Here is a 111,251-nt window from a genome sequence, read left to right as displayed (position 1 = left end):
GTCCAGGGCCTCCTCGAAGGCATAGCGCCAGGTGTCGGCCATGGCGGTGCCCGAGCCCAGGATCAGGGCGGTGATGCTGGCGGTCGTCAGGGTCTTGATGGTCATGAGATACCTCCGTTGGACGGGCCGTCCCGACGCGGCGCGTCTGCGGCCCTTGATGCAGGATTCGGGCGGATTTGCCCGTGCCGGCTTGGCCCGAGAGTTCGAACGAAGCGGATTCCAAGTCAATTTCTATATTAAATCATGACAATTCCCGGGCCGAGAGTCAAACCGGGGGGTGCCCGGTCCCGCCTTCAGCGCCCGCGTCGGGGGTCAGGATTGCCGAAAGGATGCGCAGCGCCTGGTCCAGATCGCGCATCGGCACGCCCCCAATCGAGACGCGCAGCGCCGGGCCCTGGGGCTGCATGGCAAAGCCCGCGCCGGGGGCCAGCGCGACCTGCCGGTCCAGCGCCTCGGCCAGGGTCCCCGCCTCGTCGCCGCCGGGCGGCAGCGGCAGCCAGCGGTGCAGCCCGTGCAGGAATCCCTGCGATCCGGGCAGGATCCGCGCCGCCAGGCGGTTGCGGGCGGACAGCTCGGTCCGCTGCGCGGCCAGCAGCGCGTCGGCGGTGCCGCCGGTGATCCAGTCCTGCGCGATCTCGGCCATCAGCGGCGTCGCCATCCAGGCCATCGACAGATGCCGGTTCAGCGCGACCTCTGCCAAATTTTCGGGCATGGCGAGAAAACCGAGCCGCAGTCCCGGCGACAGGCATTTCGACAGGCCGGTGAAGTAGAAGCTGCGCTCGGGCGCGAAGCTGGACAGGGCGGGGGGTCGGCGCGGTGGCATCGGCCCGGTCGGATCGCTTTCCAGGATGATCAGCCCGGCCTGCGTGGCGGCGCGCGCCAGCGCCTCGCGCCGGTCGCGGTCCATGATCTGCGCCAGGGGCCCGCCACCCGAGGGCAGCAGGAACACCGCCTTCATCCGCCCGCCCGAGGCCCGCGCGGCGGCGATCAGCGCGTCGGGATCCATGCCGCGCTCGTCGCCCGCGATGCCCTTCAGCCGCAGGTGCAGGTGCTGGGCGGCGGGGCGCAGCGTGTGGCAGGTGGCGGATTCGGTGGCGATGATGTCGCCGGGCTGGGCGGTGCAGGACAGCGCCACGAACATCGCGGGCGTCGTGCCGTTGGTGATCAGGATGCGCTGCGCGGGCACCACCATGCCGCAGCGCGCCAGCCAGGCCGCCGCCATCCCACCATAGAGCGCCATGGTCTGGCGGGGCCGGAACGACATCATCGCGGGTCCCGGCAGCCGGTCCGACAGGCGCATCAGCGTGGCCGACCAGGCCTGGGCGATCTGCGGCAGGGCCACCGGGGTCATCATGGACAGGTCGATCGGCGGCCGGTCGGTGGGCGCGCGGAACCACGGCACCTCGATCGTCTCGCGCGGGCCTGCCCGCACGAAGCTGCCCCGCCCCACCTCGCCCGAGATCAGGTCGGCGCGGATAAGCTCCTCATAGGCGCGGCTGACGGTCTGCACGCTGACGCCCAGCTGCCACGCCAGATCGCGATGCGGCGGCAGGCGGGCGCCGGGCGCCAGGCTGCCCGCATCGATGGCCGCCGCGACCCCCTGGGCCAGGCTGCGATAGGCGGGGCGGGTGATATCGGTGCGACGAAGGGGCCAATGCGACATGGCCCGCAGGATCGCGTGGCCGGGCCCGATTGACAAGCCGCGCGGCGGCGGGAACAACCGCCCCCATGATCCCGCCCCGCAGCCCCCGCCTGGACGACCGCGACATCGCCATCCTGGCGATCCTGTCGCGCGAGGGGCGCATCGCCAAGACCGACCTGGCCGCCCGCGTGAACCTGTCGCCCACCCCCTGCTGGGACCGCATGCGACGGCTGGAGCAGGCGGGCCTGATCCGGGGCTACCGGGCGCAGGTCGATCTGGCGGCGCTCGGGCCGCATGTGCAGGTCTTCGTCACGGTCGAGCTGGACAGCCACCGCGCCGAAAGCTTCCAGATGTTCGAACGGGTGATCGCGCGCACCGATGCCGTCACCGGCTGCTGGGCCATCGGCGGCGGCTACGACTACCTGATGCAGGTGATCGCGCCCGACGTGGCGGCCTTCCAGGCGCTGATGGACGGGCTCTTGGACAGCCGGGCCGGGGTGCGGCGCTATTTCAGCTATATCGTCACCAAGCCGGTCAAGGACCAGCCCCCGGCCTCGGCCCTGCTGGGCTAGAGAAATCCCCGGCGGGCGCGCGCCACAACAGAGGAATCCTCTGCCCCCCTGGTCCCGAACAGGCAAATCCCCTGCAAGCCCTGCGTCATGATGCGGCAAGACCAAGAGAGGTGAGAGATGTTCGACGACCACCAGAGCCAACTGACCGAACGGCTGGCCGATCACGGGCTGCTGCCCGGACGCGGCGACTTTCCCGCCCAGGGGCGCCTGGCCGTTCGCGATCCCGCCACCGGCGCGCTGGTCGCGCAGGTCGCCGTCAGCGACGCGGCCGGCGCCCGGGCGGCGGTGGATGCGGCCCATGCCGCCTTCCCCGCCTGGTCGGCCATGCTGCCCCAGCACCGCGCCACCATCCTGCACCGCTGGCACGCGATGATCCTGGAGGCGCGCGAGGACCTGGCCCGCATCATGACCGCCGAACAGGGCAAGCCCGTCAGCGAGGCGCGCGGCGAGATCGACTATGCCGCCAGCTTCGTGGCCTTCTATGCCGAGGAGGCGCTGCGCCCCAATATCGAGGGCGTGACCAGCCACCTGCCCGATGCCGAGATGGAGCTGTGGCGCGAACCCGTGGGCGTCGCCGCCCTGATCACGCCCTGGAACTTCCCCTGCGCGATGATCACCCGCAAGGCCGCCGCCGCCCTGGGCGCGGGCTGCACGGTGGTGATCCACCCGTCCGCCGAGACGCCCCTGTCGGCGCTGGCGCTGGCCGTGCTGGCACGGCGCGCGGGCTTCCCCGAGGGCGTCGTGAACACCGTCATCGGCGACGCCGCGACCATCGTGGGCGAATGGACGGGCGACGCCCGGGTCCGCGCGCTGTCCTTCACCGGCTCCACGGAAGTCGGGCGACTGCTCTATCGCCAGTCGGCCGACACGGTGAAGCGGCTGGTGCTGGAGCTGGGCGGCCACGCGCCCTTCATTGTGTTCGAGGGCTGCGATCTGGACCGCGCCGTGACCGAGGCCGTCAAGGCCAAGTTCGCCACCTCGGGTCAGGATTGCCTGGGCGCCAACCGCTTCTACATTCACCGTCCCGTCTATGACGACTTCTGCGCCCGCTTCACCGCGGCGGTCGAGAAACTGACCCTGGCGCCCGGCATGCAGGACGGCGATCTGGGTCCGCTGATCCACGACCGCCAGATCGCCAAGCAGGAGGCCCATGTCGAGGACGCGCTGTCCCACGGCGCACGTCTGCTGACCGGGGCGGGGTCGCGCAGGATCTGGGGCCGCTGTTCTTCCAGCCGACCGTGCTGGCCGACGTGACCGACGACGCCCTGATCATGCGCGAGGAGACCTTCGGTCCCGTCGCCGCCCTGTCGGTCTTCGAAACCGAGGACGAGGTGATCGCGCGCGCCAATGCCAGCGAATACGGGCTGGTGGCCTATGTCCACAGCCTGGACCCGCGCCGGATCTATCGCGTGAGCCGGGCGTTGCAATACGGCATGGTCGCCGTGAACCGCACCAAGGTCACCGGCGCGCCGATCCCCTTCGGGGGGATGAAGCAGTCCGGGATCGGCCGCGAGGGCGCCCGGCAGGGGCTCGAGGCCTTCACCGAAATCAAGTATGTGTGCCGCGATTGGGCCTGAGGAGATGACGATGCTGACCAATGACGAACTGGCGAAATGGGACCGCGAGAACTTCTTCCACCCCTCGACCCATCTGGCGCAATTCGCGCGCGGCGAGGCGCCGCAGCGCATCGTCACCGGCGGCGAGGGCTGCCACATCACCGACCGTGACGGCAACAGGCTGCTGGACGGCTTCGCGGGCCTCTACTGCGTGAACGTGGGCTATGGCCGCCAGGAGATCGCCGAGGCGATTGCCGACCAGGCGCGCGAGCTGGCCTATTACCACTCCTATGCCGGCCACGGCACCGAGGCCTCGATCACGCTGGCCAAGATGGTCATGGACCGCGCGCCGGAGGGCATGGCGCGGGTCTATTTCGGCCTGTCGGGATCGGATGCGAACGAGACCAACATCAAGCTGGTCTGGTACTACAACAACATCCTGGGCCGCCCGAAGAAGAAGAAGATCATCAGCCGCTGGCGCGGCTATCACGGGTCGGGGCTGATGACCGGCTCGCTGACCGGCCTCGACCTGTTCCACAAGAAGTTCGACCTGCCGCTGGAGCAGGTGATCCATACCGAGGCGCCCTATTACTTCCGCCGCCCCGACGCCTCGATGTCCGAGGGCGACTTCGTGGGCTATTGCGTCGACAAGCTGGAGGCGCTGATCCAGGCCGAGGGCGCCGACACCATCGCCGCCTTCATCGGCGAGCCGGTGCTGGGCACGGGCGGCATCGTGCCCCCGCCCGCAGGCTACTGGCCCGCCATCCAGGCGGTGCTGGACGCCCATGACATCCTGCTGATCGCCGACGAGGTGGTGACGGGCTTTGGCCGCCTCGGCACCATGTTCGGGTCGGATCACTACGGCATGAAGCCCGACCTGATCACCAGCGCCAAGGGCCTGACCTCGGCCTATGCGCCGCTGTCGGCCTCGATCGTGGGGCAGCGCATGTGGGACGTGCTGGCGCGCGGCACCGACGAGAACGGGGTCATGGGCCATGGCTGGACCTATTCCGCCCATCCCATCGGCGCCGCCGCCGGGGTCGCCAACCTGACGCTGATCGACAGCCTGGGGCTGGTCGAGAACGCGGGCACGGTCGGCGCCTATCTGAACGAACGGATGACCGCCGCCTTGGGCGATCACCCCCATGTGGGCGAGGTGCGGGGCGAGGGGATGCTGTGTGCGGTCGAGCTGATGGCCGACCGCGATGCGCGGACGTTCTTCGACGCCGCCGAGGGCAAGGGCGCCAAGGTCGTGGCCGCGATGGTCAAGCGCGGCGTCATCGCCCGCGCCATGCCGCAGGGCGACATCCTAGGCTTTGCCCCGCCCCTGTGCCTGACGCGCGAGGAGGCCGACACGATCGTCGACGTGACGGCGGAGGCGGTGGCCGAGGTGCTGGGCTGAGGCTCATACGTCCCGCGATGGCCGGGGGGCTTCGCGCCCCCCGGCCCCCCCGCGGGATATTTTTCCCAAGATGAAAGGTCAGGTTGGGGCGATCTGGCCGGGCGTGTCGATGTCGCGCAGCAGACGTGGTGCGTCGATATGTTGGGCCGCTGGCAGGTCTCGGAGGAGACGGGCGGCGCCCTGATCTCCGGTCAGGGTTTGCAGGGCGGCCAGACGGGCCTGCGGAAAGCAGGCGGGGGGCAGCGAGGCGGTGCCGTCATGGCTGCAGGAGGGCAGATCGTCGGTGGCAGCGGTCAGGATGCGCGTCAGATGGGCGGCGGTCACGTCGGGCATGTCGCCCAAGGCGATGAGCAGGCGGTCGGGTTGGCCAGCCTCCCCAAGCCCCGCGCGCAGGCTGTCGGATTGCTGGCCGCCAACGGGGATCAGGACGATCCGGAACCCGTCGAGCAGCGGCACCAGCGCGGGATTGGCGATGACGGCGATGCGGTGGTCCAAGGGGGTGCCGCGCAGGGCACAGGCGGCATGGGTGACCAGCGGTCGGCCCCCGAGCGGCGCCAGCAGCTTGTCCTGCGGGCCGAAGCGGCGCGAGGCGCCGGCGGCCAGCAGGAGCCCTGTGCGGATCACGCGGTCAGCGCCTCGTAGGCCGCCAGGATCTCGGTCAGGGTCGAGGCGGCGATCAGGCGCGGATCGCGGGCGGGCGAGACGACACCGATCGGGCCGCGCAGGCGGGACAGCGTCTGCGCATCCACACCCTGCTGCGCCAAGGCCGCATGGCGGGCGGCGCGGGCGCGCTGCGAGCCGAGCGCGCCGATATAGAAGGCCGGCGATTGCAGGGCGCGGGTCAGGGCGGGCAGTTCCCGGTCATGGTCGTGAAAGAGGGTGACCACAGCGCTGTAGGCGTCGGGGCGTGCCTCCTGTCCCAGGATCGGCATGTCCAGCGCGGCGACTAAGGCGGTGAGGGCCTGCGCCTCGTCCCCCTCTCCGTGGATCTGGAAGGCGGGCGGGGGCGGCAGCGTCAGGGCGAAATCGGCGGCATCGGGCGCCTCGGCCCGGCAGGGATGGCCGGTCTGCAGGTTCACGCACCACTGGCCCGAGCGGCGGCGGATGCGGTCGTCCCAGATGGCGCCCAGCCAGTCGGGATCGGGGCGGTGGATCAGCGCGATGTCGACGCTGCCGCCGCAGGGCAGCGGCAGGTCGACCGGGCCGCCCACGCCATAGGTCAGCCGCGTCACCGGGCCCGGCCGATCCAGATGCGCGGCGATGTCGCCGTCGATGCAGCCCGCGCCCAGCCTGCCCACGCGCTGGCCGTCAGGCCAGAGCGCCATCATCGCGCCGGGACGCCGGGGAAAGCCTCCTTGCGTGCCGGTCAGCAGCGCCAGTGCCCCGCCGGGGCGGCGCAGCAGGGACTTGACCGGGCAGGTGCCCGTGGCGGCGATGGGGGTAGAGATCGACATGGGGGCATTCCGGGAACAAGGGCCGTTGCGCCTGTAACGCCCCTGCCCCGGATTTGGATGCAGGAAATCTGGGCTCTCGTTGAGGTTGTTTCCGGGCGTTCGCAGGAAGGCGGCACGGGGACCCAAGGCGCCGCCGCTGCCCGGCCATCCCGAGGGCGGCCGGACGGGGTCGGCGCCCCCTCCGCGATACCCCTCTTCCGGTGCGTCGCGGCGGGGGGCTGCCGGGATCAGGCGTCGGGCATCTCGATCTGGATCTTGACGTCGGTCTCGCGGCCCTCGGCGGCGCGGTCGAAGGCGGCGATGCTGTCGGCGAAGGGCATCGTCAGCGAGATCAGCTGCTTCAGATCCACCTTGCCCGCCCCGATCAGCGCGATGGCGCGGTCATAGACATTGGCATAGCGGAAGACCGTCTCGACCCGCAGCTCGCGCGCCTGCAGGCCCACGATGTCGACGGGCACCGGATCGACCGGCATGCCCACCAGCACGATCGTGCCGCCCGGCCGGGCCAGCTGCGGCAGGCCCAGCACCGCAGGCGCCGCGCCCGAGCATTCGAAGACCACGTCCGCGCCCCATCCGGCCGTGGCGTCGGCGATGGCCTCGGCCGGGGGGGTCTGGCGGATGTTGATCGTCTCGATGCCGGGATAGGCGGCGATGATGTCCAGCTTGGGCTGGGCCAGATCGGCCACATAGACCTTGGCGCAGCCCCCGGCCAGCGCGGCCAGCGCGGTCATCATGCCGATGGGACCGGCGCCGGTGACCATGCCGATGTCGCCCGGCTGGATGCGGGCGCGCAGCGCGGCCTGCATGCCGATGGCGAAGGGCTCGACCATCGCGCCCTCGGCGAAGGAGACGGTGTCGGGCAGAAGGTAGGTATAGGCCGCCGGATGGACCACATGCGGCGTCAGGCAGCCATGGACCGGCGGGGTCGCCCAGAAGCGCACGGCGGGATCGACGTTGTAGATCCCCATCTTGGCCGCGCGCGAGGTCGGGTCGGGAATGCCCGGCTCCATGCAGACGCGGTCGCCGGGCTTCAGATGGCGGACCTGCGCGCCGACCTCGGTCACCACGCCCGAGGCCTCATGGCCCAGCACCATCGGCTCGTTGACGACGAAGGGGCCGATCTTGCCGTGGGTATAGTAGTGCACGTCCGATCCGCAGACCCCGACCGTGCGGATGGCGATGCGCACATCGTCCGGCCCCAGATCCGTGTCCAGCGCGATCTCGCGCAGCGACAGCTGGCCCTTGCGTTCCAGCACCAGTGATTTCGCCATGATGATCCCCTCCCCTGTGGGTCGTGACAGTTCGGTGCCAGCAGGACCGCCGGGGCCGCCGCCTGTCAATGTCGCCGGGCGGAAATTCGCCACGGAGTTCGTGCAAGGGGAAAAAAGCGACCGGCCTTGCGGGCGGGTCATCCTGCACGGGCGGGCCTGCAGGGGTCAGCCCGCCAGATAGTCCTGATAGAGCGCGTTCATCCGGGCGGTGCGCGGCCCGGGACGGCCATCCCCGATGGGCCGCCCGTCGATGGTCGCCACCGGGGTGATCCCGCCAAGCGTCCCGGTGACGAAGGCCTCGTCGGCGGAATAGACCTGCGCCAGGGTGAAGGGCGCCTCGCGCACCGTCAGCCCCGCCTGCCGCCACAGCCGGATGGCGGCCTTGCGGGTGATGCCGTTGAAGCAGGTCAGCCCGTCCGAGGTCCACAGCTCGTCGCCCCGGAAGATGAAGAAGTTGGTCGAGTTGCACGAGGCGACGAAGCCCCGGTCGTCCAGCATCAGCGCCTCGTCCGCGCCCATGTTGATCGCCTGCAGCAGCGCCTGGATGAAGTTCAGCCGCGAATGCGAGTTCAGGCGCAGGTCGAACACGTCCGGCGTGGAACAGCGGATGGTCAAGGTCATCAGCGTCATCCCGGTCTCCTTCAGCGCCGGGTTCGGCTGCTTCCATTCGGCCACGATGACGATGGTGGCGCCGCCGGTGATGAAGCGCGGGTCCTGGTTCGGCGTCGATTTCACCCCGCGCGAGATCATGATGCGGATATGCACGCCGTCCTGCATGTCGTTGTGGCGCAAGCATTTCCAGATCTCGTCGACCAGCCCGGCCTTGGTGAAGCCGATGTCCAGCTGGATCGCCGTCGCGCCCTCATAGAGGCGGTCGATATGGTCATCGATGGCCAGAAGGCGCCCGTCGATCAGGCGGATGCCCTCCCAGATGCCGTCGCCCAGCACGAAGCCCGCATCGAAGATCGACACCTTCGCCTGATCGCGGGGGAAGAACTCGCCGTTCACATAGATCTGCACCCCCTCGTTGCGGAGATCCTTCACATAGCTTTGCGACGAGGAACTGCTGAGCGGGGTCATGATGCGGCCTTCCCTCGGGATGTGGTGCGGGTCAGATGTCGAAGCTGACGCCCTGCGCCAGGGGCAGCTCGCGCGAGTAGTTGATCGTGTTGGTGGCGCGGCGCATGTAGCCCTTCCACGCGTCCGAGCCGCTTTCGCGCCCGCCGCCGGTCTCCTTCTCGCCGCCGAAGGCCCCGCCGATCTCGGCGCCCGAGGTGCCGATGTTCACGTTGGCGATGCCGCAATCGGACCCCGCCGCGGACAGGAACGTCTCGGCCTCGCGCAGGTCGGTGGTGAAGATCGAGGACGAGAGGCCCGCGCCGACCGCATTGTGCTGGTCGATCGCGTCGTCCAGATCGCCGTAGCGCATCACGTAGAGGATCGGCGCGAAGGTCTCCTCCAGCACCGGGCCGGTCTGGGCGGGCATCTCGACCAGCGCGGGGCGGACGTAGAAGGCGGCCTCGGGGCCAGCCTCGGGGACGCGGGTGCCGCCATGGACGGTGCCGCCCGCGGCCGTTGCGGCCTGAAGCGCCGCCTGCATGGCGTCATGGGCCGCGCGGTCGACCAGCGGGCCGACCAGCGCGGGCGTCGTCAGCGGGTTGCCCACCGTGACCGAGGCGTAGGCCTTGACCAGCCCCGGCACCAGCTGGTCATAGACGCTGTCATGGACGAACAGCCGCCGCATCGTCGTGCAGCGCTGGCCCGCCGTGCCCATCGCGCCGAAGGCGATGGCGCGCAGCGCCATGTCCAGATCGGCCGAGGGGCAGACGATCCCCGCATTGTTGCCGCCCAGCTCCAGGATCGTGCGCCCGAAGCGCGCCGCCACCTTGGGCCCCACCTGCCGCCCCATCCGGGTCGAGCCGGTGGCCGAGACCAACGCGACGCGCGGATCCTCGACCAGCGCCTCGCCCGTCTCGCGGCCGCCGACGATCACCTGGCTCAGCGCCTCGGGCGCGTCGCCGAAGCGGGCCAGGGCGCGGTCCAGGATCGCCTGGCAGGCCAGCGCGGTCAGCGGGGTCTTTTCCGACGGTTTCCAGACGACCGGATTGCCGCAGACCAGCGCCAGCGCGGTGTTCCACGACCAGACCGCGACCGGGAAGTTGAAGGCCGAGATGACGCCCACGACGCCAAGCGGGTGCCAGGTCTCCATCATGCGGTGGCCGGGACGCTCGGTGGCGATGGTCAGGCCGTACAGCTGGCGCGACAGGCCCACGGCGAAATCGCAGATGTCGATCATCTCCTGCACCTCGCCCGCGCCCTCGGACGGGCTCTTGCCCGCCTCGATCGAGACGAGGCGGCCCAGATCGTCCTTGGAGGCGCGCAATTCCTCGCCCAGCAGGCGGACCAGTTCGCCCCGGCGCGGCGCGGGGACAGTGCGCCAGGCGCGGAAGGCGGTGGCCGCCCGGTCGATGGCGGCGGTGACATCCGCCGGACCCTGCTGGGTCAGCTGCGCGATGCGTTCCCCGGTGACCGGCGAGAAGCTGTCCAGCGTGCCGCCGGAATACAGCGCGGATCCGACGCCGAGGCGGTCCAGAACGTCGCGGGTCACGGTGGCGATGCTGTCGGTCATGGGTGGGGGTCCTTGTCGGTCGTGCGAGGGCGCGAGGCCCGTTCAGGTCTGTGGATGTCGGCGTGCCGCAGGGGCGCGGGTTCGGGTTCGGGGGTCTTCTTACAGTATCGCCCCCGCCTTGGAACGGGCTCTTTGGGACTGAGGTGATGCGTGGCCGGAATGGCGCGGGCGGGGCGCGCGCCTTGGGTCAGCGCCGTGCATCGACCAGATGCACCATCTGTGCGCCGATCTCGAACCCCGCGGCGCGCAGGCGCCCGAAGGCGGCGGGCTGGGGCTGGCAGGGGCGCAGCGGCAGGTGTGCCTCGGGGATCTCGCCCGACAGATAGCCCGCCAGCACCTGCCCGAAGGCCGTGCCCGGCGCGATCCCGCGCCCGTTATAGCCGCAGAAGCTGTAGATCCCCTCGTCCAGGCGGTGAAAGCGGGGCAGGTTGTCGCCGGTCATCCCGATCTGGCCGAACCAGCCCGTCTGGAACTTGACCGCCCCGATCTGGGGAAAGATCCGCCGCAGCGCGCGCCGCGCCCAGGCCCTGTGGACCAGATCGCCGCTGTTGCGCAGCGCGCCGACCGAGCCGAAGACCATCCGGTTCTGCCGGTCCAGCCGGAACGAGGTCAGCACCTCCTGCGTGTCCCATCCGCCCTGCCGCCCGGGCAGGATGGTCCGGGCGACATCGTCGGGCAGGGGTTCGGTCGCCAGGTTGAAATAGGGCAGGAAGACCTGCTGCGTGCGAATCTCGGGCGCCAGGTGCCGAGTATAGGCGTCGGTCGCCATGACCACCCGCCGCGCGGTGACCGATCCCGCCGGGGTGGTCACGCGCCAGAGCGCGCCCTGGCGCTGCAGCCCCGTGGCGGGCGAGCCGGTGAAGATCCGCGCCCCCTGCCCCAGGGCGGCCCGCGCCAGCCCCCGCGCATAGGCCAGGGGCTGGATCGTCCCCGCGCGCCGGTCCAGCAGCGCGCCGGCATAGACTTTGCTGCCGATCATCTCGGCGGCCGCGTCCGGGGGCAGCAGCTCGACCGGGGCACCAAGGCGCTGCCACTGGCGCGCACGTTCCGACACCTCGGCCCAGCCCGAGGGGCCGACCGCCGTGTGCAGCGTGCCCGTGGGCGTCGCCTCGCAGTCGATGCCGTGGCGGCGCACGATGTCCCAGACCCGCGCCGGACCCTCTGCCAGCAGCGCGATCAGGCGGCCCCCCTGATCGGCGCCCAAGGTCGCCACCAGCTGGTCGGGCATGACCCACATGCCCGCATTGACCAGCCCCACGTTGCGCCCGGCGCCGCCGAAGCCGATCTCGACCGCCTCGAGGACGACCGCGTCGATGCCGCGCTCGGCCAGATGCAGCGCGGTGGAGAGGCCGGTATAGCCCGCGCCGACGATCGCCACCTCGGCGGTGGTCTCGCCCTCCAGCACGCCGGTCCGGGGGGCGGCGGGGGCGGTGCGTTCCCACAAACCGTGGCTGCAGGGATCGTCGCGCATCTGTCGGGCCCTTCGTGGCAAGGCGGTGCCGTTACCGCCGCCTTCCCGGCTTTTGTCCACCGGCGGCAGGGGGTAAGGATAGCACCAGTTTTTCATGACATCTGCCCGTCCGGGAATGACCATGGCCACCCCTCGCAGGTTCCTGCCCTCGCTGCCGCTGCTGGCGGCCTTCGAAGCCGCCGCCCGGACCGGGTCGATCACGCAGGCCGCGCAGGAGCTGTCGCTGACCCAATCCGCCGTGTCCCGCCAGATCCGCGCGCTGGAGGGGCAGCTGGGCGTCACCCTGTTCGTGCGCCAGAAACAGACCATCGCCCTGACCCTGGGCGGCCAGGGCTATGCGCGCGAGGTGCGCGACGCGCTGCAGCGCATCTCGGCCGCGTCGATGAACCTGCGCGCCAGCCCGGCGGGCGCGCTGACCCTGGGCGTGCCGCCGGGTTTCGGCGCGCGCTGGCTGATCCCGCGCCTGCCGCGCTTTGCCGCGCAGTTCCCCGACATCACGCTGAACATCCTCAGTCGCGCGGCGCGCTTCGATTTCCGCGACGGCATCGTGGATGCGACCGTGCGCTTCGGCATCCCGACCCGCAGCGAGGAGCCCGCGGTGATGCTGCAGGCCGAGACGGTGCTGCCGCTCTGCGCGCCCGAGCTGCGGGACCGGCATGCGCCGCGCCGGCCCGCCGATCTGCGCCAGATGCCGCTGCTGCACCTGACCCCGCGCCCCGATGCCTGGGAACGCTGGCTGCGCGAATACGACGTGGACGACAGCGGCATCCACGGCATGCTGTTCGATCAGTTCTCGCTGCTGGGGGCGGCCGCCGTGGCGGGCCTGGGGGTGGCACTGCTGCCCGAGGGCCTGTTCCAGGCCGAGCTGGCCGAGGGGCGGCTGGTCGAGGCCCTGCCCCTGCCCTATCGCGGGACCGAGGCCTACTACCTGTCCTGGCCGCGCGACCGCGACGATTTCCCGCCGCTGCAGCACCTGCGCCGCTGGCTGGTCGAGGAGACCGCCGCCGCCCCGCCCGAGGCGCCCGCCTGACCCGCCCGGCCGAGCATCGCGCAAACGGACACGGGGCGCCGCAGATCTGCGACGCCCCGTGTCTTCAGACTGAAAACCGCCCGGACCCCATCCTGCGCGGCAGGGTGCGGGGCGGACGGTCCGGCAAGATCCTTACTTGATCTTGCCTTCCTTGTATTCGACATGCTGACGGACGACCGGGTCGTACTTGCGCACGGCCATCTTCTCGGTCATCGTGCGGGCATTCTTCTTGGTCACATAGAAGTGGCCGGTCCCGGCGGTCGAGTTCAGCCGGATCTTGATGGTGGTCGGCTTCGCCATGATAATCGCTCCTGCTTCGGGGCAATCGCGCGCCGCACACCCCGTGGAATTCCTGATGAAGACGCCTTTTAGCCTCAGGCGCGGGGGTGTCAACCGCCAAACCGACCCGATATCGGGAAAGTGCGGGGTTTTCGGGGCCTATGGAGGGCAAAGACCGGCCTTCAGTCCTCGGTGGCGTAGCCGGTCGGGATGCGGCGACCTTGGCCCGGCGGCAGGTCGGCCTCGGCGATCAGGTCCTCGGCCATCGAGTCGGCATTCGGTCCGGCCTTCAGGATGTGCTGCCAGACCTCCCGGATCGCGGGAAGGATGCGGGGCTCTGTCACCGCGCGGGCCGTGTGCAACCAGATCGCCAGCCCGTCGCTGCTGTCATAGTGCCGCTCCTTGCGCAGGGCGGCGATCCTGACCTGCGCCGCCGAGACGAAGCGCGCGACGTCCTTCCTGGGCCATTTCGCGATGTCGTGCAGATCCTGACCGTCCGCCAGATAGGACGCCGCCCAGAACTGCGCGGCGGCGGCGTGGCTTTCGACGAAATGCGGCTTGGTGGTGGCCAGCCGGTCGGCCAGCGCCTGCGCCTCGTCGACAAGGCCCGAGGTGGCCTTTTCCTGCTTCCATTGGGCAAACACCGCAGCGTCCTTTTCAAATGTCGGGGCCGGGATGGCGGTCACCCGCCCGGGGCAGTGTGCCATCCGGCGCCGAAGATGTCCTCAGCGACGGCGCATGAAGCGGCGGATCATCTTGAAGATGGCGAAATACTTGAAGATACGGAACATGGGCTTCTCCTGCTGTGTCGGTCTTGCTGTGTGTGGGGGGCCAACGCGACGCGAACGGCTTGGGTTCAATCCGGCGGACAGGGCCATCGGGCGGCCTGTGGCATCCGGGGCACGGCGCGAAGTTTCCCCTGCAAATCCCGGTTTGCAAGGGAACGTTCTGCGCTGCGGCATGTTGGGTGGCCGTAACCAGTTGCAGACGTCAGTTCAGCCTTCATGAGTAGGCCCCGCCGGAAGGCGGGGCTTTTAACTTGTCTGCGATCCGGCAACAGGTGTCGCCGGTGGCACGCATCCCATCCCGAGATCGCAGATCCGCGCTTGCCGTCGGCCCGACAAGATGGCCCTTTCCCGACATCCACGTCCCTTGCCGTCCAAGTGCCTGTGCCTTCACGCAAATCAGGCCCCCGCACTTTCGCGTTTTTGCACATCATCTGTGCGAGGATGGGCATACCAATCCCGCATATCCGGCGCTAGATGAGCATCCGCTTATGTATGGAGTTAACGGTTATGTTTGTTTCGACCCGCCAGGATGCCTTCCTTCCGACCCTGTCGTCCACCGACTGGATGATGATCATGAACGCGCTGAACGCGTATGGCCACAACGCCGAATATCGCGATCTTCTGCAACGGCTTGACCGGCAGATGACCAACAAGGCCCCGTGGAAGCCGGCGGGTCAGATCACCCTCAAGGCCCGGACGCGATAGGCCCGGACGCCCTGCGGCCCCGGCGTCGTCAGGGCCCCATATGTCTGCGCGCGGCGATGGCGCGCAGCCGCGACCGCAGGATCGGCCCGCAGGGGAAAGGCCCTGCGGCCTGAGCCCTGATCACGCCGCCGACGGCCCGACCCGGGCCCCCTCCCGCGCAGGAATCGACATTTCCTCGCCGAGCCGGGGAAGAGATCGCGCCTCGGTGGCGTCTATACCTTCAAGATGACCCGAACACGCGACCCGATCCTCGATCTGCTGACGCCCCTGCGGCGCTATGCCTACGCCCTGACCCGCAACCGGGCCGAGGCGGACGACTTGGTGCAGGACGCCCTGCTGCGGGGCCATGAGCAGCGCCGCCAGCTGGGCGCCGGCAAGGCGCCCGGGCCGTGGCTGCGGGCGATCCTGCGCAACCGCTTCCTGGACCGCCGCCGCCACGAGGTCGCGCAGGCGCGGCGCGAGGCGCAGTTCGCCGAGACGACCCCGCAGGTGATCGACGCCCCGCAGGACAGCGCATTGCGCCTGTCGCAGCTGCGCCGTGCCTTCCTGGACCTGCCGCAGGATCAGCGCGAAGCGCTGGAACTGGTCGCGGTCGAGGGGCTGTCCTATGGCGATGCCGGGGCGACGCTCGGCGTGCCTGCGGGCACGGTCATGTCGCGGGTCTCGCGCGCCCGGGCCCGGCTGCGCGCCTTCGAGGACGGAGTGCCCGCAGAGGTGCCCGAACCGCGTCCCGCGCTGAAACTGGTGGCCCGCTCTGACCCTGGGGGAAGACCATGATGCAGACCGAGAGCCCGGCGATCACCGAACCCGATCTGGACGCCTATGTCGACAACCAGCTGAGCGAGGCGCAGCGATCCGAGGTCGAGGCCCATCTGGCCCGCCACCCCGACCTGGCCTCGCGCGTCATGCGCGATCTGGCCCTGCGCCGCGATCTGCGCCGCGCGCTGGCGCCCCCGCCCCTGCCCCGGCCCCTGCTGGGCGCCGCGCGGCGTCTGGCCGTGGCGCGACGGCGCGACGCGCAGCTGCGCCGGATGCTGCGCGTGGTGCCCGCGCTGATGCTGGTGGGGCTGGGCTGGCTGGCCCATGCCGGACTGGGGCCGCTGTCCGTGACCGAGGGCACGGCCGCCACCCCGACCCCGGTCACGGCGGCGCTGTCGGCTCATCAGGTCAGCCTGCTGCGTCTGGACATGGTGTCCCAGCCCGAGGTGTCGGATCTGGACTCGGTCGAGATGCGCGCCGCTACCGGCATCCTGCTGCCGCATTACGATGCGGCCTGGACGGTGCGCGACACGCAGGTCTTCCCCTCGCCCCAAGGACCGGGGATCGAGATCCTGTTCGACACGCCCGACCTGGGCCGGGTCAGCCATTTCGCGGTGCGCGCGGGCGGCTTCGACGTCACCCTGCCGCGCCTGCACGCGACGCCCGACCACGACATCGCCTGGTTCCAGATCGGCGAGACCGCCCATGTGCTGGTGGCCTCGGGCGATCATGGCCAGCCGCTGCTGGACGCCGCGACCCGCCTTCTGGACACGCTCTACTGACATGCGGAGACCCTGATGCCATCCCCCATTCCCCAGACCGGCCGCAGCGCCGGATTTGCCCCGGCGGCCGTCCTGGACGACGGCCTGCGCGCGCATCTGCTGCGCATCTACACCTATATGGGACTGGGCCTGCTGGTCACCGGCCTGGTGGCGGTGACCGTCGCCTCGGTCCCGGCGATCTACGTGCCGATCTTTTCCACGCCGCTCAGGTGGGTGGTGATGCTGGCGCCGCTGGCCTTCGTGATGTTCCTGTCCTTCCGGATCGAGACCGTGTCGGGCCCCACCGCGCAGGTGCTGTTCTGGGCCTTCTGCGCGGTCATGGGCCTGTCGCTGGCCTCGATCTTCCTGGTCTTCACCGGGGTGTCGATCGCGCGGGCGTTCTTCGGCGCCGCGGCGATGTTCGCGGGGATGAGCCTCTACGGCTATACCACCAAGCGCGACCTGTCGAAGTTCGGCAGCTTCCTGATCATGGGCCTGATCGGGGTAATCCTCGCCAGCATCCTCAACATCTTCCTGGGCTCCAGCGCGCTGCAGTTCGCGGTGTCGATCATCGGCATCCTGGTCTTCGTCGGCCTGACGGCATGGGACACGCAGTCGATCAAGCTGGCCTATGCCGAGCATCACGATGCCGAGACGCGCCAGAAACTGGCGGTCATGGGCGCGTTGTCGCTGTATCTGAACTTCATCAACATCTTCCAGCTTCTGCTGAGCCTGACCGGCCAGCGCGAAGAATAAGAGACCCTAAGGAGACCACGACCATGGATCACAACGATCGCCAGACCATCGAGGGCCTGTTCGGCAAGCTGGGCCAGGCGGCCCAGGCCCAGCCCCATCGCGACCCCGAGGCCGAGGCGCTGATCGCCGATCTGATGGCCCGCAACCCGGGCGCGGCCTACTACCTGTCGCAGACCGTGATCATGCAGGAGCAGGCGCTGAACGCCGCCGAGGCGCAGATGCAGCAGGCGCAGCGCGCCCCCGAGCCGCAGGGCGGCCTGTTCGGGCGCCTCTTCGGCGGCAGCCAGCCGCAGCCGCAGCCCCGCCCGGTGGCCCCGCGCCCGGTGCAGCCGCAGGCCCATGGCCAGCAGCAGCCCGCGCAGGGCGGCGGCGGTCCCTGGAACAGCGGTCGCCCCTCGGGCGGCGGCGGCTTCATGGCGGGGGCCGCGCAGACCGCGATGGGCGTCGCGGGCGGCGTGCTGCTGGGCAATGCCATCGGCGGCATGTTCGCGGGCCCGGCCGAGGCGGGCGAGATGGAACAGGAGCCTGCGATGGAGGACGAGGCCGGCTATGACGACGGCGGCTTTGACGATGGCGGCTTCGAGGAATAAACTGATCAAGGCGCCCCGGACAGCCGGGGCGCCGCCCACCTTCCCCTCTCTCTGCACGGGTCCTCTGGACCGAAGGGCCTGAATGATTTCCGACCAACTCGATGCGCCCACCCGGCGCCCGACGCTCAGCGAGGTCCTGAGCGCGCTGGCCGCCAGCTGGGACCAGCCGCGCATCTCGGTGGCGCAGCTGATGACCGCCCTGGGCGACCGGGGGCTGATCGGGCTGCTGCTGATCCTGGCCTTCGCCAATGTCATCCCCAACCCGCCGGGCACCTCGGCGGTGCTGGGCCTGCCGATGCTGTACCTGTCGTGGCAGCTGATGCGCGGGGGCATGCCCTGGCTGCCCCGCTTCCTGGCCGCCCGGTCCTTCGACATCGGCCATTTCCGGACCGTGGTGTCGCGCGCGATGCCCTACCTGAACCGCGTCGAGCGCCTGCTGCGCCCGCGCCTGCCCGCGTTCAGCGGCCCCTTGGCCAAGAAGCTGCTGGGCGGGATCTGCCTGATCCTGTCCATCGTGCTGGTCCTGCCCATCCCCTTCGGCAACCTGCTGCCCGCCGCCGCCATCGCGATCATCGCCCTGGGCGCGCTGGAGCGGGACGGCATCTGGATCGCCGGGGGCGTCCTGTTCGGCATCGTCTCGACCGTGTTCATGGCCGGGGCGATCGTGGTCGTCACCCGGGCGCTGCTGCGGCTGATCGGGATGGGCCTGTGACATTCTCCGCAACGAAAGACCGTCCCCGCGCGGGACGGCACGAGGCCCGCTGATGGAACGACTGATCGAACGCGGGCTGTTTGCCAGCCGCTGGATGATGGCGCCGATGTATCTGGGACTGGCGCTGGCGCTGGTGATCCTGGTCTGGATCTTCCTGATGGAGCTTGTGCGCTTCGTCATGATCGTCCCGGCGATGACCGTCAACGACGCCATCCTGGGCGTGCTGGCGCTGATCGACCTCAGCCTGGCGGCGAACCTTCTGCTGATCGTGATCTTCTCGGGCTACGAGAACTTCGTCAGCCGGATGGACCTGGCCGACCATGTCGACCGCCCCGACTGGCAGGGCGAGGTCGATTTCTCGGCCCTCAAGCTCAAGCTGGTGGCGTCGATCGTGGCGATCTCGGGCATCCATCTGCTCAAGGTCTTCATGGATGTGGGCCAGTACGATCCCGAACAAATCCGCTGGATGGTGATCATCCATCTGGTCTTCGTCATCTCGGGCGTGCTGCTGGCGACGATGGACTGGATCGCCAACCACGCCAAGACGCTGAAATATCGCAGGACTCCGTCCTGACGACCGCACCCCCCGCTGGATCGCGGCACCGCCCGCCTCCGGCATTCCCCTTCCCAATAAGGCATCGCACCACCGTGGACCACAGGCCTGACCCCATCCGCCCCCGCATCACCCGGGAGGCGGTCCGATGATCGAGGCGCTTCTGCTGTTCCTGGTCGGAACGCTCGTCATCCTGGCGATCATCGCCGCCAACGGCTATTTCGTGGCCCAGGAATTCGCCTACATGTCGGTCGACCGCACCCGGCTGGCCGCCAAGGCCGCCCAGGGCGATCTGGCCGCCAAGCGCGCGCTGGCCGTCACCCGGCGCACCAGCTTCATGCTGTCGGGCGCGCAGCTGGGCATCACCGTCACCGGCCTGCTGGTGGGCTTCGTGGCCGAGCCGCTGGTCGGCCAGTCGCTTGGCACCCTGCTGGGCGGCGTGGGCGTGCCCACGCAGGTGGGCGTCGCCGTGGGCACCATGGGCGCCCTGATCGCCGCCACGATCATCCAGATGATCTTCGGCGAGCTTTATCCCAAGAACCTGGCCATCGCGAACCCCGAGCCGCTGGCGCGCGGGCTGGCGCGGTCCACGCTGATCTACCTGACGGTCTTCGGCTGGCTGATCGCGCTGTTCGACAAGTCCGCCAACCTGCTGCTCCGCGCCCTGCGGATCGAGCCGGTGCATGATCTGGACGTCACCGCCTCGGCCGACGACCTGCCCCGCATCATCGCCGAGTCGCGCGACAGCGGCGATCTGCCGGTCGAGCTGTCGCTGATGATGGACCGCATCCTGGACTTTCCCCAGCAGGACGTGGAACACGCGATGGTCCCCCGCTCACAGGTCGATTGGGTCAGCCCCGACACGACCCTGGACGAGCTGCGCGGCCTGATGGCCCGCGCCCATACCCGCTATCCGGTGATCGACGACGAGGACACGCCCGTGGGCGTCGTCCATCTGGCCGACCTGCTGGCGCATGGCACGCTGGACGGCACCGTCGCCGCCGTGATGCGCCCGCCCACCGTCATGCCCACGCTGATGCTGCTGCCCGATGCGCTGGCCCTGCTGGCCGCGTCGGAAAACCGCCTGGCCTGCGTGATCGACGAATATGGCGGCTTCGCCGGCGTCCTGACGCTGGAGGATCTGGCCATGGAGATCGTTGGCGAGATCACCGACGAGCACGACGAGGCCTCGGGCGACGGGCTGATGCCCGACGGCGAGGGCGTCTGGATCATCGACGGCGACGTGCATCTGGACGAGGTCCAGCGCGCGATCGGCCAGGACCTGCCGCGCGGCGATGTGGAGACCCTGGCGGGCCTTCTGATCGCCGAGGCGGGCGCCCTGCCCGCCCAGGGCGACCTGGTGACTGTCGACCTGCCCATCGACCCCGCCGAGCTGGTGGTGACCGACCCCGTCCGCTGGCGGCTGGAGGTCGAAGTGCTGCGCGTCGAGCGTCACGTGCCGACCCGCCTGCGCGCCCGCCTGATCCGAACCGCCCTGACCGAGGATGACCGATGAACGACCCCCTGATCGTCACCCTTGTGACCGTCGCGCTGATCGCGCTCAGCGCGCTGTTCGTGATCATCGAGTTCGCGCTTCTGGGCGCCCGCCGCCACCGGCTGGAGGAGCTGGCGCCGACGAAACGGTCCGCCCGCGCCGCCCTGCGGGGCATGAACGACCTGACCCTGATGCTGGCCGGCGCGCAGCTGGGCATCACCGTCTGCACCTTCGCGCTTGGCGCGGTGACCAAGCCCGCGGTCGATGCCTGGCTGGGGCCGGTGCTGATCGCCTCGGGGATGCCGGTCTGGCTGGCGGGCGGCGCGTCCTTCGGCCTGTCGATGTTCTTCGTCACCTTCCTGCATCTGGTGGTGGGCGAGATGGCCCCCAAGTCCTGGGCCATCGCGCATCCGGAACGTTCCGCCATGGCCATCGGCCTGCTGTCGCGCGCCTATATCTGGCCGCTGCGCCCGCTTCTGTCCTGGGTCAACCGGCTGGCCAACCGCCTCGTGCGGGCCAGCGGCGTCGAGCCGGTGGAGAAGGCCGCCGTGGGCGGGCGCGACGCGGCCACCATCCGCCAGCTGGTCGAGCACTCGGCCCATGCGGGCACGCTGGAGCCGGGGATGCAGCGCCAGCTCTCCAGCCTAATCGACCTGGGCACCCTGCCGGTGGCCTCGCTGATCGGGACCGCACAGATGGGGGCCGCCCCGATGCAGGTGGCCGCCACGGCGACCGTCGCCGACATCCGCGCCGCGGGCCGGCTCACGGGCCACATGCGCATCCTGATGGCGGGGCCTGACGGCGCGCCGCCCGCGATCGTCCATGTCCGCGACACGCTGCTGCTGCCCCCCGAGGCCCCGGTGGCGCAGATCGCCCGGCAGGCCCTGGAACTGGCCCCCGCCATGCCGGTCTACGAGGCGCTGCACCGCATGCGGGGCGCCAGCGTGCAGCTGGCGGTCATCATGGAGAACGGCAGGCTGCTGGGCGTGCTGTCGCTGTCCGACATCGTCAAGCAGGTCCTGCCCGTCCGGGCAGGCGCCAGCCGGTAACGCCCTGTCCTTTCAGGCAATCCCGGGCCGGGAGAGAGACCTATGCGCAGGTCTCCGCGTTGGCAGGCCAGTTCCCGCCAACACCCGGCCCCAAGGTTGTCATGATCAAGTTCGTCTGCCTGTCGCTTCTGTCCCTCGGCTTGGCCGCCTGCGCGCCGCAGGCCCCGTGCGAGACGCTCTGCATGAGCACCCTCGTCGAATACGAGCCGGGGTTCGCGCCGCCCGCGCGGCCATGAGCCCGCTGGCGGCCCGTGGCCCGTCGGCCCGCATGACACGCGGCTGCAGTTTTCGCGTGACTTGATGCCCGTTCAGGGTGAAACATTCAGTTCAGATCAACCTGGACGGGATGACCGATCATGCTGCAGACCCGCCTGACCGGCATCCTCGCCGCCTGCCCGCTGATGCTGCTGGTCGCCGCCTGCGCCCCCGCGATGGCGCCGACCGCCTCGGGCGGCGTCGACATCGCGGCCTCGGCCCCCGGGATGGCGCGATGCCGTCCCACCACGTCGGACGAGCAGAGGTCCGGTGCAGAGGCCACGAACACGATCCGCGCCCGGTCCGGCCTGCCCTCGGTCGCGCCGAACGACACGCTTTCGCAGGCCGCCGCCCGCCATGCCTGCGACATGGCCGAGCGGGGCCGCATGACCCATGTCGGCTCGCAGAGCCGGGGGCCCGCGCAGCGCGTCAAGGCGCTCGGCTACCGCCCGCAGGTCACCGCCGAGAACATCGCCGCCGGCCCCTTCGATCTGGACAACGTGCTGGCCGCCTGGAACGCCTCCTCGGGCCACACCGCCAACATGCTGATCCCGCAACTGCGCGAATTCGGCATCGGGCAGGCCGTCGGATCGGACGGACGGACGCGCTACTGGGCCGCCGTCTATGCCGCGCCCGCGGGGCGGTGAGCGGGCGGGGCGGATGCCGCCGCATGGCGCCGGCATGGCCCGACGGTAGCGTGTCCGCGCCTGCAATCGGTTGACGCCCCTGCTGTCGAGAGACAATTGTCGGGCCAGGGGACAACGGAGGACATCATGAGCCACCCACTTTTCGACCTGACCGGACGCCGGGCGCTGATCACCGGATCGTCGCAGGGCATCGGCCTGGCCCTGGCGCACGGTCTGGCCGAGGCGGGTGCGCAGGTGGTGCTGAACGGGCGCGATGCCGCGAAGCTGGCGCGGGCCGCGGACCGGATCCCGGGCGCGCAGGTGCTGGCCTTCGACGTGACCGACCATGCGGGCGTGCGCGCGGCCGTGGACGGCTTCGAGGCGGAGCACGGCGCCTTCGACATCCTGGTGAACAACGCCGGCATGCAGTTCCGCGCGCCGCTGGAGGAGTTTCCGGCGGACGCCTTCCAGCAGCTGCTGCAGACCAACGTGGCCTCGGTCTTCAATGTCGGTCAGGCGGTGGCGCGGCACATGATCGGGCGCGGCGCGGGGCGGATCATCAACATCGCCAGCGTGCAGACGGCCCTCGCGCGGCCCTCGATCGCGCCCTACACGGCGACGAAGGGCGCGGTGGGCAACCTGACCAAGGGCATGGCCACCGATTGGGCGCGCCACGGATTGACCTGCAACGCCATCGCGCCGGGCTATTTCGACACGCCGCTGAACGCCGCGCTGGTGGCCGATCCCGAATTCACCACCTGGCTGGAGAAGCGCACCCCCGCCGGACGGTGGGGCCGGGTCGAGGAGCTGGTCGGCGCCTGCGTGTTCCTGGCCTCGGACGCGTCCAGCTTCGTGAACGGGCACGTGCTCTATGTCGACGGCGGCATCACGGCGTCGCTGTGACCCTGCGCGTCGTGATCATGGGGGTCAGCGGAACCGGCAAGACCAGCGTCGGGCAGGCGCTGTCGGCGCGGTTGGGCATCCCCTATCTGGACGGCGACGACCTGCATCCGGCGGCGAACGTGGCCAGGATGGCGGCGGGCATTCCCCTGACAGACGCGGACCGCTGGCCCTGGCTGGACCGGGTGGCCGCGATGCTGGACAGCCGCGCGCCGGTCATCATCGGCTGTTCCGCCCTGCGCCGCGCCTATCGGGACCGCCTGCGCGCGGGCGCCGGGGGGCCGCTGCGCTTCCTGCACCTGACCGGCCCGCGCGCGGTCATCGCCGCCCGCATGGCCGGGCGCGCGGGGCATTACATGCCGCCCGCCCTCCTGGACAGCCAGCTGGCGACGCTGGAGGTCCCCTCCGCCGACGAGGCCATACCCCTCGACATCACGCAACCGCTGGAGACGCTGGTCGAGGCCGCCGCCGCAGCCCTTCGGAAAGGCCCCTGACGACCCGGACCGTCGCCCGAGCAGCGCCGCCGCTGCCGGGGCTGCGAAATCATTCCCGGGGCTTGGTCGCGGTGCGACCGTCCCAATCCGATCTTCCTATTTTCAACTTGAAGATGAATTGGGAATTGAAGTGCTGACGGAATGACTTTCGACAGCACATTTCATCAGGTTTTAAACGACGCGTCCAATTCATCTCCGGATTGCATCACGCACCGCCCGGTTAACCTCACGAAGCGGTGTTTACCCTGCCCCTGCAGGCTATTTCGCCCCTCGAACCTGTTCGAAAAGTCAGGTTCGAGGAGACTAAACCGTAGGGTATAGGGGTTTCAGGTATTTCCCCAGTAAGAGGTTTCCCGTGCAACCGTTGAATGACCAGAGAAATCTTCGCGCCTGTGTTTCGGCCGATGACCTGCGCTTGATCCTGTCCGCCGTTGGCGCCTATGCGCATAACCGTGAGTATCGCGAATTGATCGAACGCCTTGAAACGAAGGCCGTAAGCCTGGGCATCGTCCAGATGCGCAAGACCAAGTAATCTTTCCCGGCCAGGCCGCCCCGCGCCAGGGTGCGGGACAGCCTTCGGCAATTGTGCCCGTCGCCTGGCACGCGGGCCCTTCCGGAAGGCTCGGCAGACCACCGCGCACCGCCCTGAACTGCCGTCGCAGAATCGCGTCTCGGGGAATGTTCCCACGGGGCGCGATTTTCTTTTGGCAGAATTCCGCTTCGATCGGCCCGGATTGCGGGGTCGGTCGGCAGGTATCCGCCAGATGCACCGGTCTGGGCACCTCAAGGGGCGGACGAGGCTGGACCCTGATCCACCGACCCGCGATTCTCTAAAAATACTGAACAAATGAAGTGACTTATGAACGTTTCCGAATTCGGCCGGCCGTATTTCCTGATAAATCCGCACCCCGCGGGAACGCACCTTAAACTTGTGCGTTATGTGTCTTTTACAACCTAAACGCGTAAAATTTGAGCCGCCCCCCTCCCGAACCGATTGGTTTGTTGGTATCGCTCGCCCTGCAGACACATCATCGTGACAGGGATACATCGTATGGGCGACACGACAGACCTGAACATCATCAACCTGCAGGTCGAGGCGCGCGATCGGATCGCCGCCGACAAGGCGAACGGCAGCTATGAGGCGAACCTCCGGGCCGACAGCAAATACTACCTCTGGCAGAGTGAGTTCCAGACGGTCCCCGTCGGCATGCATGAAAGCCCCGAGCTTTACGCGACCGGATTGCGGGACTCGCTGCCCCTCGTCACGACCCTTCGGATCCCCTTCAACCTGCACAGCTTCGACGCCCGGGGCAATCTGGATCCCGATTTCGAACGCTTCCTGAGCGCGGCCGCCAAGGAGGGGTTCACCTTCATCTTCGGCCAGTTCGAGGGCGACGCCCAAAGCCTGGACGTCAGGGGTCCGAACCAGCTTGGCCAGGCGCGCGACGCCCTGACGGGGCCGGTCTATGACAAGATGGAAGCCGCTTGGACCGACATGCTGAACTGGCTGGACCGGCATCCCGACGTCGACCGCGCGGTCTATGGGCTGGAGGTCATCAACGAGCCCGCCGCCTACAACCAGGCCACCTTCCTGGCCGAGGCGCGCTGGCCCGCCCTGCAGGAATTCGTCACGCTCTATGCCGAGCACATGGTGCAGCTGGGCCAGATGATCTCGGACCGCTCGGACGCCAAGGTCCTGGTCGGCGGCTGGAACTATTCCGGCCAGTTCGGGGAGCTGGAGCGCGTCCAGATGGGCAATGTCACGGCTCTGGACTATATCCGCGACGGGCTGGGCGACGATCTGGTCTGGTCGGCGCATTGGTATCCGGGCTGGAACGAGACCCAAGGCATGTCCGATCCCGACGAGGTCCGCGCGGTGCTGGACCGGGTCTTCCGCCCGATCCTGGGCGACGCGATCATCCTGACCGAGACGAACGCCCCGGGGGAATCCGCCTACAACCTGCGCCACGAGAATGCCGAGGTGCGCGGCCTGACCGCCACCTACGAATGGTTCGCCGACAACGGCATCTCGACCGCCTGGTTCACCGGCAGCCAGTACGGCGCCTCGGTGCTGTCGCGCATGGATGCCGACGGGACGCTGCGCTTCGTGCAGCAGGCCAGCTATGCCGCCGCCCATGATGCGATGACGCTTGGCCACGAGGACCGTGCTCATGCCGCAGGCGAGGTGGTCCGCCCGACCCTGATCGAGGGGTGGCTGCGCAACCAGACCAGCGACCCGGATTACGACCCCCGCAATCCCTTCGACGCGGCGCGCTTCCTGGGCCTGGGCGTCGGGCATGGCGGCAACGACACGCTGATGGGCCATGCCCAGGCCAACAACTTCCTCTATGGCGGCACCGGCAACGACATGGTGATCGGCAACGGGCTGGACGACTTCCTCTATGGCCAGGACGGCAACGACGTGGTCGATGGCGGCGGCAGCGGCCATGACCACCTGTTCGGCGGGCGCGGCAACGACACGCTGATCGCGGGCGACGGGGTCACCCAGATGCACGGCGGCACCGGGGCCGACAGCTTCGTGCTGCATCCGCGGGGCAAGGCGATCGTCGTCGATTTCGACCCCTCCGAGGGCGACAGCTTCAGCATCGACGGCCTGTCCCTGACCCGGGCCCAGTTCATCAGCAATGCCCGCAGCGTGAACTGGGACAATCACGGCGCCCGCGACATGGTCGTGACCCTGCCGGGGGGCGGCTCGATCACCTTCGTGGGCATGGGCGAGCGCATCCAGGACGTGGCCTCCGCCCTGCGCGCCCCCGGCGCCGGGGTCGACCGGCCCCAGCCCCAGCCCGCGCCCGAGCCGCAGCCCGACCCTCAGCCGCAACCGGCGCCCCAGCCCGCGCCGCAACCGCAGCCCCAGCCGCAGGTCCCCGACCTGCCCTCGCAGAACGGCGGCGACGGTGACAACCGCGACAACCTGATCCGGGGCGACTGGCGCGACGACATCATCCGCGGCAATGGCGGCAATGACGTGATCTTCGGCCTAAACGGCAACGACCGGCTGTCGGGCGACGCCGGCAACGACACGCTGCATGGCGGCCAAGGCGACGACCTGCTGTCCGGCGGCAGCGGCAATGACCTGATCCTCGGCGACGGCGGCAACGACACGCTGAACGGCGATGGCGGCAACGACACCCTGCGCGGCGGCCAGGGCAACGACCTGCTGCAGGGCGGCGGCGGCAACGACCTGCTGCAGGGCGAGGGCGGGAACGACACCCTGTCGGGCGGCAACGGCAACGACATCCTGTCCGGAGGCCTGGGCAACGACCTGCTGCGCGGCGACAACGGCAACGACGTCCTGCGGGGCGACAGCGGCAGTGACACGCTGGACGGCGGCGCCGGGGCCGACACCCTGCACGGAGGAGAGGGCAACGACCTGATCCGCGGCGGCAGCGGCAACGACGTCCTGTACGGCGATGGCGGCAACGACCGTCTGGAAGGCGGTCCGGGCCGGGATCTGGCCCATGGCGGCGCCGGTGCGGACATCTTCGTCTTCACCGCCACCGGGCGCGGCGACATGCTGACCATCGCCGATTTCCGCACCGGCCAAGGCGACATGCTGGAGATCGAGGCCAGCCTTCTGGGCAACGCCGCCTCGATCGGCGCCCTCCAGCAGCGCATCACCGTCAGCCGGGACGGCACGCTGATCGAGTTCGCCTCGGGCAGCAGCATCCTGCTGGAGGATTACTTCCAGCGGCTGACGGGGGACAATGTGGAGTTCATCTAGGGCCGGGGCCCGGGATCGACAGGGATCGGCCGTGGCGGGGGCGATGGCGGAAGGCCGCACTTGGGGCCGGCAGTGCCGCCCGCCACGGCGATGTGCCTCCGGGTGATCTGCAGGTGAAGTGGGGTCCCTGCCCCGCACATCGTGGGAAAGCCACAATGCCGATCCGGCGCGATGGCGTGACCTGTCTACGCATGTCCAAGACGACCTGCCGCAGACGGGGCCGCGACCCAGATGGGTATCGCCGAGGACAGCGCGAGGCCCTTTCCGTCCGCCCCGGATCTTTTTGAGGGACGAACGGAAGCCGTTGTTGCCGGTATTCCTGGCGCGCCGTCTGACCCAGCTCCCGTCGCAGAGTTCAAGGCGGACGTTCCTGCCTGCCGCCGCGAAAGGCAGGAAACGAGCCCTGAGCGGTCCTTTGAACAGCAACCGATCTTGCGGCGTGTCTACGCCGGGATGACGGCAATTGCGCGTCGCGCCCGGAAGCACCCAGCCGACAGGGCAAGTGCGGCAAAGCACGTCACTGCCAGCCCCGCACCGGGACCCGCCATCAGGATCCCGAAAACCGGCGCGCCGGCGGTCTGACCCACGGCCATCGTCAGGAAGCCGATCATCAGGCCGGTGGCCGGACGGTCGGACAGGGCGCGCACCCCCCAGATCAGGTAGACCCCCGTGACCGTCACGTAGGCAGCTCCGAACAGGGCGCCCCCGATCAGCGCAAGTGCGGGAGTGGCGATGCTTGAACCAACCGCAAGGATGCAGCCTGCCATCAGCCCCAGGCACGCCAAATGGACGCGATCGAGACCGAACCGGTTGACGAGGGTGCCTGCCCAAGCACCGGCGATCCCGCCGAGGCCGATGCAGTTCCACAGGATGCCGGCCCCGGTCGGCCCCCAGCCCAGGCGTTCCGACACGAGCTGGCCGCCGAAGGACCAGAGCGCGGTGCTGGCCGCGCCCATCAGGAACGAGGCGGCAATCAGGCGCAGGACAGGCCCGGTCATCGGTGGCAGGCCGCCCGCGCTCTTGCCGCCCCCAGATGATGGCAGCGACACTGCGGCGGTGACGGCAAGCACGACCGCAACGGCGGTGAACGCGCCGAAGGCCAGGCGCCACTGTCCCGCCATGGCAAGGGCGACCGCCCCCGACACAGCCACCCCCGCGCTTGTTCCGGCATTGATCGTGGTGTTCGTCGCGTCCTGCCGGCCCTTGGCGACGGCGGCGGCGACGGCCGCGGCCATGGGTGGCGAGGCAAGGCCCGTGCTGAGACCGGCCACCATCACGGCGCCAGCCAGGACCATGGGGGACGGCGCAAGTGCGATCCCCGCCATGCCGACGGCCGCAACGATGGCCGCGGCGGTCGCGATCGCGCGCGCCCCGATCCGCTCGGTCAGCACGGCCGAGGCGATGATGGCGACGCAATAGCCTGCGAACGCGCCACCCGAGATCAAGCCGCTCAAGGAGGGCCCGAGGCCCAGATCCCTGTCGATCTGCGGCAGGAACAGGCCGAAGGCGAACCGGGCGAAGCCGTAACAGACCGCGATCAGACCGAAGCCCACGGCACCGATGCGCAGCGCCGGGGTCATGTCCGCGCCCTCTCGACCAGGATCGCTGCCGCCGCCCGCGCGGCCGAGACAGCCTCATCCCCCCGATAGACCGCTGCATGCGTGGCTCCCTCGAAGAGGACCAGCACCTGTTCGGTCAATGCCATATCGTCACGGCCCAGATCTTTCGCGACGATGCCGCCGACCCGCTGCCGGAATGCCGCCTTGTGGGCCGCAACGGCCTCGGCAATCTCGGGTATGGCGCCGCCCGTCTCGGCATGGGAGCGGAGGAACAGGCATCCCCGCGCACCCTCGATCCGAACCCAGTCCTCCAGAGCGGCAAAAAGCGCGTCCACGCTGTCGACATCGATACGGACCATGAAGCGCCGGTCGCGCTCCGCCAGCACCCGGCCCATCAGCTGCGCCTTGCTGCCCGCGTGCTTGTAGAGTGTCCGGCTCGACATGCCTGCAGCCTCGGTCAGGCGGTCCATTCCGGTGGCCATGTATCCGTGCCGGTCGAAGAGCCGCTCGGCGGCGGCGTTGAGCTTGGGTGCGCTTTCCATGTCCAGAATGTAAAACGTTCGTTTTACATTTGCAACCGGGCCGGACCCTAAGGCCGCTGCGTCCCGCACAGCTGCCGCGAGTGAAGGCCAGATGCTTATGCCAAATCCTTGCGATCGTCAAGGAAGCGTCGGTGACGATCACCGGATCGCGGATTGCCCGCTCGACCACGATGCTCCAAGCAAAAGACCATCAGGCCAGCTTCCCTGTGGCCAAAGGCGTCGCCGTTCCTGACCACTTGAGGGCGGTTCCTGATCGTGAAGCGCCTTGGGAACAGCAGGCACCTTGGCTTTCCGGCGCCGTGCGCTCTTCGCTTTCTCCGGTACTCAGGGGAAGCTCCCTAATTAGCAAAAGCCGGCAGATTATGGCTGTCGCCTCTCGGAAAGGAGCTCACCACCGCCCGGAGCATCCGACCGGCACCACAGCAACCAACCAATCCGCCGCCATGGCGCGCAAGACTGGCGGATCGGTCGGCAACGTCACGATCATCAAGGCTGCGGAAACGGCAGGCGGGCAATTGGCCGATGGAGAATGGCGGCGCATACTCCGGGATGCATGCTGGGGAGGGAGCTCATGGACCTGATGGCGCTTGTCCGTTCGATCGAGGAACTGCTCTATGAGATCGCGTCATGGGTCCTCTTCTTCCCGCTGACGCTCTGGAAATGCGTTCGGCACCCCATCCGGATGATGCGGTACGGCGCGTCCGAACTGACCGACAAGACCGAGCACCGCTTTGCCGAGGCGCTCAGCCCACCGATCCTCCTGATTCTGACGCTGGCCCTTCTGCACCTGATCGAACTGCCCCCGCCGGAGGAACTTGCCAGGGCCATGTCCTGGCTGTTCGAGGATGACCGGAACCTGCTGATCTTCCGTGCCGGCATCTTCGGACTGCTGCCGCTCTTCTGTGCCGTGCTGGACCTGCGCCGGAAGGGCGCGGCGGTGACGCGGGAGACGCTGCGGCCCCCCTTCTACAGCCATTGCTATCTCGCCACGCCTTTCATCCTTGCGGTCGACCTTGCCTTGATCGCCACACGGCTGCCGATGTCCGGCGTCCCTGCCATCGCCCTGATGGCCGGTGCCGCAGGCTGGTATGTCAGCGCCCTTGCGGTCTGGGCCCGACGCGAGGCCGGCATCGGCATGGTCCATGCCCTTGCAAGCACGGTGGCCACCCTCGTCGCCTTTGTCCTCATCCTGGTCCTTGGCCTCTACGCGCTGATCGCCGCCTCCGTGACGTGATGCGCGCCCGCAGGCGGAGACACTGCACCGTGCGGAAACGCCGGGGGGCAAAGTTCGTGTCCTTGTGCCGCGGCGGCGTCAGCGTCATCTTGCGCCCCCCGTGTGCAGGCGCGCTTGTCCGGCGGTGGGCGACGGTCTCGACCCGCTTCGCGATATAGATAGCGGCGTGCCCGCGAAAGGATTATTCTTCGGGCGATGGCGGCATCCGCGGGCCTGAAACGACATCGAACAGGGACAAGGGAGAAACTCCATGCGCAGCATGACCCCGCTTGCCTGCCTTCTGTCGAATGCCGTTCTGGCGGTGGTCCTGGCCGGCGCCAGCCTTGCGCAGACGATGCGGAGCGAAACGGTTGCCCCGTCGGCCGCTGCCGCCGGGACGGTCATCGAGAGCGGGCTTCGCGGCGTCGACAGCATCGATTACCTTGTCGCCGGAGACGCCGGGCAAATACTGTCCGTGGACCTCGCGACACCGAACTCCAGCCTCTCCTTCAACATCCGGCCCGAGGGATCGGAAGACGCGCTGTTCATCGGCTCCATCTCGGGCAACGTGGCCGACATTCCGCTGCCCGAGTCGGGCACGTATGTCGCGCGGGTCTACCTCATGGGCAACGCCGCCCGGCGCGACGAGACCGCGGCCTTCTCTCTCGGGATCGGGCTGGGCGGGCCGGACTTCGCCGATGGCCTCGCGGGCGGCCCGGACTGGTGGGCCGTTTCCATCAGTCCGGGCAGCGCGCTGAACATCCGCTCGGGTCCTGCGACGCGGCATGACGTTGTCGGCCGGGCGCAGAATGGCCAGGTCATGCAGAACCGCGGCTGCCGGATGACCGGGTCCGAACGCTGGTGCCGGATCCGGACCCACGGGTCCGGCGTGCAAGGCTGGGTGTCCGGACAGTTTCTGATCGAAACCGAGCCTCCGACGATGCCGGATGCGCCCGACGGCGGCCCGGTCGGCAATGGTACCCCCTTCGATGCGACCGGCATGGTCCCCTGCGCGGCCACGGCGGGCACGTCGATGCGAAGCTGTCCCTTCGGCGTCGTCCGCCAAGGTCCCGGCAGCGCGGGGGTCTGGATCGCCTTTGACGGGGGCGGCGAACGTCAGATCCTGTTCGAAGGCGGTACGCCCGTCGCGACGAACCTAGACGCCAAGCTGACCTCGGAACGATCCGGTGACGTGACCCTCGTCCGGATAGGGGAGGAACGCTACGAGATACCCGACGCCCTCGAAAACGGGGGCTGAGGGCGGACATGCTAGGTGGGGGTCTCTTTGCAAGGTGAACAGGCGCGATCCGGCCCGAGGACGGGACCAAGAGATCTGCAGGCGCATTGAGAAACTCCTTTCGAACAGGCCCCCGGGGGGCGGTGAAGCATGTCCTGATCCAACCACGGGACGCCCACCCACGCGCGGATCGTACCAAGGTCCGATGCGAAGACCGCAGGGGTCCGATGGCACGGTGATCCGACGGACGGGTGCGGACCCGCCGCACCCGGCGAGGCCAGGAACCAATCCCGCCCCTCGCGTCGAAATCTCGCGGGTGGTTGCGGCTGTGCCGATGGTTGATATGGATGGCTGGCACACAGCTTTCCCATGTCAGGATCAGCCATGACCTATCTGCTTTTCGTCCTGGGTCTTGTCGCCCTTTTCTTCGGCGGCGAGCTTCTCGTGCGCGGCGCCACCGCCGTCGCCCGGCATTTCCGTCTCTCGCCGATGCTGATCGGCCTGACCATCGTGGGGTTCGGCACCTCGGCGCCGGAGATGCTGGTGTCGGTTCAGGCGGCCCTGGCGGGCCAGCCGGCCATCGCCATCGGCAACGTGCTGGGATCCAACATCGCCAACATCCTGCTGATCCTCGGCATCTCGTCGGTGATCGCCCCGCTTGTCATCCCCGTGAAGAAGCTGTGGCGCGATCTGGGCTTCATGCTGCTGGCCACGGCCGTGATCTGGATCATGCTGCTGGATGGCACGGTCACGCGTCTGGACGGCGTGCTGCTGATCGCGGGCCTCGTGGTCTTCCTGGTCACGGCGTTCCTGACCAGCAAGGTCGAGGATGTCGAGGTCGCCCAGGGGGATGTCGTCCAGTGGAAGGCCTGGGCCATGACCTTGGGCGGATTGATCGTGCTGGTGGTCGGCGCCCGTCTGCTGGTGAACAGCTCGACCGAACTGGCCCGCGCCTTCGGCATCTCGGAAGCGGTGATCGGCCTGACCATCGTGGCGGTCGGCACCTCGCTGCCGGAGCTTGCCACCTCGCTCATCGCGGCCATCCGCAAGCAGACCGAGATCGCCGTGGGCAACATCGTCGGATCGAACATCTTCAACATCTTCGCCATTCTGGGCGTGACCGCCCTGATCGACCCCATCCCGGCGGATCCGCGCTTCGCCTCGGTGGACATGGTCTGGGTCTCGGCCTCGGCCCTGGGCCTGTCGATCCTGGCCTTCGCCCTGGGTGGCCTGCCCCGGATTGCCGGCGTGGCCCTGCTTCTGGCGTATGGAGGATATGTCGTCCTGATCTGATCGGGCGGTCGGGGGGCCGTCTGCCTGCTGGATCGGCAGGCTCGCCACGAGCCTGTGATCAGGCGGCCCGTTTTGCAAATTGCGATGCCCGCCATGCTGCATTAGCTGATGGCGATGCCCCATCAGATCACCCATCCCATCGGCCCGATCCTGCTTCTCGACGATGTCGCGGGCGACCGGCTGTCGCTGTCGGCGCTGTTCATCACCGCAAAAGGCGATACGCCGCCGCCCATCGCATGGGCGGCCGGGACGGCGGCTCCCGTGGCCCTGGCCCGCCATGCCCATGCCACGGTCTGGCGCATGCGGTTTTCCCTGCCCGCCGACCGGACCTCCTCGTACCACTGGGACGGCACCGACTACGAGGTCGCCGGTGACCTGACCGGTGACCTGCGTCTGGCCTACGTCTCGTGCAACGGCGAGGAGGTGGGCGACATGCTGCGCGAAGGCTCCGAGCGCAACGCGATGTGGTCGCGCCTGCGCGAGGAACATCGCCGCCAGCCCTTCGCGCTGCTGCTGCACGGCGGCGATCAGGTCTATGCCGACGAGGTCACGCAGGGGCACGAGCTGAGCCGGGACTGGCCGGACCGGGTGCCGGACGATCCGTCGCCCGAGGCGCTGGTCGACCTGCGGCACCATCTGCGCGAACGCTTCTTCGAACGCTACGCCATCCTCTATGCCGCGCCGGAACTGGCGTGGCTGGCCGCCCGCGTGCCCTCGCTGATGCAGTGGGACGACCATGACATCTGCGACGGATGGGGGTCCCTGCCGCGCGATCGCACGGAGTCCGCGGTCGGTCAGACCCTGTTCGCCGTGGCCCGCGAGAGCTTCCTGCTGTTTCAGCACGGGACGGTGCAGGACGACCTGCCCGCGCGCTTCGGCGATCCGTCCGGCGCGCATCTGGGATGGGGCATCCACGCGCCGGGCCTGCGCATCCTGGCGCCCGACCTGCGGTCCGAACGCACCCGCCGCGACATCATGGGACGGCCTGGCTGGGCGATGATGGACGCCGAGGCGGAGCGGAACGTGGAGGGGCACACTCTGCTGATGTCCAGCGTCCCGCTGCTGGGACCGCGGATGTCGCTGCTGGAGACGCTGATGGTGGCGATCCCGCGCATGCAGAAATACGAGGACGATCTGCGCGATCAGTGGCAGAGCCGCAGCCATCGGGACGAGTGGCGCCGGATGCTGGCGCTCGTGCGGGACATGGCGCGCCGCGATGGCCACAACGTCACCGCGATCTCGGGCGAGATCCACCTGGCGACACGCGCGGTCATGGATCTGGGCAACGACCTGCACCTTCACCAGCTTGTCGCCTCGGGCATCGCCCATCGCGCGCCGCCCAAGGGCTGGGCCCGGTTTCTGGGTGCCCTGGCCTCCCTGGGAGAGAGCCCGTTGCCGGGCCATCCCATCCGCATCGCGCCGCTGCCCGGACAGCGCACGCGCTACACCGCCGAGCGCAACTACCTGATGCTGGACCGCGTGTCAGGATCATGGCGGGCGCAATGGGATCTGGAACTGAGCGGATTGACGGATCCCCTGCCGCTCTGACACGCGGCCGTGGGAAGAGGCCAGACGTGAGCAGGCTGGTTGGTGTCGCTGCATGCGGCTCTGTGGCACAGATCGGGTGAAAGGCGGATCTCCCCTTTCCCCGAACGGGCTCATCCCCACGGCTTCGGTGACGGGTATGCCAGGCGCGGTGAAACCGGTCAGCACGGCAACCCTGATCTGGAACGCTGCGACCTGACGGTCAAAGTCCCTCGCGGCCCGTCGCTGGCCCAGCAGTTCGACACAGTTCATCTTTGTTTCGATGCGGCACCTTCATCGTAAGGCAGGTGTGCATGGCAGCATCGCTGTCGTCGGGCTGGCGACCACGTTTGCCGGGCGGCGTGGCCTCCCAGGTCAGGGCGGGATCGAACCGATCGTCAGCAAGCCACGGCGCTTGAGCGCTTTGTTAGAAGCCGGCCAGTTCCTAGTCTTGTCGGCGGGGGATGGGTCTGCTCATGCAGTCCAGCGACCACACCGGACTCACGAGATGAATCCATCACAAGATTTGCAGCAGAGCCAATGCCAGGCATAAGAAGCCTCGCGCCGGATGTGGGGGGTCTGTCCAAAGCCATCCGACCTCTCCCGGCGACGAGACTGCAGCGTCGGTGTCAGTCTTCAATCGCAGGCGTCCACCTCAACGGCCTCCGCATCACCAGAGCACCGATGACCGCGCGACGGTGATGACCACGACAGAGGGCGTTCAGTCCAGGGATGCCGCTGCGCGCAACGAGGCTTCGGTTTCGGCAAGATTATCCGGGTGTATCCCGGGCGCGGGCCGTCTTTCGCCGGGGCGATGGCACAAGGTGGCCGTCACGGCGCGGTGGTCGGATCCGAAGTCCGGCAAGACCCGAAACTCCTGCAGCGCGAACCGGGGCTCGAACAGGATGTGATCCAGGGGCCAGGACATCAGACGGCTGTCCGTGTCATACCAACAGCCCTAAGCTCTGACTCACGGGATTCCCTTCGACCTGAAAATCTGAATCATTGCCATCAAGAGATGGAGGTTCTGATGGCGATTGAGATCACTCGAACGGATATGTCGACAAGTGAGCTTCGGGCGGCGGCGGCGCGCACAAAGGATGCAAAAGCGGTGCGGCGGATTTTGGCGATCGCTCTTGTTCTGGAGGGCGCGGATCGCAAGACGGCGGCGGAGGCCTGCGGCATGGACCGGCAGACCCTGCGCGATTGGGTTCATCGCTACAACGCCGAGGGGATCACCGGTCTGTCGAACCGGTATTGGGCAGGCCCGACGCCGCTCCTGAACTCTGAGCAGAAAGCGGAACTTGCCCGGATGGTCCGTGAAGGGCCTGACCTTGAGGCCGATGGGGTGGTCCGCTGGCGCTGCGTCGATCTCAAGCGCAAGATCGAAGATCGCTTCGGCGTGGTCATGCACGAGCGGACGGTCGGCAAGCAGCTGGCAGCCCTTGGCTTCCGCCGCCTTTCAGTGCGCCCACAGCACCCCAAATCCGACCCGTTGGCACAGGAGGCATTTAAAAAAACTTTGCCGCTACGGTAAAGGCCGCCCTGCCGGAGACGGCGCACGGGAAGCCATTGGAGGTGTGGTTTCAGGATGAAGCACGCGTAGGTCAACAGGGGACGCTCACCCGGACCTGGGCCGAGTGCGGAACCCGGCCTCGTGCGCCGCGCGACACCCGCTACAAATGGGCCTATATCTTCGGCGCCGTCTGTCCATCGCGCGCCACGACCGCGGCACTTGTCATGCCACGTGCCGATACCTCGGCCATGAACGCTCATCTCGCTGAAATCGCGAAAACCGTCGCGTCGGGCGCCCATGCCGTGCTCGTGATGGACGGCGCCGGCTGGCATAACTCCAGCGCTCTGCGCATCCCCGACAACATCACCATCGTGACGCTTCCGCCCTATGCGCCAGAGCTGAATCCGGTTGAGAACATCTGGGCCTATCTGCGCGCAAACTGCCTCGCCATCACCGTCTTTGACACCTACGCAGACATTGTCGACCGATGCTGCAGCGCATGGAACGCCTTCGCAAACGACCCCGAGCGCGTCCGATCGATTGCCACGCGTGAATACGCAAAAGGGGTCAGTGCTTAGGGCCGTTGGTATCATAGGTCGGATGAAGGCCGCGCCCGACGCGGGGGTCGACCAGACCGCCGAGGCGGATGGCGCGGCGGGTCACGCGCTCCCACGGGACGGCGTTGAAATCCCCGGTCAGGATGGTTGCCGTTTCCGACCGGCGCGCAACCAGAGCGGCGGCCAGAAGATGCGCGTCCCGCATGGTGGTGGGCTGAGACCACGGCAGTGGCGGACGCGGATGCAGTCCGACGATGTCGATGATCCGGTCGTCCGGCAGCTGGATCTGGGTCACCAAGGTTGGCGTGTCAGCATCGAACAGAAACCTGAACTCGGGCGAGATTAGCCTGTGCTTGGACAGGAAATGCATGCCGTAGAAGGCGTCATCCTCGGGAATGTTCTGGACCCGATGGGGATACTTGGCGGCCAATGTCGTCAACTGCCCGTCCCACCACGCGTCTGTCTCCATCACCAGAAGCAGGTCGGGATCCACGGCGGCGACCTGCGCCAGAAACGGCGCCGTGGTTTCGTTGCGGCGCTTGACGTTGGCGCTCATGATGCGCAGCGACTGACCTCCCGCGCAGTCGGGTTCGAGGGACGCGGCAGGTTCGGCCAGCCCCGAATAGGGCAGAAGCTTGTAACCGTGATGGCCCAGGCCCGCCATCGCGCCGAGGATGACCGCCCGCTGGATCCAGCCGGTCCGTCGGGCCAGCAGCAGGAAAACAAGCAGCAGACCGATCAGGGCGACGCTGAACTGCCATCGCGGGAAATCCAGGAAGCGGACCCACCACGCGTTCGTCCTGGCCAAGGGCAGAAGTGAGGCAGTCGCGACCGTGGACAGAGCCGTCAGCGTGATGACGGCAGCCGCCTTGCGAATGCGGTCGGCTCTCGTGCCCATGGTGCTGCCCCTTCACGCGTTCCTGCGCAGGCGTCGCCTCCGCGATAGGGACCTTATGTGGCTTTGCAGCTGCCATAAACCTGGAGCGGACAAGGTTCCTGCTCCGGCACCTCCCGACCGCATTCCTGCCAGGAAGGAAGTTGCGCGCGTCCCGCCAGAGTGTTCAGGACCAGATGCGCGCCGTCCTCCCTCAATGGGGCCATCGTTGCGCGGTCCTGCCTGAAAGGTCCGAAGGGAGCGCGCCGCCGGCGGCCATGCGCGAGGCCGGTCTGCAGGTGGCCGGCCCCGCAAGCAGCCTATTGCCTCACCAGATGAAGTCGTCGGCGCTCATCTGGGACAGCCGGACATCGTCGATGACCAGACGGCTGGCGCCCAGGGTGATGACCACATCCGTGCCCTGCTGGCTGGCCGCGTCGCGGATCGCGCCGAAGCCCGAGATGCGCGCGAAGGCGGACAGGTCGATCTCGTCGTCGCCGTTCTCGAAATCGGTGATCCGGTCCCGCCCGCCGGTGAAGACGAAGCGGTCCGCCCCCTCGCCGCCGGTCATCAGGTCGTTGCCGGAGCCGCCGTTCAGCGTGTCGTTGCCCTCGCCGGCAATCAGGCGGTCATTGCCGGCCCCGGCCACCATCCTGTCGTCGCCCTCGCCGCCGGACAGGATGTCGTTGCCGCCGCCCGAGCCGATCCGGTCGTTTCCGTCCCCGCCCGAGATGGTGTCGCGGCCGTTGCCGGCCTTCAGAAGATCGTCGCCTTCGCCGCCGAAGATGCGGTTGTTGCCGTCGCCCGCCGAGACGGTGTCGTTGCCCTCGCCCGCCTGGATGCGATCGCTGCCGCGGCCGGCCCAGATGCGGTCATTGCCCTCGCCGCCATCGACCAGGTTGTTGCCCAGCCCCGCCCAGATCAGGTCGTTGCCCTCGCCGCCGTTCAGCGTGTCGTTGCCCGAAAAGCCCTGGATGCGGTCGTCGCCCGAGCGCCCGTAGATGAGGTCCGCGACACGTGTGCCGTTCAGCCGGTTGTCGTCGTCATTGCCGAAAAGTCGTGCCATGATGAGGTCTCCTCGATGGATATGTGATGCGTCCTGCCGTCATCACTGCAGGTCGACGCCGATCCCTGCAGGCCTCGACAGGGGCGCCGCCGGCTTGCCTGTCCCCCCGATGACGCGCGACCTGAGGGATTATTCCCAAGGCCCGCGCTTTTTTTCGTGTCGGTGACAGCAGCATCCGGGCGGGGGGCAGGACGATCGCGCCGCAATGGCGGGATCAGGGGGCGAGGGCCTCGGCCTCGTCGGCGGGGGACAGGGGATCGCCGGCGCCGATGCCGGCCAGAAAGGCGTCAAGCCCCTCCAGTTCGCCCGAGGCCGGCTGATACCCTTCGGCGGTCGTCAGATCGAGCGCGAAGCGTTCCTCGAACGCTTCCGATGCGTCGTCGCGGCACAGGATGGCCAGCCGGGCACGGCCATCCCCTGCCGTCTCGATCTCGCGGCAGAGCTGGCCCGTCCCGGTGCGGAAGCTGGCGATCACCGTGACGTCGGTGCCGTCCTCCAGCATGGCGCCTTCGCCTGCGGGCACCCGGGCCAGCACCTCCTGCAGCCCGTCCGAGCCGGAATTGCCCCCGGGCAGCCACCATCCGATCGCAATCCCCAGGACCGCCAAGCCCGCGGCCAGCGCGGCCCAAGGCGCGCGGTTGCGGTTCGCGGCGGGGCGCGGGATCGGCCTGCCCGAGGGCGGGTGCGCCGCGATGCCGGCGGCACGGATGCGCGCGGTCAGGTCCGCATCGCCCGGATGCGCGGAGGCGTCCTCCGCCAGCGCTGCCAGGTGCGCGCGGGTCAGGCGGAACTGAGCCAGTCGCGCCTGCGCCTGCGGGTCGGCGGCGATGCGTGCCTGCAGCGCCCGCGCCTCGGCGGCGTCCAACTCGCCGTCGGCCAGGGCCATCAGGGTGATGTCGTCGATGCTCACGTCACAGGTTCCTTGTCACCGCGATCCGGAGAGGCTACGCGCCCGGCGTCATTTTATTCCCAATGCCTCGGCCAGGGCCAGCCGTGCCCGCGACAGGCGGCTCATGATGGTGCCCTTGGGCAGGCCCAGCACCTCGGCCGCCTCGGCATAGCTGAGCCCCTCGATGCAGACCAGCGTCAGGATCTCGGCCTGATCGGCGGGCAGCCGGCCCATGGCGGCCTGCGTGGCCTGCAGCATCAGGCGGGCCTCGGTCACGGCCGTGCCGTCCGTGGACAGGATGTCGGGGTTCTCGGTGACATCCACCCGCGTGCCCTCGCTGCGCTGGCGGCGGGTCATGTCGATGAAGGCGTTGCGCAGGATGCGGAACAGCCACGGTTCCAGCCGCTGCGCGGGATCGCGGGTGCCGGCATGCGCGATGGCGCGTTCGACGGTGATCTGGACCAGATCCTCGGCCAGGTCGGGCCGCCGCGCCAGGGACAGGGCATAGCGGCGCAGATTGGGAAGAAGCCGGACCAGAGCGTCCCCGAAGGCTGCATCCATGACGATCCGCCTTGCCGTTGCCGCATTCTTTCGCGGAATATCTGGAAGCTTCGCCCGTCATTGTCCAGAGAGCTGAAAGTACGGAGGCGCCCGATGTCCAGATTTGTCCTGCTGATGCTGCTGACGTCACTGCTGACGACCCTTCAGCCCAGGATGTCACCCGATGGCCTGACGATCCTGTCGCAGGCCCTGGCTGACGATGACGATGACGATGACCGCGACGACGACGATGACGACGACGATGAAGATGATGACGACGATCGCCCTGCGCGCGCAGAGCCCCGCCAGGCGGCCCCTGCGCCCCTTCCGCAGCGCGCCCCGGACGAGATCATCGTGCGTGGCCTGTCCCAGGCCGATCTGGCCCAGCTTCTGAGCGAGGGGTTCGAACAGATCGACCGGCGCGATCTGGCGCAGGGCGGCAGTCTGCAGCGGCTGCGCAAGCCCGCGCGCCTGTCGCTGGAGGACGCCCGGGATGTCGTGCGCGCCCGCGCCACGGCGGCACGCGCGGACTTCAACCATTACTATCGCACCGAAGAGGCCGCCGTGCCCGTCGCGGACTCGTGCCCCGGCGGCCTCTGCCTGGCGCGGCAGGTCATCGGCTGGCAGGCACCCTCCGGCTGCGGGGATCTTCCCCGGATCGGCATGGTCGACACCGGCGTGAATGCCGGGCACGAGACCTTCGCGGGTGCGCGACTGCAGCTGCACAGCCTGGATCCCGCAACGACGTCGGCGGCGCCCTCGGACGCGCTGCACGGGACGGCCGTCGCCGCCCTGCTGGTCGGTGCGCCCGGCAGCCGCAGCCCCGGACTGGTGCCCGGGGCCGAGCTGGTCGCCGTCGATGCCTTTGTCCGGGCCGGAGAGGATCAGCGCAGCGATGCCTTAACCCTGATCGCGGCCCTGGACTGGCTGGGCGCCCAGGACCTGCGGCTGATCAACCTGTCCCTGGCCGGCCCGCCGAACGACGAGCTGGCCCGCCAGATCGAGGCGCTTGCCCTGCAGGACATTCTGGTCGTCGCGGCGGCGGGCAATCTGGGGCCCCGCGCGGCCCCGGCCTATCCCGCCGCCTATGACAGCGTGCTGGCGGTCACGGCGGTCGACCGGCGCAAGCAGGTCTATCGCCGGGCCGGTCGCGGCGCGCATATCGACCTGTCGGCGCCGGGGGTCGAGGTCTGGACCGCGGCCTCGATCCGGGGCGCGCGGACCAAGACCGGGACGTCGTATGCCGCCCCCTTCGCGACGGCCGCGGCCGCGCTCTGGCTGCAGGCCGAGCCGGGGCTGTCCTCGGCCGACCTGATGGCACGGATCACCGGCAGCGCCGACGATCTGGGCGCGCCGGGACGCGATCCGATCTTCGGCGCAGGGCTGCTGACCGCGCCGCCTGCCTGTCCGACCGCGCCGGCGCAGGATCTTCCTGCCGCTGTGCCGGGGGGTTCGGCACGGAACTGACCGGGAACCGAGCTTGGGCATACCTGGCCGGGCCGAAGCGGGGGGTTGCACGTCATGGTCGGGAACGGCGGCGGCACAGCTCTGGAAGAAACGAGACGCCCGAGGAACATCGCATGGCGACCGCCAGTCCAACAGGCAAGCATTGGATCCTGAGCAGGATCGTCGTTCCGTGAGGCTGAACGGACCTGCGACGGCATTTCTCGCCAGTCCCCTATTGGCTTTTGGCACCTACCTGCTGTCATCTATCGTCATGGTGCCGTAGGAACGGCAAAACGATGCAAGGTTGGATGATGCGCACTCATATCGCTGCTCTTCTCGCTCTCATGATCGCCGGCGGATGCGCGGTCGGATCGGGTGCCGTGGTCAGGGGCGCCGGGCCCGACGATCTTCTGAAGCTTCGCGAAGGCCCCGGCTTCGATCACGGCATCATCATCGGCCTGCCGGACGGAACGCGCCTCATCCGCCAGAATTGCGTGACGAATGACGGCAGGGTCTGGTGCCGGGTCCTGCTGGCCGACAGGCCGAGTGTATCGGGCTACGTGTCAGCCGAATATCTGGCGCATCGCTGACAGCCACATCACCCTGTGGTCGCCCGTCAGGCATGATCACCTGCGGCGGCCCCACGTCCCCGGACCGGTCGTCATGCCTCGCGCGGCGCCCCTTGCCGCACGGTGGCAGCGATGCTGGACGCCCGTCGACATGAGTCCTTCCGTCGCCACGGTCGAAGCTGCGATGCAGCTGCGGAAGGGGAGGATGCCTGCAGGCGCCTCTCCCGATCACATCATCCTCCCGGTGTCGCAGCCGATCCGGCCAGAATCCCGCCGTCGATCGTCAGTTCCGCGCCGGTCATGTAGGCCGCCTCGTCGGATGCGAGCATGACGGCCAGGGCGGCGACCTCCTCGGCCCTGCCGAACCGCCGCATCGGCGTGTCGGCGACCATGGCGGCCTCGCGCGCGGCCCGATCCGGCCCGTTGCCCAGCATCGGCTCCCACATCGGGGTCATGATCGCCGCCGGATGGATCGAGTTGCAGCGGATCGCCAGGCCCTGCCCCGCGCAATAGAGGGCCACGGACTTGGTATGGTTGCGGATCGCGGCCTTCGATGCGGCATAGGCCGCGGCCATCGGGATGCCGACCAGCCCCGAGCGCGACGAGATGTTGATGATGCTTCCCGCACCCTTCGCCCGCATGGCGCGGATCGCATGACGGCAGCCAAGGAACGTGCCGTCCGTGTTCACCGCATGAACGGCGCGCCAGTCGCCGAGGGAGGCGTTTTCCGGATCATGCGCGGGCGGCGGCCCGTCGAACGGTCCCTCGAACCCGGTGATGCCCGCGTTGTTCACCAGGACGTCGAGACTGGGGAACCGCCGCGCCACCGCCTCCCAATTGGCTTCGGAGGCCACGTCGAGCCGGGCGAAGGTGGCGCCGATCCCGTCGGCCGTTCGCTGGCCGGTCTGCGCGTCGATGTCGGTCAGGATCACCGCGGCGCCCTCTTCCCGGAAGGCCGTGGCGATGGCGGCGCCGATGCCCCGGGCCCCTCCGGTCACGAGGGCGATCTTGGTCTGCAGTCTGGTCATGGACGCTCCCTCAGGTCAGCGTTCGATACATGCGGGGCGTCTTGCGCCCGACGCGCGGGCCCGCCCTAAAGCGGGAAGCCGGATGACCGGTGACGTCGATCCATCGCGGCACTCCTCTTCGGGTGGGGACGGGATAGGACATGAGGCTGGCAGAGGTCAATGTCGCGACGACGGAGCATGTGTCACGACGGTGCATGTGTCATCGCGGGTGTGCCCCTCAGCTCTCACGACCGCAAGCTGCTGCGAGGAGCACTCGGTGCAGGAAGCCCCTGCCGGTCGCATAACGTATGGTCAGGTGATGGTGTTTAGCGAGGCTTGTGCGGGTGGAGAGCCTCTCTCCGCGGCAAGATTCTCTGGTCCCGGGTGGGCCTGCCCGACCCACAAGGTGGACCCACGCGGGCAGATCCTGACCATTGGTCTTACCAATCAGGCGAAAATCCTCACGGAGCAAGTGCCAAATAAGTTATTGATATAATTTTATTTTACTCATCAGTTTTACCCATTTTACGCTCTGCCCACGCAAAGTTCCCTTCCTCCATGAACCTCACCGTTGACCACACGCGGCCAATGGTAGGAACCTTGAGGTCATCCTGGAGGGGCTGCGATGGTTGAAATCCTTGAAAGCGAGATGCGGCAGACCGGGTCGGACCGGGTCGTGTCCTATTTCAAGGAGCGCATCCTGAAGGGTGACCTGAAGGTCGGCGACCGGGTGATGCCGGAACGCGAGCTGGCCCTGCATCTCGACGTCGGGCGGCCGCTGCTGCGCGAGGTCATGAAGTCGCTGGTGATGCTGGGCTTTCTCAATGTCCGGCAGGGCAGCGGGACCTATATCGCCAAGGCAGACATCCGTGTCCTGTCGGATTTCTTCACCTTCTGCCTGTCGCAGGAACAGGACATCCTGGAAGACGTCATGCAGGCCCGCATGGCGATCGAATGCCAAGCGATCCGGCTGGCCTGCGAACGGGCCAACGATTCCGACCTGGGCCGGATCGGGCAATGGCTGGGCACGCTGATCGACACGCTCAAGGACCCCGAGGCCGGAGGGCGGGCGGACTTCATGTTCCACCAGTCGATCGTCGCCGCCAGCCACAGCCGGGCGCTGACGACCCTGTATGGCGCGATGGCCGAGCTGCTGCAGCGCAGCCATGTCCAGCGCCGGGTCACGACCTACCGGAACCCGGAGATCGTCCGGATCCTGGTCGATGCCCATCGCGAGGTGTTCCTGTCGATCGTGGCCAGGGACCCCGATCAGGCCGACCGGCGCCTGCGCGAGCATTTCGCCATCGGCGACGAACTGCGGCGGCGCAGCCTCATCGAGACCTACAGGGGCACCGCCGCGACACTGACCAACTGAACCATCCCAGGGAGGGGACAACCATGTTCATCAAGACCGGACGGCTGCTGGCCGCCGCAACCATCGCGCTGACCGCCATGCCCGCCATCGCGCAGGACCTGCGCTATGCCCATGTGGGCGCCGAGGGGGACATCCAGACCCGCTATGCCGAGGAGGCCGCCGCCGAGATCGCCGCGGCGACCGACGGTGCCGTGACCGTGCAGGTCTTCCCCGCCAGCCAGCTGGGCGGCGTGTCCGAGATGGTGGGCGGCGTGCAGATGGGCTCGATCCAGATGGGGCATCACGACTTCGCCTCGCTGGCGCAGATGGTTCCGGACGTGTCGGTGTTCAACGCGCCCTTCATCTATCGCGACGGGGCGCATGCGCTGGCCGCGACGGATCCGGCGACCTCGCCTGCTCTGCAGCAGATCAACGAGCAGCTGGTCGAACAGGGTGGCGTGCGGATCATCGGGCGCATCTATCGCGGCGCGCGCCACATCTCGTCCAACTTCGAGGTGAAGTCGCCCGACGATCTGGCCGGCAAGCCGTTCCGTGCCGTGCCGCTGGACCTGTGGGTGTCGATGGTGACGGGCTTTGGCGCCACCCCCACCCCGGTCGAGGTGGCCGAGCTGCCGACCGCGCTGATGACCGGCCTGGTCGTGGGCCAGGAAAACCCGCTGACGATGATCACCTCGAACAGCCTGCACGAGGTGCAGAGCCATGTCGCGATGACCGGGCACATGCAATCCGTGCTGGCCGTCTTCATCAACGAGAGCGTCTGGCAGGATCTGTCCGAGGAGACGCAGGCGCAGATCACCGAGGTGCTGGACGCCAAGGCCGAAGAGTCGCTGGTCTGGGCGCAGGAGTCCGAGGCCGAACTGGTGGCCGAGCTGACCGACAGGGGCATGACCGTCATCACCGAGGAAGACGGGCTGGACATCGACGCCTTCCGCGAGCGCGTGCTGGCGCAGATCAACGGCGATTTCCCCAGCTATCAGCCCTTCATCGAACAGATCATGGCCATCGAGTGAAGGACAGCCGGTCGGCCCGCGGGTCGACCGCCACCCAAGGGGAACCACGATGCGCAAACCACTGGAAATCGTCTCGGTGCTGCTGCTGGCCGCGCTGGTCGCGGTGCCGTTCATCCAGATCATCGCCCGCGAGGTCCTGGGCTCGGCCATCGTGGGCGCCGAGGAGCTGACCCGCTTCCTGCTGATCTGCACCGTCTTCATCGCCTATCCGCTGGTCGCCGCCAGCCACGAGAACATCGTCATGTCCGAACTGCTGGACGCGCTGCCCGCACGCGCGGGACGGGCGCTGCGCTTCGTGATCCTGGCCGCGGGGCTCGCCACCTGCGGCTTTCTGGGCTGGGTCGCGTTCCAGAACATCATGGGCAACATGCGCGGCGCCACGCCGACGCTGAAGATCCCGTTCTGGATCTTCATGGGTGCCACGACGTTCGGGTTCGCGGGTGCATTTCTGGTCCATCTGGTTCAGCTGCGCCGACGCGACACCGGCCACGGCTCGGTGGCGCTCTGATGGGACTTGCCCTGATCGCGCTGTTCCTGGTGCTGTTCGTCTTCGGCTTTCCGGTCGTCTATGCGATCCTCATTCCGGCCATCGGCTATGTCCTGGTCGAGGGGCTGCCGCTTGGCCTTCTGACGCAGCGCGTGACCTATGCGCTGGACAGCTTCCCCCTGGTGGCCGTGCCGATCTTCATCTTCGTGGGCAACCTGATGAACCTGGCGGGCGTCACCGACCGCATCTTCCGCTTTGCCGACACGCTGGTCGGTCGGCTGCCGGGCGGGCTGGCGCAGGTCAACATCTTTTCCAGCCTGATCTTCTCGGGGATGTCCGGCGCGGCGCTGGCCGATGTCGGCGGTCTGGGCCGGATCGAGATCGAGGCGATGCGCAAGCGCGGCTTCTCGGCCCCCTTTGCCGGGGCCGTCACGGCGGCCTCGGCCGTGGTGGGGCCGATCTTTCCGCCCAGCATCCCGCTGATCGTCTATGGCTCGGTCACCAGCGTCTCGATCGTGCAGCTGCTTCTGGCGGGGATCGTGCCCGCCCTGATCTGCATCGTGCTTCTGATGATCACCGCCGCGGTCCTGGCCAACGTCCACAAGATGCCCCGGGCCGACCGGGCCCCCACCCTGCGCGAGATCGGGGCGGACCTTCTGCCCGCCCTGCCGGCGCTGTTCGCGCCCGTGCTGATGATCGCGGGCATGCTTCTGGGCCTGTTCACCCCGACCGAGGCCGCAGCCGTCACCGTGGCCTATGTCCTGCTGATCAGCAGCCTCTTCTATCGCGAACTGACGTTTCCGCATCTGTGGAACGCCATGCTGATGACCGTCCGCAGCACCAGCGCGATCCTGATCATCGTTGCCGTCGCCTCGCTGTTCGGGTGGATCCTGGCGGTCGAGCAGATCCCGCAGGACTTCGCCCGCTGGATCCTGCAGTTCGCCGACAGCCCCGTCACGCTGCTGATCATCGCCAACCTGATCTTCTTCATCGCGGGCATGTTCCTGGACAGCACCACCGCCACGCTGCTGGTCGTGCCGGTCATCGCGCCGCCGCTGGTCCTAGCCGGGGTCGATCCCGTGCATCTGGGGATCATCGTGATCTTCAACCTGATGCTGGGCCTGCTGACCCCGCCGATGGGCCTGTCGCTGTTCCTGGTCTGCGACATCGCCAAGATCACCCTGCGCCAGCTGCTGAGGGCCTTGCTGCCCTTCTATGTGCCGCTGCTGGTGACGCTGGCGATCATCACCTTCTCTGCCGACCTGGTGCTGTGGCTGCCCGGTCTTCTTCGTTGAAACATCTGAAAGGTAAAGACATGCGCATTGTCATCGGATCCGATCACGCGGGCTTTCCGCTCAAGGCCACGGTCGTGGAGCATATCCGCAAGCTGGGCCACGAGGTCGAGGATGTCGGCTCGCACGATGACCGACCGGTCGATTTTCCCGACATCGCCCAGCTGGTCACCGGTGCCGTCGCCGAAGGCCGGGCCGAGCGCGGCCTGCTGGTCTGCGGCACCGGCGTGGGGGCGTCCATCGCCGCCAACAAGGTCAGAGGGATCCGCGCGGCAGTCTGCCACGACATCCATTCGGCCCATCAATGCGTCGAGCATGACGACGTCAACGTCATGTGCATCGGCGCCCAGATCGTCGGACCCTGGCTGGCGCTGGACCTGATCGACTCCTACCTGAAGGCGGAGTTCTCGACCGACGAGGACTTCCGCCGCCGGGTCGAGAAGTTGCACAGGATGGACGCCGACCGCTGAAGCCGGCGAACCCGTCCTTGCCGATGACAGGCAGGGACGGGCACGGGCGCGACCTGGTTGCATGTGGCAGGATTCCGTTTTGGTTCGGTGAAAGGCCCCCGGGTCAGTCGCCAGATACCTATTTCCAGGCACACGCCAGACGGGGTGGAGCCGCTCAGTTGACCGTGGCACTCGCCCCCTGAGCTTATCCGCTGGTGACGGATTCCGCCGCTGCCGACAGGCCGTGCGACGCGCCCGGCAGCTGGTTTCCAGACCTGATGCCGAAAGCGCCGGCAATCCGGAACGGGATCGGCGGGTGCGTGAAGCGCATCCAGCAATGACTGTGACGAAGCCCCGGCACGACGGTCCGGGGCCGGCGCTTCTGGGACCGGCGATCATGACGACGCGGCATCTCCCCGCATGGGCCTTTCTCCGGCCAGCAAGGGCCCGTTGTCCTGATAGATCTTCGTCAATCGCTCGATCAGCCGGCGGATGGGGGGCCTGTGGCGGTCGTCATCATGCATCACCAGATACTGCTGCTCGGTCAACTCGTCGATGACCGGGCCGACGCGTGCCAGCGATGGATCGCAATCCCCGATCATGCAGGGCATGACGCCGATCCCCGCTCCGGCCCTGACCAGGTCGTGAACCGTGGCGATCGAGTTCGCCAGCACGCTGATGTCATGGCCCTGCGCATGCAGCCACTGGACCGCCGCGTGCTTGGCATGGGCCGGATCGATCGCCACCCATCCCAGCAGGTCGGGGTTGCCGACGCTCCAGCTTCGATAGGCGGCGAACCGGCATAGACTTTGCGGCGTGCGAACTGCTCGGCAGGCGCGATGGTTGATTGGCAGGTACAAACCGCGTGTGCTGGATCCCGAGGACGGGTGAAATGCCCTCTAAGGAGCGTGAACTGCTCCTGTCATGGCGGTGATGCTGCCGCTATTCTGGTCCGGCCGGTCGGTCTTTTTCGCCCATAGCAAAGGGCACCACGGAAGAAATGCCGCATTTGCTTTATACCTCACAGAGAGGCCTCCTCCACTTCGGGCCTTTTCCTGCTCATTGCGGGTCGCGTCCGACGCACGATCGAGATTTGACATGGCAGACAGGGTCGTTCCTGCCGCAAGATGCGGTTGGGTCCGCCGCCTATAGAGGTGGCCAGAAGCGCTGGCGCAAGGCCATCGGCACAAGGAACAGTCCTATGGTCATCACGCCTTTCCAGATCGCCGTGCCCGATGCCGCGATCGCCGATCTTCACATGCGGCTGGACCGGGTGCGCTGGTCTGCGGCGCAGGACGATCAAAGTTGGGCCTCCGGCACCAGCGTGGCCTTCCTGCAGCGGCTGGTTGATCGCTGGCGAACGGGGTTCGACTGGCGGCAGGCCGAAGTTGGGATGAACCGGCTGCCGCAGTTCATGGCACGGTTGGAAGGTGTGGACATCCACTTCGTCCATCGGAAAGGGGTGGGCCCTGATCCCCTTCCCCTGATCCTGACCCATGGTTGGCCGGGGTCGTTCATGGAGATGGAACAGGTCATTCCGCTGCTGACCGATCCGGCCGCACATGGGGGCGATCCGGCGGATGCGTTCGACGTGGTCGTGCCCTCGCTGCCGGGCTATGGCTTCTCATCCGCCCCGCTGGCCGAAGGGATGAACACGCAGGCCATCGCCAAATTGTGGCGCGCGTTGATGGCGGAACTTGGCTATGATCGGTTCGCGGCGCAGGGCGGTGATATCGGGGCCGGTGTCAGCACGTGGCTGGCGCAGCTTTACCCGAAGACGGTCATCGGCATCCACCTGAACTATATCCCCGGCAGCTTTCGGCCCCTGTTGGAGGACAACCAGAAGCTCACGGCAGAAGAGCAGGGATTTCTCGACCGGGCCGCGGCATGGTCGGCACAGGAAGGCGCCTATGCGGCCCTGCAGTCCACCAAGCCCCAGACGCTGGCCTTCGGCCTCAGCGACTCTCCGGTCGCCCTCGCGGCCTGGATGGCCGAGAAGTTTCACGGGTGGAGCGATTGCGACGGCGATGTCGAGACGGCGATCCCGATGGACGATCTGATCCGCAACATCGCGATCTACTGGTTCAGCGGCAACATAAACGCGTCGCTCGACCTGTATCGGCAGAACCGGGCGCACCCCCTGACATTCGCGCCCGGCGAGCGGATCACCCCGCCGCTCGGCGTGGCGCTGTTTCCGCACGAGTTGCCGACCCCGCCCCGGTCCTGGGTCGAGCGGGTGTTCGACGTGCAGCGCTGGACCCCGATGCCGCGCGGCGGTCACTTTGCGGCGGTGGAACAGCCGGATCTGCTGGTGGACGACATTCGGGCGTTCTTCCGGCCCCTGCGCCGCGTCTAGGCCGTCCTGACACCGGTCGCCAGGATCGTCCGCAGACCCAGGATGACGCCGATGCAGGTCGGGGACAGGAACACGATCTGGAACATCGCCTGCGCGGGCAGGCCGAGGATGAGTTCTTCGGCAGATCGAATTCGGGGTCGAAATACAGGGTGTTCGGGTAATGGATCGCACCGGCCTGGGTGGCCCAGTAGACACCGGCAAATCCGGCCGCGGCCAGCAGGTTGGTCAGCGCATCGCCGCCCGGTCGCCACGAAAAGAACAGCGTCAGCCCGCCCAGCAGGGCCGAAAGCGCCATCGTGTGCGCGGCATGATACTTGGCATGACCGGACCAGGCCGGGTTCAACAGATGCGTATCGCTGTAGTCGGCCAGATACGCGCCCAGGGCGGTCGCGATGGCGACGAAGGAAAACAGAAGACTGCTTGCAAGAGGCATGGTTTCATCGCTCGTCGAGCGGTTACCGTTGGTGACCACATGGGCCGCGAATCATGCCATCCTGCAAGGAGTTACCTTTTTGAAACCGAGCTATGTCGCCCTGATGGTCGAAGGCGACTGTGCCGAGGTCGGGGATATCCTGTCGCGTGTCGGCGACAAGTGGACTGTCCTCGTCATCGTGGCGCTGGCCGACAAGCCGATGCATTTCAACGAACTGAAGCGTCTGATCGACGCGATCTCGGCCAAGATGCTGGCTGCGACGCTAAAGGCCCTGGTGCGGGACGGAATGGTGACCCGTCACGCCACCGATGACCTGCCGCCCCGGGTCAGCTACGACCTGACCCCAATGGGCCGCAACCTGCTGCTGGTGGTCCGCGACCTTGCGCTCTGGGCGGTGAACAACCGGGGCGGTATCCGCGCCGCGCGGCTGTCCTATGACCTGGCCAATCCGCCTGCACGGCAGTTGATCAAGGCAGGATAGGGACCACGCCAGGCCTGCGGGAGTGCCGCAGCGCCTGGTCCAGGACCGGTGTGACGCTCAATCGGCCCATCCCGTCACGTCGTGCCCGCCGAAGACCATGCGGCGGATCATCGGGCCCGTCAGGCTGGCCGAAAACCCGGGCGTCGGCGCGCTGATCCGGTCAAGCCGGTCCCGCTGGTCGTCGGTCAGCCGGATGTCGGCAGCCGCAAGGTTGCCCTGCAACTGCGACACCGTGCGCGCGCCGATCAGGGTCGAGGTCACATTCCGCCGCCCCATGACCCAAGCCAATGCTGCCTGCGCAGGCGTGCAGCCCTGCTCGTGCGCCACCGTTCGCAGCACCGCCAGGATCTCCCAGTTCCGATCCGTGAACTTGCTGTCGCCAAAGGGGTTCGCGCCGCTCAGACGGCCCCCTTCCCGGGGCGTGTCGCGGTCATATTTGCCGGTCAGAAATCCACCGGCAAGCGGGCTCCACGGCATGATGCCCATGCCCCCCTCCCGGGCCGCCGGAACATGCTCGGCCTCGATGTCGCGGGCGACCAGCGAGTATTCGACCTGCATCGCGATCGGTCCCGGCACCCGGCGCTCGGCGGCGATGGTCGCGGCCTTCATCGCCACCCAGGCGGGCATGTCGGAGAAGGCGTAGTGGCGGATCTTGCCCGCACGCACCAGATCGCCAAGCGTCTGCAAGATCTCGTCGATCGGCGTCACACCGTCCCAGATATGCATCCAGTAGAGGTCGATGTAGTCCGTCCGCAGCCGCCTCAGCGAGGCGTCCAGCGCGCGGCGGATGTTCTTGGACCCGGCGCCGCCCGCATGCGGATTGCCTGCGCGGTCCTGATCGGCCGCCAGAGGGCTGCGCGACCCGTTGAAGCCGAACTTGGTCGCCAGCACGATCTCGTCCCGCGAGCCGGTATCGGCCATGAACTTGCCGACGAGTTCTTCGCTGACACCGCCGGAATAGATGTCAGCCGTATCGACGAAGTTGCCGCCCGCGTCACGGTAGGCATCGAAGATCTGCCGTGATCCAGCCTCGTCCACCCCCCAATCGCCGGGGCCGAAGGTCATCGTGCCGAGGCACAGGGGGCTGATGACCAGACCGGACCGGCCGAGCGCGCGAAAATGGGTGAGTGACATGATGCCTCTGGTTTCATAACAATCGATATGTTTCTGATGCCTGCCTTGCGCAGTCCTGTCAATGATTTTACTATCGATCACTATGAAAACGGATCAGACCCCCTTCCGCAAACCCGGACGCCCACTGTCATTCGACCGCGAGGCGGTGCTGGAAAAGGCGATGCTCGTCTTCTGGTCCAGCGGGTACGAGACGACGTCCGTGGCGGATCTGACAGCCGCCATGGGGGTGACGGCGCCCAGCCTGTATGCAGCCTTCGGCAGCAAGCAGCGGTTGTTCCTGGAAGCGATGCGGCGCTACGTGGGTGATCCGGCGCTGCTGGAGCAGCGGATGATGCAGGCACCGACGGCGAAGGACGCCGTGGAGGAGATGCTGTCCAAGGCGGCGGTCCTTTACACCGGCGCATCGACACCTCCGGGATGCCTCTTGGCAAGTGCTGCCGCGACGGGATCGGAGGACGCGGCCGAGGTGCGCGCCGCCATTGCCGCCGAACGCCGGGCAGTCCGCGAGATCATCCTGCGCCGCATCTCCGCGGACACGGACCGGGGCTTGCCGATCCCGAGGCTTGCTCCCGGCGTTCTGGCTGACCTGGTCGTCGCGGTGCTGCAAGGCATGTCGGTCCTTGCTCGCGACGGCGGGGACCGGACTGCCTTGCTGGCCGTCGCCGAGGCGGCCCTGCAATGCTGGGAAACCTGTGATGGCCGAAGGCAGGGACCGTCGTCCGGAGGATAGGCACGCTGCAGTCCCGAGGTAGCGGATCGATGGCGTCCAGAACGGCGGATGGTTCAGGTTCTTACATCTGCCGCGCCGGGTCGTGAAGACCAGTTTCCGTCCCCTGCATCCATCCCAGGCCAGCAATGATATGGCAGGGAAAACTAATACTTCAACCTGTTGCCGCAAAGGCTTTGCCGCACCGCCGTCGGTCGGCTTTCCGCCCGCTGAAGCGGTCTTCTAGCTGACCTTTACGGCAAGACTGCAGAAGCAGTGAATGGAAGCTTGGTGTCCCATCCCGGATGATCACATAGACCCTCGCCGGACCGCATTTTTCGTGGCAAGATCGATCTTGGGCGAGTTTCGGGACGGGAGGCGAGGATGCTGATCTCTCTTCACAAACAGGCAGCGACGACACCGAAGATACGAGCCGCGATCCAGGCAAGCACGGAACCGGCCTGGATGGTGGCGGAGCGCTACGGCATCTCCATGCAGACCGTCTGGAAGTGGCGGAGCCGAGACAGCGTCCATGACCGATCCCACACGCCGCACAGGCTTCAGTCGACGCTCACGCCGGCACAGGAAGCTGTGGCAGTGTCCCTGCGCAAGTCGCTGCTGTTGCCGCTGGATGATCTGCTGTCGGTGGTGCGGGAGTTCCTGAACCCTCATGTCTCGCGTTCCGGACTGGACCGCTGCCTGCGCCGGCATGGCGTGGGCAATCTGCGCGCTTTGAAGCCTGCCTTGCCACGACCTGCGCACGGGGCCTTCAAGGCTTACGAGCCGGGCTATGTGCATGTCGACGTGAAATATCTGCCGCAGATGGCCGACGAGAGCCGCCGCCGGTATCTGTTCGTCGCCATCGACCGCGCCACGCGGTGGGTCTTCGTGCGCATCTACCCGGCGAAGACGGCGGCCAACGCCCGCCGGTTTCTGCGCGATCTGGAACGCGCCGCGCCGATGAGGATCACCAAGGTGCTTACAGATAACGGCAAGGAGTTCACCGATCGCCTGTTCGGACTTCGCCGCCGGGGCCCTACCGGCAACCACGATTTCGACCGCCTCTGCGCCGACCTCGGCATCGAGCACCGCCTGGCCCCGCCCCTGCACCCGCAGACCAACGGCATGGTCGAACGCTTCAACGGCCGGATCGAGGACGTCCTGCAGAGCCACCGCTTCCGCAGCGGCGAGGATCTCGAACAGACCATCCTGCGCTACGTCCGGCTCTACAACGGTCAGCTTCCGCAATCAGTGCTGAAGGGCCGAACGCCAATCGACGCGCTCAAGGACTGGCAGAAACAACGGCCGGACCTGTTCAGGAAGCGGCCCTATAATCACGCGGGATGTGACAGCTTGGTCTTTGCGGAGTCAACGGATAGTCGCGCCACACTGTCCGAACTTTTCTGCAGGGGTCCGATACTGCGCGCTTTTCTTGGCCGCACATTCAGCTGTCGTGCCATGGCGCCGAGTTTGGCTTGGCTGTGGGTCGACATGTCGATGCGCAACGGGAAGTATCGGCGCAGAAGCCAAATGGCGGAGACGAAGTCCTTCGTATCGCCAGAACTTATCGTGTAAGCATTTGATTTTTAATGATTTCGTATTTTCTTGCCGTGCAAAACGTATTGCAAAATGTATAGCAAATTTTGGCGTTCGACTGTGGTATCGTTCAATAGGTTTTTGGCTATACGTCAGTCAAAGCGCGGTATCGGGCACATTAAGGACGCAGCGCTGCCCTTCTGATGCAATAGGTGCCCTCCTCGGCTGGCTGGAACGCGAACTTGAAGGTCTCGACCGGTCACAGGTAGACGCGTCCGGAACCTTCGGACCACGTGCACGTTTCTCCTATCAACCAACGGAGAGGAGAAACGTCATGGACAAAGATCGGATTAAAGGGAAGACCAAGGATTTGGCCGGCACTGCCAAGGAGACGTTCGGCAAGGCGACCGGAGACAAGCAGACCGAGCGCAGCGGAAAAGCCGATCAGGCTGAAGGTAAAGTCCAAGAGGGCGTCGGCAACTTCAAGGACGCGTTTCGCGGCGACAAGTAGTCCCATTACTGGGCCGGTTCTCGATTTGCCGGGCTTTGCACAAGGCGGCCGGTGCGATCCGGCCGCGCTTGAACCCCTTAATGCTGTTACTCGCGTGGGTGACGAATTGACTTATCTCGATGGTTCTCCACTCTCCAAGTTCGAAAATGACGACGAGACCGACAATGCCCGTCTCGTCGCTAATTGGAACCACGACAACCCTACCGCTGCCTGCCGCCGAAAAGCTTGTTCAGCAACCGAGCTAGTATCGATCCGCCATCTTGAGCAGGCCGCATTGGTGCTGACTGCCGTTGCGCCGCCGCTGGCGCGGTTGGGGTTGTCTTGGCAGATGCAGGTGTCGCCAGTTGCTTGGCGGCATGGGTCGCTATCGCATCCATTAGGGGTGGTGACAGCGTGTCATAAGGATGAAGCCGCAATTCCCGCAGACGGCCACGGATCCCGTCCATGCGAGAGGGATCGACCCCGGACTCGATGATTGAGCTGACAAAAGCTGCAAACTCCGGCTCGGACCATCCCGTTTCTTTTGACAATTCGGTATGCACGAAATCGAGCCCGTAAAACGGGTGGTCCGGGTTTTCTATACGCCCATACATATGCACACCGCATTCCCGGCATCGGTGACGCTGAATGGCCGCTTGAGCGTTCACGACCTCCAGCTTGGCTTCCTGTTCAACCACCTCGACGGCATCTCGCGAAACGACGGCAACCTGACTGAAGATTGCCCCATCGGGTTTCCAGCATTTAGTGCAGCCGCAAACATGATTATGCGCGGTTTGTGCGCCGACACGTAGCTTCACAGGATTGCTGGTGCAGTGGCACGCCAGAACCCCTCCGGAAAAACTCGGATCGCCTCGTTTTATTCCATTGTCGACCGCAGGATGAATAAGCACGCTTTGTGTGTTTGACATGGCCCTCTCCTCTGATGACCAATTTACCTCAACGTTGCTTTAACGGGAAGTAGCAGCAAGCGGGAAGAAAGTGGCAGATCCGCGTAATAGTTGTTTCGGGGATGCGCAAACTGATCAGTGGCTCGAAGGCATTCAGATGTATGCTGTATGTGCTCGCCGGATCACGCGCCAGCGCGGACCGATATTCCAGCGAGTGATGCCTTCATCCTTTCTCTGCACGTTGCAGCTCTATGCGCAGGGCTGCGATGTCTTCCCGAAGGGCTGCAATCTCCTGGGATCCGCCAACATCGCCATCGGGTGCTGCGGCCTCTTGTCCGATAAAAAAAGTCGCGAAGCTGGCGGTGATGTAGCCAAAGACTGCCAGCCCGTAGGTTGTCAGGAGTAGCGCGAGAACCCTGCCTTCCGCCGTCAGCGGCCAGAAGGCCGACCCCATTGTGGAAACCAGCATCGCGGTCCACCACAGGGCATCGGGATAGCTGGTGAAGCCCCCTTGAACATCACTGGCAGGCTCGAACGCCAGCATCCCGCCCGCGCCCAATAGAATAACCAGGGCAGTGGTAGTCAGCACATAGCCCAGACCTCTCCGGTCGAAACTTTTGCGCAAGGCGCCGAGGCCACGGTTGGCAGTGCCAACGATCCGAACGAGGCGCAGTCCGCGAGTCAGGCGCAGCAGGCGCAACACGCGCAGGAAACGGAACGCGGGTGCGGCAAGCGCAATAATCGTAATGGGATTCCGCCGCAAAAAAGGGATCTTGCGCGGTGCGAGTGTAAAGCGAAGTAGGAACTCAAGGATAAAGACAATCCAAATGATCGTGCCCAGCATCTCGAACACGCCCGAGGTCGTCCAAATCAACTCGATCGTGACGAGGCTGAGCCAGATGAACGACAGGACAAGCATTGGCCGTTCCAACCATTCCTCTAGCTGCGTCAGCACATGCCAGCGTTCCTGTTCATCATCTGACGGGTCAAGATGTGGCTCGGGGACCTCTTCCATGGGCATCTTCCTTTTTTGAGAAGTCCCACATCAATTCCTGCTGGGCCAATCAGGTCCATGTTGCCCTAGCTTGTCAAAACGCGAAGGGTCCGAAGAACCTATCCGAATATTCGCAGACGAGCCGCCCCGGGCGGAATGAAACCACGATGTTCGGTCTAAATCCTCGCTTTGGCGAAATCGTCGTGCCGCCTTGATCTGCCCCTATTCCCTGCCGCACTCTGCAATGGGAGGACTTGCCGATGACCACCACGACCGAACTTCTAGATCTTCTTCAGATCAGGTTTCCGATCCTGCAGGCACCTATGGCAGGAGTAGCCACGCCCTCGATGGCAGCGGCAGTCTCGGACGCGGGAGCCTTGGGTGCACTGGGTCTCTGCGCCTCAAGCCCGCAGGCTGCTCGGCAGGCTATCGAAGACCTGCAGCGGCGGACAGTGGCGCCTTTCAACGTGAACTTTTTCTGCCACGAGAGACCAATACGCAACCCCGCAATCGAGGCGGCCTGGATTGCGCGAGCGGCGCCGCTCTTTGCGCGGTTCCAAGTAGCGCCGCCACCACAGCTCCGCGATATCTACACCAGCTTCCGCGACACCGACGCCTATCTCGACCTTGTTCTGGAGATGCGCCCCCGCGTCGTAAGCTTCCATCTGGGCTTGCCTCGTCCTGACCAGATCGCAGTTCTGCTCGCCGCGGGGCTTGTTCTGATCGGCAGCGCGACATCGCCGACTGAGGCCCGCGCCATCGAGGCGGCCGGCCTACATGCCGTCGTTGCACAAGGGTGGGAGGCTGGAGGCCATCGCGGCCTTTTCGATCTGGGTCGGCCGGATGCACGACTTTCGACACGCGACCTGCTCCGTGCCCTTTTGAAGGAGGTGACGCTGCCGATTATTGCGGCCGGTGGGATCATGGATGGGCGTGACATCTGCCGCATGCTGGACGAAGGCGCTGCCGCGGCCCAGCTGGGAACTGCCTTCATCGGCTGCCCGGAGAGCGCGGCGGATGCAGGCTACCGCGAAAGGCTTGCCCTTGGTGGCGATACGGTCATGACGCAGGCAATATCCGGGCGCCCTGCCCGCTGTCTCAGCAATGCCCTTACTCAGTGGGTGGAGGACGTCGAACTCGCTACGATACCAGCCTACCCTTGCGCCTACGACCTAACCAAGGCCTTGGACACTGCCGCCAAGACCACGGGCGCCACGGCTTACGGCGCGCAATGGGCCGGCGCACAGGCCTCGCGTGCGCGCACCCTTCCGGCGGCAGAACTCGTGACGGCATTGACGGGCGAGATGATGGGCCATGCAGCTTCTGAAGTAATCAACGGCAACAAAACCGATGAATGATCTGCCGGTGACGAAAGGTAGAACTATAAGACAAGGATAACTTATACCAACAGCCCTGAGCTCTGACTCGCGGGATTCCCTTCGCCCTGAAAATCTGAATCATTGCCATCAAGAGATGGAGGTTCTGATGGCGATTGAGATCACTCGAACGGATATGTCGACAAGCGAGCTTCGGGCGGCGGCGGCGCGCACAAAGGATGCAAAAGCGGTGCGGCGGATTTTGGCGATCGCTTTTGTTCTGGAGGGCGCGGATCGCAAGACGGCGGCGGAGGCCTGCGGCATGGATCGGCAGACCCTGCGCGATTGGGTTCATCGCTACAACGCCGAGGGGATCGCCGGTCTGTCGAACCGGTATTCGGCAGGCCCGTCGCCACTCCTGAACTCTGAGCAGAAAGCGGAACTTGCCCGGATGGTCCGCGAAGGGCCTGACCTTGAGGCCGATGGGGTGGTCCGCTGGCGCTGCGTCGATCTCAAGCGCAAGATCGAAGATCGCTTCGGCGTGGCCATGCACGAGCGGACGGTCGGCAAACAGCTGGCGGCCCTTGGCTTTCGCCGTCTGTCGGTGCGCCCACAGCACCCCAAATCCGACCCGTTGGCACAGGAGGCATTTAAAAAAACTTTGCCGCGACGGTAAAGGCCGCCCTACCGGAGACGGCGCACGGGAAGCCATTGGAGGTGTGGTTTCAGGATGAAGCCAGAGTGGGCCAGCAGGGGACGCTCACCCGGACCTGGGCCGAGTGCGGAACCCGACCTCGCGCGCCGCGCGACACCCGCTACAAATGGGCCTATATCTTCGGCGCCGTCTGTCCATCGCGCGCCACGACCGCGGCACTTGTCATGCCACGTGCCGATACCTCGGCCATGAACGCTCATCTCGCTGAAATCGCAAAAACCGTCGCGCCGGGCGCCCATGCCGTGCTCGTCATGGACGGCGCCGGCTGGCATAACTCCAGTGCTCTACGCATCCCCGACAACATCACCATCGTGACGCTTCCGCCCTATGCGCCCGAGCTGAACCCGGTTGAGAACATCTGGGCCTATCTGCGCGCAAACTGCCTCGCCATCACCGTCTTTGACACCTACGCAGACATCGTCGACCGATGCTGCAACGCGTGGAACGCCTTCGCAAACGACCCCGAGCGCGTCCGATCAATTGCTACGCGTGAATACGCAAAAGCGGTCAATGCTTAGGGCCGTTGGTATTATTCCGCAGTAAGCAGACATGCGGAGCCTCGCCACGTGTCATTACCAACCAGAAGGGAAAGCAGATGAAAGTTTCTGATTTTGCAGAGCGACAAATTTTGAAAGCCCAAGCTGAAGGCCAGTTTGATAACCTGAAAGGCGCTGGACAGCCGCTCAATCTCCTGGGGGACGGAAGCGCTGACGCCATCGGGTTTCGCATCATGGCCGATGCAGGAGTTGTGCCCCGTGAAATCCAGTTGCGCAAAGCCGTCGACGAGCAGTCGCGAGTTTTGCGAGGGACGACGGGCGAGGACGCTCGGAAGCGAGAGATGATCAAACTGGCTGATCTCCAGTTGCGCCTAAGCATCGAACAGGAAGCGCGGCGACGCTTCTACGGCAGCTGAGAGATCGGCACGAACCAGCTCAATAGTTTTTTATCGCGGGAGCATCCAATCCTAATCAGCGCGCTCGGCCCATGCCGGCCGATCGACATCTATGGATGCCGTTCTGCGGCGTTTCAAAAGTAGCCGCCTCAGAACCTGGCACCATTATTGGATCTGGGTCAGCCATACCGCCGCCCGCCAGACGTCCCACTGCGCCAAGACCATAGTCGCGTATTCGCGCGCCTTGCGTCTGGCACACAACAACGCCCCTGACGTCAAGAGTGAAGGCAAAAAGGCCAAAGGTGCTCTGCACGGTGCCCACTGCGATGCCGGCTTAGGCTGCGGTCACGCCTAAGACATAAGCGGCAAGTGCAACGTGCATGATGGGCTTGCCGGTATTGGGCGGCAGAAAAGGCCACCCTTCATATGAGATATGGCGCCTTTATTTTGCGCTTGGTATTGCCCCGATTCGAGCGCATGCTTGCTCATCAACAGAAAGGAAAACCTATGTTTCGGCTGCTCGTGACCGCGCTGGTCTCGGCTTGCAGTCTGGCATCCGCCAGTCTGGCGCAGACGACCACAATTCCAAATAATGTGCCCGCGGGCAGCCCTTCGGCAGCGGGCGCCAGCAAAGTTCCAGTCGCGCCCCCGGTTACTGGCAAGGTGAACCTGCGCACCTGCCCAAAAGCCAAAGCTGCGACCTGCCGAGGGACTGTGCTTCATAGAAGAGGGCGCTGACCTTTTTGAATGGGATACTTCACCAGGCACGAGTTTGTCGGCGGAGGACCCGACGTATTTCCTTCTCCCGCTGCTCTCTTTTGCCAAGCATTTGAGAGAGGGGTTTTTATGTCTCAGAACTCCTTTTCCGTTACAGCGCCCCCCGGCAGCGGCATCCTCGCCGACAGCATTTCACGTGATGCCTGACCTCTTAAAATATCAAGAATGCCCATAGCTCCGGGAAAGCTTTATCATTCCCGACAGCGCCCTGTGGTAGCCAGTCATTTCGGCTGAGGAACGCTCTTAGGACGCCCTGGCGGCAGAAATGCCTCCCGGGATGCACATCGCGGAAAGTTGGGCAAACTGTGCCGTGATGTCTGCCGAGTTGGTTTCCCAAGCTACTTCGCACCCTGCCGAGACTTGCTCTATGTTTCCGTCCCATCCATACGGAAAGTAACGCAAACTGGCACCAAACCTACTGAGCGAACCATAGGTTCATCTGTATCAGGAATCGCTTTGGCTTGTAGTGCTGAGCCCCCCAGTCACTTGCCACCGAGGCCAGTTCCCACAGGACTTTTAAGCCCCCCCGGCACGATTTGTGCGCTTGAGCCTGTTGTAGCAGGCGAATTGCTGGCTTCTTAGGCTAAGCCAAATTTTATTAAAAGCGTGATTTACGGTTGCGCGTCGCTATTACGCGATCACCACAACCTGCAAGTTCCTATTTCGATTTGCGAAAGTCCCATTCTTACGACGTTGCTTGATACAATCGAAGCGGCGGATTGCACGCGGAGGGCGATATTCGACCAAGTTTTTCATCTGGATAGAAACACATATTAAATGTTAAGTGATAATTGATCACGAATCTTAATCATAAAATTGGGATAGAAACTTAGCATAAAGAGCAAACAATATGCCTCGTAAGTTTCTCGAATCTGACGTTCGCCCTACTGTCTCAGCAGGGGATTTGCGGCTAATCCTATCCGCCCTCTCGGCATATATGCACAATACGCAGTATCGCGTATTATACGAGCGGTTGATGGCTCAGGCTGTAGTGTTGGGTGTAAGCGTGCCGCCACCTGATGCTGCGGCTGAGGAACAGCCTCCCAAAGCGTTTCAAGCTGCGTTCGATGAATGGCCGGAGCGCGATAAATACCCCAGCCAGATAATCATAATGCCGCGCCCTCAAGGATAAAGGGAGCCGCATTTGTCGAGTTTTCCCGCTTGCAGTCCAGAGGGGATGCTTTGAGTTTGCCGAAGTTACAGCCGGGCGCTTTCTGCCTATCTTGTGTCGACTGAACAACGATGACGGTCATCAGTTTGCCGTTTGGTGTCCTGTTCCAAAGCAGACGAGCAGCCTGCACACCAGACGGCCGGTAGATTGTCCGGATCGTTGCGGGGCACGCGGCGGAGCGCTCGACTGCGGGGTGCGGGTCAAGATGCTGTGGACGAGGGGACCGAGTGGCAGGCGAAGGCCGGAGGTCCTCTGGGTTTAGCAGGCCTGCGTCGGTCCTCAGCATGAGCACCACCGTCATCCAGCCCTGACCCATAAACTTGTATATCATGAGCACAGCCCCGATGGCGTAGGCCACGAAGACCGGGTTCTCCATCGAGAGCATGGAAGGCATGAGGCCTCTCCTGATGATTGTTACGCAAGGCCGCTGTTATCGTCGTCGCCTGGACCCACCCGGCATGCGACGTGTGCCCGGCGGGTCCGATGAACCCCTGTCATTCCGCCGGGGTGAAGGCCGCAGCGCCGTGCCGAAGCTTTAAGCCATCGCCAAAGCCGTGGCGGACCACAGTGAAACGGAACACCGCCATAGAGCCGAAAGTCAGGAACGAGCCCGCGATTGCCACACCGGGCGAGCCGCCGGTCGTGGCCAAGGCGATGCCCGGGACCATGATCGCGACCCCCAGTATCGCGAGACCTGCATGAACGCGCGGCAGCCAGCCCCCCCCGCGGCCTGGGGCGTCACTCGATAGTAGAGACCAAAGAGCGCCATCGTGGCCCATCCCACGAGGTTGAGGTGAGCATGTGCCCCGACCATGGAATGATCGTTGCTGGCGGCCATCTGGAGGCACCAGATCATGCCGCCTGTGACGCACAGGACGGCGGCGATCTACCGCACCTATTGACGCGACCGCGCCGCGCTGACCGCCGTGGTGATGGACTGAAGGATCCCTCCCTCGACGGGCGTCGAACGAATGGCACCTGACCGGTGCGCTCACAAAAGCCCATATCATCAAAAGGCCGCGCCCATTCGGGCGCGGCAATGAAAGTCAATTACGTGTCTAAACGTCGTTTTCAGTTACACCGTCCTTGTCAACATAGATGATCGGTCCGCGCACGAGGAGCCGTAGTGCTGCGGCCAGAAGTGCAATCCCGATCGGAAGATAGATTGCGGTCAGTCTGCTGAAGGTCCAGTCATCCTCTGAAAGACGATACAATCCCCCGGCGAGGAAAATCGCCCCCATGATGGAAAAATTTTGCACCATGGACCGCCATTGCAAGATCCGGATCAGCCTGATGTCTCTTACCAATTCAACCATTTCATTCACCTCTTGTTGCTACTTCGACGTTTCTAAAGCGCAGCAAGTGAGAGGTCGCTCGGAGAATAAGATGCCACGATCGTCTCCGGCATCATGGTGTGCAAGAAGCCGTGTGTTACACCCTAGCGGAAAGTGTTGCCTTTCCGAACTGCGCGCGGCAGGCCTGCCCGTCGCTGTCGTGGGCGACAGTTGCCGCGATCCGATTTATGCTTACGGGTATCACGACATGCTGGACACATGGCGCCAATCGGTCCGCATCCTTATCTGGATCATCCCTTCGCGGATGCACCCAGCCTCGCCGGGCCGGTTCCGGCTCGGATCATGGGTGTCACGGCCGGGGCCATCGGAGCAGGACGGCGGCTGACCTAATGCTATTCCACGCCTATACCCTTAATCAGGTCATCGCTTGGCCCTAATCCGACCGAATGCTGGTGCGGGCGGGACAGTGGTGCTCGCCACCTTCGCCCGCCTATGCTTCAAGGTGACGAGGTAAACATCTTTGCCACAGAACGGCCCAAAGTAGTCGGGCAGCCCATATCAGCTGCTGCGATGCAGCTTCCCCAAACCGGACGTCGACAGTTTCTGCAGCCTTCTCGGCTGAACAGGTCGCTATTTTCCAACTAATGAAACGATCGCCTCCACGATTTCTGCCGTCGGCGGCGCGATGCCAACTCTGAGATGCCGTTCATCCCGTCCCGGCTCTTCCAGCGTCGCTACTTGGCTGTCAAAAAGAGCGATAGGCATGAAGTGGCCATTGCGGCGGCGCATTCGCTCTATCAGGGTTTCTCGCGTGCCGTGCAGGTAGATGAACAGCACATCTCCCGGCGCAACCTCACGCAACAGGTCGCGGTAACGGCGGCGAAGGGCCGAGCACGCCATGACGGTGCCGGGTCGAAGCTCAGCACCAACCTCGCGCAACCACGGCTCACGATCGACATCCGCCAAGGGCTCTCCACGGACCATTTTCGCGATATTCGCCGGTGGGTGCAGTTCGTCACCATCGCGAAAGTCCAGGTTTAGCCGCGCAGCGAGCGCCCGACCAACCGTGCTTTTGCCACAGCCTGAGACGCCCATCACGACATAGGCGACGCCTGTCATGTCAGCAGCCATACCGGCCACAGGACGATCTGAGGCAGGGCCGCGACGATCACCAGCACGATGATGTTGATGACGTAGAACGGCAGCGCTGCGCGGACCAGCGCCTGCATCGGCAGGCGGGCGACGTAGGCAGTCGCAAACAAGCAGGTCCCCACGGGCGGCGAGGCGAGACCCACGGCGAGCGCCGCGCTCATGAACACGAGGAAATGCATCGGATCGACGCCAGCCTGCACGGCTGCGGGCAACAGAACCGGGATCAGCATCAGCGCGGCGGCGACGATGTCCATCAGCATCCCGACGATCAGGAAGACGATGCCCATCAGGATCAGCACCATGAAGCCCGAGGCGTCGAAGAAGGCCAGAAGGGAGGACGCCTTCCGCGGCAGCTGATCGATGGTGAAGATATAGGTCGCAGCGCTGGCGACCATCAGGATCAGCAGAACTGCTCCGGCGGTCCGCCCCGCCCCAATCGCCAGCTCCAGCATGTCGCGCCAGCCGATCTCACGATGGACCAGCCCCGCGATCAGCAGCGTATAGAGGACGGCAAGACCCGCCGCCTCGGTCGGCGTGACGATGCCCGAGAACATGCCCGTCAGGATGATGATCGGCGCGCCAACCGAGGGCGCGGCGCGCAGCAGCGCCCGGACCGCCTGTCGCCCGTCCCAGGCCATCCGCGCACCATAGCCATTCCGACGAGAGATCCAGTAGTTGTAAAGCGCCAGCGCTACCGCCAGAAGGATGCCCGGACCAAGCCCGCCGGCCAGCGCGCCCCCGACCGAAAGCCCCGCAGCCGAGGCCGCGATGATGATCAGGATCGAGGGTGGCACCAATGTGGCGAGCGTGGCGGTGATCAGCGTCAGCGCGGCTGAATAGTCCAGCGGATAGCCGCGAGAGGTCATCGAGCGGATCGTGATCGGCCCGAGGCTTGCGATATCGGCCACTGATGATCCCGAGATGCCGCCGAAGACGAAGGACGAGGCGATGTTGACCTGTCCGAGCCCGCCGCGGAAGCGGCCGATCAGGGATTGCGCAGCGTCGAATATTCGCTCGGACAGACCGCCGCGTTCCATGATCAGGCCAGCCATGATGAACAGCGGCACGGCGATCAGCAGGAACGAGTTAATCGACGTGGCCATGCGCTGCGTGATCATGCTGATTGGCAGCTCGAACCACCACAGGACCGACAGCGTTCCGAGGCCGAGCGCCACCGACAGGGGCACGCCAAGGATGGCAAGGGTGAAGAAGACGGCAAGAAGCGTGAGGCTCATGGCGCGGACTCCGTCGGGGGTGGGGACAAGGGGCGCAGGCTGTCCAGCAACGCCCCAAGGATCGCAAGGCCCGAGCCCAAGACCAGCGGCAACGTCGCCCACCACATGCCGACCTGCAGGATCGGGGATTGCTCACCGAAGCGGATCTGCTGGTTCAGAAGCGACCAGCCGTGCCAGCCGACAACCGTGAACAACGTGACGCAGGCCAGAACCTGAGCAATGCGCATGATCAACAGCAATAGGCGTGGCGCGGTCTCGGGGATCAGCTGCAGCGATGGGTGCGCCCCGGTGCGGAACGAGGCTGCAAGCCCCATCCAGATCGTCCATATGAACAAGAAACGCGACAACTCTTCGGTCCAAGGCACCGAGATGCTAGCTAGGCGCGAGCCGACCTGCAAAGAGATCAGCGCTACCATTCCCAACACCGCGACCAGGATCACAACATCCACGGCGCGCCAGATCAGTCTGTCCAGTCCAGTCATCCCATCCCTCCCCCTGATGCTCCCGCCGCACAAGGTGCGGCGGGCAAAATGCTGTTACTGCTGGACGAACTCCAGACTTCTTGTCATGAACTCGGCGCCGATCTGCTCTTCGAACTGAGGATAGATGCCACGTGCGATCTCCTGCACGCGGGCCAACTCGCCCTCGGCGAATTCGTTGACCTGCATCCCCTGCTCTTGCAGTTGGGCGATGATGTCCTGTTCGGCCGCGATCTCTTCGGCGTCATGTTCGGCAATCATCTCGTCGGCTGCTTCTTGAACGGCGGCGCGGTCGTCCTCGGGGATGCGTTGCCAAGCGCTGTCAGACAAGGCCAGCAGAAAGCTGTCAGCGACGTGCCGGGTCATGTTCAGGTGCCCCTGCACCTCGGAGAAGCGATTGTTCAGCGGCACCTCGACCGGGTTTTCCTGTCCGTCGATGGCGCGCAGTTGCAGCGCCGAATAGACTTCCGAAAAGGCCATCGGCGTCGGGTTCGCGCCGAGCGCCTCAAACAGCGCGACGAACAGCGTGTTGTTCGGCGTGCGCAGGGTCAGGCCGCTGAAGTCCTCGGCCGTGGTGATCGGGGTCTCGCGCGTGGTCACGTTGCGGAACGTCCGCAGGAAGAAGCCAAGGCCGTGGATGCTGAGCCGGTCCAGAGAGCCTTTCAGCTCGTCGCCGGGTTCACCGCCCAAATAGGCCTGAAGCTGGTCGTAATCCTCGAAAAGATAGGGCAGCGAGATGGCGTTCATCCGCGGTTCGAACGAGGCATAGACTGAACTGGCCAGGATCAGGCCGTCCAGCGCACCCGAGCCAAGCTGGTTGATCGCGGCATTCTGATCTCCCCCGAACAGGACGCCATCCGGAAAGACCTCGATCGTGACCTCGCCCTCGGTCTTCTCGGCGACCAATTCGGAAAACCGCGTCGCCGCGCGCCCGACCGAGCTGGTGGCGGGGTCCGGCACTGCAAGCCGAAGTGAAACCTCGGCCAAGGCTGCTCCCGGCAGCGTCGTCAAGGCCGTGCCAATGAGGGCCATCGCGGCCAGGCTGCGCGTCAGGGCGCGGCGGGTTGTGGTGAAAGTCATGTCGTCTCCTCCCCAAGTGTTGCGGGCGAATGCCCTTGTCAGTCCGTCAGTCCGTTGCGGCGCCGCAATTCCAGCAGCAGCGCGGCGTGGTCCAGATCGCCCCCTCCATGAGCGATGAGGTCCGTGAAAAGCTGATGCGCAAGGTTCAAAACCGGCAATTCCAGCCCCAGGCCCATGGCCACCTGCCGCGCGGCCGTGGTGTCCTTCACCTGGTAGCGCGCAGGCCCACCGGGCACGAAGTTGCGCTCGATCATGCGCTGGCCGTGCAGTTCCATGATACGCGACGCCGCAAAGCCACCCATCAGCGCCTCGCGGACACGAGCCGGATCGGCTCCACCCGCCTCGGCCAGAATCATGGCCTCGGCCACGGTGGCGATGGTGCTGGCGACGGTGATCTGGTTAATCAGCTTGGTGAGGGCGCCGGTGCCGGGTGGGCCGATATGGACGACCCGGCCCAGGGGCTCCAACAGGGGGTGGGCGGCTTCGATGTCCGCGGCCATCCCTCCTGCCATGATCGACAGCGTGCCGGCCTCGGCTGCGGGCGTGCCGCCTGATACGGGCGCATCGATCCAGCGCAGGCCCATTCCCGTGGCGATGGTCGCAAATTCCAGTGCCTCGGGATGGCTGATCGAAGACATCACGATCAGCAGCGCCCCCGGTTTCAGCCGTGCGGCGGTGCCCTGTTCGAACAGCACATCCCGGCAGGCGGGACCGTCCGACAGCATCACAATGCAGGCCACCGCGCCATCCGCCGCGTTGATGGGCGTCGCGGCCACCCAAGCGCCCGTGGCCTGCGCCTTGTCCGCGCTGCGGTTCCAAGCGCGGACCTCCGCGCCCGACGCCACGAGATTGCGGCACATCGGCGCGCCCATCAGTCCGGTCCCGAAGAACGCGACCGTCATGATGCGACCCGCTTGAGAAACTGGACCGGCCCCTCGGTGCAAAGATGCAGGCTGTCGCGAAAGGCCGCCAGATGCGGCGTCTCAAGATGCCGGTCGAACGCGGCGCGGTCGGTATAGACCTCGTAAAAGATGACCCGCACTGGCGAACTGGTGCGGTCCACCGCGATGTCGAACTGCAGGCAGTTGGGCTCATCCGCCAGCGAGGCGAACGCATCAGCCTGTGCAGCAGTCAGGAAGGCATCCAAATTGCCTTCCTCGACCTCGAAGGATGGCAGCACCACATAGCTCATGCCGCGCGGACCTGCTCGGGCGCCATCGTGCGCTGCTGTTCCTGGCGGACCTCGACCACGTCCAGATCATCGACCATGTCGACATCGTCGAAGGTCACAATCTGGTCCTGCGGCACATCCCGCTTCAGTTTGACCTTGTGTGCCAGCCCAATGGGCAGCGCATTGATCCGCGTCGACAGCGTCGCCGGAACGGCCTTGGCCCAGGTCGCAAAGCCACCCTCGCCATCAAGCCAGTCGCCAGCCTTCAGGTTGCTCTTTGCCGTCGCCACGGCGTCGCCGCGGAACTCGACCGCCGTGCCCGTGGGCTCGCCGCGCAGGCAGGCCGAGAGAACCGAGACGGACGTTTCCAGCCCGATCAGATGGAAGGGCCGCCACATCGAGCCATACCAGCCGCTGTCATCCGTCAGCAGGCCGTATTGCGCAAAGCACTGGCGCGTGTATTCGTCGGGGGCGCGGAAGGTCACGAACATGCCGTATTGGATGTTGTTCATCACCACGCGCCCATCCGGCTCCCGGCTGGCTGCAATGTCCGTCAGACCCGCGCGCGGCAGCCTGCCGCCATCAGCTTCCGGTTTGAAAACCTGTGCAAGATCCTGCAACCCTGCCGGATAGAAAGCCAGACCGTCATCGGGGCAATCCAATCCCGTCCCGTTAGCGACTGCCGCCATCTCGATTGCGGCCTTGGTGCCGTCGGTGAACGAGTTATACATCTTGGGATTGAAATCACCCGCGGCCACGAATTCATCCGACCAGCCGAAATAGCTCCAGACCGTGTCCGGGGTGGAGTAGCGATAGGGCGGGCGGAAATTCATTCCCTTGCCGGCCGATACTAACTCAAACCCCGACGAGCGGACCCAGTCCACCAGCTCGCAGCAAAAGGCCGGCTGATCGCCATAGGCCATGGAATATACGACGCCTTTCTGGCGCGCACGCTGTGCGAGGATCGGGCCGCACATCACGTCGGCCTCGACGTTGACCATCACGATATGCTTGCTCGCGTCGATCGCCATGATGGCGTGGCGCACTCCGGCAAGCGGATGGCCGGTCGCTTCGATGATGCACTCGATCCCGTCGAAGGCGCACAGTGCCGCTGCGTCGTCGGTGACGAAGGTCCGCCCGCTGTCCATCGCGTCGCCGAAGGAGGTCGCGGAATATTCTTCGTCTTCCCAGCCCGTCCGGGCCAGCGACCCACGAACCTTGCCTACGTCCAGATCAGCCACTGCGACGATGTGATAACCGGGAATCTTGCGCGCCTGTGCCAGCACCATCGAGCCGAATTTTCCTGCCCCGATCAAACCGACCCGGATCGGGCGGCCTGCTTCGTGGCGCTTCGCAAGCATGGATGAAAGGCTCATGTCGGATCGTCCTCTGTCGGCGCTTCTGCGCATATGGCTGGACGGGGGACGGGCAGCGGGCCGAGCATGGACCCATGCGCCACGCGCCGGGCCCCTACGATCGATCCTTGGGCTCCTCCCCCATTGCAGCCATGTTAGGATGGACGCGGGTAAAAAGAGAAATTACTCTTTCTTTTTGTCATTTAAGATATTCTAAGCTGTTCGCTGGGCTGGTCTGCCTCCACTCGGCTGCCTCCTCTCGCAGCCATTCGATCAAGCGTGTCACTCGGTGACGCCGCAGATTGGAACGTGGACAGACCAGCCATTGCGTTGCCACCTGCAACAGCGGCGTCTGCGCAACTGGCACGACAAGCCGCCCCGCCGCCAGTTCCGCTTCGATCATCAGTTCGCTTTCCAGCGCAACGCCATGGCCCAGACAGGCCGCGTCGATCGCCATATGCGAACGGTCGAAGGACAGCCGTGCCTCGGCGACCGCCCCCAACTCCTGCGCCTCGGCCCAGGCCTGCCATTGAACCTGCGCCTTGACCGATCGGATGCGCGGCAGGCGCAGCAGGTCGGCCGCCGACAGTGACGCCGCGCCGGCCAGGTCCGGCGCGCAGACGGGCACAAAGCGTTCCTCGGTCAGCGGTTCGGTATAAAGGCCCGGCCACCCACCCAGTCCGTGCCGGATCTCCAGGTCCACATTGTCGCGGGCGAAGTCCACCGGCTCGTTGGTGCCATCAATCCGCAGGTTCGTGTCCGGCATCCTTTCCATGAAGCGCGTCAGCCGTGGGAGTAGCCATTTTGAAGAAATCGTCGGCGTCGCGCGGATGATCAGCGTCGCCTGCTGCTGACGCCCCTGCATTGCGTCGGTCGCGCGCATTATCCCCTCGACCTTGTCCGAGATCATCTCGAAATACCGCTCACCGGCCTCGGTCAGCCCGACATTGCGCCCGCGCCGCGTGATCAGTGCCGTGCCGATCTGTTCCTCCAGCGCCTTGAGTTGCTGGCTGACGGCTGAAGGCGTCACGTTCAGCTGCGCCGCCGCCCCTACGATCGAGTTGAGCCGCGCGACATGGTAGAAGACGGCTATGGCGCGAAATGGTTGCATGGAGGCCTGTGGTGAAACGCTGATCAAACCGATTGTGGACCTTTGGTCAGGACTGTCCAGTGGGCGATCATTACGCCTCCACGTGGCAACGCGGAGGATTGCAATTCCTTTAGCCGAACTGCGCGAAATAAAGGGTAGGGTTGGTCGAGCCTCGTTGCCGGTTCGCTGCGGACGCGGGCACCGGGCAGCACCGGACTACCTTCGCACCTATTGAGCCACCGCCGGCCCGAAGCGTCGCAATGTCGCGATAAAGCTGCCGGCGCGAGATCTCGGTCTCCTCGGCCAGCCGCGCGGCAGTCACCGGGGCGGGCAGCCGTCGCAGCGCGGTCATGAGGCGCATCAGCCTGTCCTGTCGTGCCATCTTGATGCTGCCTCGTTCTGTCAGGAGCCCCAAGCTATGTAAGACGCATCCAGATCTGAAGGAAATCCGTGATGCCCGTTCTTTGTCATGCGCCACAATCGCGTTCCGACACCATCGCAACCCTTGTCCGGATGCTGGAGGCCAATGTCGAGATCCGCGAGGTCTCGATCCCGCGCCAGGATGGTTCCGGCCAGCCGGACCCGACAAACCCGCACCCGGAGAAGAAGGTCCCCTATCTTGTCGATGGCACCGAGACGCTGCGCGAGCGAGGTGCGATCATCGTGTATCTGACCGACGCCTATCCAAACGCCAGGCTCGGCCCTTTGCCCGGCGAAGTGGGACGCGGCGCCTATCTGTCGTGGCTGTTCTACTATCAGGGCGTGATGGAGCCGCTGATCCTGCTGCACTGGGCGCAATTGAGCCATGCCGCGATCACCGCCTCGCTCCGCGACATCGACACGATGACGGCGCGGTTGACCGAGGCGCTTGATCCGGGGCCATATCTGCTGGGGGATCGGTTCACTGCGGCGGACATGCTGTGCAGTTCGCCGTTTCACTGGTTTCCGGACCTCATGCCCGAGGCACCGGCGATCCGGGATTGGGTCGCCCGGTGTGCGCGACGCATGCAGCCATGATGTCCGTGCCAAGGCCCCGGCAGTGTGGACGGGGCCTTGGCACGGCGCGATGATCAGACCCTGCTGCGACAGTTATGCGGATGCATTTCCCCGCATGGGGCGGTCTCCGGCCAACAAGGGGCCGTTGTCCTGATAGATCTTCGTCAATCGCTCGATCAGCCGGCGTATCGGGGCTCTGTGGCGGTCGTCGTCATGCATCACCAGATACTGCTGTTCAGTCAGCTCCTCGATGATCGGGCCGATACGCGCCAGCGACGGATCACAATCTCCGATCATGCAGGGCATGACACCGATGCCTGCGCCAGACCTTACAAGCTCATGAACCGTGGCGATCGAATTTGCCAGAACGCTGATCCCATGTCCCTGATCGTGCAGCCATCGGACCGCGGCATGTTTGGCATGGGCCGGATCGATCCCCACCCACCCCAGCAGATCGGGGTTGCCGACGCTCCAACTCCGGTAAGGGGCGAAACGCAGGATGCCCAATCTGAGCGAGGCCAGATTGCCTCCCTCGGCGGGACGATTGCGGATACCCAGATCGACTTCCCGATGCGCGATGTCCAGCACCGCTTCCGTCGTCACGAAGTTCAGCCGGAAGCCGTCGCTGGATCGGTTCAGCAGGCTGAATTTGTCAGCTAGAAAATGCGCCGTCGCCGTGCCTGCAGACAGGCGGATCAATGGCGTTTCTCGTCGCGCGTGCAGGATTTCCTGCACCGGAATTGAACAGGAATGCATGACGCGGACCCGGTCATGCAGCGCCTTTCCCGCCGGGGTCAGGCTGTATCCGGTCTGTGACCGATGGAACAAGGCCTGTCCCGCGCGCTGCTCCAAAGCGAGCATGCGGCGCCCGACGGTGGGAGGGCTGAGCCCCGTCAACCGCCCGGCCGCACTCAGGCCCCCGCTTTCGGCAACATGGAAGAAAACCTCCAGATCCGCCCAAGACAGTTTGTCATTCATGAAAAATGTCCTGCACAATACGGCGTATTCCGAGCGTGCAGCTTGCTCCATCCTTTCATCAAGGAACAGATGGGGATGACATGCTTCCAGTTTTGCGACTAGGACCGATGAATGGACTGTCTGAAGAGGAGTTCTACGCGCTCGGACGGACGTCGGTCTTCAACAGGATCTTGTCAGCGTGGTTTCCGCCATCCGGACACCGGTTGACAGGCACAGTGGGTCACCCACCAGCACCAAGCTCGAATGGTGCTCTCCCAGAGCGCGGTGCAGGTTCGGGATGAGGTGCTTACCGGCGGCGCCAAGGCTGTCGACCCGCAACGTCGCCATATCTTCTGGCGAGGAGGCTATTTCAAGGAGACAGGCAGCCCTCCGCGCAGCAGCCTGCGATGGGGTGAAGGCAGGCCAGCGCTTTGCCGCGCTGACCCGGGACCGTGCTTTCAGATCGCCTGACCGCCCGAGACCTCGATCCGCTGCCCCGTGACCCACCGATTGTCGTCAGACAGCAGGCTCGCCACCATCGGGCCGATATCGTCGGGCAGGCCCACGCGGCCGAGCGCTGTCATTCCCGCGTAAAGCGCGTTCACATCGGCATTGTCGCGCACGATCCCGCCCCCGAAATCCGTCTCGATGGCGCCAGGAGCCACGGTGTTGACCGCAATGCCACGGGGCCCGAGCTCTTTCGCAAGATAGCGCGTCAGCACTTCCACAGCCCCCTTGGCCGCAGCATAAGCCGAGAAACCCTCTGCCGAAAATCGCGTCAGTCCGGTCGAGAAATTCACGATCCGCCCGCCATCCGCGATCAGCGGCACCAAGGCCTGGGTCAGGAAATAGACCCCTTTCACATGGACGTTGAACAGCCCGTCGAACTGCGCCTCGGTGGTCTCGGCAAAGGGGGTGAACTCGCCATGCCCGGCGTTATTCACCAGATGGTCAAAGCTGTCGCGCCCCCAGACATCCTGCAAGCAGCGCTGCAGCGCCTCGGCAAAGGACGGGAGTTCCGACAGCTTCGACACATCAAGCTGAAGCGCCACGGCCTTGCAGCCAAGCGCGTCAATGTCCCTGACGACCTCATTGGCTTGGGCGGCATTGCCGCGATAGGCGACGATGACATCGCCGCCACGGCGGGCGATGGACAGGGCGGTGTTGCGGCCAAGGCCCCGGTTGGCGCCGGTGACCAGTGCGATCTTGCTCATGTCTTGTTCCTTCTCTTCAGTGGATGAGAAAGAAGATGGGGCATGACGGCTGACTTATGTTGCCTGTTCCTCGGCCTCTCTTGCCTATTTCGATGAAATTCTGCGCAACGGCTTGTTTAAAAGGGGTCATGCTTGCCAGATACTGTAAGTCTCGTCCTTGGAGTCCGTTGATGCCCAGCCTTCTTTCCCTTGTCCGCCGCCACGCTGACGCCTACGCCGACCGCTTCGGTCTCGCACCGACCCCGTTTCGTGGGCTGGGCGTGGTGCGTCAGCTCTCGCCCGGCGAATTGCAGGTGGCTGTGCAAAAGCCGCTCGTCGCGATCTGTCTTCAGGGTCGCAAGCGGGTGACGATGGGCACGACCCGCTTCGACTATGGCGCGGGAGAGGCGCTGGTGATCACCGCCGATGTGCCCACGGTCAGCGAGATCATCGAGGCGAGCCCCGCAGCCCCCTATTACGCGTTGGCGCTGGAACTGGACCCGGCCCTGTTGCGCGAACTTGCGGTGGAGGCGGATCTGGGTGCCAGCGACAGGGCCCCGGTCAGGATCGAGCCTGCCGATCCGGATGTGACGGATGCCGCCCTGCGGCTGATGCGCCTTCTGGACCGGCCCACCGCGCAGCCGGTCTTGGGCGAGGCCCTTCTGCGCGAGATGCATTACTGGCTGCTGACAGGCCGTCATGGCGCCGCGATCCGGGCGCTTGGTGCGGTCGACAGTTATGCCCATAGTATCGCCCGCGCAGTCGCCCTGATCCGCCGGGATTACGCAAACACCCTGCGCGTCACCGATCTGGCCGAGCTGGCCGGGATGAGCGAATCCTCCTTCCACCAGCATTTCCGCGTGATCACCACCCTCTCGCCCTTGCAGTTCCAGAAGCAGTTGCGGCTCATCGAGGCCCGCCGCCTGATGCTGGCGCGGGGGGCCGCGATCGGCCATGCCGCCCATGCCGTCGGATATGAGAGCGTTCCGCAGTTCACGCGCGATTATGCCCGCCTGTTCGGCTCTCCACCAGGTCGGGATATGCGGGAGGCCCGGATCAGCGCGTGAGGTGCATGGCTAACGAGGACCAAGAAGCACAGCATTGCTGCCAAGTCCGTCGAAATGAGTGCTATACTAAGGCGGTAAGAGAATTTAGCCCATAGCCGCCCGTCGGCCTCCGTTCGATGGTGCAGTGCAGCTTCCCGGGACCGGCCTCGGCGCAGGCGCACTTGCCGGTCTCGCGGCATTCCCAAGTGGCGCGAGAGCGACGGATACGAGGCGCATCTTAGAAAGTGGCACGCTTCCGGTGCAACCCTGCCTGCCGCGCACCGTTCGTCCATCGGACAACAGGAGAAACCGCCTTGCTACGCCATCCAAAGCTGACCCCCATCATCCTTGTCAACGTCTTTACCTGGCCTCTGGCCTCACCCGCCCTTTCGCAGGAAGCGGACGAGTTGGCCGAACTGCGAGAGGCCGCATTGGAGCGAACCAACGCCTCTCGCGAGGACGCGGACCTTGGTGCCCTCACGCGTAGCGACGTGCTGGATGACGCGGCGCAGAGTCATGCCGCAGACATGCTGGAGCGTGACTACTATGACCATGTTTCGCCGGAAGGGGAGACACCGTTCGACCGCTTCCTCGCCACGGGCGGCAACAGCTGGGCCGTCAGCGGCGAAAACATCGCCACCTGCACCGGCTGCGCCGCACCGCCGGACGTCGATCGCGTGGACGCCTTCCACGACGGCTGGATGCAGAGCCCGGGGCATCGCGAGAACATCCTGTCAGAAGGCTTTAACAGTTTCGGCTTTGGGATCGCCGGCGTGGGCAGCACTGTCTACGCGGTTCAAACGTTTTCCGGCCCCGGCGCGGATGAGGCGGGCGCCGGTCCGGCTCTCGGCCCCGGAGACATTGCCGAAACCGCGGTTCAGCAGATCAACGATGCCCGCACTGACGCCAGCCTGGCGCCGCTCGAGCAAGAAGTCGATCTGGACGAGGCCGCGGCACGTGTTCTGGAGCATCTGGCACAAGAGACAGCAGAGCTTCCCGGGAACATCTTCGATCTGCTGCCAGAGGGGTCGACGGGCTGGACCAGCCTGAGCGTGCAATCGGCGACGATCGGAGGATCCGGTGCCTCCGTCACCGAAGAGGATCTTTCCACGATCATCTCGGACTGGACGCAGGCCGCGACCCAAGGCGATATTCTGGGCGGCTCGACTGCGTCTCACCTCGGCTTCGCCGCAAAGGCTGCAGGCGACGGGCGGTTGACGGCTGTGGCACTGTTCGGGGGGAAGTAGCACCGCGTGCCGTGTCAGAAGAGAAGGCCGAATGCCATCCCGATCCCCAGTCCGAGGGGTAGCCCGAACACTATGCCCCTGAAGAACAGGCAGCAGGGACAGGACGTCTGAAAATACTGCATGAGGCGGGACGTCCAGTGCTCGGGGGTATCGCACCAGGACGGAAGAAAGACCCGGCTGCCCCAGGCCATGACGTTGGAAAGCCAGTTGCCCTGCCAATCTCCGGTGCCGCCGTCAAGCTTCTGTGCGTCCGGCTCGGCAGCGGCGTCCGGGGTCTCTGGTCGAAATTTAAACGGATTGATCATCAGTCACCTCGCTGGGCAAAATGCGGGGTGTTCCTCGGGGAGAAGGCTCCGGATCCGCCTTTGAACGCAAGGCACGGCTGCAAGTTGCGACATCGCACAGCTTTGGACGGGTGGCATCGGGTTCTGCGGCAAAAATGGCCTTTCGGTCTTGCAGCGCTGGGTCGCCGGCCCCTCGCGCCGACTGGTCGGTTTGTCGTGACGACACCCGGTTGCATGACACACCCTTCGGTTTGGTGCCCGTCGACCGGGCCCGGGATCAGGCTCCATCCGGATGGTGTCGGGCGCAACGACGCTCGACCTTGGCAAGCAGGGTCAGGCTGGCGGTCAGCAGCAGGGCGGCGTTGAGTGGATGAAGGGACAGAGGCAGCGGGTTCGCCCCGGCGGCCGGCGCGACTTGCGCAAGGTAAAGCGCAAGGGTCAGCCCCGCCCACCAGCCGAAGCCGCGCAGCCGGATGACGAAAGCTGCCCCACCGGCAAGGACGAGGACAGGAACGGCCAATGCGCCTCCCATGGCGCCGTGCAGCGCCCACATCTCTGCGTCGCGAAACAGCGCGGTTCCGGCGCTAAGGAACTGGATGAAGATGCCAACGGGCAGAGCGCTCGCTGCCAGGGTGAACCACAGGGGCGTGCCTGCGCCCAGACGGGCAGCGATATGATACCGAGTGGCCGGACAGAGCAGCCCGGACGATGTGGTAGCCCCCGGTCTTCTCCCCATCGGGCCTGAAATCAGGGCAGATGACATCTGCAAAATGGCTGCGTCCAATGCTGGCAGGACCGGGCTGCTCTCACGCCCTGAATGCCAGTTATTGCAACTTGCGGCGAAGGCGATCCGTCATCCATTCCATTCCAAGAACGATTACGAAGATGACCAGAATGATGGTCGAGGCGTTGCGATACTGGAACATGTCGAACGCCACCTTCAGTTCCTGACCGATCCCACCAGCGCCAACAAGGCCAAGGACGACCGACGACCGCACGGCTTTCTCCAGCGCGAACAGTGAAGAGTTGACAAGCGACGGCATGACATCCGGGATAATTGCTCCGAAAAGGATCGAGAGACGGTTGCCGCCGATCGCCGAGAGCGCCTCCTGAGGCTCTTTTTCGCTGTCTTCCATCGCTTCGGCAAAGAAGCGCCCGCAAAAGCCGATGGTGTCGACGACGATGGTCATGGTGCCCGCCACGGCACCGAGCCCGACCGTCGCTACGAACAGCAGCGCCCAGACCAGATCCGGCACTGTGCGCAGGAACGACACAAAGGCTTTGGTAAGAAAAGCGCCAACATTGCCAAGCGGACCAACGCCCCGTGCAGAGATCCACGCAATCGGAAGGCTGATGACGATGCCAATGACCGCCCCGGCCAGCGCGATCTGGAAGGTTTCGAGGATGCGCCAGAAAATACGCTGAAGGAACGCTGGATCCGTGTTTGGAGGAGCCATTCGCGAGACCAGGTTGACCAGGTTCGGAACCCCTTCGGCCATCTGCCCGACCGAAGGGGCAACCTGACCAATGGACACGATCACAAGGGCTGCGGCGGCGATCGACAGCGCAAAGGTAACGGGCGACGGGCGCGGAAGGCGGGAGGGCAGCTCAGCGGTTCTCGACACGGAATGTCTCCTCGAGATCGGAATCTGTGGTGGTGGCCGCGGGCTTGTCGAACAGGATGCGCCCTGCCTTTACGGCAACGATCCGGTCGGCGTAATCGCGGACATGCGCCATGTCGTGGGAGGTGAAGAGCATCGTGATGTCATGATCAGCGCACAGGCGTGTAAACAGGGCCATGACATCATGGCCAGAGACCGGATCGAGGCTGGCCGCAGGCTCGTCCGCGATAAGAAGGCGCGGTCGGCGAACCAGTGCGCGGGCGATCGCGACACGCTGCTGCTGTCCGCCGGACAGGGCATCTGCACGGGCATTTGCCCGGTCGGCCAGATTGACCTTGTCCAGCGCACCCAGTGCTGCGCGTCGCCATGCCTCTGGTGCCAGGCATTGAGCGAACCCGCGCCAGTTTCCCGGTTCGGACAGCATTCCATGCACCACGTTGGACAGCACCGTGCGGCGGCGGACAAGGCAGTGTTTTTGAAACACGAACCCTGTCTGCCGCCTCAGTCTTGACCGCTGCGCTGAGGACGGGACGCCCGAGAATGTTTCGTCCAACGTGGTGACCTCGCCCTTGGTCACGTCATGCAGCCCGATGAGGCAGCGTAGCAGCGTGGACTTTCCACAACCGTTCGAGCCGATGAGGGCGACGCGTTCGCCCTGGCGGACGGTCAGGTCGATGCCCTTCAGCACCTCCCGCCCGTTTGGATAGGTCTTGCAAAGCCCGCGCGTGCTGATGACGACCGCTGTCTTCACGTCGGCGCAGATCGGCAGTTCTGGCAGATGATCAAGCATGGTGCTTCCCCAACGGGTCAGCGGGGCCTTGCGGCCCCGCATCCGGTCACTCGATGAACTGGGCCATATCGACGCCGACCGTCGCATACATGGCGCGGACGTAGTCATAGTCGCTGTCGGCGACGTCTGTCAGAAAGAAGCCGCCCTCGTATTTCTTGTTGTCGTCGCCTTGCAGGATTGCGGCCATCAGGTCTGCGCCCTGAGTTTGGAAGACATCGCGCAGCTTTGCCAGCATGTCGGCATCGATCCCGCTGCGGGCAAGCAGCACGTCGTTGGGCAGATCGCGGCCACGGGCGATGACCGTGAAGGCCTGGTCCGGAAATGCGTCGCGGATGGATTGCAGATGCGCCTCGCTCATCCCGACAGCGGCGACATCGCCGCGCACCAGCGCCTCGATGGCGACGTTGCGGGAAATGATCTCGGGCTGGTAGTCGGTGGCGTATTCAAGCCCAAGGTCGGCAAGGACCTGGGCCGGCCCGATATGCTGGGACGTGGATCCGACTGCCCCGAAGGTGACGCGCTCGCCGCGCAGGTCCTCGACGCTGCGCACGTCTCCCTTCGCGAGGGTGACGATCTGGGCATAATAGTTGGGGCGCTGCCAGGCCGCGACGATTTCGGGGGCGGTCAGCTCTTTGATGACGACGTATTCGGCGGGTCCGGTCAAAATCAGGTCGACCTGCTCTTGATTGATCGCTTCTACGGCGGCGGTTCGAGACGACACCGGGAACAATTCGACATCATATCCGGTCGCGGCTTCCAGCGCGGCTTCGAAAGCTCCGAATTCCTGTTCCATCGTCTCCATCCCGTCGATGTCGGTGACGGCAAAGCGGACGGTCTCTGCGAGGGCTGGGGTTGCCAGAAACAAAGTGGCGGCGGTCAGGGCTGAGCGGATCATAGCTTTTCTCCAAGGGGATTGCTGTATACACAGCGATGTCACAAACGCCTGATAGACGGTTCGCATGACATGCGTATGACTGACGGAGACGGCGATGCTTGATGCGGCGAACTGGATATTGAGCGGCGGGACCGTTCTGCGTGACGGCATGCTCAAACAGGGTGACCTGCACCTGTCAGGTGGCGTCATCGCACAAGAGGCAACTGCCCCTCAGATCTTCAATGCGCGCGGCCTGTGGATTTTACCTGGCATCGTGGATGTCCACGGCGACGCGGTCGAGCGCATCGTGATGCCGCGGCCCGGCGTGACTTTCCCCCTGCCGTTGGCCTTGGAAGAGGCGGACCGGCAGATGCTTGCGAACGGCATCACCACCGCCTTTCACGGCCTGACCATCAGCTGGGAACCTGGTTTGCGCAGCGTTGCCACGGCAGGCGCCTTCGTCGAGGCGCTGCAAACTGCGCAGCTCTCTTGCGACACCCGCATCAACTTTCGATGGGAGAGCTTCGCGGTGGACGCCGCGGACGAAGTTGCAAGCTGGTTCGCGCAGCTCTCGGGATGTGTATTTTCGCTGAATGATCACACCCTGGCCCATCTCGGCCTGCCACCCTCGGCGCGCAAGATCGTCCGCATGGCCGAGCGCAGTGGCCTCACGCCTGACGATTGCGTCACCCGCCTTGCCGCGATGGCAGAGCGCGCGGTTGAGGTTCCGGATGCCGTGATGCGGATGATCACAGCGGCGCAAACAGCCGGGATGCCCATGTTCGCGCATGACGAAACGTCGCCAGCGATGCGCGAAGAGAACCGCGCACTTGGGATCAAAGTCTCAGAATTTCCGATGAGCCAAGACACCGCCATCGAGGCGCGTCGTTTGGGCGAGCACGTGGTCTTCGGCGCGCCGAACGTGCTGCGCGGCGGCAGCCACAATAAAGCGGTCGATGCAGGCCCGGCAATTGCGATGGGTTTGGGGACCGTTCTCGCCTCGGACTACTACTACCCGGCGCAGCTTCGGGCGGCATTTGTGCTGGCTGATCATGGACAGTCATTTGCGTCTTCCTGGGATTGTGTTTCGGCATCGGCAGCCGAGGCTGCAGGGCTGTCCGATCGCGGTCGGATCGAAACAGGGCTCCGGGCCGACATCATCGCCGTTTGTCCCGCCACCCGACGCGTTCGGGCCGTTTTTATCGCAGGGGAAAGGAAGCTTCAGATTGACTGACACAGCTGCCGTCATCGCCGAACTGGCCGATGCGCCGTTCGAAGCGCGCACCGAAGCCTCGATCTGGCAGCAGATTGCAGACCGGATAAAAGCGGCCTGTCTTGACCGGCGCTTGGCCGACCGCCTTCCCGGCGAACATCAGATGGCCGATGCGTTTGGCGTGACGCGCGTGACTATGCGCCGCGCGCTGACGCGACTTCAGCAAGAGGGCCTCCTACAGGCCCGCAAGGGGGTTGGCATCTTTGTCCGGCCGATCCCGCTGACCTACCGTGTCGATCACGGCAAGCGCTTTGCAGACGGGCTCGCACCCGGTGCGAAGGTCAGCACACAGACGCTTTCGGTCTCGCGGCAGATCGCGGATGCCGAAGAGGGACAAGCACTTGGACTGGCGCCCGACGCACCGGTGATCCGTCTGTCGCGCGTCCGGATGGTTGACGATGCGCCCGTCTATTTCAGCGACAAGACCTTCCCAGAGGCCATTTTTCCTGACTTTGATGCGGCCTACGCGCCGGGACAATCCGTCCGCGATGCCTATGTCGCTCATGGAATTGAAGATTACCGCCGCGCCGAAACCCGGGTCAGTGGAGGCTTCGCGACGCTGGCCGAGGCCGAGGCACTGCGCCTGACACCTGATACCCCTGTTCTGCGCAGCGTGGCGATCAACGCCGCGCGCGACGGGGCTCTCATTGAATTCAACCGGGGAACATGGCCGCTGACAGCCGTGGAGCTTGTTCTGAAAATCGCAAACTAAGGGACCATGACATGACGATCCAAATTAACGACCGCGACTATGCGATGCCGCAAAAGCCCGCTGTGGTGATCTGCCTCGATGGCTGCGAGCCTGACTATATTGACGAAGCGATCGACGCCGGAGTCATGCCCGCGTTGGCCAAGGTCATCGCCGGTGGAACGCGGACACTGGCGCGTTCGGCCATGCCGAGTTTCACGAACCCGAACAACCTGTCCATCGCGACCGGCGCACCGTCTTCGGTCCACGGCATTTGCGGCAATTTCTTCCTCAATCCCCAAACCGGCGAGGCGGTCATGATGAACTCGGTCGAGTTCCTGCGCGCACCGACCATCTTCGCCGGCTTTCAGAAGGCAGGGGCAAAGGTTGCCGTGGTGACCGCCAAGGACAAGTTGCGCGAGTTGCTGGGTGCGGGGCTGGATTGCGCCGCCGGTGCCATCTGCTTCTCGGCGGAAAAAGCGGACATGGCGGTGGGCGCGATCAACGGTCTGGATGATGCCGCGAACTGGCTTGGACTGCCGGTTCCCGCCGTATACTCGGGAGATCTGTCGATCTTCGTGCTGAAAGCGGGGGTGAAGCTTATGGAGGAAAGCCGTCCGGACATCCTCTATCTGTCTACGTCGGACTATATCCAGCACAAGCACGCCCCGGGAACGGCGGAAGCCAACGCATTCATGGCAGAGGTCGATGACGCGATTGCCCGGCTTGTCGCTCAGAATATTCGCCTGGTGCTGACCGCCGATCACGGCATGAAGGCCAAGCATACGCCCGATGGGCGTCCTGACGTCATCTACCTCAATCCGCTGTTGGAAGGCCTTTTGGGACACGGCAGGGCGAGGGTCATCCTGCCGATCACCGACCCCTATGTCGCCCATCACGGCGCACTGGGAGCTTTTGCAACGATCCATGTGCCTTCGGATGTCGATCCTGTCGTCGTCGCCGACGCTCTGGCTAGGATCGAGGGCATGGATCAGGTGCTCACGCGTCGTGAAGCATGCGCCAGGTTTGATCTGCCCGCAGACCGCATCGGCGATCTCGTCGTGACCTGCGTCGCCGGCAAGGCGATTGGCACGGCGGAGGAGGAGCACGACCTAACAGGCCTCGACGTTCCGCTGCGCTCTCACGGCGGACTCGATGAACAGGTCGTGCCGTTTATCGTAAATGGCCCGATGGGTTCGCATCAGAATTCGACGACATTGCGCAACTACGATGCGTGGATCACCGCAGTCGGCATGGTCTGACAGTCAGTGCTCGTGGTGCGACAGGAATGGGCGTGGGGCAACCTATCTGGAGGATTGATCGAATGGCGGTGACAACCGCAATCCGCTGCTGTGAACGGCTGGCGAACAAGTCGCCGTCATGCCTCCGTTACGGCGTCGGCGTTCGGTCTCTTGCGCATGGGGACCAAGACCGGTGTGATCTGATTTACCCCGCCGTTCCTGTGCAGCCACTATACGCCTCTCTGCCATGGATGCACTTTCGCGCGACGGCCACCATGCGGAGAGGCGGCGACGCCGGATTAAGCCGCGCATTGGTGACAGTTAGCAATGCGCGCTTCACGTCTTTCGGCACGGCCCGGCGGCTGGTCCGTTATCGGTCGGCCAGCCGATGCATGCGCCGCTCAGTGACAGGACCGGTAGCGCCTCAAGACAAATCACCGGAATCCCAGCCCCTATCGAATGGGACCGATGTCCGATGCGTGTGATTTCACCCCGCCCTCTTCCCCTTGTCGCAGCACTTGGGGTGACGCAGATCATCGGCTACGGATCGATCTATTACGCGTTTCCGATCCTCGCCCCCGCTGTCGCGCAAGAATTCGGGGTGGCAGAGCCATTTCTGTTCGGCCTCTTCTCGGTCGGTCTTCTGCTGGGTGGGTTCGCGGCGCCCGCCTTGGGCGGCCTGCTGGATCGGGTGGGCGCGGCGCGGGTCATGACGGCAGGAAGCCTCAGCATGGCGCTGCTTCTGACGTTGCTGGCGTTCGCCCCGGGCATCTGGACCTTCGGTGCGCTGACGATCCTGGTCGAGCTTCTCAGCTTTGCCGTCCTTTATGACGCGGCCTTCGCCATGCTGGCGCAGAAGCACCCGGCCGACACCCGCAAATCCATCACCCGGCTGACCCTCATTGCAGGGTTCGCATCGACAATCTTCTGGCCCCTCAGCGGGTTTCTGATCGAGGCTGTCGGCTGGCGCGGAACGCAGCTCATCTTCGCCGCCTCTCATTGCCTCTGTGCTGGCCTCCATTACTGGACGATGGCGGTGCCCGTGTCAGGGGGCTCGACATCATCGGTCGACACCTCCCTGCAGAAACCATCATCACCGCCGGTCATGAGCCCGACCGTCGCCCGGCGCGCGTTTCAGCTGTTGGCGGTGGGCTTTGCGCTGACCGGCATGGCGGTGTCAGCCGTCACCGTGCATCTGGTCGAGATCCTGCGATCCCTGGACATCGGCGAGGCCGCCTATATCGCAGCCATGGTGATGGGCCCGGCGCAGGTTGTCGTCCGCGTCATGGATGCGACGGTATGGCGCAACAGGCATCCGCTGTTTGTTGCCATCCTCTCTGCCGCAGCGATCCTTGCGGCGATCCTTCTCTTGCTTCTTCCCGGCCCGGCTTCACTTCTCGCTTTCGCCTTTGCGGCCATTCTTGGCGCTGGCGCCGGGCTTTCCAGCATCGTGCGGGGGGCCGTCCCCGTCGCCCTTTTCGGAGCCTCGGGGCTGGGGCTTCGGCTGGGCCGGCTGGCGGCAATCCGCAATGTGCTTGGGGCGTCGGCGCCGTTCCTCTTTGCCTGGGTCGCCGCTGCGTATTCGATGACCTGGGCGGTTGGTGCGGCCCTGGTCGTCTCCGTGACCGGCCTGGGGGCGCTCCTTCTGCTGCACAGCCACCTTGAGAGGCTCGGCATCGTGCCGCCGCTGAGGTCAAAACCCGTCAGGCATGGAATGTCTGCATAGGTCGCCGTGAACCTCCCCGTGCCGTCTTGCATCGCTTCACTGCCTCGGTCGGGCTCAGTGGGACTTGCAGGTGGCCCCACAGCGGCTGATTGGGCATCCAATAGCTGCGGTGCCCCCTCCCGAAACGGGGCGTTCGTGCCTCAGCGTCAAAACCAAAAACGGCCCGCGCCATCTTCGCCAAAGAAAGAGGCGCGTCAGCGCGCGGTGCGACGATGCCGCCCGCGCCTCGTCGCTTCGCTTCAGCCCTTGAACAGGGCCACCGCATCTGCGCCCGCAGGCACGCGCAAAGGTGTGGCGGGGTCGGTCGCCACGCGCCAGATCGCGGCGACCACATCCTCTGGCCTGGTTTTCCCCTCATCGGCCCCGTCGGTCACGCGCGCCATGACCGCCTGCACCATTCCTGCATAGGGTTCCGGGAAGCCGCCCTCTTGCATTATCCGTGCGCGGGCGCTGGTGGAAAAAGCGGTGCCCGGCGCCTGGCCCGGCAGCACGACATGGGCGCGGATGCCGAAGGGGGCAAGCTCCAGCGCCATCACCTCGGTCAGCGCGTTCACGGCGGCCTTGCTGGCGGTATAGACCGACAGCAGTTCATAATTCTTCAGCGTCACGCTGGAGGTCACGTTGATGATCACGCCCGCGCGGCGGGTGCGGAACTGCGGCAGCACGGCCTGGATCATCGCAATGGTGCCGATTGTGTTGGTCTCGAAGATGTCGCGCACGACAGCAAGTGGCGTGCCCTCGACGGCGTTAAGCCAGCCGATGCCCGCGTTGTTCACCAGCACGTCGATGTCGCCCGCAGCCGCAACGGCGGCGGTGACGCTCGCCGGATCGGTGACGTCGAGCGGCAGGATCGTCAGTTGGTCGGAGACGGGCAGCAGGTCGGCCTTCGGGGTCCGCATCGTGGCGATGACGTTCCAGTCTTCGGCCAGGAAGTGCCGCGCGGTGTCGAGGCCGAAGCCCGAAGAGCAGCCGGTGATCAGGATGGTGGGCATGGCGATGTTCTTTCGCTGTTGCCCGACCTATCTAGCCACCGGCGCCGCGACGTCCTATAATCCAAAGTCCTTGAATGTTTATCCTCAGTCCGAACGGCACTATTGCATGACCGACCCACTGACCCAGATCGTGACCCTGCTGCGCCCCGGCGCACCCTATGCCAAGATCACCAGCGCCTCGGGCGCCTGGCGGGTGCGCCGTGACGAGGATGGCATCGTCTTCTACAACCTGACCCTTGCCGGGCGGGCGATGCTGGAGATCGACGGCAGGACGCCTGTCCTGCTGGAGGAGGGCGATTTTGCGCTGATCCCGGCCGCGCGGCGCTTCACGATGGCAAGCGTGGATCCGGTGCTGCCCGACGGGCAGTTCACCGAACCCGTCCTGATCGCCCCCGGACAGGTCCGCATCGGCGATCCCGACCTGCCGGTCACGGCGCAGCAGCTGGTTGGCCATTGCACCTTCGGCACAAGGGATGCCGGGTTGCTGCTGACCCTGCTGCCCGATCTTGTGGTCATCCGAGGCGAGGACCGGCTGGCCATGCTGATCAGGCTGGTCGCGGACGAGGCACGGGCGACGCGACCGGGGCGCGAGGTGGTGCTGGAACGGCTGCTGGAGGTCCTGCTGATCGAAGCTTTCCGCGCCACGGGCGGCATCACCGCGCCGCCGGGCCTGCTGCGCGGCCTGGGCGATCCGCATCTGTCCATCGCCTTGCGCACCCTTCATGCGGATCCGGCCCGGCATTGGACAGTGGCAGAGCTGGCCCGCGCCGCAGGCCTGTCGCGCTCGGCCTTCTTCGCGCGGTTCGAGCGTGAGGTCGGCCGCACGCCGATGACCTATTTGACAGGCTGGCGGATGAGCCTCGCCAAGGACCGACTGCGCCGCCGCGATGGAAGCTTGGCCGAGATCGGTGCGTCCTTGGGTTATGGCTCAGCCAGCGCGTTCAACACAGCATTCGCCCGCGAGATCGGCCAGCCACCGGGGCAGTATGCCTTGGCTACTGCACAGCCGGCGCGGGAGGATAAGCCGTTCTGAGGACGGCCCATAGCTGACGGATGGCTCCTGTTGGGTGACATGCTGCAGCATCACGGAACCAGTCATTGGTGCCCGCTGCAGCATAAGACAACGGGCAGTGCCGCTAGTGGGGCATTGACCTTCGCAGAATAAGCTTCGGAGAAGGTCTGGGCTGCCAACCTCCATCCGCATGCCCATCAAGACTATCGAGCCGCGCAAACAAGTGTCTCACTTTGCCAACGTCTTCGGCTAGGATGCAGCAAATTTGCGGAGTGAATTTGAATGGCGTTATTTGACTGGCTTCTCGGACGCAGCTTTGAGCCGCAGCGTCGCGATCCGCGACGGGCGGAGGGTTTTGAACCATCCTCGTCTCGATACGTCCGGGCCTCTGCCAGAACGTCCTTCGGCCATGCGAAACACGTCCCCCAGGGACGCTTCCGCTTTATCGCGTTGGACGTGGAAACAGCATGCAGTGATGCCGCAAGCATCTGCCAGATCGGCCTAGCCTGCGTTCAACCCGATGACGAGATCCAGACATTCTCCATGCTGATCAATCCCCGCAGCCGGTTCGATCCCTTCAACATCCGGCTTCACGGCATCGGTCCGGATCATGTGGCAGAGGCACCCGGATTTTCAGACGCCTTGGAGGTTTTGCTACCGCTGCTGACGCAGCACCATCTTATCCAGCACAGCAATTTCGACAAGCAGGCGGTGACCGCCGCCTGCAGGTCCTGTGGCATCGACGTGCCCGAACTGCGATGGAGCGACAGCGTCATGATCGCCAGGCGGGCCTGGCCCGAGCTGAAGGGGAATGGCGGGCACGGTCTGGCCAATCTCAAGAGGACGCTGAACCTGAGGTTCCACCACCATGATGCGGGCGAGGACGCCCGCGCAGCTGCAATGGTCGTGCAGCACGCCGAGCGCCATCTTGGTCTTTCCTTCGAGGACCTGACCAAGCCGGTTCGCAAAAAGACTTATGCCCCGGCGATCACCATGGCGGGAGACCCGTCAGGGCCCCTGGCCGGTTCCACGGTGGTTTTCACGGGCGCGCTTGGCCTGTCCCGGACCGAGGCCGCCGAATTGGCCGCCCGGGCCGGGATGTCGGTCAAGGCCGGCGTGACCAGGCAGACCACTCACCTTGTCATCGGGGATCAGGATCTGTCCCTGCTTGCCGGAGATGCGCGAAGCAGCAAGCACCGAAAAGCCAAAGACATGCAGGCTGTCGGCCACCCCATCCAGATCCTTGGCGAAAGCGACTTTCGAAAGCTAGTCGCACAGAGCGACACCGTCTGAACCCCTGCGAGGGCGTCCTCGTTTGAGTGCGCAGCAAATCCCATGCAGTCGGCGTTCCACACAGTGTGCATCTGTAACCCGCAGAAGGAACCATGGCCGGCAGGACAATCCAGGACTTGGCAAAGGCAATGGGCAAGATCGACTTTGCCATGCTGACCACCCGGACCGAGGGCGGGCAATTGGCCACACGCCCGATGAGCAACAAAAGCGAGGTCGAGTGGGACGGTGACAGCTATTACTTCACCTATGAAGACACGCGCACCGTCAGCGACATCGAGCGCGACCGTCATGTCGCGCTGTCCTTCCAGGGCCGCGCGGGCATCCTGGGCGCGCGGCCTCTGTTCGTGGCCGTCGAGGGCGAGGCCAGCATCATCCGCGACAAGGCGGCCTTCGCCGACCATTGGTCCGCCGACATTGATCGGTGGTTCCCCGACGGGATAGACACACCCGGCATGGCACTGGTCAAGGTTCACGCCGTGCGCGTCCATTACTGGGACGGCGAGGAAGAGGGTGAGGTCGAACCTTCGAAGGCCTGACCCCATCGTCGCAATGGCCGGCGGGGATTGCTATCCAAAACGGGTCCAGCCCAGCCCTCCTTGACTGACACCTTCGATGAGGAGGTGGATGAGATGTTTGGCTTGTGTTCGGCCCGAACCTGCCGGCTGGCACCTGTAGCGTGCCGCCGTGTAGCTTCGCCATACCGGACAGTCGGACCTGCCGCTGCCATATCATGTAGACAGGGTGCGACGTGCGGGACGAAGCGTCATTGATCCCGAGCCCAGCGAACCAGCGGAAGATAGAGTTATACTCCATCTGCTCCATGCGGGCCCAACATCTCCGAGATCGGCAGCCTGGTCTGTCATGTTGAAGGGCCTTTTGGCAGCAGACGATGGACCACCTTCGGCGCCCTCAAGTCCTGAGCTGAAACTGCTGATCAAGACAAACGTCAGTAGGTCATGGCCGCAGCATTCAGAAGGCCCACCGAGAGACTGACCGCCGCCAGGTGCATGGCGGCTGCGGTCTGACCCTCTTCGATCCGGGTCACGATATCGCTGTGGAAGAGCCGGAAAACCAGGAAGCAGAGGACCTGCAGGACCCCGGCCACCACGCCCCAGACCAGGACATCGAGCAGGCTGATGGAGTTCTGGACCGCCGACGCGATCGGCAGCACGAAGCCGATCATCGCGCCGCCATAGGAAATGGACGCGGCGGGGTTGTTGGCGCGGATCAGCGCGTGCTCGTCATGTGGCGTCACCATGGCGTAGATCTTCATGAAGGCCAGGAACAGGCCGATGGCGACCCCCATGTAAAGAAGGAAGGCGGGGAGACCCGCGACGGAGGCGAGGAGAGCATTGTCCATGTTCGGCAGTCCTTATGCGGCGATACCGGAAGCATAGTGCATCGACCGTCCAGGCTGAACCAAGCTTTTCGCGATCCGCCGAACGGCCTTGCGTGCCGGGAATATTGTGTCCGGGGATCCGCGCGCGGCCCGAGGCTACGTGCAACGCACGCGGGTCTACCCGTCGATCTGCGTCACCTGGCGGGGAGGCCAGAACCGTTGGACATGGTCTAGGCGCACCCGGCCCAAAGCCGCCGGTGAGGGTTCACGCGGCGACGGTCGGGTGCCTTGCCACCTGGATCGTTTAGATCTCGCTTCGGCTATAGCAAGACCGGTCGCTCAGGAGTTGCTCGCCCGTGTGTGTTCTCTCACCTCGCGGCAAGACATCCTGACCAAAACACCTTGATATCGTCGCTGGACGCCGCTAGCTGGTTCTCGACAATTATACTCAACAATGGAACCGCTTGATGTCGCAAAAATCGATCATGGCGATTGCAGTCGCAGTTTCAACCTGCCTTGGCTCTGCGGTCCAGGCACAGACGGACTATCCCATGACGGTCGAGAACTGCGGGCAGTCCGTCACCTTCGAGGCTCCGCCGCAGAACGCCGTTGCGCTTGGTCAGAACAGCGCCGAGATCATGCTGATGCTGGGGCTCGAGGACCGCATGGCGGCGACGGCCTTCTGGCCCAACACGGTGCTGCCCGAGCTGGCAGAGGCGAACGCCGAGGTGGAGCTTCTGTCGGTCGAGTTTCCCTCGCTGGAATCGGTGCTGGCGGTGCAGCCCGACTTCGTGGCGGCGATGCTGGTCACGCTCATGGGTCCCGACAGCAAGGTCGCCCAACGCGAGGATTTTCACAGCCTGGGCATTCCCACCTATCTGTCCCCGAGCGCCTGTTCCGTGACGGAGGTCTCCACCGACATCTACGGCACCCGCTCCGAGCTCTGGACGATGGATCAACTCTACAAAGAGATCTCGGATCTGTCGCGGATCTTCGATGTCGCGGATCGGGGCGAGTCCGTTATCGCGGATCTGAAGGCGCGCGAGTCGGCCCTGCGCGGGCGATTCGAGGACCGCGATGACCTGACATTCCTGTTCTGGTTCTCCAGCCCGTCGCCCGAAGACGATGCCTACCTCGCCGGCGGCAACGGTCCGTCGACGTATATCGCGGAGCTTCTGGGCGGCTCGAACGCCGTCAAGGCCGCGTCCGAATGGCCGACCTTGGGCTGGGAAGGCATCATGGCGACCGACCCCACCGTGATCGTCGCGGCACAGGTCGACCGCAAGCGCTGGAACCTCGACGAGGCCGAGAACAAGATCGCCTTTCTCGAATCCGATCCGATCGTCAGCCAGATGGAGGCCGTGCAGAAGGGCCGCATTGTCGTGATGCCCGGTGCTGCGACCAATGCCAGCATCCAGACGCTCTACGGGGCCGAGGAGGTCGCCGAGCAGCTTGAGGCGCTCGACCTCGCGGAATGAGCGCAGGCATCATGGATCGCGGTATGGTGCGGTTCGCACTGCTGACGCTTGTCTCGGCCACGGTCCTGGCCTTCGCCATCGCCGTCGCGACCGCCATCGGCGACTACACGATCGGGCTTGGCACCGTGTTCCTGGCAATCACCAACGGGATTGGCCTGACCGCCGCCGAGCTTCCGCCCATCGAGGAAAGCGTGGTCTGGGACCTGCGGCTCAGCCGTGCGCTCGTCGCGGCACTCGCCGGGGCGGGGCTGGCGCTCTGCGGCGCGATCCTCCAGGCGCTCCTGCGCAACCCGCTGGCCGAACCCTTCGTGCTGGGCATCTCGGCCGGCGCCTCGACCGGCGCGGTCTGCGTGATCATCCTCGGCGTCGGCTCAGGCAGCCTCACGCTCTCGGCCGGGGCCTTTGCCGGGGCCTTCGCGGCCTTCGGCGTGGTGGCGCTCTTGTCGAACGGCGCGACGAGCGGGCCGAACCACACGATCCTGGCCGGAGTCGCCGCCTCACAGCTCTTCAACGCGCTTACCTCCTACATCGTGACCACCTCCGGGAATGCCGAACAGGCGCGCAATGTCATGTTCTGGCTGCTGGGCAGCTTCGGCGGCGTGCGCTGGCCCGACTTCCAGCTTCTGCTGGTGACGGTGCCTCTGGGTCTGGCGCTCTGCATCTACATGGCGCGCGCCCTCGACGCCTTCACCTTCGGAGACGAGGACGCGGCCGCGCTCGGCGTTCCGGTGGGGCGGATACGTCTCGTGCTGTTCGCGGTGACGGCCGTGATGACGGCAACGATCGTCAGCATGGTCGGCGCCATCGGCTTCGTGGGCCTCGTCGTGCCCCATGCCGCGCGCTTCGTCGTGGGGCCGATGCACATGCGCCTCCTGCCCGCCTGCGCGGTCATCGGGGCGATCTTCATGGTGACCGCCGACATCGTGTCGCGGGTGATCGTGGCGCAGCAGACCGTCCCCATCGGCGTTGTCACCGCCCTTGTCGGGGTGCCCTTCTTCGCGATCATCCTCTACCGCGCGAGGCCGCAGGCATGAGCGTCGTGGCGCAGAACCTCACCTGGGGCGTGAGGCGCAAGACCATCGTCTCGGACGTGTCGCTCGCGGTCGCGCCTGGCGAGACACTCGGGCTGATCGGCCCCAACGGCTCGGGCAAGTCCTCATTGCTGCGGCTTCTGGCGGGGCTGCGTCGTCCCGGCTCCGGCCGGGTCGAGATCAACGGCCAAGACATCGCGCAGGTGTCCCGCAAGGCGCTGTCGCGCCAGGTGGCGTTCGTCCAGCAGAGCGCTGCGACGGACACCAATGTCACCGTCGCCGATGTGGTGCGGCTCGGGCGGACGCCGCACCGCTCTGCGCTCGCGGGCTGGTCCAAGGCCGACGAGGCGGCGGTCGGCGAGGCGCTCGATCGCGTCGACATGACATCGCGCAGCAAGCAGGCTTGGCAGACCCTGTCCGGGGGCGAGCGTCAGCGCGTGCATATCGCCCGCGCTCTGGCACAGGCGCCGCAGGTGGTGTTCCTCGACGAGCCGACGAACCATCTCGACATTCATCACCAGATCGAGATCCTGCGCATGGTGCGCGATCTCGACCTGACCAGCGTCATCGCCCTGCACGACCTCAACCTCGCCGCGATGTTCTGCGACCGTATCGTGGTCCTTCAACAGGGTTCTGTCTGCGCGTGCGGAACGCCCCACGCCGTGCTTACCCGAGATATCCTGCGCGACGTGTTTCGCGTGGCAGCACAAGTCGACGGATCGGCGGAGGCCGGTCGCCCGCATATCCGCTTCAGCGCAGGATGAGGCGCTTTGGATCGATGACACACTGCCCCGTTAGACTCCCTGGTGCCCGGGCCGCGCGGTCGTGAACGTGCCGCTTCCCCAGGCCACTGCCCTGCCGTTCTTGCAGAACGAAGCGCTCGGGATCACGCTCCGCATCCTCTCGACCCTCGCCTTTGCGCTGATGGGCGTTTGCGTCAAGGCGCTCGGTGACACGGTCCCTCTGGGGCAAGTCGTGTTTTTCCGCTCCGCAATCGCCCTTCTGCCGCTTGCCGCATACCTGTGGTGGCGCGGTGACTGGCCTGGCGGTCTCAGGACATCGCGACCCTTCGGGCATATCGGGCGCTGCCTCATGGGAGCCGCGGCCATGTTCACTTCGTTCGCGACGATCCGCCTGTTGCCGCTCGCCGAAGCGACGATGCTTTCCTACCTCGCGCCGGTCATGCTCGCCGTGCTGGCCTGGGTGCTTCTGAAAGAGCGCCTGACCGCGAGGCGGATCGCAGGGGTGGCCCTTGGTCTGGCGGGTGCGGCTGCATTCTGCCTGCCTGCCTTCGCGGGCGGCTTACCCGACACGGGGGGCTTGGGGGTGTTTCTCGGCATTGTCACCGCCATGTTGACAGCCGGTGCTTTAATTCAGGTGCGCCGTCTCACATTGCTTGGCGAAGGCGCTGGCGCAATCGCGTTCTGGTTTGCCATCGTATCCGCCTTATGCGGCCTGGCGACGCTTCCCTGGGGATGGACCTGGCCTGGCACGGCCGGCACGATGCTGTTGATCTCCACCGGCTTTGCAGGCGGGCTCGCCCATATCTTGATGACGTTGTCTTTCCGCCATGCCGATGCCTCCGCTTTGGCTCCGTTCGAATACCTTTCGGTGCTCTGGGCCGTGGCGCTTGGCTTTGTCTTCTTCGCAGAGGTGCCGGGCTTGGCCTTCCTGCTTGCAGGTCCGCTGGTCCTGCTCGGAGCGATTGTCGCTCGGTCTCCGAGAGCGAGGTAAGGCACACCGCATTATGACGCCGACCTCTGGAATGCTGATCACGGAAAAACGACCAGCCGACAGCAGCCATGGGTTCAGACTTTGGACCGAATAAGCTGTTCTGGCCAGGCACGGAAATCGAGGGTTTTCCGCTTACCAGACCTTCATGCCACACACAGCGAATGTCGGGTTCCCGCCCATTCGGTTTTCAAGAGCACTCACCTGTCCTTCGACATACGGAGCGTCGGCTTTCGGCTGATGCTGCGGACGCCATGCTGCACCACTGTCAGGCTGCTCTCCGCCCCTTTCGACGGTCCAACTCGCTTCGGCGTGGTCGACCCAGAGCGGTCGCTCCGACGAGCAGCGACGCCGCAGCGTGGCTTCCCCAGACCGGACATTTGTGCCACACGCAGCGAGATCGGTAATCGGCGTCTGAACCCCAAGTTGCTTGTCTGACGCTGTGCTGCGAAGTCCTTTCCTCCGCTGATGGGAAGTGCGTTTCGCAATATGTGCCAAGAATTCCTTTCTCACTCCTTTGGGCGTCGAGATCCATGCGTCGGGGCATCGCCGGTGGCCGAATGAGGTGAAGGCTCTGGTGGTCGCCGACACGCGCGAGCCGGGTGTCACGGTGAATGCCGTGGCGGACAGGTAAGGTGTGCAGCCGAACCACCTGTCGGCGTGGCGGCGGCTGGCGAAGCAAGGCAAGCTGGTGCTGCCATCTGCACCAACCGACGAGCCGGTCTTTGCCCCGCTGGTGGTCTGCGATCCGGCGCCAGCACCACCTTCCTGCGACAGCCGGCCGGCTGAAAAGCATATCCGAATCGTGATCGACAAGGGCACGGCCACTGTTCGGCTGGCCGAGATCGTCGAGGCCCTTGGAGAAGTGCCGTGCTGATGCCGTCGCAGGGCATGCGGATCCTGGTCGCGACCAAGCCGGTGGACTTCAGAAAAGGCGCGGCGCGTCATGGAGGCGATGATCGGGATGGTTAAGATCAACGTGGCCGCGATCGAGGCCGCTGCCAAGGGCTACGGAAGCTGACCCCGCGCCCGCGCAAGGATAGGTGCTGAGCTGTTGGCGAAAACGATTACTGCGGGCTCAGGCTAATATCGTCTTGTTCCCGGCTATGCAGCCGCATCGACACTGCCACACGGCATGCATCTCACTGCCAGAACTCGACCGTTGAGTGCCCTAAGGCAAGTTTGGCGGCGCAGAGCCAGGCGCCTACCGGACTCTATCCGGCGACAAGATCAGCCAAGCGTCTTCCCAAGGGCCGATCCGGATCAGCTAGGTCGAGAACGATTGAAAGATGATTTCGATCAAGCTCTTCATAGACCTCAGACCTTAGGCCGGCATTCAGCAGCAGCTTCCCAAAGGCCCGCGCTTGTTGGTGAAAAGGCGCCGTTTCCGCATCGCCCCGCGTGAGAATACGCAGCGGCCCGGGGCGGTGACATGCGGCAAGCGGGGACCAGGCTGCGGCCTCATCATGTCGCAGCTGCGCTTCGTTCTTCAAAAAACTCTCGGGAATATCTGAAAGATCGTAGATGCCGCTGACCAAAAGAAGGGCCTGTAGATCTGGGGTATCAGCAGCCATGCTATCGTCTCCCGGTGCGGTGGCCGCAAGGAGTGACACAAGGTGGGCTCCTGCGGAGTGCCCGCTTGCGGTGAATCGGGCGGCATCCGCCCCAATTTCCGGGGCCAGCCGAGCCAAAAATTTGCACGCTTGGCGGATCTGAGCCACGATTGCGGCCAAACGCGTGCCGGGCATCAGGTCGTAGCCAACGATGGCCGCGATCCCGCCTGCTGCAATGACCGGCGCGGCGACAAGGGTGTGATCGTTCTTTGATCCGGACCGCCAATATCCCCCATGCACGAACATGTGCAGCGGCGCCCCCGCCTTGGGCGCGTCCGGAAAGACCAGATCGAGCGTCGTGCGGGACGTCGCGCCGTAAGCGATGTCCCTCCTGATGATGACACGCGAGGCCAGACTGTGACTGCGCTCTGCCGTTTCAGCGACGAGATGGTCGAAGTCGGGAATGAAATCCCGATTGCGGTAGAGATCGATCATTACACCCGTGCCCCGATCAGAACTCAACGGCATAATACTTGGGTTCCATGAACTCAAGAATGCCAGTCACACCTCCTTCTCGTCCCAGACCACTCTGCTTGGTGCCGCCAAAGGGCGCCGCGGGATCGGACATGAGGCCTCGGTTGATTCCGATCATCCCGGTGTCGATGCCCTTGCCGACCCGCATGGCCCGGACCAGATCGCGGGAGAAGACATAGGCGGCAAGGCCATATTCGGTGTTGTTCGCCAGGGCGATTGCTTCTGCTTCGGTCTCGAATCGGTAGACCGCGGCAACAGGGCCAAAGATCTCCTCGCGTCCAATCGACATGCCTAGTGGGACATCCCTGAGCACGGTGGGGGGATAATAGTATCCGTCATTGCCGGGCCGGGTCCCACCGGTGGTCGCCTTGGCACCCTGTGTCACGGCTTCAGAAACAAGTCGGTCGATCTTGTCCACGGCCTGAACAGTGATCATCGGGCCGCATTCGGTGGCAGCTTCATAGCCGGGGCCGACCTTCATGGCCCGCATCCTTGCTGTTAGACCCTCCACAAAGGCGTCGTGGATCCCGGACTGGACATAAAATCGGTTGGCTGCGGTGCAGGCCTCGCCCGCATTCCGCATTTTGGCAATCATTGCTGCGTCCAGCGTCGCTTCCAGATCTGCGTCGTCGAACACGAGGAATGGCGCGTTGCCGCCCAGCTCCATCGAACAGCTCACGACTGTCTTTGCTGCCTCTGCGAGCAGGGTGCGGCCCACACCGGTGGAGCCGGTGAAGGACAGCTTGCGAACCCGGGGGTCGGCCAGGATCGCGGCAGTGAACGGGCCGGGCCGGGCGGTGGTGAGCACGTTCACGACGCCGTCCGGCACCCCGGCCTCTGCACCCAGTCTTGCCATGGCATAAGCAGTCAGGGGGGTTTCGGAAGCGGGCTTGAGGATCACGGTGCAGCCCGCCGCAAGCGCCGGGCCGATCTTGCGCGTGGCCATCGCAGCGGGAAAATTCCACGGAGTGATCAGCAAGGCGATCCCGATCGGTTCATGATCGACGAGGATGCGATGTGTGCCCGAGGGCGTGGTGCGGAACTCTCCCGCAACGCGGCTGGCCTCTTCAGAATACCAGCGGAAGAATTCCGCCGCGTAGGCGACTTCTCCCCGAGCGTCGGCCAGCGCCTTGCCGTTTTCAAGCGAGATCAGCAGCGCTAGCTCCTCGGCATGTTCCCGCATCAGCTCGAACCACCGGCGCAGGATTTCGCTGCGCTGGCGGGGCGGCGTGCTTCGCCATCCCTCGGCGGCAGCCGCTGCGGCATCGACGGCCATGGTTGCCTCGGCAAAACCCGCATCCGGCACCTCGGCGATAGTCTGCCCGGTCGCGGGGTCAGTGACCGGAATGCCGGCTCCCCCAAGCCAACGCCCCCCTATCCAGAGGCCGTGGGCGTGCAGCGAAGGATCGGCATAGCCGGAAAAGCGCGTATCGTTCATCATGAGGATCTCCGGGACATCAGGCAAGGATTGTTCGGTCGCCCGCAAAGGCGGCGTCGACGAGGCGGCGCATGTCGGCGGCAGGCAGGGGACGGGGATTGTTCTGGATCAGGCGGGCGATGGTGCAACTTTGCTCGGTGACCCAATCGATGCGGTCCTCGGCAAGTCCAAGCTCGCGCAATGTGGGCGGGATGCCGATGCGGCCGAACAGATCCGCTATGGCGGGGATGACATCGGCGCCCGACCCTACGCCGATGACCTGCGCGATCGATTCGAGTTCCGGAGCGATGGTGGGCGCATTCCATGCCATGACATAGGGCATCAGGCAGGCGACACCGGCGCCATGAGGCGTTTGGGTCAGGGCCCCCACCGGATACTGGATCGCATGAGCCGCCGCTGTTCCTGCCACACCGAAGGCGAGACCCGCATAGGTCGCGCCCATCATCACGTTTGCCCGTGCGGAAGCATCACCCCCGTTAGTGCATGCGGTCTCCAACCCCTCCCACAGCAATCCGATGGCCTGCAGGGCGAAGTGGTCCGAAGCTGCATTCTTGCCAACAAACACGCGCTGCTGCGCGATCCCCGCATCCGGCGAGCGGCGTATGGCGCTGAATGCTTCGATGGCATGGGTCAGCGCATCTGCCCCGGCAATCGCGGTCAGCCCGCGCGGGCAGGACATGGTCAGATCGGGATCGCAGATCGCGGCGGTGGGGATGAGATAGGGCGACGAAATACCGACTTTCAGATTGCGCGCACTGTCGGACAGAACCGCGACAGGCGTCACTTCAGACCCGGTGCCCGCGGTCGTCGGGATGGCAATGATGGGCAGAACCGGCCCCGGGACCAGGTTCTCGCCATAGTAATCCTGAGGCGATTTGCCGTGAGCTAGCAGCAGCGCGAGGCATTTCGCCATATCCAGACAAGAGCCGCCGCCGATGCCGATCACGAGGTCCGGCGAAAAGGCCCGTGCATGGTCCGCAGCGATGATCGCGCTGGTCACCGGAACGTCCGGCAAGGTGCCGCTCTCGACCTCGACCTCCAGGCCCGCATCGCGCAGGTGGACAAGCATCGCCAGAAATTCTTTGTCCGAGGCCAGCCTCTCATCCGTCACCACAAGGGCGCGGCGGCCCAGCCCTGCCGCGATCTGGCCCAAGGCATGCCGCTGACCGGAACCGAAGACCAGTTCCCGGGGCGCACGGATAACTCCAAATAACGACATCGTTCGGTTCTCCTAATGATCGATCATGATCGGCCAAGGGCCAGTAATGTTTCGTAAAGTTCTTCGGGCACATCTATGCCTTCGTCGCGCGAAACATCCCGGCGCGCCCGCATGCCATCGCCCGGAACAGAAACCGGCCGGGTCGGATCGCACGGGCGTGATTGCCGAAGACGATTGAGATATTCAGTCAACGCGGCGGAAGGTCCGGCTGCGGTCGGGTCGATCACCACCACCACGTCACCCTTGGTCGCCACCTCGTCTTCGTCCAGGGTGCCGCGCACCTCCGGCGCAAAGCTGGACCCGGCAAGGGTAGCGACGAGCAATTCCACCGCAAGGCCGAGGCCATAGCCCTTGGCATCGCCAAAGGGCGCCAAGGCACCGTCTTTCGCCGCATGCGGGTCCGTTGTCGGATGGCCGTCCCTGTCCACCGCCCAGCCCTCGGGGATCGGCTTGTTCACTAGGGCGTGGTGGTGGATCTTGCCCATGGAGACTAGGCTGGTTGCAAGGTCGAGCACGAAGGGATCGTCCGCGGTCGGAACGCCGATGGCGATCGGGTTCGTCCCAAGCATCGCTTCCGTGCCACCGAAAGGGTGGACCAGCGCCTCGCTCGTGGTCATGACCATACCGATCATACCCCTATGAGCGATCCGCTCGACATACCAAGCTAGCATCCCGATGTGATTGGAGTTCCGAATGGCCGCCATGGCCATGCCAAGTGCGCGCGCCTTTGGCAGCAGATCTTCGATCGCGGCGTCGAGGACCACCGGACCCAGTCCCCGCTGCCCGTCCACCGCCAGAAAGCCGGGCCTGACCGACCGAGCCACGCCCTGCGAGCGGGGATCGGCCAGACCCGCATCAATACGGGCAAGCAATCTTGGGAGGCGTTGGAGGCCGTGCGAGGGCAGACCGCGCATTTCCGCTTCGATCAGCAGCTCGGCTTGCAACGCCGCATGTGGCAACGGGGCCCCGTAATCGTGCAGCAGGGTGGACGCAATGGAACGCAGACCGTCGGCGTCATGCTTCATCGCATAGACCTCTCTATCGGCATTGCGACCCGGCTCCATGCTGACCACCCACGCTCAAATCATATCGTATATGATATTGTATTTGACATCAGGTCTGGCATTTGGCAACGCTTTCTTCACGATGGGACGTAGAAATGGGAGTTCGCTCACGATGGCGACAGCACCGGAGCACATTCAACAAACTGGCGTTGTCCGGCCACGCAGCATTGTCACCAGTGTCTACGAAAGCATCTATGAAAAGCTGATGTCCCTTGAGATCCCCCCGGGAGCGCGGATCCCGATGGATGCCCTCGCCCGCGAATTGAACGTGTCCCAAACACCGGTTCGTGAAGCTCTGGCTTGCCTGGAGCGCGAGGGCCTCGTCTTAAAGGCCCACCTAATCGGCTTTTCGGCTGCACCCCAACTGACCCGAAAGCAGTTCGAAGATCTTTACACATTCCGCCTGCTGCTGGAGCCCGAGGGCGCCCGACTTGCCTGCGCGGCGATGACTGCGGAAGCCCTTGCCAGACTGGAGGAGGTGGCCGCGGACATGGGCCGGGGCGCACCGCCTGTCGACCGCAACAGCCGCTATTCCCGCTTTGCCCGTGCCGACGCTCATTTCCACGAGGAAATCCTGCGCATCGCGGGCAATGACGTCATGCGGCTGGCGCTTTCCGATCAGCATGTCCACCTGCACATCTTCCGCCTGATGTTCCACAGCCGTGTCACCACCGAGGCACTGGACGAACACGCGGCCCTGCTGGATGCGTTCCGCCGGGGCGATGTGGCCGGTGCGGGCGCGGCGATGCATGATCATGTCGAACGCTCGCGGGATCGCCTGCGCATGGCTTTCGAATGACCTCCGCGGTCACGAAGACAGGACCCTCCGAGGCAGTCGCGCTATCAGCGCGGGGATTGGCAAAATCCTATGGACCGGTCACCGTGCTGTCGGACATCACATTGGATATCCGCGCAGGCGAGGTTCACGCGATCATCGGCGAGAACGGCGCCGGTAAGTCGACGCTGATGAAGCTTCTGTCGGGGCATGTTCGCCCCAGCACGGGGCATCTTGAAATGGACGGGCAACGCGCCGATTTCGCCGATGCGGTTGCAGCCGAGGCGGCAGGAGTCGTTCTGGTCCATCAGGAAATCCTGCTGGCACCCGATTTGACCGTCGCGCAGAACCTCTTTCTGGGGCGTGAGCTGACGCGCGGTCCGATGATCGACGACCGGGCGATGGACATTCGCACAGCCGAGGTGCTGGACCGTGTCGGCGCCAGGGCGCACCCGACTGATCGGGTCGGTGATCAGCCCTTGGCCCAGCAACAATTGTTCCAGATCGCGCGGGCGGTGCTTGACCCTCGCCGGGTCGTCATTCTCGACGAACCCACCGCGATGCTGGCCAATGACGAGGTCGCCGCCCTGATCGACATCGTCAGGAACCTGCGCGATGCGGGGGTGGCGGTCCTTTATATCTCGCATCGTCTCGATGAGGTCGAGGCGCTGGCAGACCGGATTACCGTGCTTCGCGACGGCCGCTGCGTCGGGACATGGGACGCCTCCGAACTGACACAGCGCGCCATGGCCGAGCTGATGGTCGGACGCGAGCTGTCGATGCTTTACCCGCCGCGTCGGGATCCGCCCATCGCCGCCCCGATCCTGGTCGTCGAAGGGCTGACGGTAGATCACGGCGCAGTCCGCGGCGATTTCTCCGTCTCTCCCGGCGAGGTGCTGGGCATCGGGGGGATGATCGGCGCTGGCCGGACCGAGCTGATGGAAGGCCTGATGGGCTTGCGTCCGTCCCAGGCCGTCCGCGTCGAGGTAAACGGCCAATCCGTCCCATCGCGCTCCGTCGATGCCATGATGCGGGCAGGCTTGGTCTATCTGACGGAGGACAGAAAGGGCAAAGGCCTTCTTCTGAACGAACAGCTTGGGCCAAATCTTGTGCTTCAGGCGCTGGCATCGGTCAGCCCCGGCCTGCAGATCGACAAGACCGGCGAGGCAAACGCTCTGCATAAGGCGGTCGAAAATTATGATATCCGCGTGCGTAGCCTGACAATGCTGGCCGGGCAGCTGTCAGGCGGCAACCAACAGAAGCTGCTGTTGGCGAAAGTGATGATGACCGATCCCTCGATCGTCATCATCGACGAACCTACCCGCGGGATCGACATCGGCAACAAGAGCCAGATCTATCAGTTCATCGACCGCCTCGTGCGCGCCGGCAAGGCCTGCATCATCATTTCGTCCGAGTTGCCGGAACTCGTCGGTTTGTCCGACCGCGTGCTTGTGATGCGCGGCGGCCGGTTCGTGGCCGAGATGACAGGCGACCGGATCACCGAGCAGAACATCGTCTATGCCGCCGCCAGCAGCCATCATGCAGACGATGGCGACCCGGCGGCAGCCGCGCTGCCGCAGGACACTACGGCGGCATCCGTAATGGACAAGGAGCCCGCGACATGACGAGCACGACCAAATCCGCCCATGGCGTCGCCCCGACTACACCCCGCCGGCGCAGCGTCCGGCTGAGCGACTTCGCCCCCTATATCGCCCTGATCGTCATTGTTCTTGTCGGCGCGCTCATCAATTCGAATTTTCTCGGGATCAACAACCTGACGAATATCGTCACCCGCAGCGCCTTCATCGCGATCATCGCCGTGGGAGCGACATTCGTGATCGCCTCTGGCGGCATCGATCTGTCCGTGGGCTCGATGATGGCGTTTGTAACCGGGATCATGATCATGACGATGAATGCCCTTGTGCCCGCCCTCGGTCCCATGGCGATCCCGGTGGGCGCGCTGGTGGCGCTGGTGGTCGGTGGGCTTTGTGGTCTCTTCAACGGCCTGATCGTGACCCTCGGCAAGATCGAACCGTTCATCGTGACACTCGGCACGATGGGGATTTTCCGCGCCTTCATTACCTTCATGACCGATGGCGGCTCGCTGCCGATCGATCGCACGCTGCGCGAGGCCTATCGCCCGGTCTATTTCGGCAATGTCATGGGCATTCCGATCCCGGTGCTGATCACCGTGATCGTGGCGCTGGCTGCCGGTTTTCTGCTGTATCGCACCAAGTTCGGTCGGCGCCTGACCGCGGCAGGATCTAGCCCCGACGTGGCCCGATTTTCGGGCGTGCATGTCGGTCGTGTCAGGACACTAGCCTATGTGATCCAGGGCGTGTGCGTCTCGATTGCTGCGATTTGCTATGTGCCGCGCCTTGGCGCCGCAACCCCAACCACGGGTCAGCTTTGGGAACTGCAAGTCATTACCGCTGTCGTCATCGGTGGCACCCTGTTGCGCGGAGGAAAAGGGCGCATTGGGGGCACGATCGCAGGCGTTCTGATTTTGGAGATCATCGCCAACGTCATGGTGCTGTCGAACATGGTCTCGGAATACCTCGTTGCTGCGGTGCAGGGGGCCATCATCATCATCGCCATGCTTGCTCACCGCTTAACCAGCGGCCGCTGACAAGGCCGCCAACCAAACCAAGGGAGGACTACCAAATGACCCACTCAAAAGCTCTGACGCGCATGCTCGCATCCGCCGCTGTGCTGGCCACCACAACCTTCGCAGCCCACGCCCAGAATATCGAATTCACCATCGCCGTGTCGATCCCCGCGGCAACGCATGGATGGACGGGGGGCGTTGTCTATCATGCCGAGCAAGCCGCCCAGCAGATCGAGGCTGCCTTTCCGAACATAGATGTCATCGTGTCCACATCTTCCTCCGCCACTGCACAGGTTTCGGCCTTAGAGGATCTTTCCGCCAACAACGACCTTGATGCGTTGGTGATCCTTCCGTTCACATCGGAAGAGCTGACCGGCCCGGTCGAGCAAGTCGCGTCGGGGGGCACCTTTATCACCGTCGTCGACAGAGGCCTGAGCGACGAGTCGATCCAGGACCTCTATGTCGCCGGTGACAACATCGCCGTCGGCGCAAATACGGCGTCCTGGCTTGTCGAACAACTGGGCGGCGAGGGCGAGATCGTCGTTCTTCGTGGCATTCCCACCGTCATTGACGACGAGCGCATCCAAGGCTTCACCGAGGTGATCGACCAGTCGGACATCGAGATCCTCGACATCCAGTATGCCAACTGGAACCAGGACGAGGCCTTCACGCTCATGCAGGACTATCTCGCCAAATATCCCAACATCGATGCGGTCTGGGCAAATGATGATGACATGCTGCTGGGCGTGCTCGAGGCTGTCGATCAGGCTGACCGGACGGATGTCCAATACGCTCTGGGCGGCAACGGCATGAAGCAGGTAATCGAAATGGTCATGGAGGGCGACGAGCGCACACCGATCTCGACGCCCTATCCCCCTTCGATGATCGCGTCTGCCATCTACATGACAGCGGGACAATTTGCAGGCCAGGCCCCGATGCGGGGGGCTTTCCTTCTCGATGCGCCCCTGATCACACCCGAAAATGCGGATCAGTTCTATTTCCCCGACTCTCCCTTCTGAAATTCACCCTGTCTCCGGGGCTAACCTGGCCCCGGAGATCCGAAACGATCCCGATACGACGCCAGGAGAAACCAAATGAACGGCAAGAAAATCCTCATGCTCTGCGGTGAATTCACCGAGGAATACGAGATCTTTGTTTTCCAGCAGGGAATGGAGGCTGTTGGCCATACCGTCCATGTCGTCTGCCCTGATAAAAACGCTGGCGACATGATCGCCACCTCGCTCCATGATTTTGAGGGGCACCAGACCTACACGGAAAAGCCGGGCCATAACGCCGAGATCAACAAGACTTTTGCCGAGGTCGAAGGTGAACTTGACAGTTATGATGCGGTCTACGCTGCGGGTGGTCGTGGACCGGAATACATCCGCACCGATCCTCGCGTGCAGACTATGGTCAGACACTTCCACGAGACCGGCAAACCCATCTTCACAATTTGCCACGGCGTGCAGATCCTCATGGCAGTTCCCGGCGTGATCAAGGGCCGCACGGTTGCTTGCCTGCCGGCATGCGCACCCGAGGTGGCTGCCGTCGGGGGCATCTACTATGATGCGGGTCCCAAGGAGGCCTATGTCGATGGTAACATGGTGTCGGGCAAAGGCTGGACCGCCCTCGCAGCCTTCATGAGGGAGTGCCTGAAAGTCCTGGGAACCGAGATCCGCCATACTTAGGTGCGGTTCGTGACCCGGTCGGTTCTATGATCCCTGGCCACCCGTTTGGCGGCGGGTGGCCGCACACAGCTAGGCCCATGCGGTGCTCGTTCGGTTAGAGAGCGGCCGGACGAGATAGGGCTTGATAGGACTATAGCTCACCTCTTTAGGCGCACCGCTGCGTTTCGTTCAAATCAGGCAGCCGCTGACGGACCGCTGCCGCCTGTCATAGACGGGCCGCCACGCGGCTTCATAAAAACGTCGTTCCAATCCTTCGCATCGCTATGCAGCTTCCGCGGAGATGAGGTTGAAGCACTGGCGGCCCATTGTGGACGGTCAGGCTCGACCGGGTGCTGCGGCGCAGCTTCCCAGAACCGGTCGTTTGTGCTGGCCCGGGGGGGAATAGCTGCAAAGATCGTAGATAGCGACCCTGGACGGATCTGCCTGCGGATTGCACCTCTCAAAGAAGCTTTTCTCAAAGGTTGCTCCGGAGAGCGGCGAGGAAGTTGTTCTATTTGCGGAGGCGATGCAGATATGACGATCGCCTCTTACTGCTAAATCCGCAGCGGGAGGAAGATGTTGTATGAAGCTTTAAACGCCGAGGCACGTTCACTTCGATCTGGTTGCGAACCTTCGCTGACTACCAGTTGGCGATCGTTCCATCCGGCAGGATCGCATCCAGCGCCGGCACGATCTCCGGCTGGAAAGGATGCTTTGCGGCGGCAGCTTCGTTGATCTCGATACCAAGGCCGGAACCGGTGGGGATGGTCCAGCAACCGTCCTGAAGCTGCATCGGGTGCGAGAAGACCTCGTCGAACCACGGGACAAGACCCACTGCTTCCTCTTGGATCAGGAAGTTCGGCGTTGCCACGTCGAAGTGCAGCGCGACGGCACCAGCCACCGGACCCATCGGATTGTGGGGCGCGATACCCATCTGGCCGGCCTCGGCGACGGCGGCGATGCGGCGCCCGCCCGTCAGGCCGCCGCAATGGCTGAGATCTGGCTGGACGTGGCTGACGGCGCGAAGCTCGGCCAGTTCGGCAAACTCTCGGGGCGTGAACAGCCGCTCGCCCGTGGCCAGGGGGCAATCGACGCGGCGGGCCAGATCGGCCATCGCAGCGGCGTTGCCGGGCTGGATCGGCTCCTCGACGAACAACGGGCGGATGGGTGCGATCACCTCGATAAAGGCGCGCGCAGCCTCAACCGAGGCGGGACGACCGTGAAAGTCGGTCATGATCGCGACATCAGGCCCGACCCTCTCTCGCACGGCGTGGGCGGCCTTTTCGACATGCAGGACGTCGCGCAGCGTCGCCTCGTAGCCGCAATAAGGCACGAAACCCAGCTTGACGGCGTTGTAGCCCATCTCGACCGTTTCCTGCACCGCGTCGCAGAAGGCGCTGATGTCTTCGGTCCCGACCTGCGCGCCGATCTTGGCGCGGCGAAGGTGGGTATAGACCCGCACCTGATCGCGGACTTGCCCGCCCAGAAGCTGCCAGACCGGCACGCCCAGATCCTTAGCCTTGATGTCCCACAATGCCTGATCGATGGCGGAGACCGCAGACAGCCCGATGGCGCCAAGCGGCCAGAAGCTGAAGCGGGTCATCTTGGCGAAGATGTGTTCGATCCGGCGGGGGTCTTCGCCAATGACGAAGGGCGCGAGATCCTCGACGGCGCCGGTAACGGCGCGGGTCTTCCATTCCAGCGTCGCCTCACCCCAGCCATGCAGGCCCGGCTGGTCGGTCTGGACCTTTACGAAGATCCAGTTGCGATGGATCGCGTTCACGATCGTGGAGTTGATGCCGGTGATTTTCATGGATGTTCCGCGTCAGTTGAGAAGGCTGGGAAGGTAGGAGGAAATGCCGGGCACCAAGCAGATGATCGCGATGGCGATCAGCTGGGCGAGTAGGAAGGGGACGAGCGCCCGCATCAGGGGGATCAGCCCGATCCGCCCGACCCGCATCACCACGAACAGCACGACGCCGACGGGCGGCGTCACGAGGCCCATCGCCAGCGTCAGCATGATGACCATCGCCGCCTGCAACGGGTCGATCCCCAGCTCGCGCACCACCGGCATCAGCAGCGGCGCGAAGATCAGGATCGCGGCGCCGATGTCGAGGAAGGTGCCAAGAACCAGCATGAGCAGGGCGACGGCGAACAGGAACAGGATCGGACTGTCCTGGAAGATGCCGGCCGCACCAGCGACCCAATCGGCGATGCCCAGCAGGTTCAGCGCGTAAGACAGGATAGTGGCGGCGGCGACCAGAAGGTAAATGCTGGCCGAGGTGCGGGCCGCACGCAGGAAGGCCAGCCACAAACCGTGCAGCGTCATGGCGCGGAAGACCACAACCGACAGGAAGATGGCATAGACGACTGCGATGCCGCCGCCCTCGGTGGCGGTGTAGATGCCGGCAATCATGCCGCCCACGATGATGACCGGCAGGGTAATGACGGCCAGCGCCTCGACCACCATCTTCAGCGCACTGTCGCCGCTCGGCGCGCGGCGGCGGGGGCGCGGCAAGCGGCCACGCAAGGCACCGACGGCGACCACGGCCGCGCAGGCGGCGGCCATCAGCAGCCCCGGTCCGATGCCGGCAAGGAACAGGTCGATGACCGACAAGCCGGTGACGGCCGCCATGATGATGGCAAGGCCGGAGGGCGGAATGATTGGCCCGATGATCGACGAGGCCGCGGTTACTGCGGCGGAGTATTCGCGGGTATAGCCCTCTTTCGGCATCTCCTCGGTGAACACCCGGCCAAGAGCCGCCGCATCCGCCACGGCCGAGCCCGAGATGCCGGCGAACATGACCGAGGTGCCAATATTGGCAAAGGCTGTCCCGCCCCGCAGCCAGCCGGTGGCGACGGAGGCAATCGAGATCAGCCGCGCGGTGATGCCGCCCTGGCTCATGATTTCGGCGGCAAGGATGTAGAAGGGCACGGCGAGAAAGACAAAGCTGTCCACGCCGGTGAACAGGCGCGTCGCGGTGACGCTGAGGGGAATGCCCGTCATCCAGACACCCAGCATCCCGGCAAGTCCGAGCGCGAAGGCGACGGGCACGCCGATGAACAGCAGGCCTAGGCCAAGCGCACCGACCCAGATCATTGCACGCCCCGTTCGCGGTCGCTGCCGGGCGCCGCGACATCGCCGCCGCCGGTCTGGTCACCCTCGGGTTCGAACCCGGACAGCCAGCTGAGTGCGATCTGCACCAGCATCAGCCCCGCTCCGACCGGCAAGGCCATGTAGGGGACGACCATCGGGATGCCCGAGGCGGGCGCCACCTGAGCCGCGTTTCGCATGGCGAGCGGCCAGCCATAGATCAGAATCACGGCGCAGAAGATTGCGGCGACGGTGTAAAGTGCGGACTTTACCAGATGCACGCGGTGGGGCGGAACCAGCGTTTCCAGTGCCTCGATGCCCATATGTTCGACCCGGTAGATGCACGCGACACTGCCCAGCATCATCAGCCAGATCATAGAATACCGCATCACTTCCTCGGTCCAGCTGAAGCCGGTCGCGAAGAGATAGCGCCCGCCGACCTGCGTCAGGTTCAGCACCGTGACGGCGATCATCAGAAGCGCCGCAAGGATCTCGGTGCTGCGGGCCAGAAGCCGCGCGGCCAAGGTGGCTGCCTGGATCATGGGATCAACTTCCTGAAGAGCCAAGTCCCTGCCCGGCGACGAATGGCGCCACAGGGCAGAGCGCTTGAAAGGTTACTCGGCGGCGTCGCTACCGTAGAGCCTGACCTTCGTATCCTCGACCGTGGCCAGCAGCTCGTCCACCAGTTCGTCGCCGACATTTCCGCGGATGAAGGACATGACCGGAGGTTGCGCAATATCGCGGAAAGCGGCCTTCTCCTCGGGGGTCGAGACGTGGATCTCCATCCCCAACTCGTCGGCCAGCTGTCGGCTGAAGCGCCAGTCACCTTCGGTCTTCTGCAGGTTCTCGGTCCAGGCCATCAGCTTGGCGGCGTCCTGGATCACTTGCTGGTGGCCAGGCTCGAGGCTGGAAAACCAATCCTCATTCGCGATAATCACATGCAGCCCAAATGTATGCTCGTTCAGCGTGTAGTAGCGCTGCACCTCGCCATGCCCACCGGTGTAGACCACGGCCGGAGGGTTCTCTTGTCCGTCGACGACGCCTTGGCGCAGGGCCATCACCACCTCGGCCCCGCTTATTGGCACGGCGGTCGCGCCGAGGGCGCCGACCATCTCCATGTAAACCGGGCTTTCCATCGTGCGGATCTTCAGCCCGGCCATGTCGGCGGGGTTAATGATCGGGCGCACGTTGTTGGTGAAGGACCGGAAGCCGTTTTGCGAGAAGGCCAGCGCGCGGATGCCGGTTTGTTCCAGCACGTCCTCGCGCATGCTATCGGCGAACTCGCTCTCGAGGACGCGCCATGCGACGGGAGCGGACTCGAACAGGTAGGGGATCGACCAGACCTGCATTGGCGGGTAGAAGCCCGCCATCGCTCCATCCGCGGGGAAACTCAGCTCAAGGCTGCCCTGCTGAACCATCTCGATCATCTCGCGCTCGCCACCCAACTGATTGTTGGGAAACAGGCGCACGGTGATCTCGCCGTTGGTTTTGAACTCGACATAGTCCTTGAAGCGGACCAAGGCGTTGTATTCGGGAGAGTCGCCTTCCGGCATCCCGATCCCGAACTTGATTTCCATCGCGTCGGCCTTTGCCAAGCCGAAGACGCTGACGCATGCAGCTAAAGCCGCCGCGCAAAATGCGGTTCTGATTGTCATTCCTGTCATCCTCCCTGGGGCCCGGTTTATCCGGCTCTGGGTCCTCCACCCGCTCCGGCCGTTGCCATAATAGCCCGCGCGGGGCTACATAGGTCACATGATGCCGCTCTCTAGATCATATGTAAAGGTGGTTTCGAAATGGATATCTCGCAGGGTGTGACGGGCAGCGCGCGGCGCGTGCTGGATCTGAAGATCCCGACGGATTACGCCTCGTCTCTGCCAACGGGGGCGGCCAAGCAGGCAGTCGAGACCTTGGGGCGGCGCATCTCCAACGACATCTATCGTCCCGACGAGGTGATGCCGACCGAGGCGGAGTTGGCCGACAGCCTCGGGGTCAGCCGCGCGACGGTCCGCGACGCGATCAAGGTGCTTTCGGGTAAGCAGCTGGTGCGGACGGCACGGCGCTACGGCACACGCGTGCGGCCGGTCGACGAATGGAACCTGATCGACAGTGACGTCGTCTGCTGGCACCGTCCCGACCACCCCCGCATCCGCCGCATCTTTGCCGAAACAACCGAGCTGCGCACGATCATCGAGCCCGCCGCTGCCGCGCTGGCCGCCGAGCGCGCATCCGCCCGCCAGATCGAGACGCTGCTCGCGGCGGCGCAGGCAATCCACCCGGCGGAGGACGATGTCGAGGCGCGGTTCGCCGCCGACTGTCAGTTCCACGTCACGCTGTTTGACATGACCGGCAACGACGTTATGCGCCAGATGCGCCAGCTGATCCTTACCATGCTGCGCGTCTCCTACGAGCTGGGTGTCGCGGACGACAGCAACGACAAGGTCAGTCGCGAGGGCCACATCGCCGTCGCCGAGGCTATCGCCGCCCGCGATCCCGCCGCCGCCCGAGAAGCGATGGCTGCAATGCTAGAGTTGAACCGCACCGTCGCGGAGCGGCAGCGCCCGCGCCTGTAAGCTGCTTCAGAAGTTCAAGGCGTTGTATTTTGGCTCCATGAATTTAGGATACCGTGGACGCCCTCCTCGCGGCCGGGTCCTTTCTGATTGATGGATCTAAGGCCGGCGGCTGACGTAGCGCATTGAGTGTCTGCTTCGGATCAATGCTGCAGTTACCATGCCGCACTGCCGTCAGTCTGCTTTCCGCCCATTGCGTAGCCGCATGACAGGCCAACGGGGTATCATGCAAAGTTATTTAATCATCGTTATTGGTTTGGCTCAGTCGGTCATCCGCGGGAACATCCGCACTGGGAATGCTGTCCATCGTGTCTTCAGCTGATAAGATGTGGACTTGCATCATCCGCTCGGCCCAGTGCGGCTTGCGAGCAGCAATGGCGGCTGCAATCTCAAGGTGGTGCTGTGCCGAACGGCGGCGCTGGTCCGCTGTGAACTGGCGAAAGGTGCGCGTCACCAGCGCCAAGTCCACCGTCGCCCGGATCAGGTGCATCAATCTTTGAGACTGCGTCGCTTCCGCAATCAGGCTGTGAAAGTGAGCATTTTCTCGGTCAATGCTTGCGATCAGCGCCTCACTGTCCACAGCGACCTGCGTCAACTCGTTCATCCGGCGGGCGGACGCGACCAGCGCCTCAACCTGCGCTGGCTTTGCCCGCTCGGCCGCCTTTGCGGCGGCATAGGATTCAAGGCGCAGCCGCAGCTCAAAGATCTCGCGAACCTCGTCTGCATCGGGGACCACGCACCATAGGCCCTGCCCCTTGCGCCGCTCCAGCAGCCCCTCCAGCAGAAGGCGCTTGATTGCCTCCCGGATAGGTGTGCGAGAAATCCCAAGGTTTTCGGCAAGGCCAACCTCGGTCACCTTGCGGTTGGCTGGCAAGCGCCGCTCCAGGATCGCTTGGCGCAACTCGCGATAGGCCCGTCTGGACGCACTTTCCGAAGATCCCGGCTGCATCTCAAGCCCTTCCGACACTTGCTGTTCCGGCGCAGTTCACCATCTGGCTTGTGGCATTACAATCCCTCGAATGGGTGCAGAAACACCGGTCCGAATAAACGGCACGGCAAAATTTACTTCAGCCGGCCACAAATGGATACAAATTATACCTGTGCCGGAATACAAATATCCTAGACACATCAGGGAGGGATCGCCATGTCAGGTGAAACACCGTTCGGGCCGCTGCAGGGCCTTCGGGTCGTGGAGATGGGGCAGCTACTAGCCG

At 65.2% G+C, this 111,251-nt stretch carries 110 protein-coding genes and 8 pseudogenes (2 of these 118 cut by a window edge); 61 read left to right on the top strand and 57 right to left on the bottom strand.

The annotated features are described in order from the left end of the window. Together dctP and ehuR are read right to left on the bottom strand one after the other, a co-directional pair. A protein-coding gene (gene dctP, locus E4191_RS06400) for a TRAP transporter substrate-binding protein DctP (protein ID WP_135312668.1) crosses the window boundary here: on the bottom strand, positions 1 to 105 show its start. It extends 903 nt beyond the left edge of the window; 105 of the gene's 1,008 nt are visible here — the first part of the coding sequence; its start codon is at positions 103 to 105; the stop codon falls past the left edge of the window. Between the two features lie 160 nt (positions 106 to 265). Then, positions 266 to 1,663: a MocR-like ectoine utilization transcription factor EhuR gene (ehuR, locus tag E4191_RS06395; RefSeq protein WP_135312667.1), complete on the bottom strand. Its 1,398-nt coding sequence runs from the start codon at positions 1,661 to 1,663 to the stop codon at positions 266 to 268. A 65-nt stretch (positions 1,664 to 1,728) separates the two neighbouring features. Between ehuR and E4191_RS06390 the strand changes: the two genes are divergently transcribed. The 3 genes and pseudogenes from E4191_RS06390 (at position 1,729) to E4191_RS06380 (ending at position 5,172) form a co-directional block, all read left to right on the top strand. Beyond that, positions 1,729 to 2,214: an Lrp/AsnC family transcriptional regulator gene (locus tag E4191_RS06390; RefSeq protein ID WP_135312666.1), complete on the top strand. Its 486-nt coding sequence runs from the start codon at positions 1,729 to 1,731 to the stop codon at positions 2,212 to 2,214. Between the two features lie 117 nt (positions 2,215 to 2,331). Then, a pseudogene (locus tag E4191_RS06385) lies at positions 2,332 to 3,791 on the top strand (NAD-dependent succinate-semialdehyde dehydrogenase). 10 nt (positions 3,792 to 3,801) lie between these two features. Continuing rightward, on the top strand, positions 3,802 to 5,172 hold the full coding sequence (locus E4191_RS06380; RefSeq protein WP_135312665.1) for an aspartate aminotransferase family protein: 1,371 nt from the start codon (positions 3,802 to 3,804) through the stop codon (positions 5,170 to 5,172). Between the two features lie 78 nt (positions 5,173 to 5,250). On the opposite strand, the gene E4191_RS06375 is transcribed toward E4191_RS06380, so the two are convergent. The 6 genes from E4191_RS06375 to E4191_RS06350 all read right to left on the bottom strand — a co-directional run bounded on the left by E4191_RS06375 (position 5,251) and on the right by E4191_RS06350 (position 11,997). Further along, entirely contained in the window at positions 5,251 to 5,796 is a 546-nt protein-coding gene (locus tag E4191_RS06375) for a nucleotidyltransferase family protein (RefSeq protein WP_135312664.1), read from the bottom strand. After that, the gene (locus E4191_RS06370; protein WP_135312663.1) at positions 5,793 to 6,626 is read right to left on the bottom strand and encodes an XdhC family protein; all 834 of its coding nucleotides are present in this window, start codon (positions 6,624 to 6,626) and stop codon (positions 5,793 to 5,795) included. The genes E4191_RS06375 and E4191_RS06370 overlap by 4 nt, the downstream gene beginning before the upstream one ends. Positions 6,627 to 6,853: 227 nt before the next feature. Continuing rightward, positions 6,854 to 7,897, bottom strand: coding sequence for an NAD(P)-dependent alcohol dehydrogenase (locus E4191_RS06365; protein WP_135312662.1), 1,044 nt, complete (start codon positions 7,895 to 7,897; stop codon positions 6,854 to 6,856). A gap of 165 nt (positions 7,898 to 8,062) precedes the next feature. Beyond that, entirely contained in the window at positions 8,063 to 8,977 is a 915-nt protein-coding gene (locus E4191_RS06360; protein WP_135312661.1) for an aminotransferase class IV, read from the bottom strand. A gap of 31 nt (positions 8,978 to 9,008) precedes the next feature. Next, on the bottom strand, positions 9,009 to 10,526 hold the full coding sequence (gene amaB / locus E4191_RS06355) for an L-piperidine-6-carboxylate dehydrogenase (RefSeq protein ID WP_135312660.1): 1,518 nt from the start codon (positions 10,524 to 10,526) through the stop codon (positions 9,009 to 9,011). A 187-nt stretch (positions 10,527 to 10,713) separates the two neighbouring features. Continuing rightward, a complete protein-coding gene (locus tag E4191_RS06350) occupies positions 10,714 to 11,997 on the bottom strand; it encodes an NAD(P)/FAD-dependent oxidoreductase (protein ID WP_135312659.1) in 1,284 nt (427 codons plus the stop codon). 121 nt (positions 11,998 to 12,118) lie between these two features. Between E4191_RS06350 and E4191_RS06345 the strand changes: the two genes are divergently transcribed. Continuing rightward, positions 12,119 to 13,027 (top strand): LysR substrate-binding domain-containing protein, encoded by a 909-nt coding sequence (locus tag E4191_RS06345; RefSeq protein WP_135312658.1) that lies wholly within the window; start codon positions 12,119 to 12,121, stop codon positions 13,025 to 13,027. 132 nt (positions 13,028 to 13,159) lie between these two features. Here the strand turns inward: E4191_RS06345 and rpmG are convergent, their stop codons facing one another. The 3 genes from rpmG to E4191_RS23685 all read right to left on the bottom strand — a co-directional run bounded on the left by rpmG (position 13,160) and on the right by E4191_RS23685 (position 14,184). Continuing rightward, positions 13,160 to 13,327, bottom strand: a complete 168-nt coding sequence (gene rpmG, locus E4191_RS06340; protein WP_135312657.1) for a 50S ribosomal protein L33 — start codon at positions 13,325 to 13,327, stop codon at positions 13,160 to 13,162. A gap of 161 nt (positions 13,328 to 13,488) precedes the next feature. Continuing rightward, positions 13,489 to 13,950, bottom strand: a complete 462-nt coding sequence (locus E4191_RS06335) for a hypothetical protein (protein WP_135312656.1) — start codon at positions 13,948 to 13,950, stop codon at positions 13,489 to 13,491. Positions 13,951 to 14,031: 81 nt separating this feature from the next. Then, positions 14,032 to 14,184: a hypothetical protein gene (locus E4191_RS23685; RefSeq protein ID WP_176562645.1), complete on the bottom strand. Its 153-nt coding sequence runs from the start codon at positions 14,182 to 14,184 to the stop codon at positions 14,032 to 14,034. 417 nt (positions 14,185 to 14,601) lie between these two features. Here E4191_RS23685 and E4191_RS06330 point away from each other — a divergent pair, with 417 nt between their 5' ends. The 14 genes from E4191_RS06330 (at position 14,602) to E4191_RS06270 (ending at position 27,494) form a co-directional block, all read left to right on the top strand. Then, a complete protein-coding gene (locus tag E4191_RS06330; RefSeq protein ID WP_139615465.1) occupies positions 14,602 to 14,799 on the top strand; it encodes a hypothetical protein in 198 nt (65 codons plus the stop codon). Between the two features lie 225 nt (positions 14,800 to 15,024). After that, complete coding sequence (locus E4191_RS06325; RefSeq protein ID WP_135312655.1) at positions 15,025 to 15,576, top strand: sigma-70 family RNA polymerase sigma factor; 552 nt, start codon at positions 15,025 to 15,027, stop codon at positions 15,574 to 15,576. Next, a complete protein-coding gene (locus tag E4191_RS06320; RefSeq protein WP_135312654.1) occupies positions 15,573 to 16,340 on the top strand; it encodes an anti-sigma factor family protein in 768 nt (255 codons plus the stop codon). Before E4191_RS06325 ends, E4191_RS06320 begins: the two co-directional genes overlap by 4 nt. A gap of 15 nt (positions 16,341 to 16,355) precedes the next feature. Next, a complete protein-coding gene (locus E4191_RS06315; RefSeq protein ID WP_135312653.1) occupies positions 16,356 to 17,075 on the top strand; it encodes a Bax inhibitor-1/YccA family protein in 720 nt (239 codons plus the stop codon). A 23-nt stretch (positions 17,076 to 17,098) separates the two neighbouring features. Then, positions 17,099 to 17,665, top strand: coding sequence for a DUF2076 domain-containing protein (locus E4191_RS06310; protein ID WP_135312652.1), 567 nt, complete (start codon positions 17,099 to 17,101; stop codon positions 17,663 to 17,665). 82 nt (positions 17,666 to 17,747) lie between these two features. After that, positions 17,748 to 18,377: an exopolysaccharide biosynthesis protein gene (locus E4191_RS06305; protein WP_135312651.1), complete on the top strand. Its 630-nt coding sequence runs from the start codon at positions 17,748 to 17,750 to the stop codon at positions 18,375 to 18,377. 52 nt (positions 18,378 to 18,429) lie between these two features. Next, positions 18,430 to 18,951 (top strand): TIGR00645 family protein, encoded by a 522-nt coding sequence (locus E4191_RS06300; protein ID WP_135312650.1) that lies wholly within the window; start codon positions 18,430 to 18,432, stop codon positions 18,949 to 18,951. A gap of 127 nt (positions 18,952 to 19,078) precedes the next feature. Continuing rightward, complete coding sequence (locus E4191_RS06295) at positions 19,079 to 20,446, top strand: hemolysin family protein (protein ID WP_135312649.1); 1,368 nt, start codon at positions 19,079 to 19,081, stop codon at positions 20,444 to 20,446. After that, positions 20,443 to 21,474 carry a CNNM domain-containing protein gene (locus E4191_RS06290; protein ID WP_135312648.1) on the top strand — a complete coding sequence of 344 codons (1,032 nt, stop codon included), beginning with the start codon at positions 20,443 to 20,445 and terminating at the stop codon, positions 21,472 to 21,474. The genes E4191_RS06295 and E4191_RS06290 overlap by 4 nt, the downstream gene beginning before the upstream one ends. A gap of 101 nt (positions 21,475 to 21,575) precedes the next feature. Continuing rightward, a complete protein-coding gene (locus tag E4191_RS24540) occupies positions 21,576 to 21,710 on the top strand; it encodes a hypothetical protein (RefSeq protein WP_269436665.1) in 135 nt (44 codons plus the stop codon). A gap of 120 nt (positions 21,711 to 21,830) precedes the next feature. Continuing rightward, the gene (locus E4191_RS06285) at positions 21,831 to 22,376 is read left to right on the top strand and encodes a CAP domain-containing protein (protein WP_228461607.1); all 546 of its coding nucleotides are present in this window, start codon (positions 21,831 to 21,833) and stop codon (positions 22,374 to 22,376) included. A 126-nt stretch (positions 22,377 to 22,502) separates the two neighbouring features. Then, positions 22,503 to 23,258 carry an SDR family oxidoreductase gene (locus E4191_RS06280; protein WP_135312647.1) on the top strand — a complete coding sequence of 252 codons (756 nt, stop codon included), beginning with the start codon at positions 22,503 to 22,505 and terminating at the stop codon, positions 23,256 to 23,258. After that, on the top strand, positions 23,255 to 23,749 hold the full coding sequence (locus tag E4191_RS06275; protein WP_228461605.1) for a gluconokinase: 495 nt from the start codon (positions 23,255 to 23,257) through the stop codon (positions 23,747 to 23,749). The genes E4191_RS06280 and E4191_RS06275 overlap by 4 nt, the downstream gene beginning before the upstream one ends. Positions 23,750 to 24,800: 1,051 nt before the next feature. After that, positions 24,801 to 27,494 (top strand): calcium-binding protein, encoded by a 2,694-nt coding sequence (locus E4191_RS06270; RefSeq protein WP_135312646.1) that lies wholly within the window; start codon positions 24,801 to 24,803, stop codon positions 27,492 to 27,494. Between the two features lie 443 nt (positions 27,495 to 27,937). Here E4191_RS06270 and E4191_RS06265 read toward each other — a convergent pair whose 3' ends face one another. Together E4191_RS06265 and E4191_RS06260 are read right to left on the bottom strand one after the other, a co-directional pair. Continuing rightward, a complete protein-coding gene (locus tag E4191_RS06265) occupies positions 27,938 to 29,074 on the bottom strand; it encodes an MFS transporter (protein ID WP_135312645.1) in 1,137 nt (378 codons plus the stop codon). Then, on the bottom strand, positions 29,071 to 29,595 hold the full coding sequence (locus E4191_RS06260) for a TetR/AcrR family transcriptional regulator (protein WP_135312644.1): 525 nt from the start codon (positions 29,593 to 29,595) through the stop codon (positions 29,071 to 29,073). The genes E4191_RS06265 and E4191_RS06260 overlap by 4 nt, the downstream gene beginning before the upstream one ends. A 131-nt stretch (positions 29,596 to 29,726) precedes the next feature. Between E4191_RS06260 and E4191_RS06255 the strand changes: the two genes are divergently transcribed. From E4191_RS06255 to E4191_RS06235, 5 genes are all read left to right on the top strand, one after another. After that, positions 29,727 to 30,176: a hypothetical protein gene (locus E4191_RS06255; protein WP_135312643.1), complete on the top strand. Its 450-nt coding sequence runs from the start codon at positions 29,727 to 29,729 to the stop codon at positions 30,174 to 30,176. Further along, positions 30,167 to 30,829, top strand: coding sequence for a hypothetical protein (locus E4191_RS06250; protein WP_135312642.1), 663 nt, complete (start codon positions 30,167 to 30,169; stop codon positions 30,827 to 30,829). Before E4191_RS06255 ends, E4191_RS06250 begins: the two co-directional genes overlap by 10 nt. Before the next feature lie 250 nt (positions 30,830 to 31,079). Next, positions 31,080 to 32,066: an SH3 domain-containing protein gene (locus E4191_RS06245; RefSeq protein WP_135312641.1), complete on the top strand. Its 987-nt coding sequence runs from the start codon at positions 31,080 to 31,082 to the stop codon at positions 32,064 to 32,066. A 363-nt stretch (positions 32,067 to 32,429) separates the two neighbouring features. Continuing rightward, positions 32,430 to 33,338, top strand: a complete 909-nt coding sequence (locus E4191_RS06240) for a calcium/sodium antiporter (protein WP_135312640.1) — start codon at positions 32,430 to 32,432, stop codon at positions 33,336 to 33,338. A 108-nt stretch (positions 33,339 to 33,446) separates the two neighbouring features. Beyond that, a complete protein-coding gene (locus tag E4191_RS06235; RefSeq protein WP_228461603.1) occupies positions 33,447 to 34,886 on the top strand; it encodes an alkaline phosphatase D family protein in 1,440 nt (479 codons plus the stop codon). A 114-nt stretch (positions 34,887 to 35,000) separates the two neighbouring features. On the opposite strand, the pseudogene E4191_RS06230 reads toward E4191_RS06235, so the two are convergent. From E4191_RS06230 to E4191_RS23680, 3 genes and pseudogenes are all read right to left on the bottom strand, one after another. Further along, a pseudogene (locus E4191_RS06230) lies at positions 35,001 to 35,156 on the bottom strand (IS5/IS1182 family transposase); the annotation flags it as partial. After that, positions 35,152 to 35,340, bottom strand: a pseudogene (locus E4191_RS06225) (IS5/IS1182 family transposase); the annotation flags it as partial. The pseudogenes E4191_RS06225 and E4191_RS06230, both read right to left, overlap by 5 nt. Before the next feature lie 243 nt (positions 35,341 to 35,583). Further along, a complete protein-coding gene (locus E4191_RS23680) occupies positions 35,584 to 35,790 on the bottom strand; it encodes a hypothetical protein (protein WP_135312639.1) in 207 nt (68 codons plus the stop codon). Between the two features lie 99 nt (positions 35,791 to 35,889). On the opposite strand from E4191_RS23680, the gene E4191_RS06220 reads away from it, so the two are divergent. Then, a protein-coding gene (locus tag E4191_RS06220; protein WP_135314351.1) for an IS630 family transposase occupies positions 35,890 to 36,956 on the top strand; the annotation gives its coding sequence in 2 pieces (ribosomal slippage) (positions 35,890 to 36,376 and positions 36,376 to 36,956; 1,068 coding nt in all). Here the strand turns inward: E4191_RS06220 and E4191_RS06215 are convergent. From E4191_RS06215 to E4191_RS06200, 4 genes are all read right to left on the bottom strand, one after another. Further along, positions 36,946 to 37,833: an endonuclease/exonuclease/phosphatase family protein gene (locus E4191_RS06215; protein WP_135312638.1), complete on the bottom strand. Its 888-nt coding sequence runs from the start codon at positions 37,831 to 37,833 to the stop codon at positions 36,946 to 36,948. The genes E4191_RS06220 and E4191_RS06215 overlap by 11 nt on opposite strands. A 304-nt stretch (positions 37,834 to 38,137) precedes the next feature. Continuing rightward, a complete protein-coding gene (locus E4191_RS06210; protein ID WP_135312637.1) occupies positions 38,138 to 38,875 on the bottom strand; it encodes a calcium-binding protein in 738 nt (245 codons plus the stop codon). Positions 38,876 to 39,089: 214 nt separating this feature from the next. Further along, entirely contained in the window at positions 39,090 to 39,785 is a 696-nt protein-coding gene (locus tag E4191_RS06205) for an anti-sigma factor family protein (protein WP_135312636.1), read from the bottom strand. 48 nt (positions 39,786 to 39,833) lie between these two features. Next, positions 39,834 to 40,325 carry an RNA polymerase sigma factor gene (locus tag E4191_RS06200; RefSeq protein WP_135312635.1) on the bottom strand — a complete coding sequence of 164 codons (492 nt, stop codon included), beginning with the start codon at positions 40,323 to 40,325 and terminating at the stop codon, positions 39,834 to 39,836. A gap of 93 nt (positions 40,326 to 40,418) precedes the next feature. On the opposite strand from E4191_RS06200, the gene E4191_RS06195 reads away from it, so the two are divergent. Both E4191_RS06195 and E4191_RS06190 read left to right on the top strand, forming a co-directional pair. Then, entirely contained in the window at positions 40,419 to 41,771 is a 1,353-nt protein-coding gene (locus tag E4191_RS06195) for a S8 family serine peptidase (RefSeq protein ID WP_228461601.1), read from the top strand. Between the two features lie 287 nt (positions 41,772 to 42,058). Then, positions 42,059 to 42,340, top strand: coding sequence for an SH3 domain-containing protein (locus E4191_RS06190; RefSeq protein WP_407947050.1), 282 nt, complete (start codon positions 42,059 to 42,061; stop codon positions 42,338 to 42,340). Positions 42,341 to 42,552: 212 nt separating this feature from the next. Here E4191_RS06190 and E4191_RS06185 read toward each other — a convergent pair whose 3' ends face one another. After that, positions 42,553 to 43,347 (bottom strand): SDR family oxidoreductase, encoded by a 795-nt coding sequence (locus E4191_RS06185; RefSeq protein WP_135312634.1) that lies wholly within the window; start codon positions 43,345 to 43,347, stop codon positions 42,553 to 42,555. 604 nt (positions 43,348 to 43,951) lie between these two features. Here E4191_RS06185 and E4191_RS06180 point away from each other — a divergent pair. From E4191_RS06180 to rpiB, 5 genes are read left to right on the top strand one after another with little or no spacing between them, the layout of a single operon-like run. Continuing rightward, on the top strand, positions 43,952 to 44,701 hold the full coding sequence (locus E4191_RS06180; protein WP_135312633.1) for a FadR/GntR family transcriptional regulator: 750 nt from the start codon (positions 43,952 to 43,954) through the stop codon (positions 44,699 to 44,701). Between the two features lie 23 nt (positions 44,702 to 44,724). After that, on the top strand, positions 44,725 to 45,711 hold the full coding sequence (locus E4191_RS06175; protein ID WP_135312632.1) for a TRAP transporter substrate-binding protein: 987 nt from the start codon (positions 44,725 to 44,727) through the stop codon (positions 45,709 to 45,711). 49 nt (positions 45,712 to 45,760) lie between these two features. Beyond that, on the top strand, positions 45,761 to 46,219 hold the full coding sequence (locus E4191_RS06170; RefSeq protein ID WP_135312631.1) for a TRAP transporter small permease: 459 nt from the start codon (positions 45,761 to 45,763) through the stop codon (positions 46,217 to 46,219). Further along, positions 46,219 to 47,493: a TRAP transporter large permease gene (locus tag E4191_RS06165; RefSeq protein WP_135312630.1), complete on the top strand. Its 1,275-nt coding sequence runs from the start codon at positions 46,219 to 46,221 to the stop codon at positions 47,491 to 47,493. The genes E4191_RS06170 and E4191_RS06165 overlap by 1 nt, the downstream gene beginning before the upstream one ends. A gap of 20 nt (positions 47,494 to 47,513) precedes the next feature. After that, complete coding sequence (gene rpiB / locus E4191_RS06160) at positions 47,514 to 47,960, top strand: ribose 5-phosphate isomerase B (RefSeq protein ID WP_135312629.1); 447 nt, start codon at positions 47,514 to 47,516, stop codon at positions 47,958 to 47,960. A gap of 374 nt (positions 47,961 to 48,334) precedes the next feature. Here the strand turns inward: rpiB and E4191_RS06155 are convergent, their stop codons facing one another. Next, on the bottom strand, positions 48,335 to 48,685 hold the full coding sequence (locus tag E4191_RS06155) for a LysR substrate-binding domain-containing protein (RefSeq protein WP_176562644.1): 351 nt from the start codon (positions 48,683 to 48,685) through the stop codon (positions 48,335 to 48,337). 455 nt (positions 48,686 to 49,140) lie between these two features. Between E4191_RS06155 and E4191_RS06150 the strand changes: the two genes are divergently transcribed. After that, the gene (locus E4191_RS06150) at positions 49,141 to 50,295 is read left to right on the top strand and encodes an epoxide hydrolase family protein (RefSeq protein ID WP_176562643.1); all 1,155 of its coding nucleotides are present in this window, start codon (positions 49,141 to 49,143) and stop codon (positions 50,293 to 50,295) included. A gap of 193 nt (positions 50,296 to 50,488) precedes the next feature. Here the strand turns inward: E4191_RS06150 and E4191_RS24815 are convergent. After that, a pseudogene (locus E4191_RS24815) lies at positions 50,489 to 50,728 on the bottom strand (DUF6640 family protein); the annotation flags it as partial. On the opposite strand from E4191_RS24815, the gene E4191_RS06145 reads away from it, so the two are divergent. Beyond that, entirely contained in the window at positions 50,688 to 51,209 is a 522-nt protein-coding gene (locus tag E4191_RS06145; RefSeq protein WP_228461599.1) for a winged helix-turn-helix transcriptional regulator, read from the top strand. The pseudogene E4191_RS24815 and the gene E4191_RS06145 overlap by 41 nt on opposite strands. A 57-nt stretch (positions 51,210 to 51,266) precedes the next feature. On the opposite strand, the gene E4191_RS06140 is transcribed toward E4191_RS06145, so the two are convergent. Further along, a complete protein-coding gene (locus tag E4191_RS06140) occupies positions 51,267 to 52,343 on the bottom strand; it encodes an aldo/keto reductase (protein WP_135312627.1) in 1,077 nt (358 codons plus the stop codon). A gap of 82 nt (positions 52,344 to 52,425) precedes the next feature. On the opposite strand from E4191_RS06140, the gene E4191_RS06135 reads away from it, so the two are divergent. Further along, entirely contained in the window at positions 52,426 to 53,073 is a 648-nt protein-coding gene (locus tag E4191_RS06135) for a TetR/AcrR family transcriptional regulator (protein ID WP_135312626.1), read from the top strand. 360 nt (positions 53,074 to 53,433) lie between these two features. Then, a pseudogene (locus tag E4191_RS06130) lies at positions 53,434 to 54,399 on the top strand (IS481 family transposase); the annotation flags it as partial. An 18-nt stretch (positions 54,400 to 54,417) separates the two neighbouring features. Here the strand turns inward: E4191_RS06130 and E4191_RS24970 are convergent. Beyond that, positions 54,418 to 54,575 (bottom strand): annotated as a pseudogene (locus E4191_RS24970) (IS30 family transposase); the annotation flags it as partial. A 344-nt stretch (positions 54,576 to 54,919) separates the two neighbouring features. On the opposite strand from E4191_RS24970, the gene E4191_RS06125 reads away from it, so the two are divergent. Continuing rightward, positions 54,920 to 55,096, top strand: a complete 177-nt coding sequence (locus tag E4191_RS06125) for a CsbD family protein (protein WP_135312625.1) — start codon at positions 54,920 to 54,922, stop codon at positions 55,094 to 55,096. Between the two features lie 344 nt (positions 55,097 to 55,440). Here E4191_RS06125 and gfa read toward each other — a convergent pair. Together gfa and E4191_RS06115 are read right to left on the bottom strand one after the other, a co-directional pair. After that, positions 55,441 to 56,004, bottom strand: a pseudogene (gene gfa / locus E4191_RS06120) (S-(hydroxymethyl)glutathione synthase); the annotation flags it as partial. Between the two features lie 202 nt (positions 56,005 to 56,206). Further along, a complete protein-coding gene (locus E4191_RS06115) occupies positions 56,207 to 56,998 on the bottom strand; it encodes an ion transporter (RefSeq protein WP_135312623.1) in 792 nt (263 codons plus the stop codon). Between the two features lie 239 nt (positions 56,999 to 57,237). Here E4191_RS06115 and E4191_RS06110 point away from each other — a divergent pair, with 239 nt between their 5' ends. From E4191_RS06110 to E4191_RS06100, 3 genes are all read left to right on the top strand, one after another. Beyond that, on the top strand, positions 57,238 to 58,335 hold the full coding sequence (locus E4191_RS06110) for an NAD(P)H-dependent flavin oxidoreductase (protein WP_135312622.1): 1,098 nt from the start codon (positions 57,238 to 57,240) through the stop codon (positions 58,333 to 58,335). A 124-nt stretch (positions 58,336 to 58,459) separates the two neighbouring features. Then, positions 58,460 to 59,526 (top strand): IS630 family transposase gene (locus tag E4191_RS06105; protein WP_135314346.1). Its coding sequence is split into 2 segments (ribosomal slippage): positions 58,460 to 58,946 and positions 58,946 to 59,526, totalling 1,068 coding nucleotides; the frame shifts between segments, so codons are not numbered across the junction. A 77-nt stretch (positions 59,527 to 59,603) separates the two neighbouring features. Next, positions 59,604 to 59,921 (top strand): DnaJ family domain-containing protein, encoded by a 318-nt coding sequence (locus tag E4191_RS06100; RefSeq protein ID WP_135312621.1) that lies wholly within the window; start codon positions 59,604 to 59,606, stop codon positions 59,919 to 59,921. A 1,862-nt stretch (positions 59,922 to 61,783) separates the two neighbouring features. Here the strand turns inward: E4191_RS06100 and E4191_RS24120 are convergent. The 12 genes and pseudogenes from E4191_RS24120 to E4191_RS06045 all read right to left on the bottom strand — a co-directional run. Then, positions 61,784 to 61,930: a hypothetical protein gene (locus E4191_RS24120; RefSeq protein WP_228461597.1), complete on the bottom strand. Its 147-nt coding sequence runs from the start codon at positions 61,928 to 61,930 to the stop codon at positions 61,784 to 61,786. Between the two features lie 412 nt (positions 61,931 to 62,342). Continuing rightward, positions 62,343 to 62,516: a hypothetical protein gene (locus tag E4191_RS24115; protein WP_228461595.1), complete on the bottom strand. Its 174-nt coding sequence runs from the start codon at positions 62,514 to 62,516 to the stop codon at positions 62,343 to 62,345. Positions 62,517 to 62,906: 390 nt separating this feature from the next. Next, positions 62,907 to 63,164 (bottom strand): hypothetical protein, encoded by a 258-nt coding sequence (locus tag E4191_RS23675; RefSeq protein ID WP_176562642.1) that lies wholly within the window; start codon positions 63,162 to 63,164, stop codon positions 62,907 to 62,909. Positions 63,165 to 63,773: 609 nt separating this feature from the next. Next, positions 63,774 to 64,262 carry a gluconokinase gene (locus E4191_RS06085; protein ID WP_135312620.1) on the bottom strand — a complete coding sequence of 163 codons (489 nt, stop codon included), beginning with the start codon at positions 64,260 to 64,262 and terminating at the stop codon, positions 63,774 to 63,776. Continuing rightward, positions 64,259 to 65,530 carry a TRAP transporter large permease gene (locus E4191_RS06080; RefSeq protein WP_135312619.1) on the bottom strand — a complete coding sequence of 424 codons (1,272 nt, stop codon included), beginning with the start codon at positions 65,528 to 65,530 and terminating at the stop codon, positions 64,259 to 64,261. Before E4191_RS06080 ends, E4191_RS06085 begins: the two co-directional genes overlap by 4 nt. Further along, entirely contained in the window at positions 65,527 to 66,012 is a 486-nt protein-coding gene (locus tag E4191_RS06075; protein WP_135312618.1) for a TRAP transporter small permease, read from the bottom strand. The genes E4191_RS06080 and E4191_RS06075 overlap by 4 nt, the downstream gene beginning before the upstream one ends. Positions 66,013 to 66,066: 54 nt before the next feature. Then, the gene (locus E4191_RS06070) at positions 66,067 to 67,089 is read right to left on the bottom strand and encodes a DctP family TRAP transporter solute-binding subunit (RefSeq protein WP_135312617.1); all 1,023 of its coding nucleotides are present in this window, start codon (positions 67,087 to 67,089) and stop codon (positions 66,067 to 66,069) included. Between the two features lie 38 nt (positions 67,090 to 67,127). Beyond that, on the bottom strand, positions 67,128 to 67,991 hold the full coding sequence (locus E4191_RS06065; protein ID WP_135312616.1) for an NAD(P)-dependent oxidoreductase: 864 nt from the start codon (positions 67,989 to 67,991) through the stop codon (positions 67,128 to 67,130). Next, positions 67,988 to 68,281 (bottom strand): putative quinol monooxygenase, encoded by a 294-nt coding sequence (locus E4191_RS06060; RefSeq protein ID WP_135312615.1) that lies wholly within the window; start codon positions 68,279 to 68,281, stop codon positions 67,988 to 67,990. The genes E4191_RS06065 and E4191_RS06060 overlap by 4 nt, the downstream gene beginning before the upstream one ends. Next, positions 68,278 to 69,636, bottom strand: a complete 1,359-nt coding sequence (locus E4191_RS06055) for an NAD(P)H-dependent oxidoreductase (protein ID WP_135312614.1) — start codon at positions 69,634 to 69,636, stop codon at positions 68,278 to 68,280. Before E4191_RS06055 ends, E4191_RS06060 begins: the two co-directional genes overlap by 4 nt. A gap of 178 nt (positions 69,637 to 69,814) precedes the next feature. Next, positions 69,815 to 70,726 (bottom strand): LysR substrate-binding domain-containing protein, encoded by a 912-nt coding sequence (locus tag E4191_RS06050; RefSeq protein WP_135312613.1) that lies wholly within the window; start codon positions 70,724 to 70,726, stop codon positions 69,815 to 69,817. Between the two features lie 208 nt (positions 70,727 to 70,934). Then, positions 70,935 to 71,087: pseudogene (locus E4191_RS06045) on the bottom strand (HTH domain-containing protein); the annotation flags it as partial. 71 nt (positions 71,088 to 71,158) lie between these two features. Between E4191_RS06045 and E4191_RS06040 the strand changes: the two are divergent. Further along, on the top strand, positions 71,159 to 71,722 hold the full coding sequence (locus E4191_RS06040) for a glutathione S-transferase family protein (RefSeq protein ID WP_135314345.1): 564 nt from the start codon (positions 71,159 to 71,161) through the stop codon (positions 71,720 to 71,722). Between the two features lie 72 nt (positions 71,723 to 71,794). Here E4191_RS06040 and E4191_RS06035 read toward each other — a convergent pair whose 3' ends face one another. Continuing rightward, positions 71,795 to 72,679 (bottom strand): LysR family transcriptional regulator, encoded by an 885-nt coding sequence (locus E4191_RS06035; protein WP_176562641.1) that lies wholly within the window; start codon positions 72,677 to 72,679, stop codon positions 71,795 to 71,797. 437 nt (positions 72,680 to 73,116) lie between these two features. Further along, positions 73,117 to 73,872, bottom strand: coding sequence for an SDR family NAD(P)-dependent oxidoreductase (locus tag E4191_RS06030; protein ID WP_135312611.1), 756 nt, complete (start codon positions 73,870 to 73,872; stop codon positions 73,117 to 73,119). 170 nt (positions 73,873 to 74,042) lie between these two features. Between E4191_RS06030 and E4191_RS06025 the strand changes: the two genes are divergently transcribed. Both E4191_RS06025 and E4191_RS06020 read left to right on the top strand, forming a co-directional pair. Next, positions 74,043 to 74,918 carry an AraC family transcriptional regulator gene (locus tag E4191_RS06025; RefSeq protein ID WP_135312610.1) on the top strand — a complete coding sequence of 292 codons (876 nt, stop codon included), beginning with the start codon at positions 74,043 to 74,045 and terminating at the stop codon, positions 74,916 to 74,918. A 293-nt stretch (positions 74,919 to 75,211) separates the two neighbouring features. Next, entirely contained in the window at positions 75,212 to 76,144 is a 933-nt protein-coding gene (locus E4191_RS06020) for a CAP domain-containing protein (RefSeq protein ID WP_176562640.1), read from the top strand. A gap of 14 nt (positions 76,145 to 76,158) precedes the next feature. On the opposite strand, the gene E4191_RS06015 is transcribed toward E4191_RS06020, so the two are convergent. The 5 genes from E4191_RS06015 to E4191_RS05995 all read right to left on the bottom strand — a co-directional run bounded on the left by E4191_RS06015 (position 76,159) and on the right by E4191_RS05995 (position 79,735). Continuing rightward, positions 76,159 to 76,449 carry a hypothetical protein gene (locus E4191_RS06015; protein ID WP_135312608.1) on the bottom strand — a complete coding sequence of 97 codons (291 nt, stop codon included), beginning with the start codon at positions 76,447 to 76,449 and terminating at the stop codon, positions 76,159 to 76,161. A gap of 256 nt (positions 76,450 to 76,705) precedes the next feature. Continuing rightward, positions 76,706 to 77,212: a DUF6220 domain-containing protein gene (locus E4191_RS06010; RefSeq protein WP_228461593.1), complete on the bottom strand. Its 507-nt coding sequence runs from the start codon at positions 77,210 to 77,212 to the stop codon at positions 76,706 to 76,708. A gap of 40 nt (positions 77,213 to 77,252) precedes the next feature. After that, positions 77,253 to 78,053, bottom strand: coding sequence for a phosphonate ABC transporter, permease protein PhnE (phnE, locus tag E4191_RS06005; protein ID WP_135312607.1), 801 nt, complete (start codon positions 78,051 to 78,053; stop codon positions 77,253 to 77,255). After that, on the bottom strand, positions 78,037 to 78,840 hold the full coding sequence (locus E4191_RS06000; protein ID WP_176562639.1) for a phosphonate ABC transporter ATP-binding protein: 804 nt from the start codon (positions 78,838 to 78,840) through the stop codon (positions 78,037 to 78,039). Before E4191_RS06000 ends, phnE begins: the two co-directional genes overlap by 17 nt. Before the next feature lie 46 nt (positions 78,841 to 78,886). Further along, positions 78,887 to 79,735 (bottom strand): PhnD/SsuA/transferrin family substrate-binding protein, encoded by an 849-nt coding sequence (locus E4191_RS05995; RefSeq protein WP_135312605.1) that lies wholly within the window; start codon positions 79,733 to 79,735, stop codon positions 78,887 to 78,889. A 94-nt stretch (positions 79,736 to 79,829) separates the two neighbouring features. Here E4191_RS05995 and E4191_RS05990 point away from each other — a divergent pair, with 94 nt between their 5' ends. The 4 genes from E4191_RS05990 to E4191_RS05975 all read left to right on the top strand — a co-directional run bounded on the left by E4191_RS05990 (position 79,830) and on the right by E4191_RS05975 (position 84,642). Then, on the top strand, positions 79,830 to 80,948 hold the full coding sequence (locus tag E4191_RS05990; protein WP_135312604.1) for an alpha-D-ribose 1-methylphosphonate 5-triphosphate diphosphatase: 1,119 nt from the start codon (positions 79,830 to 79,832) through the stop codon (positions 80,946 to 80,948). Continuing rightward, positions 80,941 to 81,699 carry a GntR family transcriptional regulator gene (locus E4191_RS05985; RefSeq protein WP_135312603.1) on the top strand — a complete coding sequence of 253 codons (759 nt, stop codon included), beginning with the start codon at positions 80,941 to 80,943 and terminating at the stop codon, positions 81,697 to 81,699. Before E4191_RS05990 ends, E4191_RS05985 begins: the two co-directional genes overlap by 8 nt. 11 nt (positions 81,700 to 81,710) lie before the next feature. Then, positions 81,711 to 82,937 carry a phosphonoacetate hydrolase gene (phnA, locus tag E4191_RS05980; RefSeq protein WP_135312602.1) on the top strand — a complete coding sequence of 409 codons (1,227 nt, stop codon included), beginning with the start codon at positions 81,711 to 81,713 and terminating at the stop codon, positions 82,935 to 82,937. 502 nt (positions 82,938 to 83,439) lie between these two features. After that, positions 83,440 to 84,642 (top strand): MFS transporter, encoded by a 1,203-nt coding sequence (locus tag E4191_RS05975; RefSeq protein ID WP_176562638.1) that lies wholly within the window; start codon positions 83,440 to 83,442, stop codon positions 84,640 to 84,642. A 239-nt stretch (positions 84,643 to 84,881) separates the two neighbouring features. On the opposite strand, the gene E4191_RS05970 is transcribed toward E4191_RS05975, so the two are convergent. After that, positions 84,882 to 85,634, bottom strand: a complete 753-nt coding sequence (locus E4191_RS05970; RefSeq protein WP_135312600.1) for an SDR family oxidoreductase — start codon at positions 85,632 to 85,634, stop codon at positions 84,882 to 84,884. Between the two features lie 106 nt (positions 85,635 to 85,740). Here E4191_RS05970 and E4191_RS05965 point away from each other — a divergent pair, with 106 nt between their 5' ends. From E4191_RS05965 to E4191_RS05955, 3 genes are all read left to right on the top strand, one after another. Further along, entirely contained in the window at positions 85,741 to 86,667 is a 927-nt protein-coding gene (locus E4191_RS05965) for an AraC family transcriptional regulator (RefSeq protein ID WP_135312599.1), read from the top strand. 261 nt (positions 86,668 to 86,928) lie between these two features. Further along, a complete protein-coding gene (locus E4191_RS05960) occupies positions 86,929 to 87,939 on the top strand; it encodes an exonuclease domain-containing protein (RefSeq protein ID WP_135312598.1) in 1,011 nt (336 codons plus the stop codon). Positions 87,940 to 88,031: 92 nt separating this feature from the next. Further along, positions 88,032 to 88,475 (top strand): pyridoxamine 5'-phosphate oxidase family protein, encoded by a 444-nt coding sequence (locus E4191_RS05955; RefSeq protein WP_135312597.1) that lies wholly within the window; start codon positions 88,032 to 88,034, stop codon positions 88,473 to 88,475. Between the two features lie 410 nt (positions 88,476 to 88,885). Here E4191_RS05955 and E4191_RS05950 read toward each other — a convergent pair whose 3' ends face one another. Further along, a complete protein-coding gene (locus E4191_RS05950; RefSeq protein WP_135312596.1) occupies positions 88,886 to 89,299 on the bottom strand; it encodes a DUF350 domain-containing protein in 414 nt (137 codons plus the stop codon). Between the two features lie 530 nt (positions 89,300 to 89,829). On the opposite strand from E4191_RS05950, the gene E4191_RS05945 reads away from it, so the two are divergent. The 5 genes from E4191_RS05945 (at position 89,830) to E4191_RS23670 (ending at position 94,395) form a co-directional block, all read left to right on the top strand. Beyond that, a complete protein-coding gene (locus tag E4191_RS05945; protein ID WP_228461591.1) occupies positions 89,830 to 90,756 on the top strand; it encodes an ABC transporter substrate-binding protein in 927 nt (308 codons plus the stop codon). A gap of 23 nt (positions 90,757 to 90,779) precedes the next feature. Beyond that, on the top strand, positions 90,780 to 91,790 hold the full coding sequence (locus E4191_RS05940; RefSeq protein ID WP_228461589.1) for a FecCD family ABC transporter permease: 1,011 nt from the start codon (positions 90,780 to 90,782) through the stop codon (positions 91,788 to 91,790). Beyond that, positions 91,787 to 92,551 (top strand): ABC transporter ATP-binding protein, encoded by a 765-nt coding sequence (locus E4191_RS05935; RefSeq protein WP_135312593.1) that lies wholly within the window; start codon positions 91,787 to 91,789, stop codon positions 92,549 to 92,551. Before E4191_RS05940 ends, E4191_RS05935 begins: the two co-directional genes overlap by 4 nt. Before the next feature lie 61 nt (positions 92,552 to 92,612). After that, the gene (locus tag E4191_RS05930) at positions 92,613 to 93,521 is read left to right on the top strand and encodes a DMT family transporter (RefSeq protein ID WP_228461587.1); all 909 of its coding nucleotides are present in this window, start codon (positions 92,613 to 92,615) and stop codon (positions 93,519 to 93,521) included. Positions 93,522 to 94,155: 634 nt separating this feature from the next. Further along, on the top strand, positions 94,156 to 94,395 hold the full coding sequence (locus E4191_RS23670; protein WP_176562637.1) for an IS66 family insertion sequence element accessory protein TnpB: 240 nt from the start codon (positions 94,156 to 94,158) through the stop codon (positions 94,393 to 94,395). Between the two features lie 337 nt (positions 94,396 to 94,732). On the opposite strand, the gene E4191_RS05920 is transcribed toward E4191_RS23670, so the two are convergent. The 4 genes from E4191_RS05920 to E4191_RS05905 are packed head-to-tail and all read right to left on the bottom strand — an operon-like array spanning position 94,733 to position 99,287. Then, on the bottom strand, positions 94,733 to 95,566 hold the full coding sequence (locus E4191_RS05920; protein ID WP_135312592.1) for an alpha/beta hydrolase: 834 nt from the start codon (positions 95,564 to 95,566) through the stop codon (positions 94,733 to 94,735). Between the two features lie 16 nt (positions 95,567 to 95,582). Continuing rightward, positions 95,583 to 97,046: an NAD-dependent succinate-semialdehyde dehydrogenase gene (locus E4191_RS05915; protein WP_135312591.1), complete on the bottom strand. Its 1,464-nt coding sequence runs from the start codon at positions 97,044 to 97,046 to the stop codon at positions 95,583 to 95,585. A gap of 16 nt (positions 97,047 to 97,062) precedes the next feature. Continuing rightward, on the bottom strand, positions 97,063 to 98,262 hold the full coding sequence (locus E4191_RS05910; protein ID WP_135312590.1) for an iron-containing alcohol dehydrogenase: 1,200 nt from the start codon (positions 98,260 to 98,262) through the stop codon (positions 97,063 to 97,065). Positions 98,263 to 98,285: 23 nt separating this feature from the next. Further along, positions 98,286 to 99,287 (bottom strand): Ldh family oxidoreductase, encoded by a 1,002-nt coding sequence (locus tag E4191_RS05905; protein ID WP_135312589.1) that lies wholly within the window; start codon positions 99,285 to 99,287, stop codon positions 98,286 to 98,288. Positions 99,288 to 99,324: 37 nt separating this feature from the next. On the opposite strand from E4191_RS05905, the gene E4191_RS05900 reads away from it, so the two are divergent. From E4191_RS05900 to E4191_RS05880, 5 genes are all read left to right on the top strand, one after another. Next, the gene (locus E4191_RS05900) at positions 99,325 to 100,125 is read left to right on the top strand and encodes a GntR family transcriptional regulator (RefSeq protein WP_228461585.1); all 801 of its coding nucleotides are present in this window, start codon (positions 99,325 to 99,327) and stop codon (positions 100,123 to 100,125) included. An 83-nt stretch (positions 100,126 to 100,208) separates the two neighbouring features. Next, on the top strand, positions 100,209 to 101,726 hold the full coding sequence (locus E4191_RS05895; protein ID WP_228461583.1) for a sugar ABC transporter ATP-binding protein: 1,518 nt from the start codon (positions 100,209 to 100,211) through the stop codon (positions 101,724 to 101,726). After that, the gene (locus E4191_RS05890) at positions 101,723 to 102,730 is read left to right on the top strand and encodes an ABC transporter permease (protein ID WP_135312587.1); all 1,008 of its coding nucleotides are present in this window, start codon (positions 101,723 to 101,725) and stop codon (positions 102,728 to 102,730) included. Before E4191_RS05895 ends, E4191_RS05890 begins: the two co-directional genes overlap by 4 nt. Positions 102,731 to 102,765: 35 nt before the next feature. Further along, the gene (locus E4191_RS05885; protein ID WP_135312586.1) at positions 102,766 to 103,728 is read left to right on the top strand and encodes a substrate-binding domain-containing protein; all 963 of its coding nucleotides are present in this window, start codon (positions 102,766 to 102,768) and stop codon (positions 103,726 to 103,728) included. A gap of 75 nt (positions 103,729 to 103,803) precedes the next feature. After that, the gene (locus E4191_RS05880) at positions 103,804 to 104,397 is read left to right on the top strand and encodes a DJ-1/PfpI family protein (RefSeq protein WP_135312585.1); all 594 of its coding nucleotides are present in this window, start codon (positions 103,804 to 103,806) and stop codon (positions 104,395 to 104,397) included. A 619-nt stretch (positions 104,398 to 105,016) separates the two neighbouring features. Here the strand turns inward: E4191_RS05880 and dgoD are convergent. The 4 genes from dgoD to E4191_RS05860 form a co-directional block, all read right to left on the bottom strand. After that, complete coding sequence (dgoD, locus tag E4191_RS05875) at positions 105,017 to 106,189, bottom strand: galactonate dehydratase (protein WP_135312584.1); 1,173 nt, start codon at positions 106,187 to 106,189, stop codon at positions 105,017 to 105,019. A 12-nt stretch (positions 106,190 to 106,201) separates the two neighbouring features. Beyond that, positions 106,202 to 107,476: a TRAP transporter large permease gene (locus E4191_RS05870; RefSeq protein ID WP_135312583.1), complete on the bottom strand. Its 1,275-nt coding sequence runs from the start codon at positions 107,474 to 107,476 to the stop codon at positions 106,202 to 106,204. After that, on the bottom strand, positions 107,473 to 108,012 hold the full coding sequence (locus E4191_RS05865; protein ID WP_228461581.1) for a TRAP transporter small permease: 540 nt from the start codon (positions 108,010 to 108,012) through the stop codon (positions 107,473 to 107,475). Before E4191_RS05865 ends, E4191_RS05870 begins: the two co-directional genes overlap by 4 nt. 72 nt (positions 108,013 to 108,084) lie before the next feature. Then, positions 108,085 to 109,125 carry a TRAP transporter substrate-binding protein gene (locus E4191_RS05860; protein ID WP_135312582.1) on the bottom strand — a complete coding sequence of 347 codons (1,041 nt, stop codon included), beginning with the start codon at positions 109,123 to 109,125 and terminating at the stop codon, positions 108,085 to 108,087. Between the two features lie 138 nt (positions 109,126 to 109,263). Here E4191_RS05860 and E4191_RS05855 point away from each other — a divergent pair, with 138 nt between their 5' ends. Further along, positions 109,264 to 110,040: a FadR/GntR family transcriptional regulator gene (locus tag E4191_RS05855; protein ID WP_135312581.1), complete on the top strand. Its 777-nt coding sequence runs from the start codon at positions 109,264 to 109,266 to the stop codon at positions 110,038 to 110,040. A 235-nt stretch (positions 110,041 to 110,275) separates the two neighbouring features. Here the strand turns inward: E4191_RS05855 and E4191_RS05850 are convergent, their stop codons facing one another. Continuing rightward, positions 110,276 to 110,986, bottom strand: a complete 711-nt coding sequence (locus E4191_RS05850) for a GntR family transcriptional regulator (RefSeq protein WP_135312580.1) — start codon at positions 110,984 to 110,986, stop codon at positions 110,276 to 110,278. Between the two features lie 195 nt (positions 110,987 to 111,181). On the opposite strand from E4191_RS05850, the gene E4191_RS05845 reads away from it, so the two are divergent. Further along, positions 111,182 to 111,251, top strand: partial view of a CaiB/BaiF CoA transferase family protein gene (locus tag E4191_RS05845; protein ID WP_135312579.1) — the start only. 1,142 nt of this gene lie beyond the right edge of the window; 70 of the gene's 1,212 nt are visible here — the first part of the coding sequence; the start codon lies at positions 111,182 to 111,184; its stop codon lies off the right edge, out of view.

The organism is Paracoccus liaowanqingii, from assembly GCF_004683865.2.
GTDB classification, from domain to species: domain Bacteria; phylum Pseudomonadota; class Alphaproteobacteria; order Rhodobacterales; family Rhodobacteraceae; genus Paracoccus; species Paracoccus liaowanqingii.
Note: the sequence above shows the minus strand (reverse complement) of the source record. Positions and strands in the feature narration are given on the sequence as shown.

Bases quoted from the DNA above. Each gene is read 5' to 3' on its own strand.
- E4191_RS06210 (WP_135312637.1), bottom strand. From the start codon at position 38,875: ATGGCACGACTTTTCGGCAATGACGACGACAACCGGCTGAACGGCACA.
- E4191_RS06380 (WP_135312665.1), top strand. From the start codon at position 3,802: ATGCTGACCAATGACGAACTGGCGAAATGGGACCGCGAGAACTTCTTC.
- amaB (WP_135312660.1), bottom strand. From the start codon at position 10,526: ATGACCGACAGCATCGCCACCGTGACCCGCGACGTTCTGGACCGCCTC.
- E4191_RS06075 (WP_135312618.1), bottom strand. From the start codon at position 66,012: ATGACTGGACTGGACAGACTGATCTGGCGCGCCGTGGATGTTGTGATC.
- E4191_RS23675 (WP_176562642.1), bottom strand. From the start codon at position 63,164: ATGGTTGAATTGGTAAGAGACATCAGGCTGATCCGGATCTTGCAATGG.
- E4191_RS05865 (WP_228461581.1), bottom strand. From the start codon at position 108,012: ATGATCCAGGCAGCCACCTTGGCCGCGCGGCTTCTGGCCCGCAGCACC.
- E4191_RS06325 (WP_135312655.1), top strand. From the start codon at position 15,025: ATGACCCGAACACGCGACCCGATCCTCGATCTGCTGACGCCCCTGCGG.
- E4191_RS05890 (WP_135312587.1), top strand. From the start codon at position 101,723: ATGACGAGCACGACCAAATCCGCCCATGGCGTCGCCCCGACTACACCC.
- E4191_RS06370 (WP_135312663.1), bottom strand. From the start codon at position 6,626: ATGTCGATCTCTACCCCCATCGCCGCCACGGGCACCTGCCCGGTCAAG.
- E4191_RS05955 (WP_135312597.1), top strand. From the start codon at position 88,032: ATGGCCGGCAGGACAATCCAGGACTTGGCAAAGGCAATGGGCAAGATC.
- E4191_RS05850 (WP_135312580.1), bottom strand. From the start codon at position 110,986: ATGCAGCCGGGATCTTCGGAAAGTGCGTCCAGACGGGCCTATCGCGAG.
- E4191_RS05855 (WP_135312581.1), top strand. From the start codon at position 109,264: ATGGATATCTCGCAGGGTGTGACGGGCAGCGCGCGGCGCGTGCTGGAT.
- E4191_RS06345 (WP_135312658.1), top strand. From the start codon at position 12,119: ATGGCCACCCCTCGCAGGTTCCTGCCCTCGCTGCCGCTGCTGGCGGCC.
- E4191_RS23680 (WP_135312639.1), bottom strand. From the start codon at position 35,790: ATGTCCTGGCCCCTGGATCACATCCTGTTCGAGCCCCGGTTCGCGCTG.
- E4191_RS05900 (WP_228461585.1), top strand. From the start codon at position 99,325: ATGCTGACCACCCACGCTCAAATCATATCGTATATGATATTGTATTTG.
- E4191_RS05990 (WP_135312604.1), top strand. From the start codon at position 79,830: ATGCTTGATGCGGCGAACTGGATATTGAGCGGCGGGACCGTTCTGCGT.
- E4191_RS06025 (WP_135312610.1), top strand. From the start codon at position 74,043: ATGCCCAGCCTTCTTTCCCTTGTCCGCCGCCACGCTGACGCCTACGCC.
- E4191_RS06180 (WP_135312633.1), top strand. From the start codon at position 43,952: ATGGTTGAAATCCTTGAAAGCGAGATGCGGCAGACCGGGTCGGACCGG.
- E4191_RS06295 (WP_135312649.1), top strand. From the start codon at position 19,079: ATGATCGAGGCGCTTCTGCTGTTCCTGGTCGGAACGCTCGTCATCCTG.
- E4191_RS06125 (WP_135312625.1), top strand. From the start codon at position 54,920: ATGGACAAAGATCGGATTAAAGGGAAGACCAAGGATTTGGCCGGCACT.
- E4191_RS06315 (WP_135312653.1), top strand. From the start codon at position 16,356: ATGCCATCCCCCATTCCCCAGACCGGCCGCAGCGCCGGATTTGCCCCG.
- E4191_RS06080 (WP_135312619.1), bottom strand. From the start codon at position 65,530: ATGAGCCTCACGCTTCTTGCCGTCTTCTTCACCCTTGCCATCCTTGGC.
- E4191_RS06235 (WP_228461603.1), top strand. From the start codon at position 33,447: ATGGCGATGCCCCATCAGATCACCCATCCCATCGGCCCGATCCTGCTT.
- E4191_RS23685 (WP_176562645.1), bottom strand. From the start codon at position 14,184: ATGGCCCTGTCCGCCGGATTGAACCCAAGCCGTTCGCGTCGCGTTGGC.
- E4191_RS06300 (WP_135312650.1), top strand. From the start codon at position 18,430: ATGGAACGACTGATCGAACGCGGGCTGTTTGCCAGCCGCTGGATGATG.
- E4191_RS06195 (WP_228461601.1), top strand. From the start codon at position 40,419: ATGTCCAGATTTGTCCTGCTGATGCTGCTGACGTCACTGCTGACGACC.
- E4191_RS06290 (WP_135312648.1), top strand. From the start codon at position 20,443: ATGAACGACCCCCTGATCGTCACCCTTGTGACCGTCGCGCTGATCGCG.
- E4191_RS05910 (WP_135312590.1), bottom strand. From the start codon at position 98,262: ATGTCGTTATTTGGAGTTATCCGTGCGCCCCGGGAACTGGTCTTCGGT.
- E4191_RS05970 (WP_135312600.1), bottom strand. From the start codon at position 85,634: ATGCCCACCATCCTGATCACCGGCTGCTCTTCGGGCTTCGGCCTCGAC.
- E4191_RS06135 (WP_135312626.1), top strand. From the start codon at position 52,426: ATGAAAACGGATCAGACCCCCTTCCGCAAACCCGGACGCCCACTGTCA.
- E4191_RS06145 (WP_228461599.1), top strand. From the start codon at position 50,688: ATGGCGACGAAGGAAAACAGAAGACTGCTTGCAAGAGGCATGGTTTCA.
- E4191_RS06150 (WP_176562643.1), top strand. From the start codon at position 49,141: ATGGTCATCACGCCTTTCCAGATCGCCGTGCCCGATGCCGCGATCGCC.
- E4191_RS06055 (WP_135312614.1), bottom strand. From the start codon at position 69,636: ATGAGCCTTTCATCCATGCTTGCGAAGCGCCACGAAGCAGGCCGCCCG.
- E4191_RS06250 (WP_135312642.1), top strand. From the start codon at position 30,167: ATGGACCTGATGGCGCTTGTCCGTTCGATCGAGGAACTGCTCTATGAG.
- E4191_RS06185 (WP_135312634.1), bottom strand. From the start codon at position 43,347: ATGACCAGACTGCAGACCAAGATCGCCCTCGTGACCGGAGGGGCCCGG.
- rpiB (WP_135312629.1), top strand. From the start codon at position 47,514: ATGCGCATTGTCATCGGATCCGATCACGCGGGCTTTCCGCTCAAGGCC.
- E4191_RS05945 (WP_228461591.1), top strand. From the start codon at position 89,830: ATGACGGTCGAGAACTGCGGGCAGTCCGTCACCTTCGAGGCTCCGCCG.
- E4191_RS05960 (WP_135312598.1), top strand. From the start codon at position 86,929: ATGGCGTTATTTGACTGGCTTCTCGGACGCAGCTTTGAGCCGCAGCGT.
- E4191_RS06030 (WP_135312611.1), bottom strand. From the start codon at position 73,872: ATGAGCAAGATCGCACTGGTCACCGGCGCCAACCGGGGCCTTGGCCGC.
- E4191_RS06390 (WP_135312666.1), top strand. From the start codon at position 1,729: ATGATCCCGCCCCGCAGCCCCCGCCTGGACGACCGCGACATCGCCATC.
- E4191_RS05860 (WP_135312582.1), bottom strand. From the start codon at position 109,125: ATGACAATCAGAACCGCATTTTGCGCGGCGGCTTTAGCTGCATGCGTC.
- E4191_RS06260 (WP_135312644.1), bottom strand. From the start codon at position 29,595: ATGGAAAGCGCACCCAAGCTCAACGCCGCCGCCGAGCGGCTCTTCGAC.
- E4191_RS06015 (WP_135312608.1), bottom strand. From the start codon at position 76,449: ATGATCAATCCGTTTAAATTTCGACCAGAGACCCCGGACGCCGCTGCC.
- E4191_RS06050 (WP_135312613.1), bottom strand. From the start codon at position 70,726: ATGCAACCATTTCGCGCCATAGCCGTCTTCTACCATGTCGCGCGGCTC.
- E4191_RS06110 (WP_135312622.1), top strand. From the start codon at position 57,238: ATGACCACCACGACCGAACTTCTAGATCTTCTTCAGATCAGGTTTCCG.
- E4191_RS06065 (WP_135312616.1), bottom strand. From the start codon at position 67,991: ATGACGGTCGCGTTCTTCGGGACCGGACTGATGGGCGCGCCGATGTGC.
- E4191_RS06140 (WP_135312627.1), bottom strand. From the start codon at position 52,343: ATGTCACTCACCCATTTTCGCGCGCTCGGCCGGTCCGGTCTGGTCATC.
- rpmG (WP_135312657.1), bottom strand. From the start codon at position 13,327: ATGGCGAAGCCGACCACCATCAAGATCCGGCTGAACTCGACCGCCGGG.
- E4191_RS06285 (WP_228461607.1), top strand. From the start codon at position 21,831: ATGCTGCAGACCCGCCTGACCGGCATCCTCGCCGCCTGCCCGCTGATG.
- E4191_RS06265 (WP_135312645.1), bottom strand. From the start codon at position 29,074: ATGACCCCGGCGCTGCGCATCGGTGCCGTGGGCTTCGGTCTGATCGCG.
- E4191_RS06330 (WP_139615465.1), top strand. From the start codon at position 14,602: ATGTTTGTTTCGACCCGCCAGGATGCCTTCCTTCCGACCCTGTCGTCC.
- E4191_RS06170 (WP_135312631.1), top strand. From the start codon at position 45,761: ATGCGCAAACCACTGGAAATCGTCTCGGTGCTGCTGCTGGCCGCGCTG.
- E4191_RS06240 (WP_135312640.1), top strand. From the start codon at position 32,430: ATGACCTATCTGCTTTTCGTCCTGGGTCTTGTCGCCCTTTTCTTCGGC.
- phnA (WP_135312602.1), top strand. From the start codon at position 81,711: ATGACGATCCAAATTAACGACCGCGACTATGCGATGCCGCAAAAGCCC.
- E4191_RS06360 (WP_135312661.1), bottom strand. From the start codon at position 8,977: ATGACCCCGCTCAGCAGTTCCTCGTCGCAAAGCTATGTGAAGGATCTC.
- E4191_RS06190 (WP_407947050.1), top strand. From the start codon at position 42,059: ATGATGCGCACTCATATCGCTGCTCTTCTCGCTCTCATGATCGCCGGC.
- E4191_RS06215 (WP_135312638.1), bottom strand. From the start codon at position 37,833: ATGGGCACGAGAGCCGACCGCATTCGCAAGGCGGCTGCCGTCATCACG.
- E4191_RS24115 (WP_228461595.1), bottom strand. From the start codon at position 62,516: ATGGTCCCGGGCATCGCCTTGGCCACGACCGGCGGCTCGCCCGGTGTG.
- E4191_RS06365 (WP_135312662.1), bottom strand. From the start codon at position 7,897: ATGGCGAAATCACTGGTGCTGGAACGCAAGGGCCAGCTGTCGCTGCGC.
- E4191_RS06070 (WP_135312617.1), bottom strand. From the start codon at position 67,089: ATGACTTTCACCACAACCCGCCGCGCCCTGACGCGCAGCCTGGCCGCG.
- E4191_RS05885 (WP_135312586.1), top strand. From the start codon at position 102,766: ATGACCCACTCAAAAGCTCTGACGCGCATGCTCGCATCCGCCGCTGTG.
- E4191_RS06115 (WP_135312623.1), bottom strand. From the start codon at position 56,998: ATGGAAGAGGTCCCCGAGCCACATCTTGACCCGTCAGATGATGAACAG.
- E4191_RS05965 (WP_135312599.1), top strand. From the start codon at position 85,741: ATGACCGACCCACTGACCCAGATCGTGACCCTGCTGCGCCCCGGCGCA.
- E4191_RS05995 (WP_135312605.1), bottom strand. From the start codon at position 79,735: ATGATCCGCTCAGCCCTGACCGCCGCCACTTTGTTTCTGGCAACCCCA.
- E4191_RS05940 (WP_228461589.1), top strand. From the start codon at position 90,780: ATGGTGCGGTTCGCACTGCTGACGCTTGTCTCGGCCACGGTCCTGGCC.
- E4191_RS06245 (WP_135312641.1), top strand. From the start codon at position 31,080: ATGCGCAGCATGACCCCGCTTGCCTGCCTTCTGTCGAATGCCGTTCTG.
- E4191_RS06165 (WP_135312630.1), top strand. From the start codon at position 46,219: ATGGGACTTGCCCTGATCGCGCTGTTCCTGGTGCTGTTCGTCTTCGGC.
- dgoD (WP_135312584.1), bottom strand. From the start codon at position 106,189: ATGAAAATCACCGGCATCAACTCCACGATCGTGAACGCGATCCATCGC.
- E4191_RS06350 (WP_135312659.1), bottom strand. From the start codon at position 11,997: ATGCGCGACGATCCCTGCAGCCACGGTTTGTGGGAACGCACCGCCCCC.
- E4191_RS24120 (WP_228461597.1), bottom strand. From the start codon at position 61,930: ATGACCGTCATCGTTGTTCAGTCGACACAAGATAGGCAGAAAGCGCCC.
- E4191_RS06000 (WP_176562639.1), bottom strand. From the start codon at position 78,840: ATGCTTGATCATCTGCCAGAACTGCCGATCTGCGCCGACGTGAAGACA.
- E4191_RS06200 (WP_135312635.1), bottom strand. From the start codon at position 40,325: ATGGATGCAGCCTTCGGGGACGCTCTGGTCCGGCTTCTTCCCAATCTG.
- E4191_RS06040 (WP_135314345.1), top strand. From the start codon at position 71,159: ATGCCCGTTCTTTGTCATGCGCCACAATCGCGTTCCGACACCATCGCA.
- E4191_RS06060 (WP_135312615.1), bottom strand. From the start codon at position 68,281: ATGAGCTATGTGGTGCTGCCATCCTTCGAGGTCGAGGAAGGCAATTTG.
- E4191_RS24540 (WP_269436665.1), top strand. From the start codon at position 21,576: ATGATCAAGTTCGTCTGCCTGTCGCTTCTGTCCCTCGGCTTGGCCGCC.
- E4191_RS06175 (WP_135312632.1), top strand. From the start codon at position 44,725: ATGTTCATCAAGACCGGACGGCTGCTGGCCGCCGCAACCATCGCGCTG.
- E4191_RS05920 (WP_135312592.1), bottom strand. From the start codon at position 95,566: ATGATCGATCTCTACCGCAATCGGGATTTCATTCCCGACTTCGACCAT.
- E4191_RS06100 (WP_135312621.1), top strand. From the start codon at position 59,604: ATGAAAGTTTCTGATTTTGCAGAGCGACAAATTTTGAAAGCCCAAGCT.
- E4191_RS05935 (WP_135312593.1), top strand. From the start codon at position 91,787: ATGAGCGTCGTGGCGCAGAACCTCACCTGGGGCGTGAGGCGCAAGACC.
- E4191_RS06305 (WP_135312651.1), top strand. From the start codon at position 17,748: ATGATTTCCGACCAACTCGATGCGCCCACCCGGCGCCCGACGCTCAGC.
- E4191_RS06270 (WP_135312646.1), top strand. From the start codon at position 24,801: ATGGGCGACACGACAGACCTGAACATCATCAACCTGCAGGTCGAGGCG.
- E4191_RS06310 (WP_135312652.1), top strand. From the start codon at position 17,099: ATGGATCACAACGATCGCCAGACCATCGAGGGCCTGTTCGGCAAGCTG.
- E4191_RS06320 (WP_135312654.1), top strand. From the start codon at position 15,573: ATGATGCAGACCGAGAGCCCGGCGATCACCGAACCCGATCTGGACGCC.
- E4191_RS05905 (WP_135312589.1), bottom strand. From the start codon at position 99,287: ATGAAGCATGACGCCGACGGTCTGCGTTCCATTGCGTCCACCCTGCTG.
- E4191_RS05915 (WP_135312591.1), bottom strand. From the start codon at position 97,046: ATGATGAACGATACGCGCTTTTCCGGCTATGCCGATCCTTCGCTGCAC.
- E4191_RS06280 (WP_135312647.1), top strand. From the start codon at position 22,503: ATGAGCCACCCACTTTTCGACCTGACCGGACGCCGGGCGCTGATCACC.
- E4191_RS06085 (WP_135312620.1), bottom strand. From the start codon at position 64,262: ATGACAGGCGTCGCCTATGTCGTGATGGGCGTCTCAGGCTGTGGCAAA.
- E4191_RS05870 (WP_135312583.1), bottom strand. From the start codon at position 107,476: ATGATCTGGGTCGGTGCGCTTGGCCTAGGCCTGCTGTTCATCGGCGTG.
- E4191_RS05950 (WP_135312596.1), bottom strand. From the start codon at position 89,299: ATGGACAATGCTCTCCTCGCCTCCGTCGCGGGTCTCCCCGCCTTCCTT.
- E4191_RS06035 (WP_176562641.1), bottom strand. From the start codon at position 72,679: ATGAATGACAAACTGTCTTGGGCGGATCTGGAGGTTTTCTTCCATGTT.
- E4191_RS05880 (WP_135312585.1), top strand. From the start codon at position 103,804: ATGAACGGCAAGAAAATCCTCATGCTCTGCGGTGAATTCACCGAGGAA.
- ehuR (WP_135312667.1), bottom strand. From the start codon at position 1,663: ATGTCGCATTGGCCCCTTCGTCGCACCGATATCACCCGCCCCGCCTAT.